74 protein-coding genes are annotated in these 84,875 nt (G+C 59.4%); 34 read left to right on the forward strand and 40 right to left on the reverse strand.

Annotated features, from left to right (window positions below):
- Positions 1-80: 80 nt before the first annotated feature.
- A complete protein-coding gene (locus tag GZH79_RS09385) occupies positions 81-506 on the reverse strand; it encodes a BLUF domain-containing protein (RefSeq protein ID WP_211643534.1) in 426 nt (141 codons plus the stop codon).
- A gap of 1,179 nt (positions 507-1,685) precedes the next feature.
- On the opposite strand from GZH79_RS09385, the gene GZH79_RS09390 reads away from it, so the two are divergent.
- The gene (locus tag GZH79_RS09390; RefSeq protein ID WP_211643535.1) at positions 1,686-2,540 is read left to right on the forward strand and encodes a cobalamin-dependent protein; all 855 of its coding nucleotides are present in this window, start codon (positions 1,686-1,688) and stop codon (positions 2,538-2,540) included.
- 1,037 nt (positions 2,541-3,577) lie between these two features.
- Here the strand turns inward: GZH79_RS09390 and GZH79_RS09400 are convergent.
- The 5 genes from GZH79_RS09400 to GZH79_RS09420 all read right to left on the reverse strand — a co-directional run bounded on the left by GZH79_RS09400 (position 3,578) and on the right by GZH79_RS09420 (position 9,102).
- Positions 3,578-3,964: a hypothetical protein gene (locus tag GZH79_RS09400; RefSeq protein WP_211643536.1), complete on the reverse strand. Its 387-nt coding sequence runs from the start codon at positions 3,962-3,964 to the stop codon at positions 3,578-3,580.
- Positions 3,965-4,784: 820 nt separating this feature from the next.
- Complete coding sequence (locus GZH79_RS09405; protein ID WP_211643537.1) at positions 4,785-6,152, reverse strand: hypothetical protein; 1,368 nt, start codon at positions 6,150-6,152, stop codon at positions 4,785-4,787.
- Between the two features lie 28 nt (positions 6,153-6,180).
- Entirely contained in the window at positions 6,181-6,363 is a 183-nt protein-coding gene (locus GZH79_RS09410; RefSeq protein WP_211643538.1) for a hypothetical protein, read from the reverse strand.
- Positions 6,360-7,691 (reverse strand): DUF6538 domain-containing protein, encoded by a 1,332-nt coding sequence (locus tag GZH79_RS09415; RefSeq protein WP_211643539.1) that lies wholly within the window; start codon positions 7,689-7,691, stop codon positions 6,360-6,362. Before GZH79_RS09415 ends, GZH79_RS09410 begins: the two co-directional genes overlap by 4 nt.
- Positions 7,692-7,944: 253 nt before the next feature.
- Positions 7,945-9,102 carry a Gfo/Idh/MocA family oxidoreductase gene (locus tag GZH79_RS09420; RefSeq protein ID WP_211643540.1) on the reverse strand — a complete coding sequence of 386 codons (1,158 nt, stop codon included), beginning with the start codon at positions 9,100-9,102 and terminating at the stop codon, positions 7,945-7,947.
- 81 nt (positions 9,103-9,183) lie between these two features.
- Here GZH79_RS09420 and iolC point away from each other — a divergent pair, with 81 nt between their 5' ends.
- The 4 genes from iolC to GZH79_RS09440 all read left to right on the forward strand — a co-directional run bounded on the left by iolC (position 9,184) and on the right by GZH79_RS09440 (position 13,156).
- Positions 9,184-10,161: a 5-dehydro-2-deoxygluconokinase gene (iolC, locus tag GZH79_RS09425; protein WP_211643541.1), complete on the forward strand. Its 978-nt coding sequence runs from the start codon at positions 9,184-9,186 to the stop codon at positions 10,159-10,161.
- Positions 10,162-10,165: 4 nt separating this feature from the next.
- Entirely contained in the window at positions 10,166-11,005 is an 840-nt protein-coding gene (locus tag GZH79_RS09430; RefSeq protein ID WP_211643542.1) for a 5-deoxy-glucuronate isomerase, read from the forward strand.
- Between the two features lie 15 nt (positions 11,006-11,020).
- Positions 11,021-11,845 carry a class II fructose-bisphosphate aldolase gene (locus GZH79_RS09435; RefSeq protein WP_211643543.1) on the forward strand — a complete coding sequence of 275 codons (825 nt, stop codon included), beginning with the start codon at positions 11,021-11,023 and terminating at the stop codon, positions 11,843-11,845.
- A 78-nt stretch (positions 11,846-11,923) separates the two neighbouring features.
- Positions 11,924-13,156, forward strand: a complete 1,233-nt coding sequence (locus GZH79_RS09440; RefSeq protein WP_211643544.1) for a lytic murein transglycosylase — start codon at positions 11,924-11,926, stop codon at positions 13,154-13,156.
- 15 nt (positions 13,157-13,171) lie between these two features.
- On the opposite strand, the gene GZH79_RS09445 is transcribed toward GZH79_RS09440, so the two are convergent.
- The 7 genes from GZH79_RS09445 to GZH79_RS09475 all read right to left on the reverse strand — a co-directional run bounded on the left by GZH79_RS09445 (position 13,172) and on the right by GZH79_RS09475 (position 19,521).
- Positions 13,172-14,035 (reverse strand): CoA ester lyase, encoded by an 864-nt coding sequence (locus tag GZH79_RS09445; protein ID WP_249219071.1) that lies wholly within the window; start codon positions 14,033-14,035, stop codon positions 13,172-13,174.
- 2 nt (positions 14,036-14,037) lie between these two features.
- Positions 14,038-14,490 (reverse strand): MaoC family dehydratase, encoded by a 453-nt coding sequence (locus tag GZH79_RS09450; RefSeq protein ID WP_211643546.1) that lies wholly within the window; start codon positions 14,488-14,490, stop codon positions 14,038-14,040.
- Positions 14,487-15,356, reverse strand: coding sequence for a 3-hydroxyisobutyrate dehydrogenase (mmsB, locus tag GZH79_RS09455; protein WP_211643547.1), 870 nt, complete (start codon positions 15,354-15,356; stop codon positions 14,487-14,489). The genes GZH79_RS09450 and mmsB overlap by 4 nt, the downstream gene beginning before the upstream one ends.
- A complete protein-coding gene (locus GZH79_RS09460; protein WP_211643548.1) occupies positions 15,353-16,402 on the reverse strand; it encodes an enoyl-CoA hydratase/isomerase family protein in 1,050 nt (349 codons plus the stop codon). Before GZH79_RS09460 ends, mmsB begins: the two co-directional genes overlap by 4 nt.
- A complete protein-coding gene (locus tag GZH79_RS09465; protein WP_211643549.1) occupies positions 16,399-17,532 on the reverse strand; it encodes an acyl-CoA dehydrogenase family protein in 1,134 nt (377 codons plus the stop codon). The genes GZH79_RS09460 and GZH79_RS09465 overlap by 4 nt, the downstream gene beginning before the upstream one ends.
- Positions 17,533-17,599: 67 nt before the next feature.
- Positions 17,600-18,763 (reverse strand): acyl-CoA dehydrogenase family protein, encoded by a 1,164-nt coding sequence (locus tag GZH79_RS09470; protein WP_211643550.1) that lies wholly within the window; start codon positions 18,761-18,763, stop codon positions 17,600-17,602.
- On the reverse strand, positions 18,760-19,521 hold the full coding sequence (locus tag GZH79_RS09475; protein ID WP_211643551.1) for an SDR family NAD(P)-dependent oxidoreductase: 762 nt from the start codon (positions 19,519-19,521) through the stop codon (positions 18,760-18,762). Before GZH79_RS09475 ends, GZH79_RS09470 begins: the two co-directional genes overlap by 4 nt.
- Positions 19,522-19,685: 164 nt before the next feature.
- Between GZH79_RS09475 and GZH79_RS09480 the strand changes: the two genes are divergently transcribed.
- Both GZH79_RS09480 and GZH79_RS09485 read left to right on the forward strand, forming a co-directional pair.
- Positions 19,686-21,092 (forward strand): L-serine ammonia-lyase, encoded by a 1,407-nt coding sequence (locus GZH79_RS09480; RefSeq protein WP_211643552.1) that lies wholly within the window; start codon positions 19,686-19,688, stop codon positions 21,090-21,092.
- A gap of 55 nt (positions 21,093-21,147) precedes the next feature.
- Positions 21,148-22,335, forward strand: coding sequence for an acetyl-CoA C-acyltransferase (locus GZH79_RS09485; protein WP_211643553.1), 1,188 nt, complete (start codon positions 21,148-21,150; stop codon positions 22,333-22,335).
- Here the strand turns inward: GZH79_RS09485 and GZH79_RS09490 are convergent.
- Positions 22,332-23,720, reverse strand: coding sequence for an FAD-dependent oxidoreductase (locus GZH79_RS09490; protein WP_211643554.1), 1,389 nt, complete (start codon positions 23,718-23,720; stop codon positions 22,332-22,334). The two genes, GZH79_RS09485 and GZH79_RS09490, sit on opposite strands and share 4 nt — an antisense overlap.
- A 146-nt stretch (positions 23,721-23,866) precedes the next feature.
- On the opposite strand from GZH79_RS09490, the gene hisD reads away from it, so the two are divergent.
- From hisD to comE, 3 genes are read left to right on the forward strand one after another with little or no spacing between them, the layout of a single operon-like run.
- Positions 23,867-25,189, forward strand: coding sequence for a histidinol dehydrogenase (gene hisD, locus GZH79_RS09495; protein WP_211643555.1), 1,323 nt, complete (start codon positions 23,867-23,869; stop codon positions 25,187-25,189).
- A gap of 26 nt (positions 25,190-25,215) precedes the next feature.
- Positions 25,216-25,722, forward strand: a complete 507-nt coding sequence (locus GZH79_RS09500; protein ID WP_211643556.1) for a sulfopyruvate decarboxylase subunit alpha — start codon at positions 25,216-25,218, stop codon at positions 25,720-25,722.
- Positions 25,719-26,273, forward strand: coding sequence for a sulfopyruvate decarboxylase subunit beta (comE, locus tag GZH79_RS09505; RefSeq protein WP_211643557.1), 555 nt, complete (start codon positions 25,719-25,721; stop codon positions 26,271-26,273). The genes GZH79_RS09500 and comE overlap by 4 nt, the downstream gene beginning before the upstream one ends.
- Position 26,274: 1 nt before the next feature.
- Here the strand turns inward: comE and GZH79_RS09510 are convergent, their stop codons facing one another.
- The 5 genes from GZH79_RS09510 to GZH79_RS09530 all read right to left on the reverse strand — a co-directional run bounded on the left by GZH79_RS09510 (position 26,275) and on the right by GZH79_RS09530 (position 33,947).
- Positions 26,275-29,430 carry an efflux RND transporter permease subunit gene (locus GZH79_RS09510; protein ID WP_211643558.1) on the reverse strand — a complete coding sequence of 1,052 codons (3,156 nt, stop codon included), beginning with the start codon at positions 29,428-29,430 and terminating at the stop codon, positions 26,275-26,277.
- The gene (locus GZH79_RS09515) at positions 29,427-30,755 is read right to left on the reverse strand and encodes an efflux RND transporter periplasmic adaptor subunit (protein ID WP_211643559.1); all 1,329 of its coding nucleotides are present in this window, start codon (positions 30,753-30,755) and stop codon (positions 29,427-29,429) included. The genes GZH79_RS09510 and GZH79_RS09515 overlap by 4 nt, the downstream gene beginning before the upstream one ends.
- 104 nt (positions 30,756-30,859) lie before the next feature.
- The gene (arsJ, locus tag GZH79_RS09520; protein WP_349291180.1) at positions 30,860-32,131 is read right to left on the reverse strand and encodes an organoarsenical effux MFS transporter ArsJ; all 1,272 of its coding nucleotides are present in this window, start codon (positions 32,129-32,131) and stop codon (positions 30,860-30,862) included.
- Positions 32,128-33,126 carry an ArsJ-associated glyceraldehyde-3-phosphate dehydrogenase gene (locus GZH79_RS09525; RefSeq protein WP_211643560.1) on the reverse strand — a complete coding sequence of 333 codons (999 nt, stop codon included), beginning with the start codon at positions 33,124-33,126 and terminating at the stop codon, positions 32,128-32,130. The genes arsJ and GZH79_RS09525 overlap by 4 nt, the downstream gene beginning before the upstream one ends.
- Positions 33,123-33,947 (reverse strand): helix-turn-helix domain-containing protein, encoded by an 825-nt coding sequence (locus GZH79_RS09530; RefSeq protein ID WP_249219072.1) that lies wholly within the window; start codon positions 33,945-33,947, stop codon positions 33,123-33,125. The genes GZH79_RS09525 and GZH79_RS09530 overlap by 4 nt, the downstream gene beginning before the upstream one ends.
- Before the next feature lie 251 nt (positions 33,948-34,198).
- Between GZH79_RS09530 and GZH79_RS09535 the strand changes: the two genes are divergently transcribed.
- Genes GZH79_RS09535 through glgB form a run of 3 tightly spaced genes read left to right on the forward strand, consistent with a single transcriptional unit; the run spans position 34,199 to position 41,661 of the window.
- On the forward strand, positions 34,199-36,157 hold the full coding sequence (locus tag GZH79_RS09535; RefSeq protein ID WP_211643562.1) for an alpha-1,4-glucan--maltose-1-phosphate maltosyltransferase: 1,959 nt from the start codon (positions 34,199-34,201) through the stop codon (positions 36,155-36,157).
- Positions 36,154-39,447, forward strand: a complete 3,294-nt coding sequence (gene treS / locus GZH79_RS09540) for a maltose alpha-D-glucosyltransferase (RefSeq protein ID WP_211643563.1) — start codon at positions 36,154-36,156, stop codon at positions 39,445-39,447. Before GZH79_RS09535 ends, treS begins: the two co-directional genes overlap by 4 nt.
- A gap of 3 nt (positions 39,448-39,450) precedes the next feature.
- Positions 39,451-41,661: a 1,4-alpha-glucan branching protein GlgB gene (gene glgB / locus GZH79_RS09545; protein WP_211643564.1), complete on the forward strand. Its 2,211-nt coding sequence runs from the start codon at positions 39,451-39,453 to the stop codon at positions 41,659-41,661.
- 18 nt (positions 41,662-41,679) lie between these two features.
- Here the strand turns inward: glgB and GZH79_RS09550 are convergent, their stop codons facing one another.
- Positions 41,680-42,693 carry an AbrB family transcriptional regulator gene (locus GZH79_RS09550; protein WP_211643565.1) on the reverse strand — a complete coding sequence of 338 codons (1,014 nt, stop codon included), beginning with the start codon at positions 42,691-42,693 and terminating at the stop codon, positions 41,680-41,682.
- A 300-nt stretch (positions 42,694-42,993) separates the two neighbouring features.
- Here GZH79_RS09550 and GZH79_RS09555 point away from each other — a divergent pair, with 300 nt between their 5' ends.
- Complete coding sequence (locus GZH79_RS09555) at positions 42,994-44,079, forward strand: TRAP transporter substrate-binding protein (protein WP_211643566.1); 1,086 nt, start codon at positions 42,994-42,996, stop codon at positions 44,077-44,079.
- 69 nt (positions 44,080-44,148) lie between these two features.
- On the opposite strand, the gene GZH79_RS09560 is transcribed toward GZH79_RS09555, so the two are convergent.
- Together GZH79_RS09560 and GZH79_RS09565 are read right to left on the reverse strand one after the other, a co-directional pair.
- Positions 44,149-45,540, reverse strand: a complete 1,392-nt coding sequence (locus GZH79_RS09560; protein WP_211643567.1) for a TRAP transporter large permease subunit — start codon at positions 45,538-45,540, stop codon at positions 44,149-44,151.
- A complete protein-coding gene (locus GZH79_RS09565; RefSeq protein ID WP_249219073.1) occupies positions 45,540-46,124 on the reverse strand; it encodes a TRAP transporter small permease subunit in 585 nt (194 codons plus the stop codon). The genes GZH79_RS09560 and GZH79_RS09565 overlap by 1 nt, the downstream gene beginning before the upstream one ends.
- 273 nt (positions 46,125-46,397) lie before the next feature.
- Here GZH79_RS09565 and GZH79_RS09570 point away from each other — a divergent pair, with 273 nt between their 5' ends.
- The 11 genes from GZH79_RS09570 (at position 46,398) to GZH79_RS09620 (ending at position 59,196) form a co-directional block, all read left to right on the forward strand.
- On the forward strand, positions 46,398-46,694 hold the full coding sequence (locus GZH79_RS09570) for a PRC-barrel domain-containing protein (protein WP_211643568.1): 297 nt from the start codon (positions 46,398-46,400) through the stop codon (positions 46,692-46,694).
- Positions 46,695-46,869: 175 nt separating this feature from the next.
- On the forward strand, positions 46,870-48,063 hold the full coding sequence (locus tag GZH79_RS09575) for a glutathionylspermidine synthase family protein (RefSeq protein ID WP_211643569.1): 1,194 nt from the start codon (positions 46,870-46,872) through the stop codon (positions 48,061-48,063).
- 51 nt (positions 48,064-48,114) lie between these two features.
- The gene (locus GZH79_RS09580; protein ID WP_211643570.1) at positions 48,115-48,711 is read left to right on the forward strand and encodes a DUF1190 domain-containing protein; all 597 of its coding nucleotides are present in this window, start codon (positions 48,115-48,117) and stop codon (positions 48,709-48,711) included.
- A 224-nt stretch (positions 48,712-48,935) separates the two neighbouring features.
- On the forward strand, positions 48,936-49,886 hold the full coding sequence (gene phnD / locus GZH79_RS09585) for a phosphate/phosphite/phosphonate ABC transporter substrate-binding protein (protein ID WP_211643571.1): 951 nt from the start codon (positions 48,936-48,938) through the stop codon (positions 49,884-49,886).
- 74 nt (positions 49,887-49,960) lie between these two features.
- A complete protein-coding gene (gene phnC, locus GZH79_RS09590) occupies positions 49,961-50,782 on the forward strand; it encodes a phosphonate ABC transporter ATP-binding protein (RefSeq protein ID WP_211643572.1) in 822 nt (273 codons plus the stop codon).
- Positions 50,779-51,585, forward strand: a complete 807-nt coding sequence (gene phnE, locus GZH79_RS09595) for a phosphonate ABC transporter, permease protein PhnE (protein WP_211643573.1) — start codon at positions 50,779-50,781, stop codon at positions 51,583-51,585. The genes phnC and phnE (GZH79_RS09595) overlap by 4 nt, the downstream gene beginning before the upstream one ends.
- Positions 51,582-52,394, forward strand: coding sequence for a phosphonate ABC transporter, permease protein PhnE (gene phnE / locus GZH79_RS09600; RefSeq protein ID WP_211643574.1), 813 nt, complete (start codon positions 51,582-51,584; stop codon positions 52,392-52,394). Before phnE (GZH79_RS09595) ends, phnE (GZH79_RS09600) begins: the two co-directional genes overlap by 4 nt.
- 122 nt (positions 52,395-52,516) lie before the next feature.
- Positions 52,517-54,295 (forward strand): ATP-binding protein, encoded by a 1,779-nt coding sequence (locus GZH79_RS09605; RefSeq protein WP_211643575.1) that lies wholly within the window; start codon positions 52,517-52,519, stop codon positions 54,293-54,295.
- A complete protein-coding gene (locus tag GZH79_RS09610; protein WP_211643576.1) occupies positions 54,292-55,626 on the forward strand; it encodes a sigma-54 dependent transcriptional regulator in 1,335 nt (444 codons plus the stop codon). The genes GZH79_RS09605 and GZH79_RS09610 overlap by 4 nt, the downstream gene beginning before the upstream one ends.
- A gap of 225 nt (positions 55,627-55,851) precedes the next feature.
- Complete coding sequence (locus GZH79_RS09615; RefSeq protein WP_211643577.1) at positions 55,852-56,838, forward strand: TAXI family TRAP transporter solute-binding subunit; 987 nt, start codon at positions 55,852-55,854, stop codon at positions 56,836-56,838.
- A 117-nt stretch (positions 56,839-56,955) separates the two neighbouring features.
- Entirely contained in the window at positions 56,956-59,196 is a 2,241-nt protein-coding gene (locus GZH79_RS09620) for a TRAP transporter fused permease subunit (protein WP_211643578.1), read from the forward strand.
- Between the two features lie 89 nt (positions 59,197-59,285).
- Here the strand turns inward: GZH79_RS09620 and GZH79_RS09625 are convergent, their stop codons facing one another.
- From GZH79_RS09625 to GZH79_RS09635, 3 genes are all read right to left on the reverse strand, one after another.
- The gene (locus GZH79_RS09625) at positions 59,286-60,800 is read right to left on the reverse strand and encodes a tripartite tricarboxylate transporter permease (protein ID WP_211643579.1); all 1,515 of its coding nucleotides are present in this window, start codon (positions 60,798-60,800) and stop codon (positions 59,286-59,288) included.
- Between the two features lie 11 nt (positions 60,801-60,811).
- Positions 60,812-61,300, reverse strand: coding sequence for a tripartite tricarboxylate transporter TctB family protein (locus GZH79_RS09630; RefSeq protein WP_211643580.1), 489 nt, complete (start codon positions 61,298-61,300; stop codon positions 60,812-60,814).
- A 111-nt stretch (positions 61,301-61,411) separates the two neighbouring features.
- Positions 61,412-62,398, reverse strand: a complete 987-nt coding sequence (locus tag GZH79_RS09635; RefSeq protein ID WP_211643581.1) for a tripartite tricarboxylate transporter substrate-binding protein — start codon at positions 62,396-62,398, stop codon at positions 61,412-61,414.
- A gap of 125 nt (positions 62,399-62,523) precedes the next feature.
- Between GZH79_RS09635 and GZH79_RS09640 the strand changes: the two genes are divergently transcribed.
- The 6 genes from GZH79_RS09640 to GZH79_RS09665 all read left to right on the forward strand — a co-directional run bounded on the left by GZH79_RS09640 (position 62,524) and on the right by GZH79_RS09665 (position 67,996).
- Positions 62,524-63,195, forward strand: coding sequence for a response regulator transcription factor (locus GZH79_RS09640; RefSeq protein ID WP_211643582.1), 672 nt, complete (start codon positions 62,524-62,526; stop codon positions 63,193-63,195).
- Entirely contained in the window at positions 63,188-64,561 is a 1,374-nt protein-coding gene (locus tag GZH79_RS09645; RefSeq protein ID WP_211643583.1) for a sensor histidine kinase, read from the forward strand. The genes GZH79_RS09640 and GZH79_RS09645 overlap by 8 nt, the downstream gene beginning before the upstream one ends.
- Positions 64,531-65,559 (forward strand): extracellular solute-binding protein, encoded by a 1,029-nt coding sequence (locus GZH79_RS09650; protein ID WP_211643584.1) that lies wholly within the window; start codon positions 64,531-64,533, stop codon positions 65,557-65,559. Before GZH79_RS09645 ends, GZH79_RS09650 begins: the two co-directional genes overlap by 31 nt.
- A 160-nt stretch (positions 65,560-65,719) precedes the next feature.
- Positions 65,720-66,211, forward strand: coding sequence for an Lrp/AsnC family transcriptional regulator (locus tag GZH79_RS09655; protein ID WP_211643585.1), 492 nt, complete (start codon positions 65,720-65,722; stop codon positions 66,209-66,211).
- A 158-nt stretch (positions 66,212-66,369) separates the two neighbouring features.
- Complete coding sequence (locus tag GZH79_RS09660) at positions 66,370-67,509, forward strand: glycine cleavage T C-terminal barrel domain-containing protein (protein ID WP_211643586.1); 1,140 nt, start codon at positions 66,370-66,372, stop codon at positions 67,507-67,509.
- Between the two features lie 28 nt (positions 67,510-67,537).
- Positions 67,538-67,996: an OsmC family protein gene (locus tag GZH79_RS09665; RefSeq protein ID WP_211643587.1), complete on the forward strand. Its 459-nt coding sequence runs from the start codon at positions 67,538-67,540 to the stop codon at positions 67,994-67,996.
- On the opposite strand, the gene GZH79_RS09670 is transcribed toward GZH79_RS09665, so the two are convergent.
- The 15 genes from GZH79_RS09670 to GZH79_RS09735 all read right to left on the reverse strand — a co-directional run bounded on the left by GZH79_RS09670 (position 67,974) and on the right by GZH79_RS09735 (position 81,992).
- Complete coding sequence (locus GZH79_RS09670) at positions 67,974-68,804, reverse strand: Brp/Blh family beta-carotene 15,15'-dioxygenase (protein ID WP_249219074.1); 831 nt, start codon at positions 68,802-68,804, stop codon at positions 67,974-67,976. The genes GZH79_RS09665 and GZH79_RS09670 overlap by 23 nt on opposite strands.
- Before the next feature lie 50 nt (positions 68,805-68,854).
- Positions 68,855-69,964 carry a lycopene cyclase family protein gene (locus GZH79_RS09675; RefSeq protein WP_349291181.1) on the reverse strand — a complete coding sequence of 370 codons (1,110 nt, stop codon included), beginning with the start codon at positions 69,962-69,964 and terminating at the stop codon, positions 68,855-68,857.
- Positions 69,951-70,784, reverse strand: a complete 834-nt coding sequence (locus GZH79_RS09680; RefSeq protein ID WP_249219075.1) for a squalene/phytoene synthase family protein — start codon at positions 70,782-70,784, stop codon at positions 69,951-69,953. The genes GZH79_RS09675 and GZH79_RS09680 overlap by 14 nt, the downstream gene beginning before the upstream one ends.
- Before the next feature lie 14 nt (positions 70,785-70,798).
- Positions 70,799-72,307, reverse strand: coding sequence for a phytoene desaturase family protein (crtI, locus tag GZH79_RS09685; RefSeq protein WP_211643591.1), 1,509 nt, complete (start codon positions 72,305-72,307; stop codon positions 70,799-70,801).
- Positions 72,297-73,148, reverse strand: coding sequence for a polyprenyl synthetase family protein (locus GZH79_RS09690; protein WP_211643592.1), 852 nt, complete (start codon positions 73,146-73,148; stop codon positions 72,297-72,299). Before GZH79_RS09690 ends, crtI begins: the two co-directional genes overlap by 11 nt.
- 64 nt (positions 73,149-73,212) lie before the next feature.
- Positions 73,213-74,022, reverse strand: coding sequence for a bacteriorhodopsin-like (locus GZH79_RS09695; RefSeq protein WP_249219076.1), 810 nt, complete (start codon positions 74,020-74,022; stop codon positions 73,213-73,215).
- 780 nt (positions 74,023-74,802) lie between these two features.
- Complete coding sequence (locus tag GZH79_RS09700) at positions 74,803-75,570, reverse strand: glutamine amidotransferase (RefSeq protein ID WP_211643593.1); 768 nt, start codon at positions 75,568-75,570, stop codon at positions 74,803-74,805.
- Entirely contained in the window at positions 75,567-76,634 is a 1,068-nt protein-coding gene (locus tag GZH79_RS09705) for a TatD family hydrolase (RefSeq protein WP_211643594.1), read from the reverse strand. The genes GZH79_RS09700 and GZH79_RS09705 overlap by 4 nt, the downstream gene beginning before the upstream one ends.
- 2 nt (positions 76,635-76,636) lie before the next feature.
- Entirely contained in the window at positions 76,637-77,287 is a 651-nt protein-coding gene (locus tag GZH79_RS09710) for a TenA family protein (RefSeq protein ID WP_249219077.1), read from the reverse strand.
- Positions 77,287-78,129, reverse strand: a complete 843-nt coding sequence (locus GZH79_RS09715; protein WP_211643596.1) for a BtpA/SgcQ family protein — start codon at positions 78,127-78,129, stop codon at positions 77,287-77,289. Before GZH79_RS09715 ends, GZH79_RS09710 begins: the two co-directional genes overlap by 1 nt.
- Before the next feature lie 57 nt (positions 78,130-78,186).
- Positions 78,187-79,197: an ABC transporter permease gene (locus GZH79_RS09720; RefSeq protein WP_211643597.1), complete on the reverse strand. Its 1,011-nt coding sequence runs from the start codon at positions 79,195-79,197 to the stop codon at positions 78,187-78,189.
- Positions 79,194-79,970 (reverse strand): ATP-binding cassette domain-containing protein, encoded by a 777-nt coding sequence (locus GZH79_RS09725; RefSeq protein WP_211643598.1) that lies wholly within the window; start codon positions 79,968-79,970, stop codon positions 79,194-79,196. Before GZH79_RS09725 ends, GZH79_RS09720 begins: the two co-directional genes overlap by 4 nt.
- Before the next feature lie 20 nt (positions 79,971-79,990).
- Positions 79,991-80,119, reverse strand: coding sequence for a hypothetical protein (locus GZH79_RS19220; RefSeq protein WP_283094797.1), 129 nt, complete (start codon positions 80,117-80,119; stop codon positions 79,991-79,993).
- A gap of 15 nt (positions 80,120-80,134) precedes the next feature.
- Positions 80,135-80,869, reverse strand: coding sequence for a substrate-binding domain-containing protein (locus tag GZH79_RS09730; RefSeq protein ID WP_249219078.1), 735 nt, complete (start codon positions 80,867-80,869; stop codon positions 80,135-80,137).
- A gap of 79 nt (positions 80,870-80,948) precedes the next feature.
- Positions 80,949-81,992 carry a LacI family DNA-binding transcriptional regulator gene (locus GZH79_RS09735; protein WP_211643599.1) on the reverse strand — a complete coding sequence of 348 codons (1,044 nt, stop codon included), beginning with the start codon at positions 81,990-81,992 and terminating at the stop codon, positions 80,949-80,951.
- Positions 81,993-82,163: 171 nt separating this feature from the next.
- On the opposite strand from GZH79_RS09735, the gene GZH79_RS09740 reads away from it, so the two are divergent.
- From GZH79_RS09740 to GZH79_RS09750, 3 genes are all read left to right on the forward strand, one after another.
- Positions 82,164-83,069 (forward strand): ribokinase, encoded by a 906-nt coding sequence (locus tag GZH79_RS09740; protein WP_249219095.1) that lies wholly within the window; start codon positions 82,164-82,166, stop codon positions 83,067-83,069.
- A gap of 46 nt (positions 83,070-83,115) precedes the next feature.
- Entirely contained in the window at positions 83,116-83,319 is a 204-nt protein-coding gene (locus GZH79_RS09745; protein WP_211643601.1) for a dodecin family protein, read from the forward strand.
- Between the two features lie 826 nt (positions 83,320-84,145).
- Positions 84,146-84,875 (forward strand): PRC-barrel domain-containing protein (locus GZH79_RS09750; protein ID WP_211643602.1); only part of this gene is annotated, 730 nt, incomplete at its 3' end.

The following is an 84,875-nucleotide window of genomic DNA, read 5'->3' on the forward strand; positions in this document are numbered from 1 at the left end:
CTCGACAATTCGCTAATTCGCGCGAAATTTATCAATGATCTGATTGCTGCGATGACGCTAAACCAGTCATTATCCGAAATCTAGACAGAGCTTGAAGCGCCTAGATCAATGCGTGCGCTTACGCCCATGAAAAACCAAATTGCTTCAGCGCACGACGCTTGCTCCGGCGTCTTCTTGAATGTTGCTTCTGCCATAAAGTTCTTAAGCGACATCACATCGCTTGAGGAATAACCCATACTCCACTTCCTAAATCTGGGACGCCGTAGTTCACCATGCCCCAGCAACTTCATGTTTGTGTGGCGTTCATCGAACTGAAGGCGGCTGTACAAGTCCCACAGCGGACGCGAAGGCCCTTCAATATACTGGATGAACAAACCGTCTTCGGCATGAAGGAAACCGGTGAGACCGAAGAGCAAGTTTTTCAGCGTAGAGATCGTGACAATACTCTGGCAGCTTGAAGAGTCAGGCAAAACCAGTGCCTTACTTCGATATACAAGGTATTCCATTGCAATATCCTCCAATTCAAGCCCTGCTTTAGTGGCGCAGGCAAAGCTTTAGGCAAAATATTGCCCTCACACCGCACCATATGCTTCGGATGCAATGCCTGCAAAACCGACCTAAGGTCCTTTCGGCAAAAAGCGTCCACCATACACTCTGTTCCAAAATGGCCAACACACGCTCCGATCCGCTCAGAAGTCATCCCATGACGTCGCTATCGGTGTCAGTTTTGCGCAACCACGGCGAAGTATAGATTAGGCTCTCGCGCGCCCTATCGAAGCAATCGGAGTGCCAATAAGTACCGCTTTCAGCATGCCGAAGTACTGAGAAGTCTTTTTCGAAGCACCAATGGCAAACATGCTCTCCACTACTCGACTTCAGTTGGTGATTTTCCCTCATCAGCATCCCTTTACACCTCAAGCCCTACGATATGTCGTAGCGCCATAAACGCACGGAATATTTGACACAGATCAATTACAAATCAGTTACTTGGTGCGTCTTGTTAAAACACAGCTTGCGGCTGAATGTTCCATCTGCGGTGCTTCACAGCTTCGTAAAGCTGAAATGCGACAGACCATGATCCTCTTGATCAGTCACACCGCTGGTACACTTTCAGGCACGTTTAGACACAGACCCAATTCCCCAAGGCTTTCCCTTGAGTTGACCGACTGATTGTAAAGTAGTTGCTGCGTCTCAGGGCCAACGAAAACCAATCCCAAAGGGGGGTAGGGGTCTGAGCAAAACGAGTTCCAAAAGAGGGCGTTTCGCTGGCGTTATTGTTGTTGTTATTGCAAGCCATCCATCAACTTCGAGTCCGTCAGGCACCTCACAGTTGCCGATGAGCACAGCCTCGCCCCTTCGACGATACAAGCCATCCTGAGGCTGACCCAATGAGGCGTGTAGCTATCACGGCTGGTCGCAACTCTATGCTACACCCATGGTCATCGGATGGAACTAGGACTTTCAAGTCGATGCCGGAAGTGAACATTTAGGTTGGGTCGGCAGAATGTCGGCAGTGCGAACTTTCCTGCCGTTCGCTGCGGGCGCGATAGTTTGGGTTGTGCTGGCGCAGCATAAATCATCTTAGGCGGACAGCGGATATCCATGTGAAGTACCTTTCACCACAACATGAGGCTATTGAACGAATCGTACGCTAGGTTAACGTCGGTTTCAGAAGGGAATATAAAATGGGCGAACTGCAGGCTGCATTCGACGCAGAAGTGTTCTCAAGGACGACGTCACTCTTTGCATCGAAGCGTGATACCTTTCCTCCGGATGAAGTACAGGCGCTCGCGGGCGACATCGTAAGACGTCTTGTGTCAGCCAATCTACTTGGTCCTGCATTCCACGCCCCTGTTATCCCTGAAGAGGACATTGCCGCGTTTTGTGACGCTCTTACCCAGCCCGATCCTCAAGCCTCCTTGCATTTCATTGAAAACCGACGTGCCGAGGGCATGACCCGGCAAGGCGTATATCTCAGCTACATCACTGCCGCAGCGCGGTGCTTGGGTGAAGAGTGGGAGGAGGACAGGTTATCCTTACTGCAAGTGGCATACGGAACCGGTCACCTTTACGCACTGATGCGCGCCATGAGGGCTGAGAGACCATCAGTGCAGCACCATGCATTGGACAATCGCCGTTATGCCCTGTTTGCGACGGTTCCGGGTGAGGATCACGGCATAGGGATCACCGTCGCAGCAGATATATTCCGAGACGTTGGCTGGGATATTGATCTTCAGACTGGTACCGATCACGAAGCACTTCTCGCGCACGTTATGAATACCCAGCCGCTTTTCATCGGCCTCTCGCTGAGTACTGAGCAACGACTGGACGCGCTGGTGCGGTTGGTTGTGGGGATGCGCATCATCATGCCCAAAGCAATCATCGGCGTCGCACCGGCTCCGAACGTTGACCCTGAACGGCTGACTGACCTTGTGGACATCGATCTCGTGTTCGAAGATGCGCCTTCTGCCTGTCGCACATTGGATCGTCTGGTCCGCCTTCACAGGAGACCTGTACGCTTGGGTTGTCGATCGAATTGATCAACCTCGGAGAAAGTCCGTTACGGTGGGCTGAACAGTGCCGACCACCGATACCCAGGCGGAACCGAAAATGCCATCATCTTGGCAACGCTGTCGCGCGAAATGTTGAAATGACGCGCTGCTTCTCGCTGGCTCATGCCCTCAGCACAGGCCAGCCGAACTCTCCGATAAATGTCCACGGTGAACATCCTCCAACCCTCCCTGCGATCCGCAGAAAGGACATAGATGGACGACTATTAAGCCGCCCGCAGCAAGGTCATCCCGCCGCTACCGTGGCCGAATTTCTCACCGCCGATTTCAGCGCCGCTGGGAGGCACCCTACAGCGTCAAGTCGAGCATAAGGCCACACGGGTAGCCAAACGATATTAGAGGGCCCCTGTGAGAGGCACTTTGAGCTTTTCCGCCAAGGCTACTTTGGGACGATCCTAAAGTAGAACCGTTTGCCGGGGCACTTGGAGCCCCACCACTCAGGGAGGCAACAAGCAAATCGCTACGCCCGATAGCTATATGTATTGACCCGCTTAGCGAGTGAAGCATCAGACAGCACAGACCCTCCCATCAATGGCCAACCTTCGCCCCCTGATAGCCGTTCCTGAGATTGCCCCATTATTTGGTCAGACCCAATCAGGGTTTCACCTACGCCCCTTTGCCCTTCACTGTGACCACTGGTGATAGACCACAGACATTCTTGAAGTTGCGCTTGAAGACCTCGACCCCAAGGTCCTTCCGAGAGATCAGCAAAATGATGCAGTCATGCAAAGGCAAAGCGACGACCTCGTGTGCGTCCATGAGTTCGACAAGGGTGGCCATGAGGACCCACCCCATGACCAACAAAGCGTATCAGGTTCATCATGGGGTTGAACACACCACGGGGCATCCTAGGACCTCAGCATTACGGGCTTCCAGATCATCGAAGTGGGATGTCATAGCGCGTTCTCCTGTCCAGGTCCTGCTTAGTCTGACGCTCTGGACAATCGAAAGCTAGGGGCGGTGCCGGGCGCTATTCAGCCGCGCTGTCAGCGGATAACACGTCAGGGTCAGTCCGGCTCTGCGCTGTTGCGGCAGATGTTGACCATGGCACGCACCATTGCGTCGGAGACCTCTGCTTCGGTGCCCATATTGTCCGCACCCGGTACTGCGTTTTCGGTCGCCGTCGCGGTATCATCCGGGGATGCCGCTTCATCGGACGATGTCATTGCTCCGACCGCACCGCTGTCCACCCCGGCATCCGGTGGGGGCATCGTGTCAGACCCAACCGTCGACAAGTTGGCAACCGCATCGATCTGCGCATCCGCATCCAGTTCAAGAAACTGCGTGCAGGTCAGCGTCGGATTGCCCGCGCCAATGTCTATGGTCTGTGCCACGGCAGGCATGGTGAAAGTCGTCAGCGCCGCGCAAGCCGCAGCCAATGTTGTGCTATTCATCGAAAGCATCCCGTTACAACCGACATTCCCCAAGTGGGCTGCCGCCTGACGTAAGCGTTGCCTGATATTGCCGCCAGATCAAGTGATTCGCCTTCCCAGCCTCGACCAAGGTCGTCAGAGAGCTCGAAGCCCAGAACTTCGCCCCGCATCGCCCCTCCGCCCATAAGAGACGTCCTTTGCGACGTCGTTATGCACGTATCTTAGGCCCTTACGCCAAAATCTGGCAGGCGGTGCCAATCGGGTGGTTAATCCCAAAGGGGGGGTAGGGGTCTGTACAAATCGACTTCAAAAAGAAGGCGTTTTGTTAGCCTTATTGTTGTTGTTACGCCGTTGAAGCCCATGCGGTCGATACCGACCAATCATCAGACTGTCACCCAGCATCCTAAAGAGCCTGTAGCCTCGTAGCGCCACTGGCGGGCACCCCACAACACTAAGTCTGCCTTTCCGCCAGATGGGGGTAGCCAAACGCCGCCAATGGGCCTCTATGGAGGCGACTTTGTGCTTTCTCTGACAGTCTACTTTGGGATGATCCCAAAGCAGGGTCGTTGCGCTGGGCACCTACCCTCGTCCCGTCGGGTGCTACCCAACAGCAATTCCTTACGCCCGATAGTTATGCGTAATGACCTTCTGAAGGTGTGCCCCAGAGGTCAGCATAGATCACCCCATCAACGCCCAACCTTGGGGCTACTATGGATCACAAGATGACCCAAGGAATGACCCAAGCGTTGGTGATACCCACCACCCCTGAGAGAACCAGCTAGGAACATTCGATAGTTCCAGACACCATTGATGTAATCCCAACCTAATTGGTCTGCACCATTCAAGCCAAGCCTTGGGCCTCTGAGCCCTTAAAGGTTACAATCGGTGTAAGACCGCAGACCGACTTAAAGTTACGCTCGAAGACCTCCACGCCGAGGTCCTTCTGAGAGACCTGCACAATGATACAATCATGGACTGGCAAAGCGACAACCCCATGGACGTCCATGAGTTCGAGAAGAGTGCCCATGAGCATGCGCGACTCATCGTACTGCAAGCTGGCCCAATCAATCCCTCGGGCCTTCAATTCACCTAGGATGGGATGAACCCTAAGGACCCTACCCCACGCAATTCTACAGGTCAGGCTTTTAGGTAATGGCAGTTGACCATCGTTTGCCAGTTCCTTTCTGAAAGCCCTAGGCCATCTGGTAGGATTATCGCCTTTACCAATCGCCATGTTGACCAGCTTTTTTACCACCCACCTAGTCAGCCCCGGAATCTCGTAGGGGTCCTTGGTCTGATCCATGTGCATTCCTGTGACGCCATAGATTAACGTGAGGTGACAAGCCTGAATATCCAGCTCGCAGGTCGGCTCGCCGTCGATAGTAACACCGTATCGTTTGGCCTTCTTTATGCTGGTCAAACTAATGGGGGCGTGGTCCGCTAACCGACCTCCTTGATCGAACGCATAGTCGGGATCGTCGCCGTTGTGAAAAGTTCTAGACAGGTCTGGCAGCAGCCCAAGATTGAACTCGTGCTCAAGTAGGAACTCATTGTACCGCCTGACGTCAGCCACAAGGTCTTGTACGACGGGGTCAGACTTGTTGAGAGGCATACGCCGTGCCTCATCGCGTCCAACCCTTCGGGCCTTGAGGACAACGGGGTAGCTGAGTTCCCGATTTGGTCTGAAATGGTCATTGAAGGTGTCTGTGGTGATCTCTGCGAATGACCCTACAAGGTCTAAAAGTTCCGACGTGGCCCTATATCGAGCAGCCTTTGCGAAATCGACCGTTACCGCACCACCGAAATGCCGACCCTTTTTCTGGAAGCCCCTGTGGCTCTCTACCAGACCCATTTGAGGCCAAGCTGTCCTGAGCCGGTCAAAATGATCCTCTGTCATGTACGTACTGTCAAACGATCCAGAGTCCGAAGAACGGTACATAAAGCCCCCGGCCTCTTCATGGTAAGCGTGAGACAGCAGGTCCGCCAAGAACGCCCCGAGAGCCGTGCAAAAGGTTTCCCTGTCCTTTGCTCGACGACGCCGCTTTCTGAGGCCATTCGCCATCTCAAAGTCTTCGGTCCGACTGGCAAGACCGTCAATCAATGCCTTGGCTTCAGGACTGAACGGATAGTGGCGCAAAGTTGCCATCCTCGCAGCGTCAAACATACGCTTCAGGTCTGTGTGCGCGTCGAAGGGTGAATCGCCGTCCATATGGGTGCCCTTATTGTTTCGCCAACTATCAGGATGGAAACGCCTTCATCAAGGCCGCTTGCTTGCGCTCAAGGCTATGGCCCTTCCCGTAGTTCGCCTGTGAACCTCCACCTGTGGAATGCCCAAGGATGGCCTCTTGCAGGTCAAGGGACACGTCAGCGTCACGCAGGGCGTCCTTGAGGCTATAAAGGGGGTGCCTAGGGTCAGTCATGCTGTCTCTTTTTGAACCAATTCGTCTGGCATCTTGCTTATGGGGTAGCTCAACTGGGACATAGCTGCGGCCTTTACGGCTAAGTTCACGCCCCCCGAATAGTGACCGTAAGTCATCGTCGGCTTTTCGTGCCCAACGATGTCGGCAGAAACGTTCTCTGGTATGCCTGCAATCTCAAACAACGTGACCACGGTCTTCCGGATGCTGTGGAAAACCTTGGTCGGGCCAAACCCCGATTTCGTCTTCAGTTTGCCAAAGCGTTTGCCGACGCTGGCAGCACGATCACCGAAGACGTCAGGCTTTAGTCCGGACAATACGAAACCATCATTACTAGTGGACACGAGATGGTCCATCAGTGGCTTCAGCATCGGGTGGATAGGAACGTGCCTGTCGCCTGCGTCTGTCTTGCTGTCAAAGACCTCAAAGCTATCAGCAGAGACCCGATCAACCTGAAGAGCGCCGATTTCTCCAATCCGACATCCCGTCCACATGGCGATCCAGATGATCTGTGAAAGCCTGATGTCACCCTTTTTGATGGCAGCGTTCAAAAGAAAAACGACCTCGTCGACCTCGAACGGCTTCCTGATATCCTCTCGCTTAACCCTTTGAGACCTACGGGCCTCTAGGACGTCTTTGAAAGGTTCTGTTTCCTCAGGTGCGAAGCCCTTGCGTTGAAGATAGGTCCAATAAAGGCGACAAACGGAAATGATCCGCCTAACAGTCGCGACTTTCAGACCACCCTCCTGAAGGGTATCGACCCACTTTCGGACCTCCGGCCTCGTAACGTCGGCGGTCTGCGGAAATCGTTCAGAAAAACGCTTAAGGTCTGTTCGACGCATCGCAATAGTCTTTGCTTCGACATCAATAGACTTTAGCCACGCCTCGGCATGGAGATTGGTAGGGATGGATTGCCCAAGGACAATCTGGCGAACCACTTCAGCCTTATTCCGGTCAACCTTACCAAGCCTCTCAACTTCGTCCTGTAAGATGCCGTTGTAGGTAATTTGAAGGAACTGGGCGTCATCGCGGTCATCTTCAGACAAACGCCGATCATTCAACCGCCTCTCATTCGCTAGATAATCTTCACGCCATTCCAGTGCACGATAGACGGAAAGGTCTGACAGGTTTGGGCGTCCTTCACGGGCAGCCTGAACTTGCATCTTCCAATGCGCGACGACCTGCAAAACCCGTATTTCAGCTTCACGCTGGCTGTCGGTTTTCAGAGACTGGACGAAGCGAGCCTTGCCCTCAAAGTAAGACCTGACATCCTTCGGCACCTCGAGAACTGCATACCAACCGCGTCGTCGTTTCTGAAGATATTGGGGCATCTACCACACACGCTTACCACACACGTTCACCACGATTTACGCAGCGTTATCAGTACTTTCAATGCGTTAAATGCGCAACAGCGAGTACCCCCTAGGCTCCACCAAATTCCCGTATTTCACTTGCGTCATTGCGGCCCTTGGGCTGTCGTCAGACGCCCTGCTTGCACGCGATGACCATCCCGGCTCATATCCCGCGACCCTGAATGGATCGCGGGATTGGTGCGAAACGGCACAGCCGTATCAATGTTCGGTATCAGCGGAACATCGGCGGACGTGCGTCCAGCCAAGCACCATCCGCCTTACCGCTGGCGGCGACGGCATGAACCGCCGCCATCGACCGCAAACCATCCGTCGCGCGCGGATACAGGTTCGCCGCCGGGTCCATTTCACGGCCGTCCTTGCGGGCACGGATCGCTTCGGCCAGATCGGTGTAGATATTGGCGAAAGCCAGTGGCATCCCTTCGGCATGGCCCACGGTGACGCGGCTGCTGCGGTCGGCCTCTGGTGACAGGCCGCCCTCACCGCGTTCGATGACCTGCAATCGACCACCCAATGGCATGTAATGCAGCTGATTGGGCTGTTCCTGTGCCCAGCGCAGGCCACCGGTTTCGCCAAACACCTGAATAGTCAGCCCGTGCTGCCGTCCCAGCGCGATCGACGATGTCCAAAGCCGCCCGACAGCACCGCCATCCATGCGAAAGTTGACCATCGCATCATCTTCCAGCGTGCGCGACGGGATGCAGGACACGCAGTCAGCGGACAGTTTGGTCACCTCTTGACCCGTGACGAAACTGGCCATGTGCAGCGCATGGATACCACAGTCGGCAAATTGCGCGGATACCCCGGCCTGCGCGGGATCATACCGCCAGCGCACGCGCGGATTGTCGGCGTCGGCGGCATCGGCGTGGTGGCCATGCGCAAATTCCGCCTTGACCAGACGGACCTGTCCGATATCGCCCCGCGCCACCATCGCCCGCATGTGACGCACCAGAGAATAGCCGCTGTAGCCGTAGTTGACCGCACAAATCCGGTCGGTTGATTCAGCGATCCTGACGATTTCCTCGCCTTCCTCGACCGTCATCGTCATCGGCTTTTCGCACAGCACGTGAAACCCGCCTTCCAGAAAGGCCTTTGTAATTTCGAAATGTGTACTGTTGGGCGTCGCCACAGTCACCAGATCGATACGATCGTCGCGGCCGCGTTCGCCCGCCAGCATTTCCGTCCAGTCGCCATAGGACCGGTCCGGCGTCAGCCCCAGCCGCTGACCATAGGCGCGGCCTGCATCCGCGCGATGATCCAGCGCGCCTGCGGCAAAGGTGAACAGACCATCCAGACCCGCACCCAAACGATGCGCCGGGCCGATCTGGCTGCCTTCGCCGCCACCGATCATCCCCCAATTCAATTTCGCCATACCGTCACGCCCTCCCATGATCTGGCGGCACCTTGGCGCGGGGCGCAAAGCAGGGCAAGGTGCGACAAAAGGGGGGCCACCATGAATGTGATGACTGGAATCAGGGCGCGGCGGTTCGTTGTCGTGGGCCGGGTCGGCATGGACCTGTTCACCGCCCCGGGCGTGACCACAGAAGATGCTGACGCATTTCAGGCGGACATGGGCGGATCATCGGCCAACATTGCCGCCGGTCTGGTGAAACTGGGTGCACAGGCGGCGCTGGTTACATCCGTTTCCGACGACGCAATCGGCAGTTTCTGCCTGTCCAAGCTGGACCAATACGGCATCGACGCAACCCACGTCAGACGAGTGACCGGCGAGCCGCGCACATCGGTGGCGATCTACGAATCGCGGACCGAGAACCATCGCAACGTGGTCTACCGCAACAACGCCGCTGATTTTCAGATGACAGTCGCGGACGTGGAATCCGTCGATTGGTCGCAATATTCCGCGCTGATCACGGCGGGCACTGTTTTTGCCGCCGAACCGTCCCGCAGCGCTGCCTTTCGCGCGTTCGATCTGGCACGTGCGGCGGGGTTGCCGATCATCTTTGACGTGGATTACCGACCCTATAGCTGGCCATCGCCGCAGGTCGCATCCGACGTGCTGTCGCGCGCGGGGGCGCTGTCGGACGTAATTGTCGGCAATGATGACGAATTCGGGTTCATGGCCGGCGACAAGGCCAAAGGGCTGGACAAGGCCCGCGCGCTGGTGGCCGATGGGGCCGCCATCGCGATCTACAAAATGGGTGAACACGGTGCCATCACGATCACTGCCGATGGCGAAGACCGCAGCGGGATCTTTCGGGTCAACGCACTGAAGCCTACGGGCGCGGGCGACAGTTTCATGGCGGGGCTGCTGGCGTCGCTGGCGGACGGATGCGACCTTCGGACCGCCGTGCTGCGCGGATCGGCCTGTGCTGCCATCGTCGTGGCGCGCCCCGGCTGCGCGCCCGCCATGCCGGACCGCGCCGGGTTGGACGCGTTCCTGTCCCAACACCCCGGCCCAACCGAAGGATAGACCGATGCACATCGCCCCCTATGATAACCGCAATCAGGCCATCGTGGATGCAGACGATCCACTGGTGCCGCTGAACTATTTCAACATCGTGAAACTGGCGGCGGGTCAGGCTTTTACCTATCGGGTGCCGGGGTACGAAACCTGCATCGTGCCTGCAACGGGCACCGTCGATGTCGATGTCGAAGGCGTGGGTTTTGCCGCACTGGGCAATCGCGGGGCCGATGTCTGGGACGGCGAGCCCGAAGGCGTCTATGCCCCGTCTGGTGCGACGGTCACCCTGACCGCCACGCGGGATACCGAAACCTTTGTCGCGGGTGCCCGCTATGCCAAGGTGCTGGACCCGTTCGATGTGCGCGCGGACGGGATCGACCGGGTGCAATACGGGTCCGACGACACCAAGACACATCGCAAGATCAAACATATTCTGGGGCAAAAACAGCACGACCGCGTCGGCCGCCTGCTGGTGTCCGAACTGTTCACCGTCGGTGCGGGCGGCTGGTCAGGGTTCCCCAGCCACAAGCACGATACCGACCGTCTGCCGCGTGAAACGCGCCATGACGAAACCTATAATTTCCGGTTCAAACCGAACCACGGGTCGGGGCTGCAGATGCTGCAACGCACTGACGGCGCACCCGGCGACGCCTATCACATTGTGGATGGGTCCACCGTCTGCATCGACAAAGGGTATCATCCCTGCGCCGTGCTGCCCGGATACGAGATGTATTATTTCACGATCCTTGGCGGGCTGTCGCAGCGCAGTCTGGTGCAATATTTCCAGCCGTCACACGCTGACCAGATCGAAACCATCCCCGGCATCAAGGACATGATCGCCAAGTTCAAATAGCAAAGGGCCGCTGCCGTGCCGCTTGTCACCCTGTCCGATGTTCTGCGCCCTGCCCTGACCAACCGCACATGCGTTGTCGGTCTGGTGACGCTGGGCTGGGAAGACATGCGCGCCTACGTCGCCGCAGCAGAAGCCGAAGGCGTGCCCGTCATCCTGCAAGCCGGGCCATCCTGTCGCGCGCATACGCCGCTGTCGGTGCTAGGGGCGATGTTCCGGCACCTTGGGGACGCGGCAGGCGTGCCTGTCGTGGCCCATCTGGATCATGGCTATACGCGCGACGAATGCCGCATCGCGCTGGACTGCGGGTTCACCTCTGTCATGTTCGACGGGTCACGCAGCCCATTGGCGCAGAACATCGACGACACCGCGGCCATTGCGGAAATGGCCCATGCCGCCGGTGCATCCTGCGAAGGCGAAATCGGGTTCGTGGGCTATGCGGGGGGCGACACATCCGCCGGAACCGACCCAGAGCAGGCCGCGATTTTTGCCCGCGACACGGGTGTCGACGCGCTGGCGGTGTCGGTCGGTAATGTGCATTTGCAACAGCATCCGGACGGCGGACTGGACATGGACCGCTTGCGCGCAATCGAAGCCGTGACCGACGTGCCATTGGTCATCCACGGTGGGTCGGGCGTGCCGCCCGCGCAGCGCCGGACGCTGGCGCAGGACACAAAGGTCTGCAAGGTCAACATCGGGACAGAATTGCGCATGGCCTTTGGCGATGCCCTGCGGGCGGCAGTCGCGGCCGATCCCGCCCGGTTCGATCGGGTGGCGATCCTGCGCGACACGCACGACCCGCTGGTCGCAGCGACCCGCGCGGTTCTGCGCGCATTTCGCTAAACATGAACCACATCGGGTGGCGGGACCGGACCACGCCCGCTAGGCTGGCGGTATCTCCCCCTGTTCCGGTGCCGTCCCATGTTGCGTGTTCTGACCCTGATCTTCCTGATGTGCGCCAGCGTTGCGCAGGCCCAGTCGCGCGATCAGGCCGAACGACAGTTCCAGAATTGGCAACAGGCAACGCTGTGGCCGCTGGCCAGCCGGGCCGGTGTCGCGCGCCCGGTGTTCGATGCGGCGCTGGCGGGGATCACGTTGGATTGGGACCTGCCCGATCTGGTGCCGCCCGGCACCAGTGCGGCGCCGCATGGCATTTCACGTCAGGCTGAATTTGGCGCCCCCGCGCGCTATTTTGCCAGCAATACCATTGACGGTGCGGTCAGTGGCGGTCGCCAGATGGCGCAGCGCCACGCCGCCGCACTCGCCGCGACCGCCCGCGCGACCGGCGTGCCCGCCCATATCATTCTTGCGATCTGGGGCCGCGAAAGCGCCTATGGCCGCGCCGCTATTCCGCACAATGCCGTGCGCGTGCTAGGCACCAAGGCATTCATGAGCAGCCGCGCCGATTATTTCACCGCTGAACTGATCGCAGCGCTTCAGATCATGCAGGCGGGGCATATCGCGCCGGGTGCGATGAAATCCAGTTGGGCGGGCGCGCTGGGTCAGCCGCAATTCATGCCGTCCAGCTTTCTGCGCTACGCCGCAGATGGCGACGGCGACGGGCGTGCCGATATCTGGGGGTCAGAGCCGGATACCATCGCCAGCATCGGCACCTATCTGGCGCGTCACGGCTGGGTGCCGGGCCGCGACTGGGGGTTCGAGGTGACGGTGCCTGCCACGATCACGTGCGCGCTGGAAGGCCCCGATCAGGGCCGCCGCATTGCCGATTGGGAAGCCATGGGGATCGCCCGCGTGGGTGGCCGCGCGTTTCCCGCGCATGAACGCGGACAGGACGGTTTCCTGCTGATGCCCGCCGGACGTCTGGGGCCGGCGTTTATCGTCACGCCGAATTTCTACGTGCTGAAAGATTACAACGAAAGCGACCTTTATGCGCTTTTCGTGGGCCATGTCGGGGACAAGATCGCCTATGGCGTCGGGCCGTTCACAGGCCGTTGGGGTGGCATCGATACCCTGACCCGTGGCGCGGTGGCCGCGATGCAGACCAGCCTGCAACGGATGGGGATGGACACCGGCGGCGCGGACGGTCTGGCAGGGTTCCGCACCCGTCGCAGCATCGGCGCATGGCAGCAGGCAACGGGTCAGGCGCCGACCTGTTTTCCCGACCGCGCCATCGTCCGCGCGCTGGGCGGCTGACGCCAGCGTCTAGTCTTACGGCAAGCTCGCCAGCGTCCGCCGCGCCTGTTTGAGGTGCGGGATGTCGTACATCTTGCCGTCGATGCCGATCGTCCCAAGGTCGGGCTGGTCCGCAAACGCCTGCACGATCCGGCGCGCCAGCGCGATTTCGGTATCCGTGGGGGTGAAATCGGCGTGGATCGCCGCGACCTGTCCGGGGTGGATCGCCAGCCGACCGACGAAACCGTCCCGCCGTGCGGCGCGTCCCGTTGCGTGAAATCCGTCGGTGTCACGAAAATCGGCGTGCAACGTTTCAATGGCCGCAACACCTGCGTGCGCGGCGGCGAACAGGCACAGATCACGCACCATGCGGTAGGGTGCGGTGAACCCGCCCGCATCATCGCGGTTGGATGTGGCCCCGATTTCGGCGGCCAGATCCTCTGCCCCCCACGTCAGGGCGACCAGCCGGGGATGCGCGGGCGCGTAGCTGCCCAGCGCGAACAGCGCCGCGGGCGTTTCGGTGGCGATCACCATGATCCTGACGCTGCCGTCCGCCATGCCCGCTGCCTGTTCCAACGGCGCGATCATGTCGGCCAGACGTGCGACATCGGCACCGCCTGCCGCCTTTGGCAAAACGATCCCATCCAGACCGGGGCGCACCACGGCGCGCAGATCGTCCTGTGTCAGGCCCGTGTCAAACGGATTCACCCGCACGAAAAACGCCCAATCCCGCAAGGCAGGCGCGTCCGTGATCCGCTGGGACAGGGCATCGCGGGCGGCGGCCTTTTGCGCCGGTGCAACGGAGTCTTCAAGATCGAGGATCAGCACGTCGGCGCCGATCCCCTGCGCCTTGGTGAACTTGCGTTCGGAATCGGCGGGCACGAACAACCATGACCGCATTTTCATGCCGGTTGCCGCATCATCAGGGCGTTGCGCACGGCCTCGCAGACGACTTGACCGTTTTGGTTGTATCCCCGGTGCACGAATGTGACGATCCCCTGGGTCGGGCGCGATTTGCTGGGGCGGACGGCCATCACCTCTGTTTCGACGCGGATCGTGTCGCCGTAGAATACCGGGGCAGGAAACACCGTGCGTTCGAATCCCAGATTGCCGACGGTGGTGCCCAGTGTGGTTTCATGCACGGAAATGCCGACGACCAGCCCCAGCGTGAACAGCGAATTGACCAATGGCTTGCCGAATTCGGTTTCCGCAGCAGCGGCATAATCCAGATGCAACGCGGCGGGGTTCATCGTCGCCGTGGTAAATGTGATGTTGTCGGTTTCCGTCACCGTCCGCCGGATGGCATGGGTGATGACCTGACCGACACTGAACTGTTCAAACCACAGCCCGCTCATCCGCGGTGCCGTCCTTCGAACCGGGGCAGCATCGCGGAAAAGTCGCGACCGGCGCCGTCCTCATCCTCGACGAAGGTGCGATAAAGATTCATCGCCGCCAGTCCCATCGGAGTGTCGGCATCGGCAGCACGGGCGGCGTCCTGCGACAGGCGCAGGTCCTTTAGCATCAGATCGGCTGCAAAACCGGGGGCATACCCGTTGTCGGCGGGCGATTTGGGACCGACACCGGGGGCCGGACAATAGGCGTTCATTGTCCATGATGACCCCGATGATGTGCTGACCACGTCAAACATCGCCTGACGGTCCAGCCCCAGCTTGTCTGCCAAAGCAAAGGCTTCGCATGTGGCGATCATCGTGACGCCAAGGATCATGTTATTGCAGATCTTGGCCGCCTGTCCGTTGCCGGACGGTCCGCAATGCACCGCCTTTTGCCCCATGATGTCGAACAGCGGCTTGGCCGTGGCAAAAGCATCGGCATCGCCGCCGACCATAAAGGTCAGCGTGCCGCCCTGCGCCCCGCCGATCCCACCCGACACAGGCGCATCCAGCGCCCCCAGACCCGCCGCGCGGGCATCGGCGGCCACATCACGCGCGCTTTGCACATCGACCGTCGAACAATCCAGAAAAACAGCGCCGCGCGGCAGCGCCGGGATGATCTGTGCCGCGACAGCGCGCAGGATATCGCCATTCGGCAACATCGTGATCGCCACATCCGCCCCGGCGCAGGCCAGTGCGGCGCTGTCGGCCATGGTCATTCCGTCGGGCCGCGCGGCTACATCATGGCCCGTCACGTCATGCCCCGCCGCCGCCAGATTGGCCGCCATCGGCGCGCCCATGTTGCCAAGTCCGATAAACGCAATTTTCATGGTGTTTCCTTTGACGACAAAATCAGGGCATCATCGCCCAGCGGGGCCAGCATCGCGGCGATATCCGCATCGCTGACCTGCGCGGCAGACCGGTGTGCCCATGCGGGATTGCGGTCGCGGTCGATGATCGCGGCGCGGATGCCTTCCAGAAAATCGCCCTGTTCCTGCGCCCGAAAGGTGTAGCGGTATTCGTGACGCAGCGCCTGTGTCAGGCTCGCCCCCGTGCGCGCGTCCCGGATCAGTTGCAGGGCGCAGGCCATCGCCAGCGGCGCGTTGCGCGACAACGCCTTGGTCGCGGCTGCCGCAACATCGCCTTCGGCGGCGCCGCAAGCGATAACGATATCGCCCAATGTGTCACGCGCGAACAGCGTGTCGATTTCCACGGCATCCGTTGCCATCTGCGACGGCGGCGGTGTAACCGCCATCTGCGCGACGGCACCCGCGTCGCCATCGCGTTCAAGCGTTTCGGTCAGTGCGGCCCAACGGTCATGCGGCACGAAATGATCGGCAAACCCTGCATGGATCGCGTCACCCGCCGCCATGCGGGCCGACGTTAGGCCAAGGTATTCCCCCAGATGACCCGGTGCGCGCCCCAAAAGAAAGCTGCCGCCCACATCGGGGACCAGACCGATCCCGCATTCTGGCATGGCGATCTGGCTGTTTTCGCAGACAATCCGGTGGCTGGCATGACAGCCGACGCCGACGCCACCGCCCATCGTAAAGCCCGGCAAGAATGTCACCACCGGCTTGCCATATCCCGCGATCATCGCGTTCATGCGGTATTCCTGTCGCCAGAAATCCTGACCAAAGGTGAATTCCCCGGCGGTGCCTTTGGCGTAAAGGTCCGCGATATCGCCGCCCGCACAAAACGCCTTTTCACCCTCGGCATCGATCACCACCAGCCGCACCGTGTCATCCGTGGCCCAACGGGTCAGAGCAGTCTCGATCCTGACGCTCATTTCGGCGGTCAAGGCGTTCAGCGCGTCGGGGCGGTTCAGGGTGATGCGTCCGGCGTGGCCGGTTTGTCCAATCTGGATGTCGGTCATCTGTCCGCCAGCACATGACGCGCCACGATCATGCGCATGATTTCGTTGGTGCCTTCCAGAATCTGATGCACGCGCAGATCGCGCACGATCTTTTCGATCCCGTAATCCGCAAGATAACCGTAGCCGCCGTGCAGTTGCAGACATTGGTCCGCCACGCGCGACGCGGCTTCGGTCACGTGCTTTTTCGCCATCGCACAGAATTTTGTGGCATCGGCTGCGCCGTTGTCCAGTTTCCATGCTGCCTGCCACAGGAACGTGCGGGCGGATTGCAGTTCGATTTCCATGTCCGCCAGCCGGAATTGCAGCGCCTGAAAATCGGTCAGGGACTGACCGAACGCCTTGCGGTCGGCCATATAGGCGACGGTCGCATCCATCGCCGCTTGCGCGCCGCCCAGCGCACTGGCCGCGATGTTCAGACGGCCACCGTCCAGCCCCTTCATCGCATAGGCAAAGCCGCGCCCTTCGTCCCCCAACAGGGTCGCTGTGCAATCGTCCATCTGGACCTGACGCGTCGGTTGCGACCGCCACCCCATCTTGTCTTCCAGCCCGCCAAAGGACAGCCCGTCAGCGCCGTCAGCGACCAGATAGGCGCTGATCCCCTTGGGCCCGGCATCGCCGCTGCGGGCCATGACGATATACAGGTCGGAATAACCGCCACCGGAAATGAACGCCTTGGTTCCCGTCAGCGACCAGCCGTCGCCGCTGCGTTCCGCCCTGGTTTTCAGGGCAGCCGCGTCAGACCCGGACCCCGGTTCTGTCAGGCAATAGCTGGCGATGGTTTTCATCGCGATCAGATCGGGCAGCAGCCGTGCGCGGGTGGCATCATCTCCAAAGGTGTCGATCATCGCGGCGCACATGTTGTGGATCGACAGAAAGCTTGCGACCGACGGGCAGGCCATCGACAACGCTTCGAACACCAGCGCCGCGTCAAGCCGTGACAGGCCTGCACCACCGGATTCTTCACGGACATACAGCCCGCCAAATCCCAGCGCGGCGATATCCGTCCACAACGCGCGCGGGATCGTGCCGTCTGCTTCCCACGTGCGGGCATGCGGTGCGATCCGGTCGCGACCAAAGTCACGGGCCATGTCAAAGATGGCCGACTGTTCCTCGGTTAATGCGAAATCCATGGTGATCCTCCCTGTGGCGACGATACCCGAACCGTGGGCGGCGGCAAGGGCAGCGCCGCCCATGCCGTCAGCCGTTCGACTTTTCCCAATGTCGCTTGATCCCCTTGGCCAGCGACCAGCGATGCACCTCTGACGGACCGTCGTAGATGCGGAAGGCGCGGATTTCGCGAAACACCTGTTCCACGATGGTTGCGTCCGACACACCGGTGCCGCCCATGACCTGAACACAGCGGTCAGCCACGCGCATCAGCGCTTCTGACACGGCCACCTTGGTCATAGAGCTTTCGCGCCCCGCCCGTTCACCACGGTCCAGCGCATCGGCGGTCCAGTCGATCATCAAACGCGCCTGTTGCAGGTCGATCAGGTTGTCGGCCAGCATGAACCCCACGCCTTCGTGGTCAATCAGTGCCTTGCCGAACGCTTGCCGACGATTGGCGTAATCCGTCGCAATTTCGTTGCAGCGGATGCAGGCCCCCAGCCAGCGCATGCAATGGGTCAACCGCGCCGGGGCAAGACGCACCTGCGCATATTTGAACCCTTCGCCAGGATCACCCAGCATCTGGTCGGCGGGGATACGCAGATCTTCGATCTCGACCGTGCAATGGCCGCCGGGCAGGCTGTTGTCGATGGTGCGGGGCTGGTGAACGATGCGGATCGCAGGGTCCGGCAGATCGACAAGGAACATGCAGGCACCCTGTTCGGCTTTTGCCATGACAATCCCGATTTGCGCCTGTGCGGCACCCGTGATCCAACATTTGCGCCCGTTGACGACCCAATGATTGCCGTCCGGCACACAGGTGGTCTGCATCATCGACGGGTCCGACCCTGCCCCGCCATCGGTCCAGGGTTCGGACATGAAAAACGCCGATCGCGCCGTGCCTGCGACCAGCGGATCAAGAAATCGGGATTTCAGCGCGTCCGACCCGACGCGCCCCAGCAGATAGATATTGCCTTCGTCCGGGGCGGCGGTGTTGCAGGCCAGCGGGCCCAGTGGCGACAGGCCGGACGCGATCAGCACCTGCGCGGTTTCACGGTGCGTCAGATGGTGGCCATCGGCCCGGATATGCGGCGTCATCACGCCCGCCTCGCGCGCAAGGGCGCGCAGGTCGGCGATAACGTCTTCGGTCGGGCAGTTGTGGGCGTCGCGGCGCGGGTCTTTTTCGAACGGTGCGACGACGTTTCTGACAAAGGTTTCGACGCGGGCGGCGATTTCGGTGGCTGTCTGCGTCATTTCGGTGCCATGCGGATCGCACCGTCCAGACGAATGACCTCTCCGTTCAGCATCGGATTTTGGGCGATCGCCTGCACCAGCCGGGCGTATTCGTCAGGATCGCCCAGACGGTTCGGAAACGGCACCTGCGCGCCCAGACTGTCCTGTGCGTCCTGCGGCAGGCTTTTCATCAGCGGGGTCAGGAACAGGCCCGGTGCAATGGTCATGACCCGGATGCCAAACCGCGCCATTTCGCGTGCGGCAGGCAGGGTCAAGGCAGCCACGCCCCCCTTGGATGCCGCATAGGCGGGTTGTCCGATCTGGCCATCAAACGCCGCGACAGAGGCCGTGTTGATGATCGCGCCGCGTTCCTCTCCCAGCGTGTCAAGCTTTTGCAGATGGGCCGCGAATTTTGACATCACATTGAACGTGCCGACCAGATTGATGTTCACGATCCGGGCGAATTCGGCCAGCGGCAGCGGGGTGCCGTCGCGGTTCACGATCTTGGCGGGCGGGCCGATGCCCGCGCAGTTCACGCACAGGCGCGGCGGCGTCGGGCCGGAAAACGCGGCGTCGATCGCATGCGCGACAGCGGCGTCATCGGTAACGTCGGCCTGCGCAAACGTGCCACCGATGTCTTGTGCCAGCGCGCGACCCAGATCGGCGTTCATGTCCAGAATTGTGACCTGCGCGCCACCTGCGGCAAGCCTGCGTGCGGTCGCGGCCCCCAGACCCGATGCGCCACCCGCGACGACCGCCCCGATGCCATTGATTTCCATATGCGTGATCCTCTCCCCCGTGTTGCGCCCAACCTAGCAGCGCGGACGGTGTGCGCCACCCTTGACGATGCGTGACGTTTCCAGACGCTGCGGCGGCGATCTTGACCTATCGGGCCGTGTCCGTTCGCGCGATAAGAGGCACGAGTCCGCGAAAGGCCCGCAGCATGTTTCTATCCATTACCGATGTCTTCAAGATCGGGGTCGGCCCGTCGTCGTCGCATACAATGGGACCAATGACCGCCGCCGCCCTGTTTCTGGACGATCTGCGGCGCGGTGTCGAACGCATCCCCGGCGCGGGCGATCTGGCATCCGTCACCGCCACGCTGCACGGCAGCCTTGCATTCACCGGCAAGGGCCATGCGACCGACCGCGCCGTGCGGCTGGGCCTGTTGGGCATGGTGCCCGCCACGTTCGACGCCGACAAGGCCGAGGCGCTGGACGCTGCCCTGCAGGCGACCGGCACCCTGCATCCCGACGGATTGCCGCCGCTTGGGTTCGTGCCGGACCGCGATGTGATTTTCGACTATGGCCCACCGCTGGAATTGCACGCCAACGGGCTGGTCCTGCGGGCGTTCGATACCGCCGGGCGGCCCTATTATACGCAAACCTATTATTCCGTCGGCGGTGGTTTCGTGATGACGGAACCGGAACTGCTGGCCCATCGCAACCGCGACAACAGCACGCCGCAGGCGACGGACCATGCCTTTCCCTTTGCCTTTGGCACGGCGCGCGAAATGCTGACCATGGGGACCGCATCGGGCAAGACCGTCGCACAGATGAAACGCGCCAACGAAGAGCTGGTGCATGACAGTAAGCTGGATGCCAAGATCGACGCGATCTGGGCGGCCATGGACGATTGCATCAGTCGCGGCCTGAAACAGGACGGCATCTTGCCGGGTGGTCTGAAGGTCCGTCGCCGCGCCCGCGCGATCCACGAAAAATTGCAGGCCGAACGCGGCACCAATCAGGCGCAACCCCACGTCGCAAACGACTGGATGAGCGTTTACGCCATGGCCGTAAACGAAGAAAACGCAGCCGGCGGCAAGGTCGTCACATCCCCCACCAACGGGGCGGCAGGGGTCGTGCCCGCCGTCGGGCGTTACTATCGTGACCACTGCATCGGGGCCACGCAACAGGGGTTGCGCGACCTTTTGCTGACCGCTGCCGCGATCGGCGGGCTGATCAAGCACAACGCCAGCATATCCGGCGCCGAAGTCGGCTGTCAGGGAGAGGTGGGATCAGCCGCCGCGATGGCCGCCGCAGGCCTGTGCGCGGCGCTTGGCGGCACCAATGAACAGATCGAAAACGCCGCCGAAATCGCGCTGGAACATCATCTGGGCATGACCTGCGACCCGGCCGCAGGGCTGGTGCAGGTGCCCTGCATCGAACGCAACGCATTGGGCGCGATCAAGGCGGTCAGCGCCGCCAGTCTGGCGCTGCGCGGTGACGGCGTACATTTCATGCCGCTGGACAACTGCGTGCAGGTGATGCTGGAAACCGGACGCGAAATGGATGTGAAATACAAGGAAACATCGACCGGGGGGATCGCCGTCAACCTGCCCGAATGCTAGGCCATTGCATCGCCCCCCTGCGCACGGCACCATCGCCCCACAGCAGGAGGACCGCATGACCGATACCTACATTCTTGGCGCCGCGCGCACCCCGATGGGCGCATTCATGGGGGAATTGTCCGGCGTGCCCGCCACCGTGCTGGGCACCACCGCCATTGCGGCAGCATTGGCGCAGTCGGGTGTCAGCCCCGATGCGATAGACGAGGTGTTCATGGGCAATGTGCTGCCCGCCGGACTGGGTCAGGCGCCCGCACGTCAGGCCGCAATTCACGCAGGGATTCCAGAACGCACCCCCTGCACCACGGTGTCAAAGGTCTGCGGATCCGGGATGCGGGCCGCGATGTTCGCGCAGGATGCCATCGCACTGGGCCACGCGGGACTGGTCGTCGCGGGCGGCATGGAAAGCATGTCGAACGCGCCTTATCTGCTGCCAAAGGCGCGGGGCGGCTACCGGATCGGCCATGGCCAGACGCTGGATCACATGATGCTGGACGGGCTGGAAGACGCCTATGACGTGGCTGCCGACGGCACACGGCGCGCCATGGGCACCTTTGGCGAAGATTGCGCCGCACATTACGTTTTCACCCGCGCCCAGCAGGATGATTTCGCCATCGCCAGCGTCACCCGCGCCAAAGAGGCCGCCGCATCCGGCGCATTCGACTGGGAAATCGCGCCCGTCATGCGAAAGACCCGCAAGGGCGAACAGGTCATCGACAGCGACGAAGGCCCGCGCCGCATCGACCCGGCCAAGATCCCGAACCTGCGCGCGGCATTCAAATCCGACGGCACGATCACGGCCGCATCGTCATCGTCGATCAACGACGGGGCTGCGGCGCTGATCCTTGGCGGGGCGGATGCCGCAAAGGCGCACGTCCCCATCGCCCGGATCGTGGGACAGGCGGCCTTTGCCGCGGCGCCGGGTTGGTTCACAACCGCCCCCATTCACGCCATGGACCGGCTGTTTGACCGGATCGGCTGGACCTATGCCGACGCCGATCTGTTCGAAATCAACGAAGCCTTTGCCGTGGTGCCGATGGCCGCGATGAAAGACCGCGATATCCCCCACGACCGCGTCAACGTGCACGGCGGGGCCTGTGCGTTGGGTCATCCCATCGGCGCGTCGGGCGCGCGGATTGTGGTGACCTTGCTGGGCGCGCTGCGCGCACGGGGTCTAAAACGCGGCGTTGCATCAATCTGCATCGGTGGCGGCGAAGGCACCGCCTTGGCGGTCGAAATGATCTAAAGCGGAAAGCCAAGGCGATGGACCAACCTAATCCACGCCTTGCGCCAGCCGCCTTTGGTATCGACATGGTCCAACGCACGCATTGTCAGCGCGGCCCCCATCCAGCGGAACGGTTCGGGCGGGATACGACCGGGCAGGCTGCTGGCAAGTGCAAGGTCCAGATCCGGTGATCCGGTATCGTCCAGCCGTTCCAGCGCCAGCCGCGCGCCGAACCGTGACGCTGTGACGCCAAACCCGGAATAGCCGCCGGCATAAACGCCCTTGCCGCCGTAATAGGGTTGCAGATGCACCGCCATGCGCGTGGTCAGATCAATCGGGCCGGACCATGCGTGCGAAAACTTCACATCGTCCAACTGCGGAAATGTGTCGTGGAAATATCCCGCCAGCCGGTCATAAACCTGCAGCTGCCGGTCACCTGCGGGATCGGTCGCATCGTTGAAATAATACCCGATCCGTCCGCCATAAACGATCCGGTTGTCGCGCGTCAGTCGCATGTAATTCAGCTGCTTGCGGGTGTCATAGACGCCTTGGCGATTGGTCCAGCCGATGCGGTCCATCTGCTCCGCCGTCAACGGCTCGGTCGCCAGCACGCGGTCGCGCATGGCGACGACATATCGCTTGATATGGCGGTGCCCCGCGCCCCATGCATTGGTCGCAAACAGCACCCGCCGCGCGTCGATGCGCCCGTCGTGTGTGGTGATCCGCAACTGGTGACCCTGATCGGACACGTCCAGCATCGGAGTGTGTTCATGCACGCGCACCCCCAGCGTCAGGGCAATCGCCTTGAGCCCCCAGGCCAGTTTGGCTGGGTGCACGGTGCCGGTGCGCTGCCGCGACCAGATCGCGCCCTCGAAAAGGGGGGACGCCAGTTCTGCCTGTGTCTGGGCGCGATCCAGCAGGACAGCGTCGTGACCGTGCTGCTGGTGCAGGGCGAATTCGCGGTGCAGGTCGTCCAGATGGGCGCGGTTGACCGCGACGGTCATTTCGCCGGTCCATTCCAGATCGGCGTCGATCCCGAATTGTGTGATCGTGTCGCGCCAGCCATCCAGATTTTCGATGCCCAACCGTTCCAGCACGTCCATGTCTGCGGGGAACACACGTTTGGCATTGCCCAGCCCGTGAATGACCGATGTGGACACGATCCCGCCCGGACGGCCAGAGGCGCCGTGCGCGACCTTGCCTGCCTCGATCAACGTGACATTCCGCGCGGGGTCGCGCTGTTTGGCGATGATCGCGGCCCACAACCCGGTAAAGCCACCGCCAACGATCAGCAGATCAGTCTCTGTCCGGCCGACCAGATGCGCGCAGGTGTCCGGGGCTGCGGTATTGTCCAACCACAGCGGATAGAATGTTACATCCGTCAGGGCCTTGTGAAACGTCGTCATGGGCAGCTTGCCTTTTGCGGTGACCGTATGAAACGTGATAGCCTGCTGCGTGGCCCGATCAAAGAGCCTGCCGGGAAACGCTTGCGCGATGCCGGGCACCAGATATGGTGACGCCCAGGGTGCCGTGCGCCCGGACAGGGGGCCGCATGCCACAGACCATCGGGGAACGGCGATACGTCAAGCAGGCGACGCGTACGACAACAGCCGATGCCTGTGACGTGCATGCAACCGTCCAGCGGATGCTGTCAGAGATCGAAACAGGCGGCGACGCCGCGGCACTGGATTATGCCCGCAAGCTGGATGGCTACAACGGCGCGCTGATCCTGTCGCGCGCGCAGATCGACGCCGCCTGCGCCGCCGTGCCGCAACGGCTGAAGGACGACATCCTGTTCGCTCAGGACAATGTGCGCCGCTTTGCACAAGCCCAGAAGGCATCGCTGACCGACGTGGCGTTCGAAATGGAACCGGGCCTGATGGTCGGGCAGAAAACGATCCCTGTCGACACCGCCGGTTGCTATGTGCCCGGCGGCAGGTTCAGCCATGTCGCCAGCGCCATCATGACCGTCACGACCGCATCCGTCGCCGGGTGCAAACGCGTCATTGCCTGTTCGCCACCGCGCCCAGAGACGGGCATACCCCCCGCCATTGTGTATGCCGCCCATATCAGCGGGGCGGATACCATCGTAGCGATGGGCGGCGTTCAGGCTGTTGCATCCATGGCATTCGGGCTGTTCGGGCTGCCGCGCGCCAATATCCTTGTCGGTCCCGGCAACCAGTATGTGGCAGAGGCGAAACGCATCCTGTACGGTCGCGTCGGCATCGACATGGTGGCGGGGCCGACGGACAGCCTGATCCTGGCCGACGCGACAGCCGACCCGTTCATCGTGGCGACCGATCTTGTGTCGCAGGCCGAACATGGCTGGAATTCTCCGGTGTGGCTGGTGACGGACGATGCGGCGCTGGCAGCCACCGTCATGTCACTGGTGCCCGACCTGATCGCGGCCCTGCCCCAGCCCAACCGCGCCAGCGCAGAAGCCGCATGGCGCGATTTCGCAGAGGTCGTTCTGTGCCCCGACCGCGACGACATGGTCGCCTGTTCAGACGCCTATGCGCCCGAACACCTGACCGTGCAGGCCGCCGATCTGGATTGGTGGCTGGACCGTCTGACCTGCTATGGATCGCTGTTTCTGGGTGAAGAAACCACCGTCGCATTCGGTGACAAGGCGACCGGCACCAACCACGTGCTGCCGACATCTGGTGCCGCAGCCTATACCGGTGGGCTCAGCGTGCATAAATATATGCGTGTCGTCACATGGCAAAGATCAACACCCGCAGGCGCACGCCGCGTCGCACAGGCGACCGCCCGCATTTCCCGGCTGGAAGGCATGGAAGGCCACGCGCGGGCCGCCGATGCGCGGTTGGCCAAGTATTTTCCGCACGAAACCTTTGATCTGTCCGCCGACGGCTGACATCCCCTTATGAAAGGCAAGGCTGCATGACTATCGACACGCGGATCGTGAATGATCTGATCGCCAACGAGATCGGTTTCGTCACGACCGTCCCGTGCAAACAATTGGCTGGCGTGATCGCGGAACTGGATCGCCGCGACGACATCCTGCATGTCCCGTCCAACAAGGAAGACGAAGGCATGGGATTGTGCGCAGGGGCATGGATGGGCGGTAAACGGTCCGCGATCATCATGCAGAACACCGCGATCGGCGTGACGATCAACACGCTGGCGACGCTGATCCAGTATTACCGCATGCCGCTGCCGATGCTGATTTCATATCGCGGCGAATTGCGCGAACCCGTCGCCTGTCAGGTGGAAATGGCGGTCCATACCAAAGCACTGCTCGCCCAGTTGCATATCCCGACCTATCATTTTCACCGCCAGTCGGACGTGGACGAGTTCGACGCGATCCTGAAATATACCTTTATGTGCAACAAGCCCGTTGCGATCCTGACCGACGCCACATTCTGGGGAGGCTACGGCGACCAATGATCCGTTCTGAAATCCTACGCGATATCGCCCCGATCCTGCGCGACCATCTGGTCGTCTGCAACATCGGCATTCCCAGTCAGGAATTGCACGCCATCGACGACCAGCCCAGCAATTTCTACATGCTGGGCACCATGGGTCTGGCGTCGTCGATCGGCCTTGGGCTGGCGTTGGCACAGCCCAAACCGGTGATCGTGATTGACGGCGACGGGTCGGTGTTGACCAATCTGGGCACGCTGGCGACCATCGGGAACGTGGATGCGCCGGGCTATATCCTGATGATCATCGACAACGGGTCATATGGGTCCACCGGGGATCAGCCGACCTATGCTGGGATGCGGACATCGCTTGCGGACGTGGCGCGCGCCTGTGGCACTGAACGCGTGATCCAGTGTCAGGACCGCGACACCGGGGCGGTCCTGACAGATGCGCTGGCGGCGGGCGAAAAGACCGTGATCGTGGTCAAATGCGACAGCGGCAACGCCAAGATGCCGGTCATCACGATGGACCCGGTGACGATCCGCGACCGGTTCATGGCAGCTGTGCGCGCCTAGATCAGGCGCGCGCCTCTTGCGGGGCGCGGTCGATATCGTCCTGTTCCGCGTCCTCGCGGCCCCAGAACACGCCTTTCTGTCGTTCGCCTGCCCGTTCAAGCAATGCATAAAGCGCGGGCACAATCAGGATGCCCAGCAGGGTCGCCACAGTCATGCCACCGACCGCCGCCACACCGATGGCATTGCGCGCACCCGCCCCCGCCCCGGTTGCGAACACCAGTGGCAACAGCCCCAGAATGAACGACAGCGCCGTCATGATGACCGCACGATACCGCTGGCGCGCGGCAAGGATCGCGGCTTCGGTGATTGGCAGGCCTTCGGCGTGGCGGGCGGATGCGAATTCGACGATCAGGATGGCATTCTTGGCCGCCAGCCCAATCAGCATGACCATGCCGATCTGGGCATAGACGTTGGACGAATAACCGAACGCCAGCAGTGCCGTCGTCGCACCCGCCGCCGCCACCAGCACTGACAGCATGACCGCCAGCGGGCGCAGCCAGCTTTCGAATTGGCCGACAAGGAACAGGTAGGCAAAGACAAAGGCCAGACCAAAGGCGATGAACGTCACGTTGCCAGCCTCTTGCTGCTGCAGGCTGGCACCGCTGAACTGATAGGAATAGCCGTTCGGCAAAACCTCTGCCGCGACGTCCTCCAGCGCTTGCAAGGCCTCTCCTGTGGCATAGCCTTGGGCGGGGCTGCCCGACACGCTGGCGGCAGTGAACAGGTTGAACCGGGGCAAAATGTAGGGACCGAACCGGGTTTCCAGATCAGCCACGGTGCTGATCGGCACAGATTCTCCCGCCGCGTTCTGCACCCGGATGTCCAGAATGTCGGCAGGTTCGCTGCGGAACGGCGCATCGGCCTGAATCCGCACCTGATAGACTCGCCCCTGATAGACGAACTGGTTGACGAATCCCGCCCCCAGCGTTTGGCCCAGCGTGTCGTAGATGTCGGCCACCGTCAGCCCCAGCGCCTGCGCGCGGTCGCGGTCCACATCCACAAAGATGCGCGGCGTGCCCGCACTGAAACTGGTGCGCGCGCCTGTAATTTCGGGCCGCTGGTTGGCCGCGTTGACAAAGGATCGCGCAACCTGTGCCACTTCGGTCGGATCCTGCCCCTGAGTCGCCAAAATCTCGAACGAGAAGCCCCCGACGCTGCCAGCACCGGGAATCGCAGGCGGCGGAAATGCGGTGATCTGTGCGCCGGGAATGCGCGCAAACTGCGCGTTCAACTGGCCCAGAATCTGGAACACGGGCGGGCGTTCACCCCACGGGGTCAGGGTGACAATCGCAATCCCGACGCTGGACCGCGATCCCCCCAGAAAGCTGAAGCCAGCCACCTGAATGACGTTTTCGACCCCGTCCGTGCCATCAATGATATCCCCGATCTCGCGCATGGTTTCGGTCGTGCGCTGCAACGATGCGCCGTCAGGCAGCGAGACATCGACAAGGATCGATCCCTGATCTTCTGGCGGCACAAGCTCGTTGGGCAGGTTGGTGTAGCTGAACCATGCAATCGCGATGCCAGTGCCCAGCGCGGCCAGCGTCAGCACCCCCTTGGTCACGAAAAAACGCACGACGCGGGCGTATCCGTTACGCGCCTTGTCCAGCCCCCAGTTGAACGCCTGAAAAAACCAGCCCCGCTGTTTTGGTTTTTGCAGCATCGCCGCGCAAAGGGCAGGCGTCAGTGTCAGGGCGACGACCGACGACAGCACGATGGAAATCGACAGCGACAACCCGAACTGGCGGTAAAGCTGCCCTGTCAGACCGGGCAAAAATGCGGTCGGCAGAAACACAGCCAGCAAAACAAGCGTCGTGGAAATGATCGGCCCGGTGATCTGGCCCATCGACTTGATCGCGGCCTCTTGGCCGATCAGGTCGTCTTCTTCGATCACGCGGCGGGTGTTTTCGACGACAAGGATCGCATCGTCCACGACGATGCCGATGGCCAGAATCAGGGCCAGCAAGGTGATGACATTGATCGAAAACCCGATCAGCAACAAAAAGGCGAAGGTGCCGGTCAGCGATACCGGAATGGCGATCAGTGGGATGATCGTCGCGCGCACCCCTTGGAGGAACATGAACACCACGCCGACGATGATTGCCGCCGTCAGGGCCAGTGTTTTCAGAATCTCTTGCAGCGTGACGCGGACATAGGCGGTGGTGTCATAGACAACATCATAAGTCAGGCCAGCGGGGAATGACGGTTCCAGCCGTTCCAGTTCGTCCCGGATCTGGTTGACGGTCTGGATCGCGTTCGCACCGGGCGCTTGATTCACCTGCATCGTCAGGCTTTCGCGGTCGCCCAGATAGGAATTGGATGCATAGTCCTGACTGCCCAGTTCGACCCGCGCCACATCCCCGACCCGCACCAGACCGCCCGCATCGCCCGACCGGATCACGATATCCCTGAACGCCTGCGGATCGGACAGCCGACCCTGCGCCGTCACGGTATAGACCAGCGCCTGCCCATCCACTGCAGGCGCGCCGCCGACCTGCCCCAGCGCAGCGGCAAGGTTCTGGGACCGGATGGCGTTCGCCACGTCGGACGCAGAAATGTTGAACGCAGCCAGCTTGTTCGGGTCGGTCCAGATGCGGATTGCATAATTCGACGGCCCCAGCACCTGCGCGTTGCCCACACCGTCGATCCGTTGCACGGCAGTCGTAAGGTTGGTGGACACGTAGCCCGCCGCCTCGATCAGCGAAAGCGGCCCGCCGTCATCGACCGGAAAGGCCACGGCCAGCAGGAAGCTGGGCGATTGCGTGGTGACGGTCACGCCCTGATCGACCACGGATGTCGGCAGTTGCGGTGTTGCCAGTTGCACCCGGTTCGACACGTTGACCTGCGCAATGTCGGGATCGGTGCCGATGGCAAAGGTGATCGACAGCGAATAGGTCCCCTGATTGGACGATGACGACGACATATAGGTCATGCCTTCGACCCCGTTGATCGCACGTTCAAGCGGCGCACCCACGGTTTCGGCCAATACGGTGGAATCGGCGCCGGGATAGGACGCGCTGACGCTGATCGTCGGCGGCGAGATGTCGGGATATTGCGTGACCGGCAGGGCAAAGATCGACAGCGCGCCCGCGATGACGATGACCAGACTGATGACTGCTGCCAGACGGGGCCGCCGGATGAACGCGGCAGAGATCATTCGCCCGCGCCCCCGGCACCGTTTCCGGCACCGTCCGGCGCGGCTGCATCGCTGCGCGGATCGACGGTCTGACCGTCCTGTAGCTGCGACGCACCGCGCACAATGACCCGTGCGCCGCCGTCCAGCCCGCTTATCACCGCAGTCATGCCGGGGGTGTCGGTCGCAGTTGTCTGAACTGTTGCGCGTCGTACCGTGTCGTCGTCCTGCAGCACCCAGACAGACGTGCCGTCGCGGTCAAGCTGCAAGGCAGATTGCGGTATCGCGGGATATATCGGCGGATTGGCTTCGGTGACATGCAGGGTCACGTTCTGGTTGGGTAACAACAGGCTGTCGGGATTGGCGAAACGCACCCGGACCTCGACCGACCCGGTGGTCGCATCGACGCTGTTGCCGATGAAGTCGAAATCGCCCTCGGTCGCATAGGCCGATCCGTCAGGCAGGCGCAGCGTCAGGTCATAGTTCCGCACTTTCAGGGGTTCGGCATCGGACTCTGCCGGGGCGTCCCCCGATGGCGAAACAGGCGCCGTGTCACTGCCGCCAATGCCCAGCCGCCGCCATGTCGCCAGCCGTGTCTCACCCAAGGCAAAAACGCCCCAGATCGGGTCAAGCTGCACCAGTTCCGCCAAAGGGCCGCTGGACGCGGTGACATAATTGCCCCGTGTCAGGTTCGGGGCAGACATACGCCCGTCGATGGGCGCCAAAATCGTGGTGTAGTCGACATTCAGTTGCGCGCGGTCGACCGCGGCATCGGCCTGCAACCGCATGCCACGGGCGGCCTGAAAAGCGGCACGCGCATCGTCCAGCATGGACTGACTGACGGTGCCGCTTTCGCGCAGCTCTTGGTTGCGGGCAAGGGCGCGTTCGGCTTCGACCTCTTGCGCCTGCGCGCTTTCCAGTTCGGCCTGCGCGGCGCGCAGTTCAGCCTGATACGGTGCGGGATCGATCTGGAACAGGGTATCGCCTGCTTGCACGTTTTGCCCGCCTTCAAAATCGACGGCGTCGATAAAACCCGGCACACGTGTCACCAGCGACACCTGCTCGATTGGCGCAATTCGCCCGATAAAACTGAAACTGTCCCCGACAGGCCGCATGTCCGCTGTCGTGAAAACGACCGCCGGTGGTGGCTGCTGTTCGGATTGGTCTTGTTCCTGCGGACGGCCAAGGAACGACAGAAACCCGGGCAATTCGACCGTGCCGATCAGCGGCAGGTCGATCACGGACGGCGCATCACCAGACCCGCCCTGTCCCTGCTGGGCCGCGCCCGGCTGTGCATTCATCACAATCAGAACCACCAAAACCGGCAGGCCAGTCGTCAGACGCCACATGTCAATAAAACTTTCGCAACTTCAATGTAGGACAGCTAGGTCGCGCGTTCCATCCGTCGAGCGAACATCCAGCAAGCCGTAGCAATCGCGGGCGCTGCAGTCTGTCAGGACAGGGACGCGTGCCGGTCCAGCCGCCCTGACGCCAGTGCCGACAGCGCGACCATCACGGTGGCCGTGCTCAGCATCAGCGACAGACCACCGACCTGATAGGTCAGTCCTGACAAAACCGTCCCCAGCAACCGCCCGGCAGCGTTTGCCATGTAGTAAAAACCGACGTCCATGGTCACACGTTCTGCCTTTGTGAAGGCCAAAATCAAGTAGGAATGCAACGCGGAATTGATTGCGAAAATCGCGCCAAACACCAGCAACCCCGCGACCAGCGTGACGGTCAGCCATGCCTGTGGCTGGGGCGATAGCAGCGCCGCGACGGTCAGTAGGGCGGGCACAACAGCCAGCACCCATGCCAGACGGCTGGCCGCAGCCACCAGCACCGGCGTTGGTCGCGTCGCGGCCCGCAGCACGCGTGGCGCAGCCCCCTGCACAGCGCCATAAAGGATCGTCCAGACCGCCATGAAGCTGCCGATCAGGAAAAATGCGGTGCGGTTGCTTTCGGGCGTGCCGTCCGACAGCACGCTGTAAAAATAGATCGGGACGCCCACGACGAACCAGATATCCCGCGCGCTGAACAGGAATACCCGCGCGCCCGACAACCAGTTGACGTTGGGGTCGTCGGAAAACACCTCTGAAAACTTAGCGCCCTTGCGGCCCTGCGGCAAACCCGGCGGCATCGCAACAACCACGGCAATCAGGATCACCGCAAGGATCGCCGCCATCCCCAGCACGGCCCAGACGAAACCGAGTGTTGCAAGCAGGCCCGCGCCAAGCAAAAAGCCAAACCCTTTGACCGCATTTTTCGACCCGGTCAGCAGCGCCACCCAGCGAAACAGGCCACCCGCAGTTGCCGGGGCCAGCAGTTTCACCGCCGATTTGGATGACATCTTGGCAAGATCCTTTGCAACGCCGCTCGCACCTTGCACGACCATGACATATGCGACCGACACGCCGATGGTCCACGCAGGATCAAGCTGCGCCAAAACCAAAAGGGCGATTACCTGCAACCCAAGTCCCGCATATAGCGTCGCCGTCAGGCCGAACCGCGCCGCGATCCATCCCGCGCACAGGTTCGTCACCATCCCCGCAAGTTCGTACAACACGAAAAGATAAGCCAACTGTACCGGCGAAAAGCCAAGCGTATGAAAGTGCAGCAGCACCAGCATCCGCAACGCGCCATCGGTCAACATGAATGCCCAATAGGCCGCCGTGACAGCGACATAGGCCGACAGCCCCTTTGGCCGCTGTGCGTCGGTTTGGGTCACAACGCTGCACCCACCATCAGCGCGACATCGACCAGCCGATGTGCATAGCCCATTTCATTGTCATACCACGCGTAGATTTTGACCTGTGTGCCGTTCACCACCATCGTCGACGGGGCATCAACGATGCCGGATCGCGTGTCGTTGGTGTAATCGGCAGAGACCAGCGGGCGTTCCTCATATCCCAAAATACCCTTTAACGGGCCTTCGGCAGCGGCTTTGAACAGGGCGTTGACCTCTTCTGGCGTGGTGTCGCGCATGACTTCGAACACGCAATCTGTCAGCGATGCGTTCAGTAGTGGCACCCGCACGGCATGACCATTCAGACGGCCCGTCAGTTCGGGATAGATCAGCGTGATTGCCGTGGCACTGCCCGTGGTCGTCGGCACCAGCGAATTCAGCGCGGACCGTGCGCGGCGCAGATCCTTTGCCGGGCGGTCAACGATGGTCTGGGTGTTGGTCACGTCATGGATTGTCGTGATCGACCCGTGTTTGATCGTCAGGTTTTCGTGGATGACCTTGACCACGGGGGCCAGACAATTGGTGGTGCAACTGGCCGCCGTGATGATCCGGTGACGTGTAGGATCATAGATGTCGTGGTTCACGCCAAAGACAATGTTGGCCGCATCGCCGTCCTTGACCGGGGCGGACACCACGACCTTACTCACGCCCGCCGCGAAATAGGGCGCGAGCTTTGCTTCCGTTTTGAAAACGCCCGTGCAGTCGATCACCACATCAACGCCGTCCAGCGGCAGGTCGTTCAAATCCGCGGTGCCAATGAACGGAATACGTTGACCATCAACCGTGACGCTGTCCGCATCGGATGAAAACGCAGCATCCCACCGGCCGTGCACCGTGTCGAATTCCAGCAGATGCGCGTGCATCGCCGCATCCCCCACCGCATCGTTGATCCATGCGATCCTGGCCCCCTTGGCCAGCAGCGGTTTCAACGCAAGCTTTCCGATCCGGCCAAGGCCATTGACAGCGTAGATAGTCATATCATTTTCCCGGCGAATTCACGACCGATGTCATCGACCGCATGTTGCATTGAAATCCGGTTCAGCGCGGCCAGCGGCAAAGCCACGAATGTTTCAATCCGGCGGTGGATCGCGGCAAAGGCCTGCTGAAACGCCAATGCATTCAGCGCATCGGTACCATCCGCCGTAGCGGGATCGGGAATGCCCCAATGCGCGCTCACGGGCTGCCCGATCCATGCAGGGCAATCTTCGTTCGCGGCCTGATCGCAGACCGTAAACACGAAATCGAACTGTTTGGGATCGTCGCCCCGATATGTCGATACCGACTTGGACCGCAAAAGCGACAGGTCATGTCCCTTTTGCTGCAACAGCATCAGCGCCTTGGGGTGTATTTCAGCCTGCGGATGTGTCCCAGCAGAGAAGGTATCAAAGCGGTCACCAGCGATGTCGCGCATAATCGATTCCGCAAATATCGACCGGGCTGAATTGCGGGTGCATACGAACAGGACGGAATACTTAGGCGGCGCGATGTCCAACGGTCTGTCGGCAAAGGCAGTGGCGCACAGGTCTGGCCTGCCGCGGCAACAATCACTCCACATAAAATCGAATGTGGCGCGCGTCGCATCCATGTTCACGCCATAGCGCAGGGATGTGCCCACGCGTTCCTGCGTGATCAAACCCACCTGCATCAGGGTGCGCACATAGGTCGACAGGGTGTTCGGCTTGATATCCAGCGCCGTCGCCAGATGGGTGGCGGGAACCCGGTCGGGATACCGCCGCATCAACAGGCGAAACAGGGCCATCCGCTGCGGATGACCCAGTATTGCAAAGCGTTCCGTCATTATTTGTTCCATAATTCATGTATTATTGAATTAGATTCCAATCTCAAAGCTTTTTCTGCAGACGCGGAAAAAATGCGGGGCAAAACCAGTCTTTTTTCCGGCGCTGTTTTCCCAATCTACGTTGGGCCAACAGTCCCTCACGCCGCAGTTTCGATACGACTGTTTGGAACTGCCCCACACCGGGCTGCGTTTAGGAAACACACGAAACAACGCCGATTGACGTGTGCAAGCGACAAGGCAGGGGGCGCGGAATGAACAATCGACAGACGGCCAACGGTGCGCTAGCAGAACGCGCCGCACAGCGGGTGGCCATCGAAAATATCGACCCGCACATCAATCAGGGCCGATTTGCGGCCAAGGCCGTCCAGGATTGGCCACTGACAATTACCGTCGATGTTTTTGGCGACGGACATGAACTATATGCCGCCGGGATCAATCTGCCGGACGGGACGATCCACCCGATGGAACACGTGGCCAATGATCGCTGGCGCGCCGATGTCACGTTCACCGAAAACGGCCCTGCGCATTTCACTGTGTTGGGCTGGCGTGACGTCTGGGGCACATGGGTCCGCGATACTGGCAAAAAGATAGCGGCCGGGCAGGATATCAGCGTCGAATTGCAGGAAGCGCGGCAAATCCTGGATGGGATGGCACCCGGACGTGGTGCCGCAAAGACGTACAAGGCTGTCGCAAAGGCCGCCAAGGCTGGCGACACCGAAACGTTGCTGTCCGACGATACCGCAGCATTCATGGCGGAACACGGACCGCGCGCGAACCTGACCAGATCTGCCGAGATCCCGGTTTGGGTCGACCGCGAACGCGCTGCGTTTTCGGCATGGTACGAGCTGTTCCCCCGGTCGCAGGGGGCCGAAGGGCAGCACGGCACCTTTGACGACGTGATCGACAAATTGGATTACGTGACCGATCTGGGGTTTAACATTCTTTATTTTCCGCCGATCCACCCCATCGGCACGACCAACCGCAAGGGCAAGAACAACAGCCTGCGCGCCGAACCGGGCGATGTCGGATCACCCTATGCGATCGGGTCGCCCGACGGTGGAATGGATGCCGTTCACCCTGAACTGGGAACACTCGACGATTTCGACAGACTGGTCCGTGCCGCCGCCGAGAAGGGGCTGGAAATTGCGCTGGATATCGCGCTGAACGCTTCCCCGGACCATCCGTGGATCGACGAACATCCGGACTGGTTCGAACGGCGGCCCGACGGCACGATCAAATTTGCCGAAAACCCGCCCAAGAAATACGAAGACATCGTCAATTTCAAATACTACAACGCCGACGGTTCGCCCAATACGCCATTCTGGCACGCGATCCGCGATCTGTTCCTGTTCTGGATCGATCACGGTGTCACAATCTTTCGCGTCGACAATCCGCACACCAAACCGTTTCCGTTCTGGGAATGGATCATCGCGGATGTCCGCCAGACCTGCCCAGAGGCGATTTTCCTGTCAGAGGCGTTTACCCGGCCCAAGCTGATGAAACAGCTTGCGAAACTGGGCTACAACCAAAGCTACACTTACTACACGTGGCGCAATTCCAAGGCAGAGCTGACAGAATACCTGACAGAACTGACGACGGAAGCCTGCCGCAACTATATGCGGCCCAACTTTTTCACCAATACGCCCGACATCAACCCCTACTTCAACCATGACAGCGGACGACCGGGGTTCCGGACCCGTAGCGTGCTGGCAGGCACCCTGTCGGGCAACTGGGGGCTATATCAGGGTTTCGAATTCTGCGAGGCCGACCGGCTTCCGCCAAAGGACGAATACAGCGACAGCGAAAAATACGAGCTGAAGCACCGCGATCTGGATGCCCCCGGCCACATCAAGGACGATGTGCGTCTGATCAACCGCATCCGCCGGGACAATCCCGCGATGAAGGATTTCACCAACCTTGAATTTTTCACGGCACACGAAGACCGGGTGCTGTTTTACGGACGGTTTGACGACCAGACCCGCAACTACCTGCTGTTCCATGTCCTGCTGGATCCCTTCGGCGGCGCCGATGTGCCGTTCGAGCTGCCCCTGTGGAAATTCGGACTGCCCGACGAAGCATCGATCGAGGTCGAGGACGCCGTGCAGGGCAACAGGTTCACATGGCACGGCAAGCATCACCTGCTGACGCTGGACCCGCAGGACCGTCCCTATGCCATTTGGAAACTTTTCCCGCCGGGAGGCGCCGCATGAACATCATCGACAAAGACCAACTGACCCCCGATCCCGCCGTGGAAGAGCCCGACTGGTACAAGGATGCGGTGATCTACCAGATCCATGTCAAGGCGTTTCAGGACAGCAACGGTGACGGGATCGGTGATTTCGCAGGTCTGATGCAACGGCTGGATCACGTGCAGGAACTGGGTGCGACTGCGGTCTGGCTTTTGCCGTTCTATCCGTCGCCCCAGCGTGATGACGGCTATGACATCGCGGAATACAAGGAAATCAACCCGTCCTACGGGACGATGGATGATTTCCAGGGCTTCGTGGACGAAGCGCATCGCCGCGGGCTAAAGGTCATTACCGAACTGGTCATCAACCACACCAGCGACCAGCACGACTGGTTCCAACAGGCCCGCAACGCCCCGAAAGGCAGCGCAGAGCGAGATCTGTATGTCTGGTCCGACGATCCGACCAAATGGATGGACAAGACGCGGGTGATCTTTAACGACACCCACGACAGCAATTGGTCATGGGACCCGGTGGCGGAACAATTCTACTGGCACCGCTTTTTCGATCACCAGCCGGACCTGAATTTCGACAACCCTGACGTGCTGAAGAAGGTGCTGGATGTCATGCACTTCTGGCTGGAAAAAGGCGTCGACGGTCTGCGGCTGGACGCGATCCCCTATCTGGTCGAACGCGACGGCACCAACAACGAAAACCTGCCCGAAACCCATGACGTGCTGAAGGCGATCCGCGCCGATCTGGACCAGCATTTCGAAGGCAAGATGTTGCTGGCCGAAGCGAACCAGTGGCCAGAGGACACCCGCCCCTATTTCGGCGAAGGTGATGAATGCCATATGGGGTTCCACTTTCCACTGATGCCACGGATGTACATGGCCGTCGCACAGGAAGACCGATATCCGATCACCGACATCATCCGGCAGACGCCAGCAATTCCGGAAAACTGCCAGTGGGCGATTTTCCTGCGCAACCATGACGAACTGACACTGGAAATGGTGACGGACCGCGAACGCGATTATCTGTGGGACACCTATGCCAGCGACAAGCGCGCACGGATCAACATGGGCATCCGCCGGCGCCTTGCGCCGCTGCTGCAGAACGACCGCCGCAAGATCGAATTGCTGAATTCGCTTTTGTTTTCGATGCCCGGCACGCCGGTTGTCTACTATGGCGACGATATCGGGATGGGCGACAATTATTATCTGGGCGACCGCGACGGTGTCCGCACACCGATGCAATGGTCCGCCGACCGCAACGCGGGCTTTTCGCGGGCCAATCCGCAGCGGCTGTATCTGCCGACCATTCAGGACCCCGTGCACGGCTACGAATCCGTCAACGTCGAGGCGCAGCAAAACGCGCCGTCGTCGCTGCTGAACTGGATGAAGCGAATGATTGCCGTGCGTCAACGGCACCCGGTCTTTGGCCGTGGGGAAATCGAACTGCTCTATCCGCGTAACCGCAAGGTGCTGGCCTACGTCCGCCGTCTGGGGGACGAGGTGATGCTGTGCGTGGCGAACCTGTCGCGTCAGGCGCAGGCCGCCGAACTGGACCTGTCGGATCATGCGGGCCGCGTGCCGATCGAACTGACGGGCCAGTCGCCGTTTCCGCCTGTGGGCGAGCTGCCGTATCTGCTGACCATGCCCGCCTATGGCTTTTATTGGTTCGCTTTGGCCAACGCCAACGAAGCACCAAGCTGGCATTCGCCTTATACCCAGATGTTGCCCGATTTCGTGACTCTGACCACCCGGACAGGCACCATCGGCAACGCCATGGATGACAAATCCGCCGCCGATTTCGAAAGCCAGACGCTGCGCGACTATCTGCCCCTGCAACGCTGGTTCGCCGCCAAGGAGGACCGCATTTCGCAAACAAAGCTGCGGCGGCTGGTCGAAATTGACGGCAAGCATTTGCTGTCCATTGTCGACGTCACGGCTGGCGACAACGAGCAGCGATATTTCCTGCCGCTGTCCGCCGTCTGGGGCGAAGATCACCTGACATTGGGGCCGCGCCTGCCTGCCACGCTGGCAAAGCTGCGGCAGGCCAACCGGGTCGGCGCGATTCTGGATGGTGTGGTGGACGAAGATCTGGCCAACACCCTGTTGGAGGCGTTGAAAGAAGGCCGTCAACTGTCAGCCGATGGCGAAGGCCGGATCGACTTTACCCGGTCCGATCGACTGGCCGATCTGGCAGACGATGCGGGCGAACCCCGCTTGTTGTCCGCGGAACAGTCGAACGCGTCTATCGCGTTTTCCGACAAGCTGATCCTGAAACTGTACCGACGTCTGCAAAAGGGGCTACAACCCGATATCGAAGTCGCCCGGTTCCTGACCGACGAAACCGATTTCGCGGCGACCCCGCGCCTGCTGGGCACGATCGACTGGACCGAAGCCGACGGTCAGGTCACGACGCTTGGGGCCATATCCGAATTCGTCCGCAATCAGGGCGACGCCTGGACCTATGTGACCGAGGCGCTGGATCGCGATATGGAACGGCTGGAAACCTCTGGCCCTGACACCGACCCGGCGGACGCGGATGCCGTCATGGGCGGGCCATTGGATCTGGGCCGTGTTCTGGGCCAGCGCACCGCTGAATTGCACCGCGCCATGTCGAGCGGTGATCGCGGATCTGCCTTTGGGATCGACGATCTGGACAAACCCAATCTGAACCGCATGGTTGACGAAATCATGGGCGAGGTGACGGGCGTTCTGGACCATCTGCAAGGTCATCTGGGTGCATTGTCGGATACGGGCCGCGCACTGGCCGAAAAACTGCTGGATCAACGCAGGACCTTGCTGGACCGCATTTCAGGTTTGAAATCGGCCAATCCGTCGGGCGGCTTGTCGCGGATTCACGGCGATTACCATCTGGGTCAGGTGCTTGTTGTTCAGACTGATGTGATGATCATCGACTTCGAAGGCGAACCGACCCGCAGCCTGGCTGAACGCACCGCAAAAACCTCGCCGCTGCGCGATGTGGCGGGGATGCTGCGCAGCTTCGACTATGCGCTGTGGACCACGGCCCGCCGTCGCATCGAGCTGGGCGCCGACCCGCACCAGACGCTTGACGGTGTGGATCACTGGCGTGCAGTCACGTCTGGCACGTTCCTTGACGCCTACCGCGACACGATGGACGGCGCGGCAGTGCATCCCGCCGAACGCGACTTTGAACAGGCGCTGCTTGATCTCTTCCTGATCCAGAAGGCCGCTTACGAAGTGGCCTATGAAATGGCCATGCGGCCCGATTGGATCGAAATTCCCCTGCGGGGTCTTCTGGCCCTGATTGACGATGGACATTAAATTATGACCACTGACACTTTCCCCGACACCGCCCCGCCCGCGTCAGAAATTCAGGATATTCTGCGTGGCCAGAATGGTGACCCGTTCCGCACGCTGGGCATGCACCAGCAAGATGGCGGACCGGTTACGATCAACGTCTTTGCCCCCGACGCGACAGAAGTGACGTTGTGCGACGCCAAAGGCAAGGATGTCACAACGCTGACGCGGATCGATGACGAAGGATTCTTTCACGCCGCACTGCCCAAAAAGCGCAAGCCATTCGCCTATCGGCTGAAGATGCGCAATGCGGTCGGCCATACATGGGACGTGATCGACCCCTACGCCTGCGGTCCATGGCTGGGCGAAATGGACGAATACCTGCTGGGCGAAGGGCGGCACGAAGAACTGTACCGCAAGTTGGGCGCGCATCCGGTCACGCATGACGGGATCGACGGCACCGCGTTTGCCGTCTGGGCGCCCAACGCGCGCCGCGTATCGGTTGTGGGCCATTTCAATGCTTGGGACGGGCGCCGCCACCCCATGCGGCGACGCGGTGCATCGGGTGTGTGGGAAATCTTTCTGCCCGGCATCACACGCGGCGAGATCTATAAATATGAAATCGTCGGTGCCTATGGCCATGTACAGGCGCTGAAAACCGACCCGGTGGGCTTTCGCGCCGAACAGCCGCCCGAAACCGCGTCCATCGTGGATGGACTGATCCAGCGCGACTGGTCCGATGCCGAATGGTTCGCAAATCAGGATCGCGACCAACGCCGCGCGCCGATGTCCATCTACGAGGTGCATCCCGGCAGCTGGCGGCGTGGCGACGGCAATACGATGTTAAGCTACGAAGACATGGGTAACCAACTGATCGACTATGTGACCCAGATGGGGTTTACGCACGTCGAATTCCTGCCCATCGGTGAACACCCGTTTTCGGGGTCTTGGGGCTATCAGCCCATCGGACTTTTCGCGCCCACGTCACGGTTCGGCACGCCACAGGAATTTGCCGCCATGGTGGACCGTCTGCACGGGGCCGGGATCGGTGTGATCGTCGATTGGGTGCCCGCGCATTTCCCAACCGACGCGCATGGGCTGGGGCAATTCGACGGCACAGCGCTGTATGAACACGCGGACCCGCGACAGGGGTTTCATCAGGACTGGAACACGCTGATCTATAACTTTGGTCGGCGCGAGGTTGCGAATTTCCTGCGCGCCTCTGCCACGTATTGGCTGAAAGAGCTTCACGTCGATGCGCTGCGCGTCGATGCGGTCGCGTCGATGCTGTATCTGGATTATTCCCGCAACGACGGCGAATGGATTCCAAACCGCTATGGCGGGCGTGAAAATCTGGATGCCATCGATTTCCTGAAAGGCGTGAATGAAACCGCCCGCGATTATGCCCCGCATGCGCTGACCATCGCAGAAGAAAGCACCGCCTGGCCCGGTGTATCGCGTCCCGTGTCCGAAGACGGGCTGGGGTTCGATTTCAAATGGAACATGGGGTGGATGCACGACACGCTGGAATACATGCAGCAGGATCCGATCCACCGGAAATACCACCATCATTCCATGACCTTTGGACTGGTCTATGCGTTTTCGGAAAACTTTGTCCTCCCGCTCAGCCATGACGAGGTGGTCCACGGCAAAGGGTCCATGCTGAACAAGATGCCCGGCGACCGTTGGCAGCAGTTCGCGAACCTGCGCGCCTATTACGGGTTCATGTGGGGACACCCCGGCAAGAAGCTGTTGTTCATGGGCTGCGAATTCGGACAGGACCGCGAATGGAACCACGATCAATCGCTGGATTGGCACCTGCTGGATGACCCCATGCACGACGGCGTCCGCAAACTGGTCGCGGACTTGAACGCGCTTTACCGGTCCGAACCGGGCCTGCACGAACGCGACTGTCAGCCCGAAGGGTTTGACTGGATCGAAGGCGGCGATACCCAAAACAACGTCTTTTCGTTCGTCCGTTATGGCGAAGAGGGCACGAAACCGGTCGTGGTGGTCTGCAATATGTCGCCGGTGCTGCGGCAGGATTACCGTATCGGTGTCCCGCAGTCGGGCCAGTGGCGCGAGGCGCTCAACAGCGACGCTGCGGACTATGGTGGGTCCGGTGCTGGCAACCCGGACGGTCTGACGGCGGATGGCGACGCGACGCACGGGTTTGCCAATTCGCTGTCACTGACGCTGCCGCCCTTGTCATCGGTCTTTCTGGTGCCGGATGACTGACGCCTGCGCGCCGTCAGATCACAGCTTCAGGACGATCGGCACGATCAGCACCAGCGCAAAGATCCGCGCGAAATGGTGCACGGCGACATAGGCCGGATCATACCCCAGCGACAGGCCGATGGCGGCCATCGCTTCCACCCCGCCGGGCGCAAAAGCGATCCAGATCTGACCGAACGGCAGGCCGGTCAGAAGGTTTGCAATCACCGCAAAGCAAAGCGATACGACAAGCGCACTGCAGACGACGGCCAGACCGGCGGCGGCGTATTTTCGGAATTGCGCAGCGGTGACTCGGCTCATCCTTGACCCCAGAACGGCCCCGGTCAGTGCAAAGGCCGCAAAGATCGCCCAATCGGGGGCGAGGCCTTGCACCAGACCGACGGCGTGGCCAGACGCACTGATAACCATCCCAGCCAAGAGACACGCCGCAGGCAGGCCAGCCTGTGTGCCGAGAAGGCCCAGAATTATGGAAATGGCCAAAAGCGCAGCCAAGACAGGCAGGGACATGACAGTGACATCGACCGGCAACGCCACCGCCGATTGATCCAGCGCGACCGCCAGTGGCGGCACCGCGATGACCAGCACCAAAAGCCGCATCACCTGCAGGAACATGACGGCAGCGGCGTCGCCGCGGCCTTCGACCGCAATCGCGATGGCATTCGACATGGTGCCGGGCGAACTGGCCAGCGTCGCGGTCTGTGTATCCAGACCGAACCCCCGCGACAGCACCAGCCGCCCCGTCAGGATCGTTGCAAACAATGATGCGACAAGCACCACCAAACTTACGCTCCACGTGCCCAGTTGAGTGAACAATTGTTCATCCACCCCTGCCCCCAACGACACGCCGATAGTTGCAAAGGCCAGATTGCGCAGGGCGTCAGGCAGGCCGACACGCCCACCGATTGCAGCCAGCCCGGCCACGGCCAGCGTACTGCCGATCAGCGCACCCGCCGGAATTCCGACAATGGCGGCCAATGCCGCCCCCACAAACCCCGCCCCAAGGGTGGCAGCAGTGGACCGGATATTTATCATCATGGCGTTGCCCTTGTTCAGACGTTCCGCGTGCCGCACCTTGGCCACACTGGATCCGCAGGACTCTTTTGCAGCGCCCACCCAACATTGACCAGTCACCACCAAGGATCGACAGCTTCCGCCGCAGGTTGTTTATCGGGCGACCTACGGCGTCCAATCAATAAATTAATCCAGTTTTATCAGACGGATGATTGATCGCTGAACGCGCGTCCAAGTCTGGACATCCGCCCGGCCCCTCGGTTCGATGCCGCGTCAGGCGACCTTGATCGGTGGCCCGCTTTCCATGTTGCAGGAGGTTACACAATGGATCGTCGTTCTTTCATTCGCGCAGGCGCGCTGGGGGCCACGGCCACAGCACTGGCCGCACCCGCCATCGCGCAGGGCAATACCACGTGGCGGATGGTCACCACGTGGCCAAAGAATTTTCCCGGTCTGGGTGTCGGTGCCCAGCGCCTTGCTGACCGGATCACCACGGCTTCGGGTGGACGGCTGACCGTACAGGTCTTTTCCGCCGGTGAAATGGTCCCACCGCTGCAATCGCTGGACGCCGTGATCGACGGCACAGCTGAAATGAGCCACGGTGCTGCCTATTACTGGCAGAACAAATCCCCCGCCCTGTCGTTCTTTACCGGCGTGCCCTACGGCATGACCACGCAAGAACTGGGTGCTTGGGTCCGGTTCATGGGCGGTCAGGAAATCTGGGACGAGGTGTATGACCAGTTCGGCGTGCAGGGCTTTTTGTCAGGCAACACCGGCACGCAGGCCGGTGGCTGGTTCAAGAATGAACTGATGGGCGTCGAAGACGTCAATGGCCTGCGGTTCCGCACCCCCGGTCTGGGTGGTCAGGTCTGGGAAAAGCTGGGTGCGACCGTCACCAACATGGCTGCTGGCGAAATCTTTCAGGCCTTACAGTCCGGCACGCTGGACGCTGCAGAATTCGTCGGACCCTACAATGATCTGGCGCTGGGATTTTATCAGGTCTGCAAGAACTACTATTTCCCCAGCTTCGTGGAACCGGGGCTTGCGACCGAACTGGTCGTCGACAAGGCGAAATATCAGGCGCTGCCCGCAGACCTGCAAGCCATCGTGCGTGATTGCAGTCAGGCAGAATACGACATGGTCGCCGCCGATTTTGCCGCCAACGATCCGCGCGCGCTGCAAACGCTTGTGAACGATCATGGCGTGAACGTGCGGCAATTCCCCGACAGCATTCTGGAAGCAGGTGCCACCGCGTCGATGGAAGTGTTGACAGAACTGCGCGACAGCGGCGACGCACTGGTCAAGAAAACCGCCGAAAGCTTTGTTGAATCGCTGAAGGTGCTGCGCACCCGTACGCAAGACATCGACGCGCCCTTTGTGCAGGCCCGCGAAAAGTACCTGACGCTTTGACCTGACGGCCACTGAAAACGACAAAGGCCCGGACAGTGCGTCCGGGCCTTTTTGCATGCGGCGTCCGCGTCAGCCCGCGATTAGCCGGGGCAACCATGTGACGATGCCGGGGAATGCAAACAGGATCGCGATGGCGATAATCTGCAACACGACAAATGGGATGATCCCCTTGTAGATCGCGGATGTCGGCATGTCCGCAGGCGCCACCCCCCGCAGATAGAACAACGCAAAGCCAAAGGGCGGCGTCAGGAATGACGTTTGCAGGTTCACCCCCACGATCACGCCCAGCCAAACCGGGTCGACATCCAGCGCCAGCAGAACGGGCGCTGTGATCGGGATCACGATAAAGATGATTTCAAACGTATCGAGGATGAAACCCAGCAGGAACATGATCACCATGACGACCGCAACGGCGGCCATCGTGCCGCCCGGCAGGTCCGACAGGAATTCATGCACAAGATTGTCGCCACCCATCAGGCGGAACACGACTGAAAATACCGACGCGCCCAGCAGGATGATAAACACCATCGACGTGATCGTGGCCGTGGCGATCACCGTCTGATGCAGGATCGAAAATGACAGACGCCACCGCAACGCCGCAAGGACCATCGCGCCCACAGCGCCAACGGATGCGGCTTCTGTCGGGGTGGCAATGCCGCCCAAAATCGACCCCAGCACTGCCATGATCAGCAACAGCGGCGGAACCAGCGCCACCAGCACCTCGCGCCCAAGCGACGCGCGGTCCTCTGGGCTGAGCGGGGTGGCGGGAAGCGATTCCGGGTCGATGATAGCCTTGAAGATCGTGTAACCCAGATATAGCCCGACCAGCATCAACCCCGGCAGGATTGCGCCCGCGAACAGATCACCGACCGACACCGGAACCGGGGCAAAGTTGCCCTTTTCCATCTGCACCTGACTGTTGATGCCCGACAGCATATCGCCCATGAAAATCAGCACAGTGGACGGCGGAATGATCTGTCCCAGTGTGCCGGACGCGCAGATGACGCCGGTGGCGATCTTGGGGTCATAACCCGCGCGCAGCATTGCGGGCAGCGAAATCAGCCCCATCGTGACGACCGTTGCACCCACCACCCCCGTGGATGCCGCCAGCATCGCGCCCACCAGAATAACGGATAGGCCCAGCCCACCGCGCAGGTTGCCGAACAGTTTGCCCATGGTCAGCAACAGTTGTTCCGCGATCTGCGACCGTTCCAGCATGACGCCCATGAAAATGAACAGGGGCACCGCGACCAGCACCTCGTTCGTCATAAATCCGATATAGCGGTTCGGCAGCGCGCCGAAATTCGACGGATCGAACACGCCGAATGCCCAGCCGACGGCCCCGAACCCCAGGCTGACACCAGCCAGCGTAAAGGCGACCGGGAAACCCAGCAGCAAAAAGCCGATGATGCCAAAGAACATCAACCCAGCAAGCAATTCGCCCAGCATGACCGGATCCATCAGTGCAGCCCTTCGATTGCGGCGGTGTCCGCAGCGGATTGTGTCGCGGGGTAAGCCATCATCGGCGGCACCAGATCATCGCGCCCCGCCAGCACCAGCACGGACCGGCACAGCATCGCCACGCCCTGCAAGGCCAACAGCCCTGCGAACCCGATGATGAATGTTTTCAGGATATACAGTCCCGGCATACCGCCCACGTTGGCGGAGCCTTCGAAATAGGACCACGACCGCTGCACGAAAGGCAGCGAATAGATCAGCACGATATAGCAAAACGGCAGCAGGAACAGCAGCACGCCGATCAGGTCCACCTTGGCACGGGTTTTGACGCTGGCGGGGCGGTAAAAGATATCAACGCGGACATGATCGTCGCGCAACAACGCAAATCCCGCCACTGCCATGAACATGGCCCCGTTCAGCCAGATATACAGGTCTTGCAGCCACAGAAAACTGGTGGCGAACACGTAACGCAACACAACGACCGTGAAACAGACCACCACGATCCCCAGCGACAGCCACGCAAAGATCTGGCCGATCATCCAATTGACCCGGCTGATCGCCGCCGCAAGATAACCCAGTATCCGCAAAATCGAACCCCATTCACACTGTACACAGACGACGACGGCACGCCCCGCGTTTGCAGGTCCTTGCCGTGTCTTCATCCGCCGCGGACTGTGTGCAGTCAACCTTTGCCGCGCGCCATTTTCCGCGCAACCAGTCTGGATTTATGTTTTCTTGCATAGCCTTAATCAGGATCAAGAAACCCGACACAAACGGTTGCCCGCGATACCCGCATAGGAACCTGCGGGGCGTCTTTCCGGTTTTAGAAACATCTGATGTCAAACCTGAAGGAACACACGATGGACCATAAAACACATACACCGATGCGCGTCGAAGACCTGAACGTCACCAACGTCGAAGGCATCAACGTCTACGGCCCGGATGACCACGATATCGGCGATGTCTCTCATATGCACGGCGTAGGCCCGACGGCTGACGTCGTTGTGGACGTGGGCGGTTTTTTGGGGATCGGCGCAAAGCGTGTCGCCCTGCCCGTTTCGCAGTTGAATTTCATGCGTGATGAAAACGGCAATATTCATGCCACGACACGCATGACAAAAGACGAACTGAAAGAACTGCCGGAACACACGGACTGATCCGTCAAAAAACCGATCACGCGACGTGCCAGACGCGTCGCGTGATCCGGACTGTGTTACTGGCATTCCTGACAATCTGTCCCGTTGACGTGTGATGGCTTTTGCCGTCTACCCGCCGCGCACGTCCGCATGAACGCAAACCCGTGTTCTGCCGCCAAATCAGGAACCAATGCCCATGAAACGCATCCACCTTGGCGCGCGCCCCGACCTTGCACAAAAGGCGGAAGCGGCAGGTTTCACGTTTCATGCGATGTATGGCGAACCCTATTGGGACGAAGATACGGCTTACGCATTCACGCTTGCGCAGGTCGAAAACGATATTGAAGACCCCGCAACAGAACTGCACGAGATGTCCCGCGCCGCTGCAGCCGAGATTATCGCATCAGAAGAGCTGATGGAACGGCTGGCAATCCCGCGCGTGCACTGGGATTTGATCGCGGATTCATGGGCGTCCGGCCAGCCGGAACTTTATGGTCGGTTCGACCTGATCTATGATGGAACCGGCCCCGCAAAGATGATCGAATACAACGCGGATACGCCCACGGCCCTGTTCGAAAGCGCATCTTTTCAGTGGACATGGCTGGAAGACATGATTGCTAGCGGGGCCCTGCCCGACGGCAGCGACCAGTTCAACAGCATATTTGAGGCGTTGACCGCGCAGTTTCAGGCCATGTTCGCGCCCGGAACAGACATTCATTTCACAGCGTTCGAAGCGATGGTCGAAGATTACGCCACCGTTGAAATGCTGGCCTATGCCGCCCGCGCCGCCGATATGGGCGCACATTTCGTCGATCTGCCGCAGATCGGCGTCACCGATAGCGGCCAGTTCGCAGACGCGGATGCCCGCATCATCGGCAAGCTGTTCAAGCTTTATCCGTGGGAAGACCTGCTGCGCGACGATTTCGCCAAACATCTGGCTACAGCCAACTGCCAGTTCATCGAACCCGCATGGAAGGCTGTTGTGTCCAACAAAGGGCTGTTGCCCGTGCTGTGGCGCATGTTCGAAGGGCACCCCAACCTCTTGCCCAGTTTCTTTGCGGACGAAATGGACGCCGGGTCCGATGCTGTTGCACGCGCCAGCGAAGCCTTGGCCCACGGCACGGTAACGAAACCGGTGTTCGGTCGTGAAGGTGCGAGTGTGACCATTGCGCGCGGTGAACATGTGATAGAGGCATTGACGGATCAGACCTATGCCACACATCCGATGATCGTTCAGGCCTACGCCGAAATGCCTGAATTTGAAGGCTTTCATCCTGTTATCGGCGCATGGGTGGTGGGCCAAACCTGCGTCGGCATGGGTCTGCGTGAAGATAAATCGCGGATCACCCAGAACCTTAGCCGGTTCAAACCGCATTACATCCTTGACTGATCAACCCTATATATTGGGCAGTTAGCCGCAACGCCGTAGAAAGACCTGTCCATGACCGCACCGCATCTGTCGAAACGAACACGGATCATGCCCGCAATCCTGCTTGGGGCAAGCGCATTTGCGTTGACCGCCTGCGAAGATGACCGCGTGGACGCCAATGCCTTTCCGGACAAGGAATCCTGCGTCGCGGCGGCACGCGAAGGGCTACAGGCCTTTTCGGTCGCGGATTGCGAAACGGCGTTTGCCGAAGCGCTGGTCGAATACGAAAGATCGGCACCCCGCTATGACGATCTGGCACTGTGTGAAGAACAGCACGGCGGCGAATGCGTGGCCCAGCAGGGTGCGGGCGGTTCGTCGATCTTTATGCCGCTGATGGCGGGCTACCTGATGGGCAGTCTGTTAAGCAACAGCAGGGCACAGACCCAGCCCCTGTATCGCGATTCAGCAGGTAAATTCGCGACGGCGTCCGGTGCGACGGTGCTGAATACGAACCGGGGCAGCGGAAAAATGGCCGCCGCCAGCTTTCGCGCGGCCCCGACAACAGCGACTGCGGCCCCGATGTCGCGCGCCACGGTCAACGCGACCGGCGGCTTTGGGTCCAGCCGTACGGGTGGCTTTTCAAGCGGCCGCACCACATCGGGCGGTTAAGACAGACCAGCGCATCGGTTCTGTGCCGTCTGTCAAAGCTGGTAGTGTCATGATGCCCAAGCATCGGCCAGCCGTTCAAAGGGCAGGACAAGCCCTGTCGGCTGCTTTGATTATAGCGGCCATGGCTCAATAACATTTAACGGATGAAACCCAGGTCGCAATTGTCACAAAAGTGACGTATCAAAACTCTAGTGACTGCAAGGAAACTAAACCCTGGGGATACCATGAAAACCATAGCCACCCTTACGACCGCTGCCACGATTGCAATGGCACTGCCAGCCCATGCGGAATTCGCTTTGGACGCGCGTTTCACCGATGCCGACGGCGATCTGGTCGCGGACATTCCGACCGATGCGGAACAGCTTCTTGACCCTGAAACACTGATTTTCGCATACACCCCGGTCGAAGACCCCGCCGTCTATGCCGAAGTCTGGCAAGGTTTTCTTGACCATATGTCAGAAGCAACCGGTCGCAATGTTCAGTTCTTCCCGGTCCAGTCAAACGCTGCACAACTGGAAGCCATGCGCGCAGGTCGTTTGCACATCGCGGGTTTCAACACAGGTGCCAACCCGCTGGCCGTGGCCTGTGCCGGGTTCCGCCCCTTTGCGATGATGGCAGCAGAGGATGGTTCATTCGGCTACGAAATGGAAATCATCACGCACCCCGAATCCGGCATCAGCGACGTGGAAGGCATCCGTGGCCAGCAGATGGCGTTCACGTCCGAGACGTCCAATTCCGGTTTCAAAGCGCCGTCCGCAATCCTGTCTGCGGAGTTCGGAATGGTCGCTGGTGACGATTTTGAACCCGTCTTTTCCGGCTCGCACGACAATTCGATCCTGGGTGTGGCTAACCAGGACTATCCTGCCGCCGCGATCGCCAATTCGGTGCTGGCGCGCATGATCGAACGCGATGCGGTCACGTCCGACCAAATTTCGTCGATCTATACCTCGCAGACATTTCCGACCACGGGTTACGGCACGGTCTACAACCTGACCCCCGAACTTCAGGAATCGATCCAAGAGGCGTTTTTCAGCTTTGACTGGGAAGGTTCCGCGTTGGAGGCAGAGTTCAAAAACTCTGGCGAAGCACAGTTCATCCCGATCACATTTCAGGAAGAATGGTCGGTGATCCGCACCATCGACGAGGCCAACAGCGTCGTTTACGATTGCAACTAATCGTTAAGTTTGCATGATTTTGCCACGGGCGGCCTCGCGCCGCCCGTCTGCATTCGCACGAAAGAAATATACAGATGTTGATCCTCGATGGTCTGTCAAAGACCTATAAGACTGGTGACGCTGCCTTGGCAGACGTATCGCTGACTGTTCCAAAAGGTCAGATCCTCGGGCTGATCGGTCCATCAGGGGCGGGTAAATCGACGCTGATCCGGTGTATCAATCGCCTGGTGCAGCCGACCAGCGGCAAGGTGCTTTTGGGCGATGTGGATCTTGTGCGGCTGGGCAAGGCCGATCTGCGCCGACAGCGTCGCAGGATCGGCATGATCTTTCAGGAATATGCGCTGGTTGAACGGTTGACCGTGATGGAAAACGTCCTGTCCGGCAGATTGGGATACGTGCCGTTCTGGCGCAGCTTCCTGCGGAAATATCCGCCAGCCGACATTCAGCGCGCGTATCAGTTGCTGGACCGTGTCGGGTTGATGGCACATGCCGATAAACGGGCGGATGCGCTGTCAGGCGGTCAACGCCAACGCGTCGGCATCGCTCGGGCACTGGCCCAAGACCCAGAGCTGCTGCTGGTCGATGAACCGACCGCCAGCCTTGATCCAAAGACCAGCCGTCAGATCATGCGCCTGCTGACGGAAATTTGCAGCGAACGCGGGCTTCCCGCCATCGTCAACATCCATGACGTGCCGCTGGCGCAGCAGTTCATGCAGCGCATCGTTGGGTTGCGCGCGGGCCGGGTGGTGTTTGACGGGACGCCGGAACAACTGACCCACGAGGCACTGACCACGATCTATGGCGCCGAAGACTGGAATGAAATGCGCCGTGGCGATCAGGAACAAACAAACGCCGAAGAAGACGCGCGCAATCGCATGGCGGCCCTGGTCCAATGACCAATTCCGCCTACCCCACTACATGGCGCCGCCCGCCGCAGATCATCAAGAACCGACGCTGGCGCATTGCGTTCCAATTGGCTGTCCTGATTTATCTTGTCCTCGCCATCAGCACCGTCGATGTGAACTGGTCGCGCGTTTATGACGGGCTGGAACGCGGTCAACGTTTTGTCATGGGCTTTCTGCAACCGGACTTTGAAAGCCGCTGGCGCGATATCAGCCAAGGTCTGATCGAAAGCCTGACCATGACGTTGACATCGACCGTCGTGGGCGTGGCCATTTCGATCCCGATCGGGATCGGTGCGGCGCGCAACCTTGCGCCGCGCTGGATATATTACATCTGCCGATCCATCATTGCCGTCAGCCGCGCCTTGCAGGAAATAATCATCGCAATCTTTCTGGTGGCGATGTTCGGTTTTGGCCCCTTTGCGGGTTTTCTGACGCTAAGTTTCGCCACCATCGGCTTTATCGCCAAGCTGCTTGCAGACGATATCGAAGAAATTGACGAATCTCAGGCCGAAGCGGTGCGCGCTACTGGCGCATCATGGGTGCAATTGGTGAATTATGCGGTTCAGCCACAGGTCATGCCACGCCTGATCGGCTTGTCGCTTTATCGGCTCGACATCAATTTTCGCGAAAGCGCGGTTATCGGGATCGTTGGCGCAGGGGGAATCGGGGCCACGCTGAATACCGCCATCGACCGTTATGAATACGATAGCGCGGGCGCCATCCTGTTGATCATCATCGCCATCGTCATGGTCGCTGAATACAGCTCTAGTTATCTGCGGAAGTTCCTTCAATGACCGAAATCTCGCATTACAGTCAGGTCTGGTCCTATCGCACGCCGCGCGGGCGGTTGGCGCTTTGGGGCGCGTGGCTCGCACTGGTGGCCCTGTTCGTGTTTTGCTGGCAGGTCATGACAAAGGACACGATCTGGTTTTTTGTCACCGACGCACCGCGGCAGGCCGCTGACATCGGCAACCGGATGATGCCACCGCGCTGGTCCTATCTTCCGGAACTATGGGCACCGCTTTGGGATACCATCAACATCGCAACGCTAGGCACCATCGGCGGGGTGATCATGGCCGTGCCCGTGGCGTTCATGGCTGCGCGCAACACGACACCGTCGGCGCGGATTCTGCGCCCGCTTGCATTGTTCATCATCGTGGCGTCGCGGTCGATCAACTCTTTGATCTGGGCGCTGCTGCTGGTGGCGATCATCGGTCCGGGCCTGTTGGCCGGCATCGTCGCCATCGCGCTACGTTCCATCGGTTTTGTGGGCAAGCTGCTGTATGAGGCCATTGAGGAAACCGATGCCAACCAGATCGAAGCGATCACCGCGACAGGCGCGAGTGGCGCACAGGTTCTAAGCTACGGAATCGTGCCGCAGATCATGCCTGCGTTCTGGGGCATCACGGTGTTCCGCTGGGACATCAATATCCGTGAAAGCACCATTCTGGGACTGGTCGGGGCGGGTGGCATCGGGCTAAAGCTTCAGGCTTCATTAAACACACTGGCATGGAGTCAGGTCACGGTGATCCTGTTGCTGATCCTTGCCACGGTCGTTCTCAGCGAATGGGTGTCAGCGCGGGTGCGGCACGCGATCATCTGATCGGGGTTCGGACCGCCGGCCCCCTGACGCGACTGGGGGCGGACATCATCAAGATGTGCGCACCGTGACGGGGTTGCGATTGCATCTGTGATTTCGCACGGCAATCCACCATACAGGGGCGCATGAACGTTTATCGTCAAAAGGTTTTCGTGTTGACCGGCGCGCTGGCGCTGACCGCCCTGCTGGTCGGTGCGCTGACGTTGCCGCATCTGCAACAGCACTACCTGCGCGAACAAGCGGAAGACGACACACAATTGCTGCATCTTGCAAAACAAAGCCTGCAGGCGGCACTTGAGCGATATGCACCGCTGCCCGCATTGATTGCCGAACGTCCAAGTCTGGGACAGCTGCTGGAAAATCCCGACACCCCTGCCTTGGCGGCCACCGTCAACGAGGATTTGCGCCAGACTGCCGCGATGGTGCATGCGTCGGACGTGTTTTTGATGGACATTACCGGGCGCACGATTGCTGCCGCGACCTATCAGGACGACGGCAGTTATGTCGGGCGCAATTTCAGCCACCAGACCTATTTCACGAACGCGCTTTACGGCGCGCTCAGCAGCTTTCAGGTGTCTGGCACCACCACCGGCGAAAGGGGCTATTTCTATGCCGCCCCGGTCGAAGTCGGGGATCGCATCGTCGGTGTGTTGGCCATCAAGTTCAATATCGAAGCGTTCAACAGCGTCTGGAACGGCGCCAGCCGCGAATTCATCGTGTCAGACACGAACGGCTTTGTGCTGATGTCGTCGCGGCCCGACTGGCATTTCCGCGCCATGCGGCCGCTGACGGATGCCACACGGCGCGTGATCGCACAAAACCTGCAATATCCGATCGACCGGATAGAATTGCTGCCGATCACAACCGAGGATTTAAGCGATACGGCCCAACGGGTGACGATCACGGGGGACACGACGGACAGCTTTGTGATGACCTTTGTCACCTTGCCTCAGCGGGGCTGGACCATGACAGCATTGCAGTCGACGGCCCCTGCCCTGCTGACGGCCGTGACGACCTTGTTGATGATCGGGTTGATCGTCTTGCTGCTGATCGCAGCGTTGCTGTCCTATCTGTTGAAACAGGCGCGCCAAAAAGAGGCGCTGATCAGCGAGCAAAGGGCAAAAAGGCTGCTGGAAACAACCGTCAGTCAACGCACGGCGGACCTGCAAAAAGCGCTGGAACATCTGAAAAATACCCAGACCGACCTTATTCAGGCGGGTAAACTGTCGGGGCTGGGCCAGATGTCTGCCGCCCTGTCACATGAATTCAACCAGCCCTTGGCTGCAGTCAAAACCTATGCCGATAACGCGCGCGCTTTTCTGGACCGCGACCGGGTGGCAGAGGCGCGCGACAATATCGACCGCATTTCAAAAATGGCGGACCGGATGGCGTCAATCTCTGCGCATCTGCGCAACTTTGCGCGCCGACCGCAGCAAGCGACAGGCCCGCTTTTGCTGAACAAGGTGGTGCATGATGCGTTGGCGGTCATCGATGTGCGGCTGGCGTCCGGCGCGGGGCGCATCGACTATACCGCGCCGATCGACGATGTGTATGTGACAGGCGGCCATGTTCGTTTGCAGCAGGTGATCGTCAACATGCTGAACAATGCACTGGACGCCATGGAAGGACAGACCGACCCACTGGTCACGCTGACCGTGTCCGGGCACAGCATCGTGGTGCGCGACCGGGGGCCGGGGGTCGACGCAGCCACAGCCGACCAGATGTTCGATCCGTTCTTTACGACCAAGCCACCGGGCAAGGGGCTGGGGTTGGGATTGTCGATTTCCTACAATATCGTCACCGACTTTGGCGGGACCATGACGGCGGCCAATCATCCCGACGGCGGTGCCGTATTCACCGTGACACTGCAACCGGCAACACCGCTGCGCGAGGCGGCGGAATGACCCAGACCGTGCTGTTCGTCGATGACGAAGAAGAACTGCGCAACGCCGGGCACCAAACGTTGATGCTACACGATCTGCCCGCCGATATCTTTGAACGGGCCGAAGACGCGCTGGCCCGGATCAGTCGCGGGTTTCCCGGTGTGCTGGTCACCGATATCCGTATGCCGGGGCGGGACGGTCTGTGGCTGATGCGGCAGGCCCTGGAAATCGATCCGGAATTCCCCGTGATCCTTGTCACCGGGCATGGCGACGTTGATCTGGCCGTGCAGTCGATGCGCGAAGGCGCATATGATTTCATCGAAAAACCCTTTGCCCCGATGCGGCTGGTCAGCACGATTCATCACGCACTGGAAAAACGACGGCTGACGCTGGAAAACCGGTCCCTGAAGCGCGAAGTCGGCTGTCGTGACAAGGTTGAATCGCGCCTGATCGGACAATCCGATGTCATGGTCGAACTGCGCAAGAACATCGCCACCATCGCCCGGACAGATACTGACGTGCTGATCAAGGGCCCGACCGGGGCGGGCAAGGATCTGACCGCGCGGGCCTTGCACGATATGTCCGACCGCGCCCCGCATCCATTCGTCCATATCAACTGTGCCGCCCTGCCAGTCGATCTGGTGGAAACGGAATTGTTCGGGCACGAAGCAGGCGCATTCGCGGGGGCCATGCGGGCACGGTTCGGAAAATTCGAATACGCCCGCAAGGGCAGTGTATTTCTGGACGAAATCGACAGCTTGCCAGTGACCGTGCAGGCAAAATTGCTTCACGCCATACAGGCGCGCGAAATTACGCGGCTGGGGTCCAACGAACCGGTAGCGCTGGATATTCGCATCATTGCCGCTGTGAAATCCGATCTGGAACTCGCAGTCGCGGCGGGCACGTTCCGCGCTGATCTGCTGTATCGCCTGAACGTCGTGACGATTGCAGTGCCGCCGCTGGATGCACGACGCGACGATATACCGTCACTGTTTCTGAACCTTGTTGCACAGGCAGCCGCCCGATATTCCAGACAGATGCCTGATGTCCCGGCAGAGGTTTTATCGCGCATGGCAACCCGCGCTTGGCCCGGCAACGTGCGCGAACTGCGCAATGCTGCAGATAGATTCGTGCTGGGTCTGGATACCGCAGATGCGACCCTGTCGGTGGATGAACAGACCGGGACATTGGCCGCTGCGGTTGCGGCCCATGAAAAGTCCCTGATTGTGGCGGCATTGACGGCGCAGGGCGGCAAACTGAAACCCACCTACGAAACCTTGGGCCTGTCCCGCAAAGCGCTTTATGACAAGATGCAGAAATACAATATTTCCAAAGGTGACGCCGAAACCTGACCGCGCATCCCTGCGCATGTTTCGGTTCCGACACATGCAAATGCCAATTTGCCCCCTTTGTAACCCATAGGCCGCCGACACTGCGATATTTTAGCCAATCGCGACCGGTTAGACGGTTGCGCCGGGCGCATAGCTGCATTGATAACCGCGCGGATCGGGATTTTTCTGCCCGTTCGATATCACGCCGACCCCAAAAAGGTCGGTCAATTCTGTGGAGGAAAACACATGAAATTTGCAGCTCTTGTTGCGACGACGGCACTGACAGCAACATCCGTCTATGCCGAAGCGCACGAAGACCGCACCGACTGGCCTGAAAGCTTTACCGTTGGCACGGCGTCGCAGGGTGGCACCTATTTCGCCTATGGTTCTGGCTGGGGCAACCTTGTTGCCGAAGAGCTGGGCCTGACCGGCGGTGGTGAAGTCACCGGCGGCCCGATGCAGAACATGGCACTGGTCCACACCGGTGATGCGCAATTCGGCATGACGACCATGGGCCCGGCAGCCGAATCCGTCGCTGGCACCAATCCGATCGCCCCCGGTCTGGAAATGACCAACGCCTGCGCGATGTTCCCGATGTACCAGACGCCGTTCTCGGTGACGGCACTGACATCGTCCGGCATCACGACCGTTTCAGAAATTCCCGACGGCGCGCGCATCGGTTTCGGTCCTGCCGGGTCCACGTCCGACACCTATTTCCCGCGCATGATGGAAACGCTGGGCGTTGAATTCGAACGTCGCAACGGCGCATGGGCGGACCTTGGTGGTCAGCTTCAGGATGGCCTGCTGGACGTGATCGCATTTGCCGCCGGTGTGCCCGTGCCAGCCGTCAGCCAATTGGAAGTGCAAACCGACGTGAACATCATCGAGTTCACCGAAGAAGAGCAGGCCCAGTTGATGGAAACTTTCCCGGTTGCCAACTTTGAAATTGGTGCAGACACCTACACCTCGCTTGAAGAGCCGGCGCGGTCGGTGTCGATGTGGAACTTTGCAATCGCCAACTGCGATCTGCCCGCCAGCTTTGTCAAAGCGGCTGTTGACGTGGTGATGTCCGACAACGAGCGTATGGTGAACATCCACCGCGCCGCCCGTTCGACGCTGCCCGAAAACTGGGACAAGAACAACAACGTGCTGAAATGGCACCCCGGTGCGGCTGAATGGTTCATCGAAAACGCGGACGCGGACATTCCCGCCGACCAGATCTTCGGCAACTAAGCCCGATCTGCACAGGGCCGCGCTTTGGCGCGGCCCCTACGATATCACGCCGACAATCCAACACTTTGTTGCACCAGTGCGCCCGAACAGGGCGCCTGCGTGCCGATGGGGCTTTTCATGACCACCAACACACAACTTGACGATCAGACAGATGGGCCTGTGATTGCTGACGGGGTCGACGACGAACCTGTCGAACACAACCGCCGCATCTATGCAGGCAATACCTATATCGCCGTCGCGGTGCTGTCAGGCTTTTACGCGCTGTTCCATATGGCGGCATTGAATGGGTGGTCGATCAACAGCTGGACCGGAATCGACATTCCGGGACTCCCTTCATTTCCGATGGAAACATGGAATTTCCGCATCGTGCATATCGCCGGCGCGTTGATCCTGGGTTTCTTTTTGTATTCCGCGCGGTCATTCTCCGAGGCTGATCATGGCGGATATAAACACCCGCTTGATCTGGTGGCCTATGCCGCCGCCATACCGGCACTTTATGCGCTTTATACCGCGATGTCGTTTGCGTCACAAATTGCCGGTGGCACCATGTGGAACGGGATGGATGCGGGCATTCGCAATGCAGAAATCTACCATTACGGTCTGCCGTTGCTGGTCGCGACCACCGCCGGGATCGTGCTGGGCTGGATGCGCCCCCGCGTTCGCGGGGCCATCGCAAGCGCAGATATCGTGCTTGCGATCTGTGCCGTTGCAGTCGCCGCCTATCTGATCACGATCTATGGCACGTTGATGCGCAATTCCACGGGCACACCCTTTGCCCCGATCGGCATCAGCCTTGCGGCGGTCGCAGGTACGGCCCTGATCATGGAAATGACCCGCCGCGTCGCCGGGCTGGCGCTGATCATCATTGCGGGCGTCTTTTTGGTCTATGTGTTCGTCGGTGATCTTTTGCCGGGGTTCCTGAACGCGCCGAATATCGCGTGGGACCGGTTCTTTAGCCAAGTCTATACGGACGCTGGTATCCTTGGGCCGACCACTGCGGTGTCATCGACCTATATCATCTTGTTCATCATCTTTGCGGCCTTTTTACAGGCATCCAAGGTCGGTGATTATTTCGTTAACTTTGCCTTTGCCGCCGCCGGTCGCGCGCGCGGTGGCCCGGCCAAGGTCGCGATTTTTGCGTCCGGCCTGATGGGTATGATCAACGGTACCTCTGCCGGGAACGTCGTGGCGACGGGGTCGCTGACCATCCCGCTGATGAAAAAGGTGGGATACAAACCCCAGACCGCCGGCGCGGTCGAAGCTGCGGCATCCACGGGCGGTCAGATCATGCCGCCGATCATGGGCGCAGGCGCGTTCATCATGGCCGAAATCACCGGTATTCCCTATACCGACATCGCGATCGCGGCGATTATCCCGGCCGTGCTGTATTTCGTATCCATCTATTTCATGGTGGATTTCGAAGCAGCCAAGCTGGGTATGCGCGGCATGCGCGAGGATGAGTTGCCAAAGTTCCGCAACATGGTCCGGCGGGTGTTCCTGTTCCTGCCCATCATCATCCTGATTGCTGCGCTGTTCATGGGATATTCGGTCATCCGGGCGGGCACGCTTGCCACCGCATCGGCGGCGGTCGTCAGTTGGTTCACGCCCTACCGGATGGGGATCAAATCCGTATCAAAGGCGTTTGAACTGGCGGGCATCATGTCGATCCAGATCATCGCGGTCTGTGCCTGCGCGGGTATCATCGTTGGTGTGATTTCACTGACCGGCGTGGGTGCGCGGTTCTCGTCCGTGCTGCTGAACATCGCAGATGCAAACCAGTTGCTGGCCCTGTTTTTCGCAATGTGTATTTCCATCCTGTTGGGGATGGGGATGCCGACGACAGCAGCGTATGCGGTGGCCGCGTCCGTGGTGGCGCCGGGCTTGATCCAACTGGGGATTCCGGCGCTGACGGCACATTTCTTTGTGTTCTATTTTGCGGTCGTGTCCGCGATCACGCCGCCTGTGGCACTTGCCAGTTATGCGGCGGCTGGCATTTCGGGATCGAACCCGATGTCGACCTCTATGGCGTCGTTCAAGATCGGGATTTCCGCCTTTATCGTGCCGTTCATGTTCTTCTACAACAGTGCGATCCTGTTCGATGGCGCGTGGTATGAAATTCTGCGCGCAGCGGCGACGGCCATATTCGGTGTGTTTCTGCTATCGTCCGGCGTACAGGGGTGGTGGGTCGGCGGTCGCGCATCCGTCGTTGTCCGGGTGGGCCTGATTGTGGTCGCCTTGTTCATGATCGAAGGCGGACTGATCTCTGACGCGATCGGGGTCGGCGGGGCGGTCGCGCTGTATCTGCTGACCAAGGCGACCCGGCCAAAAACCGGCAAGGACAGCGCAGCCGCAGCCTGAACCGACACCAGCACACAAGACGAAAAAAGCGGGGCACGTGGCCCCGCTTTTTTATGTGTCTGGCTTGCTCTGTTTCGCGCCACGCACCATCAATCCCCGTCGGCGACGCCTTCTGCGCGTTTGCGCGCGCGGTAAGACCGGAAGCTAGGCAGGATCACCAGCAAGGCGGCCAAGACCAGCAAGCCCAGCGTCATCGGGCGTTCAACGATGAAATCAAAGCCACGGTAAAGCTGCATCGCGCGGGCAAAATTGTTTTCCAGCATCACGCCAAGGATGAACCCGATCAGCAGCGGTGCCAGCGGATAGTCCGCGAACCGCAGGATGGTTGCCACGATACCGAACCCCACAAGTATCAGCAATTCGGTGGAATTATTCTGACCCAGATAACTGCCCATCAGCGTGAAAAACAAAATGAACGGGATCAGAAAGGTGCGCGGGATCGTCAGGATCTTGGCGATATAGGGGATCAGCGGCAGGTTCAGCACCAGCAGCACAAGGTTGCCGATATACATCGACATGATGACGGCCCAGAACACATCTGGTTCGTCGATCATCAGCCGCGGTCCCGGCGTCACGTTCAGTGCCAAAAGCGCGCCCAGCAAAATTGCTGTCGTGCCGGACCCCGGAATACCCAGCGTCAGCAGTGGCACGAATGATCCGGTGCAGGCGGCGTTGTTCGCGGCTTCGGGCGCGGCAATCCCCTTGATCGATCCTTTGCCGAACTCGGCCTGTTCGGCCCCCTTTGCGATGTTGCGCTCTACGGCGTAGCCCAAGAATGACGCAATCGTCGCCCCCGCCCCCGGCAATACACCAATAAAGAAGCCCTGAATTGATTGACGCCCGATCACTGGTGCGATGCTGCGTGCTTCGCTGCGCGAAATGCGCAATCCGCTGATCTTGCCGCTGTCACCCGTGGCAGCGCGGCCCGGGTTCATGACAAGAAACAACGCTTCGGGCAGGGCAAACATCGCCATAGCCAGCGTGATGAACGAAAAACCCGATTGCAGTTCCATCATGCCAAAGGTGAAACGCGGTGTGTTCGACAGCGCACCTTCGCCAACGGTGCCCAGCATAAGGCCCAGAACCGTCATCATCAGCGCCTTGGCCACCTGCCCCGTACCGGCAAAGGCCGCGATGGCCGACAGACCGACAACCATCAAGGCGAAATATTCTGCCGAATGAAACAGCAGCGCCACAGATGACAGGGCCGGGGCAAATATCATCAACAGGACCGCACCGATAGTGCCACCTGCGAAACTGGCGATAGCAGCAATGGTCAGCGCCTTGCCTGCCTGTCCCTTACGGGCCAAGGGATAGCCGTCGAACGACGTGGCGACGGTGCCTGCGACGCCCGGTGCGTTTAACAGGATCGACGATGTCGACCCCCCGAAAATCGCCCCGTAATAAACACCTGACAGCAAAATCAGCGCCGACGTCGGATCACCGATGCCAATGGCGATGGGAATCATGATGGCGATGATCGACATCGGGCCAAGGCCCGGCAACATGCCGATCAGCGTGCCGATCACACAGCCCAGCACGACGATCATCAGGTTGAATGGTGTGACAGCCGTCGCCAGCCCGATCAGAATACCTTCAATCATTTGTCCAACCCTTACATGAACATGCCGGGCCAGGGGCGCAGGAAAATGCCCAGCACCTCTTGGACCAGATACCAAATCGAACCGGCAGCAATGACAGCGACCGGAATCATGATGTGAAAACGCCGTTCACCCAGAAGCAGCGAGCCGACGAATAGAAAACCCACCGTCGCGCCCAGAAACCCCAGCGGCCGCAGCAGCAGGGCGTAGCCCAGCATCAGGACGATCAAGCCAAGCGCCTGCCCAACATGGTAATCGCCAAGCCGCGTCAGATCGATCGCGCCGTCTTTCTTGGTCTCGTTTGCGGCGGGCTTTGAGCTGAACAGAATGATAAATCCAACGACCAGCCCCGCTACCGTCAATATCTTGGGAAAGGTTGATGGCCAGACCGGATTGCGCTGCAGGATCGGCGGCAATTGGTCGTCCATTGTGAAGAATGCGGCGTAGCCATAGACGCAGCACAGCGTGATAAAGGCCAGCGCGATCCAGCGATCGAGTGCCATCGGCGGTCCCTCCCCGAGGATGTGATAAGCAAAGTGTGTGCGGATGCCCCACGCAGGGGCACCCGGCTTGCGTTCCGATGTTCTGCCAGCGACAGCGGCGAGGAACAGTTTTTAGAGGAAGCCCAGTTCGCGCATCAGATCACCGATCTGGATTTCCTGCTGCTCTAGAAACTGGGTGAATTCTTCACCGGGCTGGTAGATGTTCACCAATCCCATACGCGCGCGGACTTCTTCCCATTCGGGAGTTTCCATCATTGCGGCCAGCATCGCCTGATATTCGGCCTGCTTTTCTTCAGACAGACCGGGCGCGCCAAAGAAACCGCGCCAGTTCACGAACTGCGCATCGATCCCCTGTTCGACAAAGGTCGGCGCCGCGTCATATGCAGGAACACGGTCCGGCGCAGTTACGCCAAGGATACGGACCTCACCCTGTTCTGCCAGTCCGATTGCTTCGGAAAACCCTGTGGACAGTGCCTTGATTTCACCGGACAAAAGGCCAGCCATTGCTTCGCCACCGGCATCGTACCCGATATAGTTAAAGGCGGTCGGGTCTTCACCGGCGCCCTGCATGACAATGGCCGCAACAAGGTGGTCCATGCCACCCGGAACCGAACCGCCACCGATGGTCAGCGCATTGGGGTCTTCGCGGTAAATTTCCAGCGCGTCTTCCATCGTTTCAATCGGGCTGTCTGCCAGAACCACCAAGGCGGCATAGTCGCCCACAGTGCCTGCAACCATGGTCAGGTCACGGAAGCTTTGGGAAATCTCGCCGGTCAAGGCGCGGATCACGATGGGGGTCGAATTGACCATCAGCGTGCCGTCGCTGCTGGCCGCGTTTTCGATCAGGTTGGCAATCGCCACACCGCCGCCGCCGCCAGACATGTTTTCATAAGTTGCGTTGCCGACCAGACCTGCATTCATCAGCGCCTCGCCCGTGCCGCGCGCCGTGCCGTCCCAGCCACCACCGGCACCGCCGGGGATCAGGAAATGCACCGAGTCCATCATCTGATGGCCTTCGGCCTTGGCCATGCCTGTCGCTGCAAAGCTTGCTGTTGCCGCTGCGATCAACGCGCGACGTGTCCACCCAAGGGTGTTCATTGGTAATTCCTCCCATTTGACAGGTGGTCCTCTCCCACCCATAACGCTAGCTAATCACACCAAGCTGACAGAAACCTGACAGGGATCTAGTCCAGTTCCATGTGCAGGGATGCGGGGGGTATCGCGTGCGCTATCTTCTGATCGAAGACAACGTCGAACTCGCCGACGCCGTTATCAAGCGATTGGCGCTGGACGGTCATGCCGTCGATCATGCGACGACGCTGGCCGATGCACAGGACTGTCTTGCCGGTGCCACCTATGACCTGATCCTGCTGGACGTGATGTTGCCCGATGGCGATGGCCGCGATTTTCTGGCGCGCAACCGCGCACGTCTGGAAACGCCGGTGATCGTCCTGACCGCGCGCAGTCAGGTATCCGACCGTGTGGGCGCACTGGATCAGGGGGCAGACGATTACATCACCAAACCTTTTGATTTTTCGGAACTCGAGGCGCGATGCCGTGCCGTACTGCGGCGCCGTGGCGGGACGGCGCGCAATGAAATCGCGCTTGGCCCAGTTTCGTTCGACCTGCTTGCCGGCACCTTGCAGCGCGACGGTCAAACGCTTGAACTGCGAAGCCGCGAAATCCGCCTGCTGGAACTTTTCGCCCGCAGCCCCGGCCAGATCCTATCCAAATCGCACCTGATGGATCGTTTGTTTTCCTATGACACCACCGTCACCGAAAACGCGATAGAGGTGTATGTCGGGCGGTTGCGCCGCCGGATCGACCAGATGGGTCTGCGCATCGAAACCGTCCGCGGCGAAGGTTACCGCATAGAGACCGGGGTAAATGACTAAATCCCAATCCATCGGTCGCCGATTGACGCTGTTGCTGGCGGCGGTGGCGGCGGTTTTGTCGGTGCTCAGTTGGGCCATGGTCACGGTGCTGGCACGCGAAGCAACGCAGCGGACCCAGGACAACGTCCTTGCAGCCTCTGTCACGACCATCGCGGAAACCCTGCGAAGCGAACAGGCAGAGGTGCGGCTGGAATTGCCCTATGCCGCTTTTGCCATGCTCGGCGCGATCAGTCAGGATTTGGTGTTCTACCGGGTTACGGCCAACGACCGGACACTGACAGGTTACGACGACCTGCCATCGTTTGAAACCGGACGGCAGGGTCAGGTGATGTTCCACACCGCCAATTATCGCAGCGTTCCGATCCGCATGGCCGCAACGACACGGCTGATTTCCGTGGGGGACGGACAGACGCAGGTCACCGTGACCGTGGCCCAGACCCGTGACGGCGTCGGCGCGATCGCTGCCGACCTGTCGCAGCTGGCGGCGTTTTTCTCATTGGCTTTTTTTGCTGTGGCTGTCGGGCTTTCTGCGGTTGTCGCGGCAACATCGCTGCGCCCGTTGAACGAAATCGCGGCTGCCGTGTCACGGCGCGGTCCGTCCGATCTTCGCCCCGTGCAACGCAATGCACCGGCAGAGCTTGCACCGCTTTTGACAGCGCTGAACCGGCTGATGGACCGCTTGCGCAATTCGATCCGCCGGTCAGAGGATTTTATCACCGAAGCTGCGCACCGCATCCGGACACCACTGGCAACCGTGCGGGCACAGGCGGAAATCGCGCTGCGCACCGTGCAGGGTGACACGGAAAAGGACCGCCTGCGCCAGATCATCCGCGCCGTTGACGAAAGCTCGCGTTCGGCGGGGCAATTGCTGGATCATGCGACCGTTGCCTACCGGACTGAAAATCTGACACAGGACCGACTGGACCTGTCAGAACTGGCCGCCGACACGCTGGCCGCAATGGAACCCACCGCGTCCATGCGCGATATTCGTCTGCGGCTGGACGGCGAACAGGCCCCCGTCATCGGTGATCCGATCCTGTTGGAAAGCGCCATTCGCAACGTGCTGGACAACGCCATAAAATATTCTGCTGAGGATACGACCGTGACCCTGCACATCACCTGCAGCGACAGCGAAACCCATCTGACAATCTGTGACGAAGGGCCCGGCTTTGGCGATGAATCCTTTGATACGCTGACCGAACGGTTCCGTCGTGGCCCCAATACCGGCGGTATCGTCGGTTCGGGACTGGGGCTGACCATCGTGGCAGAGGTCATGGCCGCCCACGGCGGTCGGATCGAACTGACCACATCAACGCACAACGAAAGGGGCGGCGCATGCGTTTGCTTTACCTTGCCTTCGGCCTGATCCTTTGGACAACAAGCCACGCCAGCGCACTGGACGTCGAAGAACATCAGTATTTCCCCGGCAGTGGCGCGCGCGTTCTGAAAATCCTGTCGACCACCGATCTTGCATTGTTCGCGCCTTATGTCCGGGCGTTTCAGGACATACGACCTGATATCGCAGTGGATTATACCGTTGTTTCGTCCAGCGAATTGCACCGCGCGATCCGTGACGGTGCGCAATTCGATCTTGCGATCTCTTCTGCGATGGACCTGCAACTGAAACTGGCCAACGACGGATTCGCCCTGCCCTATTGGTCCGATGCGGTGGAAAAGCTGCCCGACTGGGCGCGCTGGCGCACCCTTATATTTGCAATCACAGCGGAGTCTGCTGTCGTGGTCGTCAACACGGACCTTTTTGAAGGTCTTGATCTGCCCGAAACCCGACAGGATCTTCTTGCGCTTCTGCGTGACAATCCCGACCGCTTTGCTGGCGCGGTGGGCACATATGATGTCCGGGTCAGCGGGTTGGGATATCTTTTTGCGACGCAGGACGACCGCGCCACAGATGCGTTTTGGCGCCTGAACGAAGTCATGGGCCGTCTTGATCCGCAGCTTTATTGTTGCTCTGGGCAGATGATCGACGATGTCGATGAGGGGCGTCTTGCCTTGGCCTATAACGTGTTGGACAGTTACGCTGTCGGTCGGTTGGCAGCGGACAAGGGCGGCCGCATGCAAATTCTGGAAATGCAGGATTTTACCAATGTCATGCTTCGCACCGTGCTTATCCCCGCCACGGCACAGGACATCGATGCGGCAGGTGCGATGATCGACATGCTGACGACGCTGGGCATACGCGACCAGCCCGGCGATTGGCCCTTACCCTCGCTTAGCCTGTCGGGTCCGTTGGAAAAGTCGGGCTTCGGCCCAATCCGGCTTGGCCCTGCGTTGATGGTCTATCTTGATCCGCTGAACAGACGGAATTTTCTGACAGAGTGGGAAGACGCGATGGAACAGCGATAGCTGTCATTGCCGTTTGCGCATTTGTCGCATCACCATTTGCCGCCACCGCCATAGAAAGGGTCGCAATTTCGGCCCTTATTTTCGGGATTCGCATTTAGGATTCGGGATCGCAAGCGGTGCGTCACCGCGACACTATTGATGCAAGGTGGATCGCCTGGGAATGAAACGGATTGGCCTCGACGCGACCGACATTCGCATCCTGTGCGCGGTGCAGCAGCATGGCCAGCTGAGCAAGGCCAAGCTTGCGCAGATTGCCAACATTTCCGCGACACCATGCTGGGCGCGACTCGACCGGCTAAAGGCAGCGGGCATGATCCGGGGGTATCATGGCGACATTGCATTGGAACGGGTCTGCGATGTTACGCAGGTCACGGTGACAGTGTCGCTGACCCACCATCGCAAGGCCGATTTTGAAAGGTTCGAAGCGTTTGTCATGGGACGGGACGAGATCACAGAATGTGCCGCCACCGGCGGTGGCATGGATTACGTTCTGAAGGTCATCAATGCCAACCTTGGCACGTTCCAGACGCTTATGCAGGCAATGCTGGATGCAGAACTTGGGATTGATCGGTACATGACCTACATCGCGACCCGAGTCGTCAAGGCAACCCAGCCCAACCTGATCAAACTGGCCGCAAAAACCAACGGTTGACCGAACAGACTGAACGGTCCTCACTTTGCCAAAAAACAGCCCGTCTGGCCTGAAAGCGCCCATTTTTCAGGCTAATTTCGCACATCGTTTGGACCTAAGTTCGTCAAAGTTTCAGCAGTTTCGGGGTGTCCGGGACGAGTGATGTAAGGGAGGTCACAATGCAGATAGAAGACTTTGGTTTCGGCACACAAATCCGTAAATCCCCATATTTCGACGCGACCGTCCGGTGGGGTGCAAAAGGATTTTCCGTTTACAATCACATGTATATCCCGCGTGATTTCGGTGACCCTGAACAAAATTTCTGGAACTTGGTTAACGACGCGATCCTGTGTGACGTGGCTGTCGAACGTCAGGTCGAAATCACGGGTCCGGATGCGGCGCGCTTTGTTCAATTGCTGACCCCGCGCGATCTGTCAAAGATGTCCGTCGGCCAATGCAAGTATATCCTGATCGTCAATGCAGAGGGTGGAATTCTGAACGATCCGATCCTGCTGCGGCTGGCCGAGAACCATTTCTGGATATCGCTGGCTGACAGCGACATTCTTCTGTGGGCGCAGGGCGTCGCCGTCCATTCAGGGCTGGATGTCAAGATCGAAGAACCCGACGTGTCGCCTCTGCAGCTTCAGGGTCCAAAGTCCGGCGAGATCATGCAAGACCTGTTTGGCGACAGCATCCTCGACCTGAAATATTACTGGCACCGCGAACTTGAACTGGACGGCATTCCGCTGCTGGTGTCGCGCACCGGTTGGTCGAGTGAACTGGGTTACGAAATCTATCTGCGCGACAGTGCGCATGGCGACGGTTTGTGGGAGCGTATCATGGCAGCGGGCATGAAACATGGCCTGAAGCCGGGGCATACGTCGTCAATCCGTCGTATCGAGGGCGGGATGCTGTCCTATCATGCGGACGCTGACATCAAGACAAACCCCTATGAACTCGGCCTCGACCGGCTGGTTGATCTGGATATGGATGCAGATTTCATCGGCAAGGCCGCGCTGCGCCGCATCAAGCAAGAGGGCGTCAGCCGCATTCAGATCGGCGTGATCATCGACTGCGCACCGATCAAGGGGCCCAATACAACCTTCTGGACGATCAACAAGGACGGTACCAACATCGGCAAGGTCACTTCGGCCGTGTATTCCAGCCGGCTGGAACGCAACATTGCGTTGGCGATGGTCCACATCGACCATGCCCAAATCGGGACAGAGGTTGAAATCATAACGCCGTCGGGCCCTGCGCGCGGCACTGTGGCAGAACGACCGTTCTACGACCCCAAGAAGAAACTCGCGGCTGCCTAAGCCGCCCCATAATCAAGAAAGCTGGGCCATGTCTGACCTTTCAATCCAACTGCATTGGCAACGGACAGAAGCCCAGTTCCTGACTGGTCAATATTCCAATGCACACACGGTGCAATACAACAGTGACCTAGATGTCCCGGTGGACGCCGCACCCGAATGGGGCGGCGATCCAACCAACACCAACCCCGAACAGGCACTTGCGTCGGCCTTGTCCAGTTGTCACATGATGACCTTTCTTGCATTGGCGGCAAAGGCGGGGTGGCCGGTGGCCAGCTACAGCGACCATGCCGCCGCACACCTTGGCAAAAATCCAAAGGGTCAGATGTCCGTCGTTCAGATCGACCTGCACCCGGTCGTTAGGTTCGACACCGGGTTCATGCCCGACGACGCGGAACTGGCAAAAATGCAGGATCGCGCGCATCGCTACTGCTTTGTTGCCAACACCTTGGCCGAAAGCGTTGCGATCAACATCTATCCGGCTGCCTGACAGCGCGCGACTGGAAGCATTCAACAAGGATCATGTGCGGAACGGTCAAAGCGGCAAGACCAATAAAGACAACCTGCACAATGGGTTGCTGCAAGGTATCTGATCCCGCATCCGGCAGGTTGATGAAAGCCAGAAGCCCAATCAAGACTGTTACACCACTTACAACAATAGCGACGCCCAATGCCTGCTTTTTCCGATCCAGAGAAGCGAGCGCATCGGTGAAATGGCGCACCGAATGAAGCGCGCAGAAATAGACTATAAAATAGACCAACGGCGCCAGACACGCCGCAGCAATCCAGATGACCCCGATCTCGATAGCGGCCCTATCCCGAAAGTTTGATCGAAAGATGAAGAGAGATAGGTAAGACATCAGAGCGAATGCGCCCATGATCGCCAAACCCTGTGCCGCAAAGTTTGCGGCGTCTGCGGGTGCGAGATAGGAAAAGATCGCCGCAACCTCGTCTGCCCTGAAAAGTGCGGGTGCGCCGACTGTCGCCACGCCACCGATCCATCGCTGCGCGCGCCCCGCGTCGTCCCAATCGCCCGAAAAATGAACCGCAGAATAGACCAGAAATACGCACAGCGCCGGCCCTGGAAAAGCGATCCAGAAAGCCACCAAAAGCAGCGATAAGCCCAAGTATATCGCCGAAAACGCAGCGGTGCCGCGCCATCCCTTCAATGACCAAAGAGACTGCGCAATGGGCAAATCAAGCGCACCATGCGGCAGACCCAGAATTGCGACGGCAGGCACCAGTATAAGCACCTGAAGCATCAGGTCCGGTTGAAACAACAGATCGACACCGATCATTGCCAGCGCGGTCGCGGCGAATACCATCGTTTGCCAGATCGGTGAGAGCGTCATTTCGGAAAGGCTGCCGCATGCAAAAACGGCAGCGGCGGCAAGGATGCCATGACCGAGGCGCGATCGGCAGTGCGGGTTGAGCCTGACAAAAACCGTTCAAGCCGGTCACGTGGCGCGTTGCGAAACAGCGTTTGGAAAAGCGCCGGGCCGCGGTCCGGTTTCGACCTGAGAACCTGTAAAAAGACACGGTCCATGAAGCGTGTCATCGGACCGTCAAGGCCCATTGCCAACGGACCACCATTGATCAGTGCGTTCGCAACCCGGTCTGCCTGCATCTGAATGCGGGAGAACGCATAGCCGGTTGACGGTCTGGCAGCCCCACCGCCCAAGCCCATACGTATGATGCCGTCGGGCACGGTATCGGCGAAGCCGACCTCCATTGGCAGCGCTCCGGACTCTGTGCGGATCGTCTTGGTCTTGCCGGGATCAAGGACTGCGACCTCCTCTTCCAGCCACTTCTTAAAAACGACACTTCCGGGGTTATGGGGGGCGAATGATGTGACTTCGATCAAGGCCCGGTGCGCGCTGAACGGCAGGATATAGACGAAATCCACCCCTGCACTGCGGGCCGGGCGAAAATGCATCAGTTGTACGGTATCCGGGTCGAAAACTGGACGCTCGGTTTCGATTTCATGGCCCAGAAAGAACTGACCGTAGGCTGGAATGCGGTTCGGCGGGCGCGTGTCGACGACCGCCGCCGCTGTCAGGGCGCCTGCGTCGGTGTCGACAAGCCAGCCTGAACCGGTGCGGGTGACAGCGCGTGCCTTGACCCCCATGGAGAGCGCGTTCCCGTCTCCATCCTCGATCATTTCGGACGCATGATCGTAGAATGCACCTGCTGACACCGTTTGATAGCGCATCTGCGATGATGTCCGCATAACCTTGCCAGCGACACCTTCCACGGTCCATGACGCCCATTGCTTGCGGACGCACCCCTCGAACGGATCGGGTCGTGTGCGCCAGAAACTCCATGCGCGATCGTCCGTGTAGACGGCACGCGGTTCGATGACGCGCACTGAAAGCTTGCTGTGCGCCAGCCTTGCGGCAAGGCTTAGCCCGGCACAGCCACCACCCAGAATGGCCACATCAACATCAGGCCTGGACACGATTTGACCCATCGTGTCGATTTCGCATTTGCGTCAACTCGCTGGCGATAGCGCGTATGGCAAGCATCGCCTTATGTTCCCGTGGGACAATTTCGCGCCCACCCAGCGGGTGATAGCCCCGGGTGCGCAACCGTGTGCCGATCGCCTGATACATGGCAGCAGCGGACGCCACGGCAAGCCGCAGGCGCAATGGCACGGCACCAAGCCCTGACAGGCCCGACAGGTACAATTCATCCGCCCGGTCCAGCAGATCGGCCATCGCGTATTCTGCTGCTGCGATGGCGTCCGGGGTGCCCGCGACGATGTCATCCGGTGAATGGGGGCACAGCGTAAACGGCAGGTAGCGTCGGCCGTTGGCCGCGTCTTCCCTGACATCGCGACAAATGTTGGTCAGTTGCATCGCCTTGCCTAGATCCGCTGCCTTTTGGTGGTGCACGGCGTCCACGTCAAAGATCGAACAGATCATGATGCCGACAGTCCCCGCGACCCCCATGCAATAGGCATCAAGCGCAGGCATATCTTGGATCGAAACCGCCCCCGTATCATGTGCCGCGGTGTCGACCAGTTGGGCAAAGGCTTTATGCCCGGCCGGGCGACCACGGAACAGATCGCGCGCGTCCCGCGCAAGTTCGTCCTGCGGGTTATCGGATGATAGGTCACGCTGCAGGTCTTGTAACTGGCGCTGACCCACAGATCCGCCGATCTCGTCCGCTATGTCGTCGACCGTACGGCACAACACGTATAGCCGCGCGACGCGCCTGCGGTCATGGCGCGGCAATAGCCGGGCGCCGGGTGAAAAGCTGCGCGCGTGGTAGGCCATGATCTCTTCTGGCTTCACGACACGGGCTCCGAAATCGGAACTAGGGTTTCAAGAACCTTTGCCGATGACACGACACCCGGCAAACCTGCTCCCGGATGCGTGCCGGCCCCCACGAAATACAGGCCGCGAACGCCCTCACCACGGTTGTGGAACCGGAACCACGCGGACTGCGTGAAAAATGGCGATAGCGAGAATCCCGCCCCGTCGACCGACAGATAATCGCTGCGAAAATCTTCTGGCGTCATCGCGAACTCTGCCGTGATGTGATCGCTTAGCCCTGGCAACATGGTGTCTTCCAAAGCGGCAATGATCCGGTCGCGCAGCTTGGGTCCTTCGACGGTCCAGTCCTGCTGGCCAGCCAGATTGGGCACGGGGCAAAGCACATAAAAGCTGTCGCAGCCGTCCGGTGCAAAACTGGGATCTGTCGCCGTCGGCCGATGAACATAAAGCGAGAAATCTTCGGCAAGTTTCTTGTTGACGAATATATCCTGCAGCAGGTCTTTGTATCGCTCGCCAAACCAAACCGTATGATGTGCAACATCCGGCCATGTTTTCGTCGCGCCAAAGTACAGCACATACAGCCCCATCGACAGCGTCGACCGTGTGGACCGCATTTTGGCCAATGTCGTGATCTGCGCGTCCGGCAGCATGTTCCGGTAGACATGAACCGGGTCCATGTTGGACACGACGACGTTCGCATCCAGATCCTGACCGTTTTCCAGAACGACGCCGGTGGCATGCCCGTCCTCGACCTTGATCCGGTCAATCGTCGTAGCCAATGACACCTTGATGCCTTCTTCTTCCATCAGCCGTTCAAGCGCGTCGACAAGCGCACCGGTGCCACCCATGGCGAACCAGACGCCATGTTCGCGTTCAAGATGGTTTATCATCCCGTAGATCGCTGTCGTCGAAAACGGGTTACCGCCAAGAAGCAGCGGCTGGATCGAAAAAGCGCGTCGCAGCTTGTCGTGGCGAAGGTGACGCGACACCATGGCCCAGACGGTTTCATATGACCGAAGCCGCAACAGGTCCGGGATCTGTTTCAACATGAACCCGACCGAATGGAACGGCACGTCCGAAAGCTTGGAAAAGCCGACGTCATAGATTTTTTTCGACCATGCCGCCATGCGGCGATAACCGACAACATCACCGGGCGAAATGCGTGCGATTTCTGCTTCGGTCGCTGCATCCGTGGGGCCATAATCAAACGTATCACCGTCAGCGTATTGAAATCTGTACCAAGGGTCAGGCTCTACCAGCGTGACGTAGTCCGACATCTGTTTGCCGAAGAGTGCAAAAAGCTCTTCAAACAAATGCGGCGCCGTCAGTACCGTTGGCCCGGCGTCGTGACGAAAACCGTCTTTTTCAAAGACCTGACCGCGCCCCCCAAGACGAACGCATCGGTCAATCAGATGAACGTCGTAACCTTTGGCCCGCATGCGCAGAGCGGCGGCGATTCCGCCAAAACCGGCCCCGGCGACGATGGCTGTTTGCGATGTGGTAAAGCTTGTATCACGTGGCATTTGCGATGTCCTTCAGTTGACCTTCAAGCTTGTCTGCGAGCCGCAAGAACGATGCGCCCGCATTGTCCGGCAGTCTGCAGGCGTCCTGCCGCACCGCGTGTAGGGAACGATTGGCCAATTCGCGCGCGCGGGTGACCGCGTCCACGGAACTGAGCCCCGTTTTTTCCAGCGACAGGCAGATGTTCGTGGCCCGGTTCGCCAGGTCGGCCGTGCGGTCGGCAATGTCATCGACTGTCTGGTATGCCACAGCCAATGCGCGACCGGCGCAGGCGGCAGCAGTCTGCCCTGATGCGCCCGCCGCGATCAATGCCAGTTGAATGGGCATGGCCAAAAGCGGGCCGGACTTGGCTTCGGCAATCGTGACCCAGTCTTTCGGCGTCGGAATATCGGCGCTGCAGTCTTTGGTCTGGCCGGCGATCGTGACCGCAATGGCCTGATGCATCAGATGCAGGGCACGGACTGGACGCGGGTGATGCGCGAGCGCCATGTAGGCCGCAGAAATCAAAAGGTCACCGGTCGAAACGGCGACGTCACTGCCGTCGCAGGACCAGACGGCGGCCGCCCCGCGACGGATTTCATCACCATCCTGAAGATCATCGTGAACCAAAGACGCGTTGTGCAAGAGTTCGGATGCCGCGGCACAGGCGATGGAAGCTTCGGGTGACAGACGCAGCGCTGCGGCGGCTTCGATCCCCATTTGCGCACGCACCCGCGATCCACCGCCCGCCAGATGATATCGCGCGGCCTCTGTCACGCGGGACGGGGAAAACGATACAAGTCGCATCATCTCAGCCTCTACGTCGCTGACCGATACACCACATCGACGTGCCATATCGAACATCGCCAACCTCCTGATTATGGAAATGGTGGACCGCCCCCACGATGCGGGGGCGGTCTGCGCATCCCTATGCGGGAACTGTCTGGCGCTTCTGGCCGTCGGGCTCTTCGCTTTTGCGCATGGCAATCAGGAAGATCAGAACGCCAAATCCGGCTTTGGCGACGAGGTCGGCAATCGTGTAACCGACTTCGACGATCACAGTCGCTGTCGCACCTTCGATCCCGATGGCGCCCGCAAAGTAGACGATTGGGTAAAAGAACCAACTAACCACGGTGACGTTGCGGGCAGCCTTGACCAAGCCACGCGCATTTTCCGGCTGGCTCTCGATTGCCTTGCCCAGACCGACGTACAGTTCGTACACGATCCACAGGAACGGCACCATCGACAGCAAGCCAAAGATCCAGCGCACGCTGCCGGACTCTGCCACTTCACCCGGATAGCCCAATGCGACCATGATCAGGGCCAAAAGACCAAGACGAGTCGCCCGCGATACGGTTTCTGATCGTGTAAGACTCATCACCAAAATGAGCTCCACCAAAAGAAGTGGGACGGTCAAAAGCCAATCGACATACCGATAGGCAGAGTTGAAGCCCTTATCAGTGGCGTTGTACGCGCCTTCTGCAAGAACATAGGCTTCGCTCCAGCTCTGCCCGATGCGGAAATAGTGATATGCCGCAATGAACGTCACCAGTCCGGTCACGACCATTGCCGTTTTATATTGTTGTTTCACTTGGCCTATCCCCAGCCAAAAAAACAACGTTGCGGCTGCGAGTGTCGCAAAACCGAACGAGAATGCGTTATATATCAGGTCATATTGACCGATAGAGAGAGTTTCCATGCTTTTCTCCTGTCTCAAGCAGTCAGTCAGGTAGTACATCTCCGATACATTCAATTGGCTTCAGGCCTGCGAATATGTCGCAGTTTTAGCAGTAAAACTGTATTTTCCACATAAAAGCCGTTGCGTTTTAGCTAGTTACCGCTCTTGCCCTGCGCCACCTGCGACACGGACGCACGAGCGACATTTTGATACGGTCTCTTGACTTTGCACCGACCCCGGCCGCCGGCCAAACGATCTGATTTTTATCGTTTTCATGGCAGAATTGCAGACAGGTTGGGCCTGCATTGCCCCAGCAGCTACCAGCCCAGCGGTCAGCGGCCAGCGGCCAGCGAGGGACAGAATTTCGATGCCGCATGCCACCACGCAAGGTATACACGCACCGCGAGGTTAAATATTACACAATGATGGCGCTTCGAATTTTTGATAAGCCGCATTACGGCATTTCATCTAATGCTGTGGAAAATCAACAAGAAGGCGGAACAAGATTTTCAGAATATATCTATATCCCTTCAGAACAGGATTTCTTTTTAGTGGCTCTATATTAATAAAACTAATTTTATTGATGCAAATTATGGTGGCTTAATTATGCCCATTTATTTTTTTAATGACAACGCCACACATTTCGGTTTCTGTTGTAGCGTAATGTAATGCTATCAACGCGCAGGTGCTTTCAATGTACGGTTTTAGATCAGCCTCAGCAATTTTTTGATGTTCTGACCTAGGCGCAGGCCTCCGCCATGGCGGCTACCGGCACCCGCAATACCTGAAGGCACGGTCATCGCCGTAGAGGATGCCAATTTCACGACATCTTGCGCGATGTCAGATGTCGCCAGCAGCCCAGGCAATCATATTGGAAAACAGCTTGTCATAGCCATCCCATGCAAGAAATGCGGGGGGCAACCAGTGCTCACTCATGTCGGACGTCCAAGCCACGGTTCGGCCCTTGCCGTGCGTGCCAGTCGCAAGCAACGGCAGACTACGCTGCATCTTGGGTAACGACAGAACCAAATCCACGTCGGGCGCGTCTTTCAGCACCACCTCGTTCACCCCAAGAAGGTAAGGCCAATCAGCCGGGATGCCTGAAAGAATCGGGTGGTCGGCCGCGTTTATGACGGGCGTGCATCCTTCGGGAATCTCCATACGGTCATCAGATGTCAGGCAGGTCACCGGCAGTGCCGTTTCAACCGCCGTATTGTGCCAGCGCGCCTTGCCGTCGATCCCCTGAAACGAAAAATAGCCACCGATCATGATCAGGCCGCCGCCTTGACGTGTCCAGTCGGCCAGCAGGTTCACCCGGTTTGCAACGCGTTCGCCGCGCAGCCAGACATCCGGGTGCAAAAGCAGGGTGTTCGCGCCGATGTCAGACAGCATGATGACGTCATACTGCGCCAGATCTTCGAGTGTCGTGGGAAAATCTGCGGCCGCCTCGTGCGCGGGCATGTGGGTGACGTGATAGTCGCCGTTTTTCATTCCGTCCATGAACCGCTTGTTGCCGGTGTGAAAGGTGACGCTGCCGAACTGGTCAAAGCCCTTGTAATGTGTCGAAGAGCTGACCCAGCTTTCGCCGACGAGAAGCACTTTTTTCATAGCATCTGTCCTGAAGTAATTTTGCGCGCCAAGGCACGTCGTGGATTGTCGATCAGGAGCATTGAAAGATCGGCCTGGGTCAGACCATGGCGCAGCAGTCTGGGCAAAAAGTGTCGCTGCACATGGGCGTATCCGTTCCCGCCATAGGCGCAGAGCATCATCTTGATGAATACATCTTGCGACAGCAGGATCTGTTTGCCGTAGCCGAGCGAAAAAAGGTTGGCGATTGCGGCTGCGTTGTCCGCGTCAGACGGGCATTGGACCGACTGATCCGCATACCAGAAATCCATGCCGATCATGTCGTATTCAAGAAAGGCGCCGCGATCTGCCAGACTGCGTTGATAGTCGATGTCTTTGCCGGATGGATTCATGTGGCACAGGATGACCCTATCGGGCGAGAGGCCATTCTGTTCCACAAGATCGAGCACATCATGCGCCAGTCGGAACCACGCAGGCAGATGGATCATAGGTGGCAGGCCGGTCTGCGATGCCGCCGTAGCCGATGCAGACAAAACCTTGCGTTCCGCCGCCGTGAAATCGGAACTGACGCCAATTTCGCCAATCAAACCGATCTTTGTCTGATTGGCGCCAATGCCCTGTTGCGCCTCCAAGATCAGTTCATCCACGATGTCGGTCTCGCTCATGGATGTTAAGTAGTCAGGGTGCGACGAATGCAGGTAGTAGCCCGCGCCCATGATAATGTTCAGGCCGGTTTCACGCGCAATACGCGTCAATGCATCGGGATTGCGACCAATCCCCTTGCAGGTCGGATCGACAACCGTGGCACCGCCTTCGGCGACAAACAGCATTAATTCCTGAACGGCCAAAGCTTCATCATCAAGTGCACAATTTTCGCGGTTGGCAAAAGAGTCATGGCGCAGCTGCGACAGGATGCCGGGCGTGATCGGAACATCCCGTATGGCAGAGGTGAAATCGGGGTCCTGACCGCGCCACCAACAGCGACAATCGTTAAGGATGTGTTCGTGCATCAGGGTCACGCCCAGATTTTCCAGCGGCACCGGTCCAAGCACCGTCATGACTGTTTTCTCGAATTCAACTGCCATGGCTACGATCCTTTGCGTTTCGGTGGGTTGTCGTATGCGGCGCTGTGGAACGCGATTTCCAGTTGCATGATGTCACCGAACACCTGCGACAGCCTTTCGGCGTCGCTGTCATCACCGTAGGTGTCGATCGCATCTTTCAGCCACATCGCTTGATCGGCGAAATCTGGTGCCGCGTGCAGTTCCACCCAAGCGCGCAGGTCAGGGTCCGTAATCAGTTCGGTTTTCGTCGCCTGCGACCATGTCCAATACATCCATTCGGCCGCAAACATTGCTGTCAAAACATCAGTGAACTGGCCGGTTCGCGCAATATCCAGCATCCCTGCATCAAACGCGATCACCGCATCAGGGACTGGTGTATCAAGCGCAATGCCACGCTTGGCAAAGATATCCTCGAAGTAAGGCACCTGCGTGTTGGCCAATGCGTCCTGCACGCCAATCAACCGACGTTGCGCCCCGATGTCGGGCGCGCCGATCGTTGCAAAAGCGAATATCGATATTGCTGTTTCAACAAACCGTCCCTCGTATGCGAGGTATCGGTGAAAAACGTCTTGTGGCAACGTATCCGCCTGAATGTCCGCGACAAAGCGGTGTTTCAGCATCTGGTCCAGAATTGCGGTGTTGGCCGACAGGATCTTGTTTGAAAGCAACATCATCAATCGCCAATCGCGGGTGCCGCTGCCGCAACGAACGACCGCACGCGGGCTGCATCGACTGGATTCCACCAGACGCCACCTTCTTTCAGGGATGACGCAACGATGACTGCGCTGGCGATCGACAGAATGTCTGTGATGTTTTCCGACGTCACCCCCGAACCGACCAGAACAGGAAGGTTCGTGGCATCTGCGACTTCTGCGATCTCTTCCATCGTGGCGCTGTTTCCGGTGCGCTGTCCCGTTGCGATGACGGCATCCACATCGAAAAACGCCAAATCGCGGGTCAGTTCGGCGACGCTGCGGTCTGCCGTGATCGAATGGCTGCCGTGTTTGACATGGCTGTCAGCGAAAACCTTGATCCCTTCACCGCGCAGGGCTGAACGATAGCGCATCGCCTCTGCGGCGCGGCCCTCCATGAACCCCTCGTTGGCGACATAGGCATTGGCCCATTGATTGACCCTGATGAATGCCGCCCCCGTCGCCCGGGCGATGGCAAAGGCCGGGATAGGGGCGTTTGCCAGAACATTGATACCGATCGGCACATCAAATTCGCGTTTGATGCGATCGACGACGACCGACATGAATGCGGATGTTTCCGGCCCGATATCGTCGGGTTTTGCAAAAGGCACATCACCGTGGTTTTCAACCACGAGGCCATGCAACCCGTTGCTGATCAGCCTGTCAGCATCGCGCATGCACGCATCGTAGATCTGATCCAATGTTTCCCCGCGATAGCGCGGCGCGCCAGGGAATGGCGGGCAGTGGATCATGCCGATCAAGGCTTTTGGTCGGCCAAAAATCTGTTCGATGGCATTGCCCGCGTTGTCAGAGATAGATTGCATATCAGTCCTATGTTTGATCCGCTGCTGGCCGCCTTTGAAAGACGGACAGCGAGATGTTCAGGCGCCTTTGGCCTTGCGTGAGAATTTGAAATTCGCTGTGAAGATCCGGGTATTCAGCCAGATTGCGATCAGGATAATCGTGCCAGTCACGATCTGGGTGAAGAACGGAGAGATGTGCATCAGGATCAAACCATTCCCGATCACGGCGATGGTCAGGGTCCCCAACAAGGTGCCCAGAATTGATCCGCGCCCACCGAACAGCGACGTGCCACCCAACACGACCGCTGCGATCACCTGAAGCTCGAATCCGACGGCCGCGTTCGATGATCCTGAACCAAGTCGGGCCGCGATCAGCAGACCAGCGACGGCGCAGGCGATGCCCGACAGCATATAGACCGACGCGATGATCCATTTGGATGGCATGCCGACGCGTCGCGCGGCTTCGGGATTGGACCCGACGGCGACAACCTGACGTCCGTACATCTGACGCCGGATCACAACCGCCGCGATTGCCGCGATCACCAATGCGATGACTGCAGGGATCGGCACGCCAAAGAGTGTGCCACGGCCCAGCGCAAAGAACCCCGGCACGTCGTTGATCGGGATGGAATACCCTTGTGTCATATAAAGCGCGAAGCCACGCAGGATGGACAGTCCCGCCAAGGTCACGATGAACGCCGGGATACCCTGATAGGCAATGAACCAGCCCTGCACCAAACCGATCACTGCGCCAAACGCCAGCATTGCGATGACCGCGACAGGCCAAGGGATGCCAAACGATAGGACCAGCGCTGCCGATGCACTGATGATCGCAACCTGAGAGCCGACCGACAGGTCAATCCCTGCGGTGATGATGACAAATGTCATTGCAACAGCAACGATCAGGATCGGCGCCGCTTGTCTGAGGATGTTCAGAATGTTGCCAACGCTCAGGAACACATCTGTCGCAACCGAAAAGAAGACAACGCAGACTGCAAAAAAGAACGCGATCGACAGAACCTGCGCATTTTCAGTCAGGAAATCGGCGACGGCTGATCCCTGCCCGCGCTCTGTGTAGGCATTGCTCATATCTCTTCTCCCTTGCCGACAATCAACTTCACCAAGTCCTCGAGACTTGTGTTGCTGATGTCACGTTCGGCAACCTTGGTGCCTTCGTACATGACAGCGATTTTGTCGCAGACGCGGAACAGATCCTGCAGGCGGTGCGTAATCAAAATGACAGAAACACCGCGCGCTTTGACCCGGTTGATCAGACGCAACACCGCCTCGACTTCGGCGACCGCTAGTGCCGACGTCGGTTCGTCCATGATCAGAACACGCGGGTTGAACGATGCGGCGCGGGCGATTGCGATAGCTTGCCGTTGGCCGCCCGAAAGCTGGGCGACCTTGGCCGTCAGCTTTGGAATGCGAATATCAAGCTCATCAAGCATCTCGCGCGCTTTTTCACGCATACTGGCGTTGTCCAAAAAGGACATTTTCGTCATCTCGCGCCCAAGAAACAAATTTCCCATAACGTCGATGTGGTCACACAGGCTCAGGTCCTGAAAAACCATTTCGATGGAACGCGCACGCGCATCCGCAGGGCTGGAAAACCGGACTACTTCGCCGTCAATGCTGATCGTGCCGCCATCGGGAACGTAGGTGCCGGAAATAACCTTTGTCAGCGTTGATTTGCCCGCTGCATTGTCACCGATCAACCCAAGGCATTCGCCCGGGGCGACATCCAGATCGACACCCCTTAGCGCCTCGATTGATCCAAAATTCTTTTTGATCCCCCGCAAGGAAATGCGCGGGACAAGGGCCGTGTCGGAGGGCTTTTGGCCCTCCGACGTGTTGGCCATGCTTTGTGCTGGCCCTGCTGTCACTCGAACACGCTCCGGAAGGTGTCGACGTTTTCGCTTGTGACGATGGTCACCGGCACTGCGATCGTGGACTCGACAGAGCCACCTTCGCTGATGGTTTTCAGCGCCTCAACTGCGGCGGCGCCCATGGCGGCGGGGTCTTGCTAGATCACGGCGGCGACATAGCCTTCATCGATGCCACGGATTGCCTGCGCGGTCAGATCCCAGCCAAAGATTTCGATGCTGTCCTGCTTGCCCTGGCTTTCGACCGCGGCGACCGCACCGACCAGCGCTGGTTCACCCGTCGCATAGATCGCAGTCAGGTCAGGGTTTGCGGTAATCATGTTTTCGGCAGCTGCCAAGGCAAGATCCTGCACGTTCTGACCGTCGACAACGCCCGCCTCGGTGACACCTTCGGCGTCGGAAATGACATTAACAAAACCGTCCTGCCGAATGTTCTGGATCGAAGAGTTCAAGGCACCGACGATGCCGATCTTGGCCGTACCGCCCATGTCACTGGCCATATAGTCCAAAAAGAACGCTCCCATGTCAGCGCCAGCGCTTTCATTGTTCACACCGACCTGCGCTGCATGCGGACCTTCGGGAAGGACGGCATCGACAGCGACGACGGGGATACCCGCGTCAACAGCCTGCTGAACCGCAGGCATGATCCCGTTGACATCAATCGCCACAACAATAATGCCGTCAACGCCTTGCTGAATGTAGGTTTCGATGGCGCTGTTCTGGGCTGCGGGGTCGTTGTTGGCGTTGAACACGACCAGTTCGTCTCCGCTTGCCTCTGCGGCTGCTTCTGCACCGGCGTTCATCTGGTTGAAGAACAGCGCCTGCTGATTGATTTGAACCATCGCAAAGGTTTCCGCGCTGACCGCGGATGCCATCAGGCAAGTCCCTGCGGTTGCCGAAAGTAAAGCCGTCTTGATAAGTCGATTCATTGTGATCTCCGTTGGGTTGAGTTTTTTATGGTCCCGGATCGGGTCGTTTCTTGTTCTTGGCCGGGTTCGAAACCGAACTGCGTTCGATCAACGTCACCGGCATGCGTTCTGTCAGCGCCTTGAAACCCGGTTCATTCCAGGCGTCACTGAACAGAATTTCGACGGCCCGTTCGCCCAATCGACCGACGGGTTGACGCACCGATGTGATTGCGGGTGCAAAAAGATGCAGCGATCGCGCATCGTCGAAACTGATAATCGAAAAGTCGTCCGGCACGCGCACGCCGCGCTCTTTGAATACTTCCAGAATGCCGACGGTCAGTTCGTCAGAGCCGGAAAAAATGGCTGTTTCATGCGTGGCGGTGTTCAGAAACTGTTCCGCCAGCGCCCGGCCCGATGTCGGGGAATGGTCACCGACAAAAAGCGTTGGCTCAATGGCGGGATCACCGTTATGGGCCAGCCCGCTCCGCAGCCCTGCCAGACGGGTCTGGGTGCTGTGCAGATCGACGCCGCCACAGAAATAGGCGACATGACTGTGGCCCGCCGACCGCAGATGCCGTCCAGCCAGCACACCGCCCAAACCGTTGTCGCACAGCACGCGCGGCAGGTTTCCACCGGGAACATCTTCATCAAGGATGACCGCCCGTGCAAATTCGTTCAGCGCTTGGGCAACCTGTGCTTCTGGCGCGCGGTTAGTGATGAAGATCACGCCATCGACCTGATTTTGCGCCGCACGCCGCAGGGCGGCCATCTCTCGGTCGCTTTTGTTAAAGGTTGCGTGCAGCAGAACCATGGAATTGTGGATCTCTGCGGCCTTTTCGATGGCCGCCGCCAGTTTCGCAAAGAACGGATTTCCAATGTCGGGCAGGATCAAGGCGATCGTATCTGAACGACCCAGGCTAAGACGGCGGGCATGCGGATTGGGGTGGTAGCGCAGCTTGCTGACCGCCGCTTCGATGCGTGCCCGCGTCGGCTCTGGCAGATCCAGCGACCCATTCAGATGCCGAGAGATTGTAGCCGTGGAAACGCCTGCTTCTTTGGCAACATCCTTAAGGCTCGGCCGCGACTTCATATCTTCGCCTCTCCCGTTGATCGGCCTAAAATGCTAAGTTAACCGGTTTAGTAAACCCATTTACAATTGTCTTTTTCGATTCTGTCAAGCATTCTCACCCGAAAGAATTGGATCAGTTACCAGTGATGCCTGAAATTTCATCAGCGTCGCTGGCAAGGAAGGCAGCGCGTGATGAAGGTTTTTGTGGTCGGTAATATAGCGATGGATCAAACCCTGGCTGTCGACCGAATGCCGCTAGAAGGCGAGTCTATCTTTGGCAGCAAGATTTCAAACGATCTTGGCGGCAAGGGCACGAACCAAGCAATCGTTCTGGGACGTTGCGGCATCCCAACCATCCTTATCGCAGCGATCGGAACCGATGCGCAAAGCCAGCAAATGCGCGAACGGCTTGCGCGAGAGCCGGTGGTCGACAGATTGGTCGAACGCCAGGACATACCCGGGGACACGACAATCGTTCTGAAGGACACTGATGGCGGCAACGTCAACATTACAACGGTAGATTGCGCGCGCAGCCTTCGGATTGCAGACGTCACGCCGCTGATTTCAGATGCAGAAGCTGGCGATCTGCTGGTTCTTCAGGGGAACCTGTCTATGGCGGCGACATCGGATATCATACGTGCAGCCCGCAAAAAGGGGATGCGCGTCGCGCTGAACCCATCACCGCTTTCTCCAGACATCGCTCAACTTCTTCCCGGCTTGGATATTCTGTTCCTTAACGAACACGAGGCGGAGCAGATTACCGGCGCACAAAAGCAAGCGGCTGTTCAATATCTGTTGGATCTCGACATCGACATCGTCGTGCTGACCCTAGGAGCGTCCGGTGCGCTGCTTGGCCAGCAGGACGGCATCGTCGAAGTACCCGCCCAACGTATCGACGTCGCGGACAGCACCGGCGCCGGGGACACATTTCAAAGCGTCGCCATCGGATCTGCGTTACGGCGTGGTGAGTGGATTGACCGCCAGTCCCTCTCGATCGCGGCAATGGCCGCAGCCATCACCGTGTCGCGCTTCGGCACGACTGCCGCATTTCCAACACAAGCTGAATTGGACGCGCTTCTTGAGCAACGGAACAATTAGGCCAAAGCTCTGTTGATACGTAGAAGCAACCGAAAAGGAGACTTATATGTCTATTGCACGTGTAACAGAGATATCCGCGACCTCGCCGGAAAGTTTCGACGATGCAGCCAAGCGCGGTATAGAAAGAGCTTCCAAAACCCTGCGCGGAATCACCAGTGCATGGGTCAAAGACCAGAATGTCATGATCGATAACGGCAAGATCACCGACTTTAAAATTAATCTGGTTGTGACTTTCGTTCTGGACGAATGACACTTTGGGTTGATGGTGCCTTGGTTGGTCTTCGACTTTTGGACTGGCCAAGGCGACGCAATCATCACTGATGAGCGAGGTCAGGTCTGCCGTGCTTCCGCCTGTAAAAGGCCAAGACGCACGATGATCTGGTTCGCGCATCAAGGCGGGCAATCAAGCCCGCCTTTTTCATGTTCGGACTCCCCCGACGTCGGCTTACTGTTCGCAAGCGCGTGCGCCACGGGTGCCTGATCCCGCACCGCGACCTTGCAGATATACGCGCAGCCCCCCCGCTGAGACCACTATTTCCCAAGCTATACGGGAACAATCTGCGGTATCTCCTGTTTTTCTGACCGTCAGGTAACGAAATGGAGAACCGTTATGACCCGCGATAACTCTGCAGATTTCCCAAAGAGAGCATCTGACGATAACAGGCCTGCAGCACCCGGAAAGAAGCGATACCCCCCCCCGGCCCGATCCAGAATCGGGTGAGGTCCCGGCAGGCCCCGGTGATGCTGGTTTGCAGGATCGTCCCCAAATCAACCAAGGCAGCGCTGGCTCCCACCAAATGTCCAACTCTCGCCTGCTTATTGGATTGGGTATCGCAGCAGCCTTGGCGACTGCCGCATTTTTTTTAGCAGTAATTTTTTAATGCCTGCCTAGAAATGCGCTGGATTCAAATTAGCACATGCTGGAATATTAAAATAATTTAGGAAACAGATCAAGAATCCACCATAAAATGACAGACGTCTGGAACAAATAGCAGCGCCCTTCATTTTTCTAGTGAACGCTGAATTCATTTAGCGTGAACAGATTGCTTTAAGCCAAAAGCAGAAAGGACGACGAAATGAAACAGACAATAATGACTGCAACTGCAGCAAGCGCCTTGGCTCTCGCCGTGGCCACACCGGCTTTCGCACAGGAAGATGTTCAGGTTCTGTCCAACTGGGCCTACGACGGCCTTTACGCCGAGGGCTGGAGTGTTGACACCGCGTTCGGCACCACCGAGGTGGTCGATGCAACCGGCGAAGACATCGGTGATATCGAAAACATCATCTTCAGCAACGAAGGCGAGGTTCTTGGCATCATCGCGCAGGTCGGCGGCTTCTGGGACATCGGCGATACCCACGTTCACGTTCCGTGGGACGAAATCACGATGACTGAAGGCACACAGCAGATTCAGGTCCCGGTTACCGAGGAAACCATCGACGACTACGACGTTTTCGACGGAAACTGGGAAGATGAACAAGTCATCACCGAAGACGCCACAGATTCAACGCAGGTCGTCGATGATGACCTTGTCGCAGGCTCGGGCATCTTCAAGGCGACCGACCTGATTGGCAGTTACGCCTATCTGTCAGAGGACGTCCCCTATGGGTATGTCGCGGACATCATCGTGCAGAATGACGCGATTGCCGCGATCGTCACGGATTCCACAGCATACGGACGCGCAGGATATTATGCCTATCCCTACCGCTACACTGGCACATCTCCGATGGGAACGACGCGCTACGACATGCAGTACGATGCGACCGAGGTCGATACCATCGAGTCCTTTGACTACGAGCAGCTGCAAT

It is taken from the genome of Loktanella sp. SALINAS62 (assembly GCF_018263905.1).
GTDB lineage: Bacteria > Pseudomonadota > Alphaproteobacteria > Rhodobacterales > Rhodobacteraceae > Loktanella.

Excerpts from the sequence above, each read along its gene's own strand:
- GZH79_RS09385 (WP_211643534.1), bottom strand. The coding sequence starts at position 506 with ATGGAATACCTTGTATATCGAAGTAAGGCACTGGTTTTGCCTGACTCT.
- GZH79_RS09390 (WP_211643535.1), top strand. The coding sequence starts at position 1,686 with ATGGGCGAACTGCAGGCTGCATTCGACGCAGAAGTGTTCTCAAGGACG.
- GZH79_RS09400 (WP_211643536.1), bottom strand. The coding sequence starts at position 3,964 with ATGAATAGCACAACATTGGCTGCGGCTTGCGCGGCGCTGACGACTTTC.
- GZH79_RS09405 (WP_211643537.1), bottom strand. The coding sequence starts at position 6,152 with ATGGACGGCGATTCACCCTTCGACGCGCACACAGACCTGAAGCGTATG.
- GZH79_RS09410 (WP_211643538.1), bottom strand. The coding sequence starts at position 6,363 with ATGACTGACCCTAGGCACCCCCTTTATAGCCTCAAGGACGCCCTGCGT.
- GZH79_RS09415 (WP_211643539.1), bottom strand. The coding sequence starts at position 7,691 with ATGCCCCAATATCTTCAGAAACGACGACGCGGTTGGTATGCAGTTCTC.
- GZH79_RS09420 (WP_211643540.1), bottom strand. The coding sequence starts at position 9,102 with ATGGCGAAATTGAATTGGGGGATGATCGGTGGCGGCGAAGGCAGCCAG.
- iolC (WP_211643541.1), top strand. The coding sequence starts at position 9,184 with ATGAATGTGATGACTGGAATCAGGGCGCGGCGGTTCGTTGTCGTGGGC.
- GZH79_RS09430 (WP_211643542.1), top strand. The coding sequence starts at position 10,166 with ATGCACATCGCCCCCTATGATAACCGCAATCAGGCCATCGTGGATGCA.
- GZH79_RS09440 (WP_211643544.1), top strand. The coding sequence starts at position 11,924 with ATGTTGCGTGTTCTGACCCTGATCTTCCTGATGTGCGCCAGCGTTGCG.
- GZH79_RS09445 (WP_249219071.1), bottom strand. The coding sequence starts at position 14,035 with ATGCGGTCATGGTTGTTCGTGCCCGCCGATTCCGAACGCAAGTTCACC.
- GZH79_RS09450 (WP_211643546.1), bottom strand. The coding sequence starts at position 14,490 with ATGAGCGGGCTGTGGTTTGAACAGTTCAGTGTCGGTCAGGTCATCACC.
- mmsB (WP_211643547.1), bottom strand. The coding sequence starts at position 15,356 with ATGAAAATTGCGTTTATCGGACTTGGCAACATGGGCGCGCCGATGGCG.
- GZH79_RS09460 (WP_211643548.1), bottom strand. The coding sequence starts at position 16,402 with ATGACCGACATCCAGATTGGACAAACCGGCCACGCCGGACGCATCACC.
- GZH79_RS09465 (WP_211643549.1), bottom strand. The coding sequence starts at position 17,532 with ATGGATTTCGCATTAACCGAGGAACAGTCGGCCATCTTTGACATGGCC.
- GZH79_RS09470 (WP_211643550.1), bottom strand. The coding sequence starts at position 18,763 with ATGACGCAGACAGCCACCGAAATCGCCGCCCGCGTCGAAACCTTTGTC.
- GZH79_RS09475 (WP_211643551.1), bottom strand. The coding sequence starts at position 19,521 with ATGGAAATCAATGGCATCGGGGCGGTCGTCGCGGGTGGCGCATCGGGT.
- GZH79_RS09480 (WP_211643552.1), top strand. The coding sequence starts at position 19,686 with ATGTTTCTATCCATTACCGATGTCTTCAAGATCGGGGTCGGCCCGTCG.
- GZH79_RS09485 (WP_211643553.1), top strand. The coding sequence starts at position 21,148 with ATGACCGATACCTACATTCTTGGCGCCGCGCGCACCCCGATGGGCGCA.
- GZH79_RS09490 (WP_211643554.1), bottom strand. The coding sequence starts at position 23,720 with ATGACGACGTTTCACAAGGCCCTGACGGATGTAACATTCTATCCGCTG.
- hisD (WP_211643555.1), top strand. The coding sequence starts at position 23,867 with ATGCCACAGACCATCGGGGAACGGCGATACGTCAAGCAGGCGACGCGT.
- GZH79_RS09500 (WP_211643556.1), top strand. The coding sequence starts at position 25,216 with ATGACTATCGACACGCGGATCGTGAATGATCTGATCGCCAACGAGATC.
- comE (WP_211643557.1), top strand. The coding sequence starts at position 25,719 with ATGATCCGTTCTGAAATCCTACGCGATATCGCCCCGATCCTGCGCGAC.
- GZH79_RS09510 (WP_211643558.1), bottom strand. The coding sequence starts at position 29,430 with ATGATCTCTGCCGCGTTCATCCGGCGGCCCCGTCTGGCAGCAGTCATC.
- GZH79_RS09515 (WP_211643559.1), bottom strand. The coding sequence starts at position 30,755 with ATGTGGCGTCTGACGACTGGCCTGCCGGTTTTGGTGGTTCTGATTGTG.
- GZH79_RS09525 (WP_211643560.1), bottom strand. The coding sequence starts at position 33,126 with ATGACTATCTACGCTGTCAATGGCCTTGGCCGGATCGGAAAGCTTGCG.
- GZH79_RS09530 (WP_249219072.1), bottom strand. The coding sequence starts at position 33,947 with ATGACGGAACGCTTTGCAATACTGGGTCATCCGCAGCGGATGGCCCTG.
- GZH79_RS09535 (WP_211643562.1), top strand. The coding sequence starts at position 34,199 with ATGAACAATCGACAGACGGCCAACGGTGCGCTAGCAGAACGCGCCGCA.
- treS (WP_211643563.1), top strand. The coding sequence starts at position 36,154 with ATGAACATCATCGACAAAGACCAACTGACCCCCGATCCCGCCGTGGAA.
- glgB (WP_211643564.1), top strand. The coding sequence starts at position 39,451 with ATGACCACTGACACTTTCCCCGACACCGCCCCGCCCGCGTCAGAAATT.
- GZH79_RS09550 (WP_211643565.1), bottom strand. The coding sequence starts at position 42,693 with ATGATGATAAATATCCGGTCCACTGCTGCCACCCTTGGGGCGGGGTTT.
- GZH79_RS09555 (WP_211643566.1), top strand. The coding sequence starts at position 42,994 with ATGGATCGTCGTTCTTTCATTCGCGCAGGCGCGCTGGGGGCCACGGCC.
- GZH79_RS09560 (WP_211643567.1), bottom strand. The coding sequence starts at position 45,540 with ATGGATCCGGTCATGCTGGGCGAATTGCTTGCTGGGTTGATGTTCTTT.
- GZH79_RS09570 (WP_211643568.1), top strand. The coding sequence starts at position 46,398 with ATGGACCATAAAACACATACACCGATGCGCGTCGAAGACCTGAACGTC.
- GZH79_RS09575 (WP_211643569.1), top strand. The coding sequence starts at position 46,870 with ATGAAACGCATCCACCTTGGCGCGCGCCCCGACCTTGCACAAAAGGCG.
- GZH79_RS09580 (WP_211643570.1), top strand. The coding sequence starts at position 48,115 with ATGACCGCACCGCATCTGTCGAAACGAACACGGATCATGCCCGCAATC.
- phnD (WP_211643571.1), top strand. The coding sequence starts at position 48,936 with ATGAAAACCATAGCCACCCTTACGACCGCTGCCACGATTGCAATGGCA.
- phnC (WP_211643572.1), top strand. The coding sequence starts at position 49,961 with ATGTTGATCCTCGATGGTCTGTCAAAGACCTATAAGACTGGTGACGCT.
- phnE (WP_211643573.1), top strand. The coding sequence starts at position 50,779 with ATGACCAATTCCGCCTACCCCACTACATGGCGCCGCCCGCCGCAGATC.
- phnE (WP_211643574.1), top strand. The coding sequence starts at position 51,582 with ATGACCGAAATCTCGCATTACAGTCAGGTCTGGTCCTATCGCACGCCG.
- GZH79_RS09605 (WP_211643575.1), top strand. The coding sequence starts at position 52,517 with ATGAACGTTTATCGTCAAAAGGTTTTCGTGTTGACCGGCGCGCTGGCG.
- GZH79_RS09610 (WP_211643576.1), top strand. The coding sequence starts at position 54,292 with ATGACCCAGACCGTGCTGTTCGTCGATGACGAAGAAGAACTGCGCAAC.
- GZH79_RS09615 (WP_211643577.1), top strand. The coding sequence starts at position 55,852 with ATGAAATTTGCAGCTCTTGTTGCGACGACGGCACTGACAGCAACATCC.
- GZH79_RS09620 (WP_211643578.1), top strand. The coding sequence starts at position 56,956 with ATGACCACCAACACACAACTTGACGATCAGACAGATGGGCCTGTGATT.
- GZH79_RS09625 (WP_211643579.1), bottom strand. The coding sequence starts at position 60,800 with ATGATTGAAGGTATTCTGATCGGGCTGGCGACGGCTGTCACACCATTC.
- GZH79_RS09630 (WP_211643580.1), bottom strand. The coding sequence starts at position 61,300 with ATGGCACTCGATCGCTGGATCGCGCTGGCCTTTATCACGCTGTGCTGC.
- GZH79_RS09635 (WP_211643581.1), bottom strand. The coding sequence starts at position 62,398 with ATGAACACCCTTGGGTGGACACGTCGCGCGTTGATCGCAGCGGCAACA.
- GZH79_RS09645 (WP_211643583.1), top strand. The coding sequence starts at position 63,188 with ATGACTAAATCCCAATCCATCGGTCGCCGATTGACGCTGTTGCTGGCG.
- GZH79_RS09650 (WP_211643584.1), top strand. The coding sequence starts at position 64,531 with ATGCGTTTGCTTTACCTTGCCTTCGGCCTGATCCTTTGGACAACAAGC.
- GZH79_RS09655 (WP_211643585.1), top strand. The coding sequence starts at position 65,720 with ATGAAACGGATTGGCCTCGACGCGACCGACATTCGCATCCTGTGCGCG.
- GZH79_RS09660 (WP_211643586.1), top strand. The coding sequence starts at position 66,370 with ATGCAGATAGAAGACTTTGGTTTCGGCACACAAATCCGTAAATCCCCA.
- GZH79_RS09665 (WP_211643587.1), top strand. The coding sequence starts at position 67,538 with ATGTCTGACCTTTCAATCCAACTGCATTGGCAACGGACAGAAGCCCAG.
- GZH79_RS09670 (WP_249219074.1), bottom strand. The coding sequence starts at position 68,804 with ATGATCGGTGTCGATCTGTTGTTTCAACCGGACCTGATGCTTCAGGTG.
- GZH79_RS09680 (WP_249219075.1), bottom strand. The coding sequence starts at position 70,784 with ATGGCCTACCACGCGCGCAGCTTTTCACCCGGCGCCCGGCTATTGCCG.
- crtI (WP_211643591.1), bottom strand. The coding sequence starts at position 72,307 with ATGCCACGTGATACAAGCTTTACCACATCGCAAACAGCCATCGTCGCC.
- GZH79_RS09690 (WP_211643592.1), bottom strand. The coding sequence starts at position 73,148 with ATGTTCGATATGGCACGTCGATGTGGTGTATCGGTCAGCGACGTAGAG.
- GZH79_RS09695 (WP_249219076.1), bottom strand. The coding sequence starts at position 74,022 with ATGTACTACCTGACTGACTGCTTGAGACAGGAGAAAAGCATGGAAACT.
- GZH79_RS09700 (WP_211643593.1), bottom strand. The coding sequence starts at position 75,570 with ATGAAAAAAGTGCTTCTCGTCGGCGAAAGCTGGGTCAGCTCTTCGACA.
- GZH79_RS09705 (WP_211643594.1), bottom strand. The coding sequence starts at position 76,634 with ATGGCAGTTGAATTCGAGAAAACAGTCATGACGGTGCTTGGACCGGTG.
- GZH79_RS09710 (WP_249219077.1), bottom strand. The coding sequence starts at position 77,287 with ATGATGTTGCTTTCAAACAAGATCCTGTCGGCCAACACCGCAATTCTG.
- GZH79_RS09715 (WP_211643596.1), bottom strand. The coding sequence starts at position 78,129 with ATGCAATCTATCTCTGACAACGCGGGCAATGCCATCGAACAGATTTTT.
- GZH79_RS09720 (WP_211643597.1), bottom strand. The coding sequence starts at position 79,197 with ATGAGCAATGCCTACACAGAGCGCGGGCAGGGATCAGCCGTCGCCGAT.
- GZH79_RS09725 (WP_211643598.1), bottom strand. The coding sequence starts at position 79,970 with ATGGCCAACACGTCGGAGGGCCAAAAGCCCTCCGACACGGCCCTTGTC.
- GZH79_RS19220 (WP_283094797.1), bottom strand. The coding sequence starts at position 80,119 with ATGGGCGCCGCCGCAGTTGAGGCGCTGAAAACCATCAGCGAAGGTGGC.
- GZH79_RS09730 (WP_249219078.1), bottom strand. The coding sequence starts at position 80,869 with ATGGCATCCGCGGTCAGCGCGGAAACCTTTGCGATGGTTCAAATCAAT.
- GZH79_RS09735 (WP_211643599.1), bottom strand. The coding sequence starts at position 81,992 with ATGAAGTCGCGGCCGAGCCTTAAGGATGTTGCCAAAGAAGCAGGCGTT.
- GZH79_RS09740 (WP_249219095.1), top strand. The coding sequence starts at position 82,164 with ATGAAGGTTTTTGTGGTCGGTAATATAGCGATGGATCAAACCCTGGCT.
- GZH79_RS09745 (WP_211643601.1), top strand. The coding sequence starts at position 83,116 with ATGTCTATTGCACGTGTAACAGAGATATCCGCGACCTCGCCGGAAAGT.